This is a genomic window from Rubneribacter badeniensis (assembly GCF_002899695.1).
GTDB classification, from domain to species: Bacteria; Actinomycetota; Coriobacteriia; order Coriobacteriales; family Eggerthellaceae; genus Rubneribacter; species Rubneribacter badeniensis.
This window is the reverse complement of the sequence record NZ_PPEL01000004.1, coordinates 1-89,239: the sequence shown is the minus strand read 5'-3', so window position 1 is coordinate 89,239 and position 89,239 is coordinate 1. Positions and strand designations below refer to the sequence as shown.

General features: G+C 67.6%; 60 protein-coding genes and 1 riboswitch. Of the genes, 18 read left to right on the top strand and 42 right to left on the bottom strand.

The annotated features are described in order from the left end of the window. From C2L80_RS02045 to C2L80_RS02025, 5 genes are all read right to left on the bottom strand, one after another. The coding region (locus C2L80_RS02045; protein WP_129589869.1) for an ATP-binding cassette domain-containing protein at positions 1-367 on the bottom strand (367 nt) is incomplete at its 3' end. After that, positions 355-1,212 (bottom strand): energy-coupling factor transporter transmembrane component T, encoded by an 858-nt coding sequence (locus tag C2L80_RS02040; RefSeq protein ID WP_224759194.1) that lies wholly within the window; start codon positions 1,210-1,212, stop codon positions 355-357. The genes C2L80_RS02045 and C2L80_RS02040, both read right to left, overlap by 13 nt. Positions 1,213-1,231: 19 nt before the next feature. Next, a complete protein-coding gene (locus C2L80_RS02035; RefSeq protein ID WP_087197431.1) occupies positions 1,232-2,101 on the bottom strand; it encodes a DUF4430 domain-containing protein in 870 nt (289 codons plus the stop codon). Beyond that, positions 2,098-8,244 carry an immunoglobulin-like domain-containing protein gene (locus C2L80_RS14070; RefSeq protein WP_171899936.1) on the bottom strand — a complete coding sequence of 2,049 codons (6,147 nt, stop codon included), beginning with the start codon at positions 8,242-8,244 and terminating at the stop codon, positions 2,098-2,100. The genes C2L80_RS02035 and C2L80_RS14070 overlap by 4 nt, the downstream gene beginning before the upstream one ends. Before the next feature lie 1,425 nt (positions 8,245-9,669). Next, entirely contained in the window at positions 9,670-10,338 is a 669-nt protein-coding gene (locus tag C2L80_RS02025) for a DUF1847 domain-containing protein (protein ID WP_087197427.1), read from the bottom strand. 355 nt (positions 10,339-10,693) lie between these two features. On the opposite strand from C2L80_RS02025, the gene C2L80_RS02020 reads away from it, so the two are divergent. Beyond that, a complete protein-coding gene (locus C2L80_RS02020) occupies positions 10,694-11,188 on the top strand; it encodes an MGMT family protein (RefSeq protein WP_087197425.1) in 495 nt (164 codons plus the stop codon). Here the strand turns inward: C2L80_RS02020 and C2L80_RS14240 are convergent. The 6 genes from C2L80_RS14240 to C2L80_RS01985 all read right to left on the bottom strand — a co-directional run bounded on the left by C2L80_RS14240 (position 11,185) and on the right by C2L80_RS01985 (position 20,029). Beyond that, positions 11,185-13,185, bottom strand: a complete 2,001-nt coding sequence (locus C2L80_RS14240) for an NAD(P)/FAD-dependent oxidoreductase (RefSeq protein WP_239938644.1) — start codon at positions 13,183-13,185, stop codon at positions 11,185-11,187. The genes C2L80_RS02020 and C2L80_RS14240 overlap by 4 nt on opposite strands. Beyond that, positions 13,178-14,533 (bottom strand): FAD-dependent oxidoreductase, encoded by a 1,356-nt coding sequence (locus tag C2L80_RS02005; protein ID WP_224759100.1) that lies wholly within the window; start codon positions 14,531-14,533, stop codon positions 13,178-13,180. Before C2L80_RS02005 ends, C2L80_RS14240 begins: the two co-directional genes overlap by 8 nt. Positions 14,534-14,865: 332 nt before the next feature. Further along, complete coding sequence (locus C2L80_RS02000; protein WP_087197422.1) at positions 14,866-16,281, bottom strand: alanine/glycine:cation symporter family protein; 1,416 nt, start codon at positions 16,279-16,281, stop codon at positions 14,866-14,868. 440 nt (positions 16,282-16,721) lie between these two features. After that, positions 16,722-18,173, bottom strand: a complete 1,452-nt coding sequence (locus C2L80_RS01995) for an alanine/glycine:cation symporter family protein (RefSeq protein ID WP_092197424.1) — start codon at positions 18,171-18,173, stop codon at positions 16,722-16,724. A gap of 165 nt (positions 18,174-18,338) precedes the next feature. After that, the gene (locus tag C2L80_RS01990; RefSeq protein WP_087197420.1) at positions 18,339-19,511 is read right to left on the bottom strand and encodes a DUF697 domain-containing protein; all 1,173 of its coding nucleotides are present in this window, start codon (positions 19,509-19,511) and stop codon (positions 18,339-18,341) included. After that, the gene (locus tag C2L80_RS01985; protein ID WP_087197418.1) at positions 19,508-20,029 is read right to left on the bottom strand and encodes an L-2-amino-thiazoline-4-carboxylic acid hydrolase; all 522 of its coding nucleotides are present in this window, start codon (positions 20,027-20,029) and stop codon (positions 19,508-19,510) included. The genes C2L80_RS01990 and C2L80_RS01985 overlap by 4 nt, the downstream gene beginning before the upstream one ends. Before the next feature lie 214 nt (positions 20,030-20,243). After that, a riboswitch (FMN riboswitch) is annotated at positions 20,244-20,425 on the top strand. A gap of 129 nt (positions 20,426-20,554) precedes the next feature. Between C2L80_RS01985 and C2L80_RS01980 the strand changes: the two genes are divergently transcribed. The 5 genes from C2L80_RS01980 to C2L80_RS01960 are packed head-to-tail and all read left to right on the top strand — an operon-like array spanning position 20,555 to position 24,365. Further along, positions 20,555-21,205, top strand: a complete 651-nt coding sequence (locus C2L80_RS01980; RefSeq protein WP_087197417.1) for an ECF transporter S component — start codon at positions 20,555-20,557, stop codon at positions 21,203-21,205. Between the two features lie 57 nt (positions 21,206-21,262). Next, positions 21,263-22,084: an energy-coupling factor transporter ATPase gene (locus C2L80_RS01975; RefSeq protein ID WP_087197415.1), complete on the top strand. Its 822-nt coding sequence runs from the start codon at positions 21,263-21,265 to the stop codon at positions 22,082-22,084. Next, positions 22,060-23,097 carry an energy-coupling factor transporter ATPase gene (locus C2L80_RS01970; protein ID WP_103262533.1) on the top strand — a complete coding sequence of 346 codons (1,038 nt, stop codon included), beginning with the start codon at positions 22,060-22,062 and terminating at the stop codon, positions 23,095-23,097. Before C2L80_RS01975 ends, C2L80_RS01970 begins: the two co-directional genes overlap by 25 nt. Then, a complete protein-coding gene (locus C2L80_RS01965; RefSeq protein WP_103262532.1) occupies positions 23,090-23,884 on the top strand; it encodes an energy-coupling factor transporter transmembrane component T family protein in 795 nt (264 codons plus the stop codon). The genes C2L80_RS01970 and C2L80_RS01965 overlap by 8 nt, the downstream gene beginning before the upstream one ends. Positions 23,885-23,933: 49 nt before the next feature. Beyond that, positions 23,934-24,365: a pyridoxamine 5'-phosphate oxidase family protein gene (locus tag C2L80_RS01960; RefSeq protein ID WP_239938642.1), complete on the top strand. Its 432-nt coding sequence runs from the start codon at positions 23,934-23,936 to the stop codon at positions 24,363-24,365. A 90-nt stretch (positions 24,366-24,455) separates the two neighbouring features. Here C2L80_RS01960 and C2L80_RS01955 read toward each other — a convergent pair whose 3' ends face one another. Then, entirely contained in the window at positions 24,456-24,674 is a 219-nt protein-coding gene (locus C2L80_RS01955; protein WP_103262531.1) for a helix-turn-helix domain-containing protein, read from the bottom strand. A gap of 139 nt (positions 24,675-24,813) precedes the next feature. Between C2L80_RS01955 and C2L80_RS01950 the strand changes: the two genes are divergently transcribed. Next, positions 24,814-25,008 (top strand): hypothetical protein, encoded by a 195-nt coding sequence (locus tag C2L80_RS01950; protein WP_103262530.1) that lies wholly within the window; start codon positions 24,814-24,816, stop codon positions 25,006-25,008. A 331-nt stretch (positions 25,009-25,339) separates the two neighbouring features. Here the strand turns inward: C2L80_RS01950 and C2L80_RS01945 are convergent, their stop codons facing one another. Further along, positions 25,340-25,663: a DUF1292 domain-containing protein gene (locus C2L80_RS01945; RefSeq protein WP_087197405.1), complete on the bottom strand. Its 324-nt coding sequence runs from the start codon at positions 25,661-25,663 to the stop codon at positions 25,340-25,342. 153 nt (positions 25,664-25,816) lie between these two features. Continuing rightward, on the bottom strand, positions 25,817-27,295 hold the full coding sequence (locus C2L80_RS01940; RefSeq protein WP_103262529.1) for a response regulator transcription factor: 1,479 nt from the start codon (positions 27,293-27,295) through the stop codon (positions 25,817-25,819). A gap of 186 nt (positions 27,296-27,481) precedes the next feature. Here C2L80_RS01940 and C2L80_RS01935 point away from each other — a divergent pair, with 186 nt between their 5' ends. Next, entirely contained in the window at positions 27,482-28,696 is a 1,215-nt protein-coding gene (locus tag C2L80_RS01935) for a M20 metallopeptidase family protein (protein WP_103262528.1), read from the top strand. Next, positions 28,689-30,176, top strand: coding sequence for a YfcC family protein (locus C2L80_RS01930; RefSeq protein WP_103262527.1), 1,488 nt, complete (start codon positions 28,689-28,691; stop codon positions 30,174-30,176). Before C2L80_RS01935 ends, C2L80_RS01930 begins: the two co-directional genes overlap by 8 nt. Positions 30,177-30,950: 774 nt before the next feature. Here the strand turns inward: C2L80_RS01930 and secD are convergent. The 3 genes from secD to C2L80_RS01915 form a co-directional block, all read right to left on the bottom strand. Beyond that, positions 30,951-33,509 carry a protein translocase subunit SecD gene (secD, locus tag C2L80_RS01925; RefSeq protein WP_092198956.1) on the bottom strand — a complete coding sequence of 853 codons (2,559 nt, stop codon included), beginning with the start codon at positions 33,507-33,509 and terminating at the stop codon, positions 30,951-30,953. 297 nt (positions 33,510-33,806) lie between these two features. Further along, complete coding sequence (tgt, locus tag C2L80_RS01920) at positions 33,807-34,952, bottom strand: tRNA guanosine(34) transglycosylase Tgt (protein WP_092198959.1); 1,146 nt, start codon at positions 34,950-34,952, stop codon at positions 33,807-33,809. Between the two features lies 1 nt (position 34,953). After that, positions 34,954-35,832 carry an HAD family hydrolase gene (locus tag C2L80_RS01915; protein WP_092198962.1) on the bottom strand — a complete coding sequence of 293 codons (879 nt, stop codon included), beginning with the start codon at positions 35,830-35,832 and terminating at the stop codon, positions 34,954-34,956. A gap of 92 nt (positions 35,833-35,924) precedes the next feature. On the opposite strand from C2L80_RS01915, the gene C2L80_RS01910 reads away from it, so the two are divergent. Together C2L80_RS01910 and queA are read left to right on the top strand one after the other, a co-directional pair. Next, positions 35,925-36,719: an epoxyqueuosine reductase QueH gene (locus C2L80_RS01910; protein WP_103262526.1), complete on the top strand. Its 795-nt coding sequence runs from the start codon at positions 35,925-35,927 to the stop codon at positions 36,717-36,719. Positions 36,720-37,054: 335 nt separating this feature from the next. Next, positions 37,055-38,134 (top strand): tRNA preQ1(34) S-adenosylmethionine ribosyltransferase-isomerase QueA, encoded by a 1,080-nt coding sequence (queA, locus tag C2L80_RS01905; RefSeq protein ID WP_092198968.1) that lies wholly within the window; start codon positions 37,055-37,057, stop codon positions 38,132-38,134. A 76-nt stretch (positions 38,135-38,210) separates the two neighbouring features. On the opposite strand, the gene C2L80_RS01900 is transcribed toward queA, so the two are convergent. The 10 genes from C2L80_RS01900 to C2L80_RS01855 all read right to left on the bottom strand — a co-directional run bounded on the left by C2L80_RS01900 (position 38,211) and on the right by C2L80_RS01855 (position 49,152). After that, a complete protein-coding gene (locus C2L80_RS01900) occupies positions 38,211-38,768 on the bottom strand; it encodes a hypothetical protein (protein ID WP_103262525.1) in 558 nt (185 codons plus the stop codon). A 749-nt stretch (positions 38,769-39,517) separates the two neighbouring features. Further along, positions 39,518-39,721, bottom strand: a complete 204-nt coding sequence (locus C2L80_RS01895) for a cold-shock protein (protein ID WP_087194185.1) — start codon at positions 39,719-39,721, stop codon at positions 39,518-39,520. Positions 39,722-39,894: 173 nt separating this feature from the next. Next, entirely contained in the window at positions 39,895-40,401 is a 507-nt protein-coding gene (locus tag C2L80_RS01890; protein WP_087197382.1) for a hypothetical protein, read from the bottom strand. Between the two features lie 7 nt (positions 40,402-40,408). After that, positions 40,409-42,091, bottom strand: coding sequence for an FAD-dependent oxidoreductase (locus C2L80_RS01885; RefSeq protein WP_087197380.1), 1,683 nt, complete (start codon positions 42,089-42,091; stop codon positions 40,409-40,411). A 171-nt stretch (positions 42,092-42,262) separates the two neighbouring features. Continuing rightward, the gene (locus C2L80_RS01880) at positions 42,263-43,759 is read right to left on the bottom strand and encodes a helix-turn-helix transcriptional regulator (protein WP_129589868.1); all 1,497 of its coding nucleotides are present in this window, start codon (positions 43,757-43,759) and stop codon (positions 42,263-42,265) included. A 138-nt stretch (positions 43,760-43,897) separates the two neighbouring features. Next, complete coding sequence (locus tag C2L80_RS01875; protein WP_239938641.1) at positions 43,898-44,467, bottom strand: hypothetical protein; 570 nt, start codon at positions 44,465-44,467, stop codon at positions 43,898-43,900. Positions 44,468-44,660: 193 nt separating this feature from the next. Further along, the gene (gene ruvB, locus C2L80_RS01870; RefSeq protein ID WP_092198974.1) at positions 44,661-45,740 is read right to left on the bottom strand and encodes a Holliday junction branch migration DNA helicase RuvB; all 1,080 of its coding nucleotides are present in this window, start codon (positions 45,738-45,740) and stop codon (positions 44,661-44,663) included. 40 nt (positions 45,741-45,780) lie between these two features. Next, positions 45,781-46,380 carry a Holliday junction branch migration protein RuvA gene (ruvA, locus tag C2L80_RS01865; protein ID WP_103262524.1) on the bottom strand — a complete coding sequence of 200 codons (600 nt, stop codon included), beginning with the start codon at positions 46,378-46,380 and terminating at the stop codon, positions 45,781-45,783. Next, complete coding sequence (ruvC, locus tag C2L80_RS01860; protein WP_103262523.1) at positions 46,377-46,994, bottom strand: crossover junction endodeoxyribonuclease RuvC; 618 nt, start codon at positions 46,992-46,994, stop codon at positions 46,377-46,379. Before ruvC ends, ruvA begins: the two co-directional genes overlap by 4 nt. 457 nt (positions 46,995-47,451) lie before the next feature. Beyond that, positions 47,452-49,152: a helix-turn-helix transcriptional regulator gene (locus C2L80_RS01855; RefSeq protein ID WP_129589867.1), complete on the bottom strand. Its 1,701-nt coding sequence runs from the start codon at positions 49,150-49,152 to the stop codon at positions 47,452-47,454. A gap of 323 nt (positions 49,153-49,475) precedes the next feature. Between C2L80_RS01855 and C2L80_RS01850 the strand changes: the two genes are divergently transcribed. After that, positions 49,476-51,674, top strand: coding sequence for an oxidoreductase (locus tag C2L80_RS01850; RefSeq protein ID WP_103262521.1), 2,199 nt, complete (start codon positions 49,476-49,478; stop codon positions 51,672-51,674). Between the two features lie 150 nt (positions 51,675-51,824). On the opposite strand, the gene C2L80_RS01845 is transcribed toward C2L80_RS01850, so the two are convergent. From C2L80_RS01845 to C2L80_RS01820, 6 genes are all read right to left on the bottom strand, one after another. Continuing rightward, positions 51,825-52,625 (bottom strand): YebC/PmpR family DNA-binding transcriptional regulator, encoded by an 801-nt coding sequence (locus C2L80_RS01845; RefSeq protein ID WP_103262520.1) that lies wholly within the window; start codon positions 52,623-52,625, stop codon positions 51,825-51,827. Between the two features lie 229 nt (positions 52,626-52,854). Continuing rightward, entirely contained in the window at positions 52,855-53,757 is a 903-nt protein-coding gene (locus C2L80_RS01840; protein ID WP_103262534.1) for a radical SAM mobile pair protein B, read from the bottom strand. 116 nt (positions 53,758-53,873) lie between these two features. Beyond that, positions 53,874-54,569, bottom strand: coding sequence for a hydrogenase nickel incorporation protein HypB (gene hypB, locus C2L80_RS01835; protein ID WP_103262519.1), 696 nt, complete (start codon positions 54,567-54,569; stop codon positions 53,874-53,876). 22 nt (positions 54,570-54,591) lie between these two features. Next, a complete protein-coding gene (locus C2L80_RS01830; RefSeq protein WP_103262518.1) occupies positions 54,592-56,163 on the bottom strand; it encodes a 4Fe-4S binding protein in 1,572 nt (523 codons plus the stop codon). Between the two features lie 75 nt (positions 56,164-56,238). Beyond that, positions 56,239-56,718 carry a hydrogenase maturation nickel metallochaperone HypA gene (locus C2L80_RS01825; RefSeq protein ID WP_103262517.1) on the bottom strand — a complete coding sequence of 160 codons (480 nt, stop codon included), beginning with the start codon at positions 56,716-56,718 and terminating at the stop codon, positions 56,239-56,241. A gap of 687 nt (positions 56,719-57,405) precedes the next feature. Beyond that, positions 57,406-58,851 carry a helix-turn-helix transcriptional regulator gene (locus C2L80_RS01820; protein WP_239938646.1) on the bottom strand — a complete coding sequence of 482 codons (1,446 nt, stop codon included), beginning with the start codon at positions 58,849-58,851 and terminating at the stop codon, positions 57,406-57,408. A 280-nt stretch (positions 58,852-59,131) separates the two neighbouring features. On the opposite strand from C2L80_RS01820, the gene bfr reads away from it, so the two are divergent. The 3 genes from bfr (at position 59,132) to C2L80_RS01800 (ending at position 63,694) form a co-directional block, all read left to right on the top strand. After that, positions 59,132-59,596 (top strand): bacterioferritin, encoded by a 465-nt coding sequence (bfr, locus tag C2L80_RS01815; RefSeq protein WP_103262515.1) that lies wholly within the window; start codon positions 59,132-59,134, stop codon positions 59,594-59,596. 1,098 nt (positions 59,597-60,694) lie between these two features. After that, the gene (locus tag C2L80_RS01805; RefSeq protein WP_103262513.1) at positions 60,695-61,870 is read left to right on the top strand and encodes a phosphoglycerate dehydrogenase; all 1,176 of its coding nucleotides are present in this window, start codon (positions 60,695-60,697) and stop codon (positions 61,868-61,870) included. Positions 61,871-62,470: 600 nt separating this feature from the next. After that, a complete protein-coding gene (locus C2L80_RS01800; RefSeq protein ID WP_092197414.1) occupies positions 62,471-63,694 on the top strand; it encodes an ATP-binding protein in 1,224 nt (407 codons plus the stop codon). Positions 63,695-63,735: 41 nt separating this feature from the next. Here the strand turns inward: C2L80_RS01800 and C2L80_RS01795 are convergent, their stop codons facing one another. Both C2L80_RS01795 and C2L80_RS01790 read right to left on the bottom strand, forming a co-directional pair. Further along, positions 63,736-64,653, bottom strand: a complete 918-nt coding sequence (locus C2L80_RS01795; RefSeq protein ID WP_092197416.1) for a diacylglycerol/lipid kinase family protein — start codon at positions 64,651-64,653, stop codon at positions 63,736-63,738. Positions 64,654-64,701: 48 nt separating this feature from the next. Further along, positions 64,702-65,886 carry an FprA family A-type flavoprotein gene (locus C2L80_RS01790; protein ID WP_103262512.1) on the bottom strand — a complete coding sequence of 395 codons (1,185 nt, stop codon included), beginning with the start codon at positions 65,884-65,886 and terminating at the stop codon, positions 64,702-64,704. A gap of 284 nt (positions 65,887-66,170) precedes the next feature. Here C2L80_RS01790 and C2L80_RS01785 point away from each other — a divergent pair, with 284 nt between their 5' ends. After that, complete coding sequence (locus C2L80_RS01785) at positions 66,171-69,026, top strand: metallophosphoesterase (protein ID WP_103262511.1); 2,856 nt, start codon at positions 66,171-66,173, stop codon at positions 69,024-69,026. 46 nt (positions 69,027-69,072) lie between these two features. Here the strand turns inward: C2L80_RS01785 and moaC are convergent, their stop codons facing one another. Beyond that, entirely contained in the window at positions 69,073-69,570 is a 498-nt protein-coding gene (moaC, locus tag C2L80_RS01780; protein ID WP_103262510.1) for a cyclic pyranopterin monophosphate synthase MoaC, read from the bottom strand. 207 nt (positions 69,571-69,777) lie between these two features. Beyond that, the gene (gene moaA, locus C2L80_RS01775; RefSeq protein ID WP_103262509.1) at positions 69,778-70,791 is read right to left on the bottom strand and encodes a GTP 3',8-cyclase MoaA; all 1,014 of its coding nucleotides are present in this window, start codon (positions 70,789-70,791) and stop codon (positions 69,778-69,780) included. A gap of 275 nt (positions 70,792-71,066) precedes the next feature. Between moaA and C2L80_RS01770 the strand changes: the two genes are divergently transcribed. Beyond that, positions 71,067-78,362, top strand: a complete 7,296-nt coding sequence (locus tag C2L80_RS01770) for a DUF7601 domain-containing protein (protein WP_103262508.1) — start codon at positions 71,067-71,069, stop codon at positions 78,360-78,362. Between the two features lie 36 nt (positions 78,363-78,398). Here C2L80_RS01770 and C2L80_RS01765 read toward each other — a convergent pair whose 3' ends face one another. From C2L80_RS01765 to C2L80_RS01745, 5 genes are all read right to left on the bottom strand, one after another. After that, a complete protein-coding gene (locus C2L80_RS01765; RefSeq protein WP_103262507.1) occupies positions 78,399-82,646 on the bottom strand; it encodes an acyl-CoA dehydratase activase in 4,248 nt (1,415 codons plus the stop codon). 181 nt (positions 82,647-82,827) lie between these two features. Continuing rightward, positions 82,828-83,721 (bottom strand): Crp/Fnr family transcriptional regulator, encoded by an 894-nt coding sequence (locus C2L80_RS01760; RefSeq protein ID WP_087197753.1) that lies wholly within the window; start codon positions 83,719-83,721, stop codon positions 82,828-82,830. Between the two features lie 18 nt (positions 83,722-83,739). After that, on the bottom strand, positions 83,740-84,510 hold the full coding sequence (locus tag C2L80_RS01755; RefSeq protein ID WP_204600511.1) for an ATP-binding cassette domain-containing protein: 771 nt from the start codon (positions 84,508-84,510) through the stop codon (positions 83,740-83,742). Then, positions 84,503-85,639, bottom strand: coding sequence for an ABC transporter permease (locus C2L80_RS01750; RefSeq protein ID WP_224759252.1), 1,137 nt, complete (start codon positions 85,637-85,639; stop codon positions 84,503-84,505). The genes C2L80_RS01755 and C2L80_RS01750 overlap by 8 nt, the downstream gene beginning before the upstream one ends. Continuing rightward, positions 85,626-86,804, bottom strand: a complete 1,179-nt coding sequence (locus C2L80_RS01745; protein ID WP_129589866.1) for an ABC transporter substrate-binding protein — start codon at positions 86,802-86,804, stop codon at positions 85,626-85,628. The genes C2L80_RS01750 and C2L80_RS01745 overlap by 14 nt, the downstream gene beginning before the upstream one ends. 801 nt (positions 86,805-87,605) lie before the next feature. Here C2L80_RS01745 and C2L80_RS01740 point away from each other — a divergent pair. Beyond that, positions 87,606-88,889 (top strand): ATP-binding protein, encoded by a 1,284-nt coding sequence (locus C2L80_RS01740; protein ID WP_087197757.1) that lies wholly within the window; start codon positions 87,606-87,608, stop codon positions 88,887-88,889. Positions 88,890-89,239: the final 350 nt, after the last annotated feature.

The following is an 89,239-nucleotide window of genomic DNA, read 5'->3' as shown; positions in this document are numbered from 1 at the left end:
TTGCGGAGGGAGCCCCGGCTCGGCGCGGGGCGGCGGGCGGGCATCCCTCGGCAACCGGCGCGTCGAGCAGCACCTGGCCGCACGCCTCGATGCGGCCCGCGCGCGCGCCCACCGGGGCCAGTTCGGGTTTGAGCGAACGCAGAAGCGTGGTCTTGCCGCAGCCCGTCGGCCCCGTGATCACGCAGAACGCGCCCTCCTTGACCGCAAGCGACACGTCGCGCAGCACCGGCCGCGGCGAGCCGTCGGGTTCCTCGTAGGAGAACGAGAAGCCCTCCACGCGCACGAGGGGGGCTTCGGATGCCACGCTCGTCACCTCCGGCCGCGCCGCCTCCGCGGCCGCTTCCGTCCGTCCCGTCACTTCTGCCATAGCCACCGCTCCCTCGCCCAGAGGATGATCGGCACCGCCAGCAGAAGCGCGTACACACCGTAGCCCCACCACGGCACGAGCGCGCTCAAGGCGGGGTAGAACCGGAACTGCCCGCACGCCACGAACGCCAGCGCCGCGTTCGCCAGCGCCAGCGCGACGACGGCCGCCGTAAGCGCCGCGTCCGCCGCGCCGAAGCGGTAGCGCCGGTAGGTGGTGCGCCGCGCGCCGCAGTCGTAGCCGCGCGCCCGCATGGCGTCGCTGCGGATGAGGCCGTCCTCCATCCCCCACCCCATCAGCACCGACGTCACGCGCAGCCGGCCGCGCGCCCGCTCGCACGCCGTGGCGGGCGCGGCGGCGCTCGCGGCGTCCTGCACGGCGGCCACGGTGCGCCCGCGCCGCACGAACTGCGGCACAAGGCGCATGACCTGCGACACCATGAGCGTCGTCACCGGCAGCGCGCGCCCGAACAGCGCAAGCGAGTTCTCGCCTCCCATGCACGCCGCGTACGACGAGAACCACAGCAGCACGCCGGCCAGCATCCCGCCCGCGACGAGGCCGTACGCAAGCGCCTCCGCATACACCGCGCGCACGCCGATGCGCAGAAGCTCGGTGGAGCCCGACGCCACGAACAGGCAGTTCGCCATCGCCACCACGGCGACCAGCAGCGCGGCCCACGCAAGCGAGCGTAGCGCCACCCGCACGCCGCGCACCGCCGCGAGGCACGCGAGCGCGCCCGCGCACGACAACGCCACGTACACGGGGTGCAGCGCCGCCATCGACAGCGCGATGACGCCCGCGAAGAACGCGAACGCCACCGCCGGATGGTATGTCGCAAAGGGGTTCACGCGCCGCCAGCCGACGAGCCTACACGACGTACACCCACGACACGGCATCGCCCGGCGAGAGCGTGTAGTTGCTGCACGCCGTGTTGATGAACTGGCCGTTCACATAGTACGTCCACCCGCTTTTCCCGCCGTGCTGCTTCTCGGCGAGCCCGCCGATAGCCGCCACGTAGGTGCCGTACAGGGTGGAGCTTGCGCTGTAAGCGACGCCCGTGGCCGTCAGCGCGTCGAACACCGTCGCGCCGGAGGCCAGCGTGACCTGCGCGGAAAGCGACACGGGCGACCCGACGACGCTGGAATCGATGGACACCGACACCGTGATGGAATCGGGCTGCTGGGAGGTGTCGGCCGCGCCGGAGGAAGCGCCGGGGGAAGAGTCCGCGCTCGCATCCCCGCCCCCGCCCACACTCGCGGTCGAATCCGCCGCGCCGCCGTAGCCGGAAGCCGTAGCACCCGACCCCACCGCCGCGGAATCGGAAGCGGATGCGCCGTCCTGCCCCACGTCGTGCAGCTGCGGCTCCTCGGCGGCAGCATCCTCGTCGGCCGCCACCCCGTCATCCGCATCAGCGGGCGCGACATCGCCCGCGTCAGCGCCCCCCGAAGCTGCGACCACCGTGCTTTCGGGAGCATCAGCCGTGGTCTTCAGCGCGTCGATAGGGTCGAACGCACCCCCCATCGACGTGAACAGCGCGAACGCCGACACGCCGATGAGCACCACAGACACCGCCGCCACCGCAGCGGCCACGAGGCGCGCCCGACGGTTCGCAGGCCGCCCGCCCGCGGCAGAAGCGGAAGCCGCCCCCTCGCGACCGCCGTCATCCGGCGCGCCCGCAGCGGAAACGTCCACCGAAAGCGCCGCCGCGGCGGCAGAATCCTTGCGTTCGTCCGTCATCGACCCGCTCCATCCTCCTCGCCCTTGCGGCGCGAGCGCACCGCCCACACGATCACGCCCGCGAGGCCGCACGCGCCCACCGCGAGGCCGACGAGGGGCAGCACGGGCAGCGCGCCCGAGAAAAGCCCCGCGGCGGCATCGTCAGCATCGGCGCCTTCGGTCTGCTCACCCGCATCATCGCCGGCTTCCCCCGAGCGCGCCGACAAGGGCGCGACGGCCCGGGCAGCCGTATCGTCGTCAGCGGAACCCTCGTTGGCCGCGCCGTCCCCATCAGCCGCATCGGCCTTCGCCGGCGTGGCCGTCGAGGTCGCGGCGGGGCTCTGCGCACTCGGCGCGGCGGGCGTTTTCCCGCCGGGAGCCAGGGGGTCCTGCCCGGGTTGCGGACCGGGCGTCGGCGCAGGACCCGGCTCCGGAACGGGCTCCGGCTCCGGGACGGGGGGGGCCGGCTCGGGATCCGGCTCCGGCTGCCGCTGCGCCGCCTTGAGCGCGATCAGATGCCCCGAATCGTTGATGTAGTACAGGTTGCCCTGCTCATCGGCGATCACCGGCGAATCGCAGTAGTTCGCGTATTCGCCCGTGGCGTCGAACAGAAGCGACGCCTCCGCATCGCCCACCCGGTACACGTACACGCCGCCGCCCGAGGTGTAGTCGGGATAGTTCCCCGCAGCGGAGTTGTAGGTGAAGTACACATACGTATCGCCATCCTGCACCGACACGAGCGGCGCGCCCTTGATGCCGCCCGTCGGCAGCGCCGCGCCGTCGGCGCGCGTCACCAGCTGCACCTCCATCGTGGCGAGATCCACCACTGCCAGCGCCGACGCAAAACCTTCCGCCTCGCCCAAGGCGCCGCCCACGAACAGCGTATCGCCCCAAACGGTGGGCGCGCACGTGCTGGAAGCCAAGCCCAGCGCCACCTCCCGTTCCTTTGAAAGCGCGCCGTTCGCGGAAAGTCCCAGAACATGCAGCATGCCGTCGTTCGACACCACGTATACCTGCGTGCCGTCGGCAGATGCCACGCAGTCGGCGTTCACGATCGCGCCCAACGCCACGCTCGACACCACCTCGCCCGTCCCCACATCGAACGACTGCACCGTGCCGGCGCTGGTGGACACGACCGCGAACCCGCCCGCGAACGCCGCCCCGCTCCAGTAATACCCCTCGTCGGCCTCGACGTGCCGCCACGATATGGCGCCGGTCGCCAAGCTGATGCGCGTGAACGTGCCGTTGTTGTAGACGGTGTTCCAATTCTCGTCGGATGCCACGTCCACCGTGCCCACGTACACGTACCCGTCGCGCACCGACAGCGTGAAGGACGACTGCGCGAGGTCGCTCACCGCGTCCGTCACCCACACAGTGGCAAGCGCGTCAGCCGTGAGCGCCTGCACGCGCCCGCCGTCAAGCGCCACCACCACCACGCCATCCGCGTACACCGGACGGCTCGTGTAGCTCACCGAGGCCGCCAGCTGCGCCTCCGCCAGCGTCTCGCCCGTTTCGGCATCGAGCGCCACCAGCCGGTCGTTCACCGCCAGGAACACCCGCCCGCCCGCGATGAGCGGCTCGCTGGCGGAAGCGAACGAACCTGCGGCAGGATCGGCCCCTGCGTACTCGTTGTAGTCGAACGCCCATTTCACCTCGGCGCCCTCGGTGGGCGTGGGCGCCTCCACGACCGCGCTGCCGGCCCCGGAGTTTCCGTACCCCGGCCACTGCGCCTCCCAATCGGGCCGCACCGCGTCGGGATCGACCTCCACATCGCCCGACGGAAGCGACGCGCTGCCGTACACCCACGTCACCGCATCGCCCGGCTCAAGGTAGTAGTTGTGCGCGTAGAGTTGGGAGTACTCGCCGTTGATGAACAGCGTCCAGTCGGACGAGGACCCGCCGAGCGTGTTCCCCGCCGGATCGGTCACCGAAACCAGCAGGCCGCTTCCCCGGTAGGCATACCCCATGCGCGCGAACGCGCCCACGGTGGCATCCCACGCGGTCTGCCCGTCCGTCGCCTTGAATTCGGCCGCCGGCATGAACGTCGCCCCATCCCTGCCGATCACCTTCACCGAGGTGGCGAACGCCTCCCCCGCGTTCGGGTCGTCCTCGCCCGTGGTGCCCGCCACCGTGAACAGCGCGCTCACCTTCTGGCGCGACAGCGCGGCGAACGTCGCCCCCCACGTGGGGTCGTCCGCGTAGCGCTCGGCGTAGCGGGCGTAGCCCACGCTCGTCAGGCACGCCTCCACCGTCAGGGGCGTGTTGTAGTTAGGCTGCTGCACAAGGCGCAGCGTCTCGTGCGCGATCACGCTCGCGTTCGACGACCTGAACAGGTTCCACTGCTCGGAGGGATGCGCGGGGTCGATGTCGGTGGGCACGATGCCGCCGCGCACCGCGTCGGTGGCGCCGCGGTCGTACGTCCACGCCACCGCGCCGTCTTCGCCGCGGTAGACCTTCTGGAACGCATGGAGGTCGCCCGCCACCGCATCCTGCGGCTGGCCGTTGGCGATGCCCTCGTAGAAGAGCGCCTTCGCCTCCTCCATCAGCGCCGCCTCGGCCTCGATCTCCTCTTCCGTGAGCGGCAGCACCGTGACCTGCAGCATCTTGCTGGCGCTCACCGCGGGGTTGTCTTTGCTCGCGACGGTAAGCGTCAGCTCGACGGTTTGCGGCTCCGTGCCCGGAAGCCCGCGGTACACCTGCGCTGCGTAGCCGTTCGGCACAAGGGCGTCGCTCGAAGCCGTGTACTCCACCGTGTAGTCGGCGCCGTCGATGCCGATCGCGTGCGTGCGGGGCAGCTGCAGATCGGCGGACACCGCGCCCAGCTCCACCGCCGCGCCCGTCCCCTGCTCCGTGATGTTGCCAGCCACGAACGCCGCATCAACCTTCTTTTGCAGCTCCTGCTTCTCCGCCGCAACCTGCTCGGGGTCGCCCTTGATGACGAGGTCGAACCGCTTCTCGCATACCGTCTCGGGGATGTCCGATCCGCTGAATCCGACGGTCGCCACGAGCGTCGCCCGCTGATCGAACGCCGAACGCGTTACCCGGCCCGTACTCTCGTCGTCCCACGAGTACCCTTCGACCTCAACGGCGTCGCTTTCGGAATCCCAGCTCACCTTCGACCACGAAACGCCGCTGATCTCGTGGGGCAGCGTCACGTCCTTCGTGACGGCCTCGGCCGAATCGCCCTCCGCGAACGCGATGGCAAGGTTCTCGGCCGCCGATTCGAGCGTGGCGCGGACCGCCTCCTCGTCCCACGGAATCACCGTTCGCGACTGCGGCTCGTACGAAACCGACCCCTCGCCCTCGCGGGAAAGCGAGAACTCGATATCCGCGGAACGGGGCAGCGTGAGCGAGGAAATCCACCCGCTCGCTTTTTCGGGCAGGTAGTTCGCGAAAGATATGGCGCCGTTGGTGTCGTCGTCGGCGCAGGACACGCCCACCGTCACCGCATCGAGCGTCGAAGCGAACTCCACCGCCGTCGTGCGCACCTCCACGCCGCTCGCGCCCATATCGGCCAACTTGGCTGCAAGCAGGTCGTTCACGTTGGTATCCCTGCCGAACACGGGCTCGGGCCGCCAACCCTCGTCCTGCAGCTTCGCCGCGATGCCGGCGAGGGAATCCGCGTCGATGACCGGGGTCGCCGCCACAAGCTCAACCGCGGAGCCACCGCTTTCCGCCACCACCTTCAGGTACGTGCCCGCCGCCTCGTCGGGAATGACGAGCGCGGCGGCATCGGCGCCCTCAAGCTCGCGGAACGGGCCGTCCGCGCTGTCGGCCGCATACCACTGGACGGTCACCTCGTCGGTCACGTCGTCGCCATAGCTTTCGCTTTCGAGGTTGCGCGCTTGCACCCGCGCCCGCACCTCGTCGCCGGTGAACAGCTGCGTGAGCGAGCTGTTGATCTGGGGCGTGGTGGTCACGCGCAGAAGGTCGTATTCCCCGGCGCCCACCACGCGGTACGCCGCGCTCGACACGGTGTTGCCAAGCGCCGACGCCTCCACTTTCAGATAGCGTCCCCGCATATCGTCGGCAAGCGACAGCGCGCCCGTCGCGGGGTCGTACCCGCCGTCCAGATCGCTGAACGGGCCGTCCGCGCTGTCAGCCACCTTCCACGTGTAGGTCAACTGCGCGTCGGCGGGCGCGTCCTCTTCCCGATAACCGTCCTTCACCTGAGCTTTCGGCGTGATGACCGAGCCCACCTGCATGCCCTGCCCCGACGAGGACAGCTTCACGCTCGAAAGCGCGTACTGCCCCGCCAGCATCACCGGCCCCAGCGGATCCACCGGCTGCGTGGTGCCGTAGTACGGCTTCTCGGTGCTTACCACCGTGCCGTCGCTGACCGCCTTCACGCGCAGGTAGCGGCCCTGCATGTCGGCGCCCACCACGCAGGTTCTCTCCGTGGCGCCCTCGATGTCCGAGAACGCGGAATCGCTCGTGGTGCTGCTTTCCGCATACTGCCACTGGTAGGCCACCGTGTCGGCGTCGGACACCTCGGTGTAGGAGTTCTCCTTGTAGGCCGTGGCCGTAAGCGTGGCGCCCACGCGCGCCTCGCCGTCCACCTCCACCTGGTACAGCTCCACCGCGCCGGGCGCCACGACCGGGCCCGCCGCCGCGGAATCCTCCTCGCCGAAGCCGCCGTCGGCGCGCACCTCCACGTATGCGCCCAGAAGGTCGTCGGTGATGACGAGGGTGTTGCCCGTCGCGCCTTCCACCTTGCAGTCGGTGGAATAGGCCGAATCGCCGCAGTACCACGACCACGACACGCGCTCGTTGTCCGTCACGTCTCCCGACGCGTCGCGCGCCGTCGCCGTCAGCGTGTCCCCGACGCTCACCTTGCCCGTTTTGTCCAGCGTGACGGACGTGATGTTGATGGAGCCCGCGGCGGCAACGGGAAGGGTGACCCTCCCCACGTACTCGCTCTCTCCGATCTTGGAGGACACCTTGCAGCGGAGGTAGCACCCCTCGAACGATCCATCGAGTTCAAGCGTCTCGCTCGTCGCGCCCGGCACATCCTCGAACGCTTCACCGTCGGCGCTTTTCATCCATTGGAAATTCAGCTTCGACGCATCGACGTAAACGCCCGTCGCAGCGCCCTTTTCCCGCGCATAGGCATGGGCCGTATCCCCCACTGAGAAAACGGAATTCCCCGTGGCGTCATTCTTGATGGCAACTGAATATATATCCACCTGCCCTTCAAGCTTGAACGGGCCGTAGCCGTACGGGTAGCCGAAATCGACCGTGTTGGCTCCGGCGGATGCGGACACGGAGATGGACTTTCCAACGTATTCGTCGGTCACGACGAACGTCGAGGAGTTCTGCCCTTCGATGACCGTCCAGTTCGAGGAGTAGCCAGGCGCCCCATCAGCGTACTTCCACGTGTACGACACCCCTTCGGTCACGTATTCGGGCGACCACGAGCTTCCCTTGTAGGCTTTCGCGACGAGCGTCTGCCCGATCTCCAACGAGGCGGGCTCCTCCAGCTCAACCCCGGAAAGCTTCACCGCGCCCTTGGCCATCACGGCCTCGGATGTGACAGCGCTCTCCTCGTTCACTCCGGCGCTGGCCGTGACTTGGATGTACTTCCCCTGATGCTCCTCGGTCAACGCAAGCGTGCTGCCAGTCTCGCCCGGAAGGGGCGTGAAGCTGCCGGAGCGCGAATCGCCGACGGCCCATGCGTAGCTGACATCGACGTCATCTCCGACCGGCGTGTTCCAAGAAATGTACGCCGTCGCGGCAAGGATGTCCCCCACACTCGGCTCATCGTTGTCCAGCTCGACGGAGTACAGCTCCGCCTGACCCTCTTTCATGATGGGGCCGGGCAGGTAGTTCTGGTTGATCGAATCGCCATAGGAGGCCAGCGGCGCCCAGAGCGTGCGCCCTTCCACCTCCACCTTCACGACGAGATATTTGCCCGCGTACCGGGCGACGAAATCCTCCGTGATCTCAAGGCTTTGGGACACGGCACCCTCGATGGGCGCGTAGTCGTCTTTGTCGGAGGATTTCCCGCCCGCGTACCACTGGTACATCCACGAATCCTCGTGCGGGATGACCGAGCCGTACGAACTCGCATACACGTTCGCCCAGAGCGTGTCACCTGCGGAAAGCGCACCCGATTTCTGGGAATACGCGCTGCCAGAATCCTGCTCGTCCTGAATTTTCGCCACGCTGCTCGACGTGACTCCTGCGGCTTTCGCAGGCCCGCTCGCAGGCGACGCGGAGCCCTCCACGGCGGCAAATCCGCCCTCCATCTCATCCGGATCGGGCGATTCGACGGAAGGGACGGTTTCTTCGCTGGAAGCGTCGGAAATGCTGGAAGCCTCAGGGGCTTCGACGGGCGCGTCCACCTCTTTTCCAGAAGGATGCGCTTCGCCTCCCGTAGAGGCGCGCGTATCCGCAGAGGAAGCCTCCGGCGCAGCGGAAGCGTGCGACGACGTGTCGCCGTCAGGCGCAACCGCCTCGGCCCAGGCGGCACTTGGCACCAAAGAAACGGCAAGCGCGAAGGCGAGGAGCATGGACACCAGCTTTTTAGGGAAATCCACCCGTTTTCGGACATCGAAACGGGCTCGATCACGTGCGAAGCAAGAACCGAGCATAGCCGGAACCTCTCTTTCCAGGGCTGAATGCGATGGATGGGCATTCCGACTTCGCTTCGTCCGAACGGGACCTCGCTGCATGGGCGAAGCGGTCTCCCCTCCGTCGGCGTTTACGGTTACTGGTATAGCGCGGGATTCCCACCCGCATTTCCCCAAGGCCGACGAACCCGGCCTCGCGTCGTGCCCGACGCAACCATCCATGCCAATAGGTGTACGGGTGCATTCTACCATCCCGCACCGCCATTCCTAGGAAAAAGGGGCGCGGAGAAGAAAACAGCCATCGACCCCAACGCCATGAAACCGAGCCAAACCCCCGCATCCCACTTTGACGCAGCGGCGCGACAGGCAAGCTTTGCCCCCGGCGCGCCGCCGGACAACGCGCGACATCGCCCCGCCTTGTCGCGTTCTTCGTCCCTCAAAGGCGATCGGAGACGGAAAGCGCTGCGGCTCCTGCGAGGACGACCCCGAAGGAAAGAGCGTCCCAAACGTCGAGCATCGACCCAAAGACGAGCCTTGAAAGGGAGAACTGATCGCAAGAGGAAGATCGCCATCAGCAGGAAAAGCGTCACGACCTTGAATTTGCACCAGCGAGCCTCTTGAAAATCAGGTAAACGCACCATAGGTAGGCGACCGAGGGCAAAGGCACCCAAGCGCCCACGAGCACCAGCACGCCGCCACTTCCGGCCATTTTGACTGTCGCAAGCAAACCGAAACGACGAAGACTTTCAACGACAGAAAAGAGCGGAGCGCTCCTTCGCTTCCGCGCCGCAAAAGCGGTGCAAGCACCAGCCAAGCGAAAAGGCTCGAGATGATCGGACAGAGCGCCCAGGGGAGCGTCCCCGACGTCGCCGCATCGCGAAAGGGGCATACGACCGCACCCAGCAAAAGCAGCGCCGAAAACGACAGCGGCGGAGGACGGGGCGGGTGCGTCGCCTCGCCTTCCACCTTGCCCGGCCCCTGCTTGCGATCGCGCGACCGCATCCCGCATGCGCCGCGCTACCGCGAGCGCGGCGGCACCGTCTCGGGCGACAGCAGGCGCTTGTAGTACGACCCGGAGGCGTACAGCGCCGCGGCGGGGTTGTGCGCCAGCACGCGGTCTTTGACGATCAGGCACGTCACCGGCGCCTCCGAATGCTTGATGAACAGCGTGTCGTGCCCGACGCACAGCCCCACGATCACGTTGAGGTCGGTCCCCTCCCGGTTGAGGATGCGCGCCTGCACGATGGGGTTGCACATCGATTCGTGCTGGCCGGGACGCACCTTCACGTCGTCGGGGATGCCCGCCTGCTCCTTGTCGATACCGCCCACCTTGCACGCGACAGCGCACACGTCCTCAAGCCCCTTCGCCCTCAGCACCTTCGCGAACGTCTGCGACTCGCGGATAAGGCCCACGCACGTGGCGATGCCCACCTTTCGCGCGCCGATCTTCTGCGCGAACAGCACCACCTCCTCCACCCGCGTCAGACGGCCGTAGTACAGACCCTCTATCTCGGCCGCGGCCCTGAACATCCTCGACGCCTCGGGATCGTCGCGGTACTGGCCGAGCGCGTAGTCGAAATCCTCCTGCGGCGTGCGCGTCGTCATGCAGAACGAGGGCCACGCGCTGTCCAAGTGCCTGCAATGAAGCACGCCGCACTGCGCGCAGCTCCTCTTGTCGTCGTCCATCGCCCTTCCCTTCCGTCTCATCGCCTTCCCGCGCCTCGCTTCCGATCGCCCCTAGCCGCCCCGCGGTTCCACGGCTGCACCCTGAGGGGATGCGATCCGGCGCTTTTCGCCTGCGACCAGCATACGCCGTTTTCGATGCGCGGGGAATAGGGAGAGACCGGAAGCGCGCGGAGCGGGAAAGGGTCGACAGATGCGACGGGGCGGGAAAGGGCCGCCCTTTCGCCCGAAGGACGGCGCGCGGGAAACGAGGCGGCGCTGCAGCGGGGCAGGACGCTGTGATAGGATGCGGCTGCGCAGGAGGTTTGGGCAGGGGCGCCCTTGCCGGGAGAGGAAAGGGAAAGGTGGAGAAACGCTCATGGGCGAGTTCTCGGAGAAGGTGTTCGCGGCGGTGCGGCACGTGCCGCGGGGAAAAGTGGCCACCTACGGGCAGATCGCGCGGATGATCGGCGCGCCGCGGTCGGCCCGCTACGTGGGATACGCGCTGCGCGGCAACCCGGAGCCGAGCGCAGGGAGCGCGGCAGATACCGGGATGGCAGGCGCAGCAACGCCAACGACAACGAAAGCGACAGGGGGCGCGGAAAGCAACGGCGTCCCCTGCCATCGCGTCGTCTTCAAGGACGGCAGCCTGTGCGACAACTACGCGTTCGGCGGCATGGGCGTGCAGCGCGCCCTGCTGGAAGCCGAGGGCGTCGCGTTCGCGGACGACGCGCATGTGGACATGGACGCGTGCCTCTGGGACGGTCGCGCGGAGGAAGCCGGCTGCACGGGAGGGCGCGGTGCGCGCGCCGACGAGCCCACCGCGCCGCCGCCCGGATTCGACTGGAAGCGAGAGCTGGGCGAGGTCGACTAGCCCCGCCCGCCGGTGCGTCCGCCATAGCCGCGCGCCACCGCCTCGGCCACTCGCAGCCCGTCCACCGCTGCGCTCATGATGCCGCCGGCATATCCCGCCCCCTCGCCGCAGGGATACAGCCCGCTCCCCGAGGACTTCGCGCGCGCCCTTTCGGAAGCATCCGTCGCATCGAAAGCGCCCACCGCGCCCTCTTCGCCCCCCTCCTCTTGCGGGCGCTGGGGGCTGACGGGCGCGAAAGACGCGTCGCCCGCAATGAGAGAGCTGACGGACGCGGCATCCCCTTTCCCTGGCACGAGGGCTTGGAAGCCCTCGTCGCGCAGGATGCGGACGGGACTTGAGCTGCGGGTCTCCACGCCGGTCATCACCGCTTGCGCATCGGCGAAGCCGCGCAGCTTGCGGTCGAGCAAAGGCAGCGCCTCGGCCAGCGCGTCCGCGATGAACGGCGGCAGGCACGCCCGCAGATCGCACCAGGCCACGCCGCGCGGGTACGACGGCCTCACCGTCCGGCTGGCCTCGCCGGCGCGCCCTGACAGAAAGCCGCCCACCGTCTGAGCGGGCGCGGCGTACGGCGCGCCGCCCGCCGCGCGGGCCGCCTCGTAGGCCGCGCGCTCCATGTGCCGCTGGAACGCCACGCCGGCCAGCACGTCGTCTCCCGGCAGATCGTCGGGCCGCACCTCCACCAGAAGGGCGCTGTTCGCGTTCTCGCCGTCGCGCGCGAAGCGGCTCATGCCGTTCACCACCACGCCGCCCTCCTCGCTGGCCGCGGCCACCACCTGCCCGCCGGGGCACATGCAGAACGTGTACACGCCGCGCCCGTCGGGCAGATGCGCCGCCAGCTTGTAGTCGGCCGCCCCGAGCGCGGGATGGCTCGCCGCATGCCCGTACTGCGCCCGATCGATGGCGGGCTGCGGATGCTCGATGCGCACGCCCGCCGAGAACGGCTTGCGCTCCATCGCCGCGCCCGCCGCGCGCACGGCCTCGAACGTGTCGCGCGCCGAATGTCCGCACGCCAGCACAACGCGGCGGGCGGGGATGCGCCTGACGGCGGATGCGGGCGGCTTTCCGTCGGGCGCATCCCCGGCGGGCGCGGGAGGCTCCCTATCGGGCACGTCCCCGGCAGACGCGGGAAGCTCCCCAGCGGGCGCATCCCCGGCGCTTCGGGCGCCGAGCGTGCGCGGGACGTGCGCCGCGCCGCTTTCCCGCACGTCAACCGCCGCAAGCACGCCGTCCTCGAAATGCAGCCCGACGAGCTGCGCATGGAAGCGCACCTCGCCACCCGCCGCCACGATGCGCCGCCGCAGAGCGCGCACCACCTCCACCAGCTTGTCCGTGCCGATGTGCGGCTTCGCTTGCCAAAGGATCTCCCGCGGCGCGCCCGCGTCCGCAAACGCCTCCAGCACGTGGCGAATGTGGGGGCTCTTCGTGCCGGTGGTGAGCTTGCCGTCCGAGAACGTGCCCGCGCCGCCTTCGCCGAACTGGATGTTCGTGCGCGCATCGAGCGGCCCGCCCGCGTCGAACGCCGCCACGGCGGCCAAGCGCTCGTCCACGTCGCCCCCGTGCTCCAGCACGAGAGGGCGCAACCCCGCCTCGGCCAGGTAGAGGGCCGCGAACAAGCCGGCGGGGCCCGCGCCCACGACGACGGGCCGCGGCTCGCCGGACGCCGCGAACGCGCGGCCGAGGTCGGGCGCGCGCAGGGACGCGCACGCCTCGTGCGCCTTCACGCGCGTTCCCGCGACGGCCCCGGCCCCTCCGCGCGCCGCCGCGGCCTCAAACGCGCGCCGTTCGACGTCGCCGGGCAGCTCCACGGCGACGGTCGCCACGAAGCGGACGTCGCGCCTCTTGCGCGCGTCCACGCTGCGCTTGAGCAGCCGCACGCCGCGCACAGCCTCCTCTGCCACGCCGAGCGCGTCGGCGACCGCCGCGCGCACGAGCGCCTCGGCGCCCTGCCCGGGCAACCCCGCGTCGAGCGGAAGCCTCACGTTCGCCACCTCAAGCACGGGAGTCCTCCCTTCCCGCGCGCTTCGCGAGCGCGCTCGCTGCGGCGCGACCGGCCGCGATGCCGCTCGCCCATGCCCAATGCAGGTTGTAGCCGCCGCAGGGGGCGTCCACGTCGAGCGCCTCCCCGACCGCGAACAAACCCGGCAGCCTCCGCGCCTCCATCGTGCGCGCGTCGAACGCCGCGACGTCGAGCCCGCCGCGCGTCGCCTGGCACTGCCGCGCGTCGCCGACGCCGCGCACCGCAAGCGCAAGCCCCTTGAGCGCGCCTGCGAGCGCGGGGGCGTCGCCGTCCGCGAAAGGCGCTTCGGGCCGCAGGCCCGCTTGTCCGAACACCGCGCGCGCCACCTGGGGCAGCAGCATGCCCGCAAGCAGCTCCTCCCCCACAGGCGCGCCAAGGCGGGCGCGGCGGGCGCGCAGCTCGCGCTCGCATGCGCGCCTATCGAGCTGCGGCACGAGGTCGAGCAAAAGCACGTCGCCCGGTCGAGCAAGGCGCGACAGGTTGAACGCCGCGATGCCCGACACGCCGTAGTCGCGAAACAGGATCTCCCCCGCCTCGGCCGCGCGGGGCGCGCCGTCCGGCACCGCAAGCGTCGCCACGCAGCGCACCCGGATGTTGTTGAGCGGTTTGACCAGGGCCGTATCGGTGCGCAGCGGCCCGAGCACCGGGCGCTGCGGCAGAAACGGCAGCGCGTCGGGGACGAGCCCGCGCGGCGTGCGCCCGCCCGTCGCCACGATCACGGCGCGCGCGTGCGCGACGGAGCCGCCCTCGAAGCGCACGTGATAGCGCCCGCCAGGACGCTCGGGCGCGTCGATGCGCGTTGCCCGACGCCCGCACTCCACGCGCACGCCCTCGCGCGCGAGCGCGCCGCGCAGCACGTCGAGCACGCTCGACGCCTTGTTCGCAAGCGGATAGAGCCGGCCCTCGCCCTCCTCGCGCCACATAAGCCCGAGGTCGGCGAAGAAAGCATGCACGGGATCGGAGGCGCGGGGCGAGCCTGCGGCGGGGTTCGCCGCAGAGCGGGACGCCTCGCCCGCAGTTGAAGCCACCTCGGACGCGACGCTTGCGGCGCGCGAAGCGGACGCGCCGGGATCGGCATGTGCCGCGAGCGCATCGAGCGTCTTGGCCACGAACGGCGCGTTGCGGTACTCGCCCGCATCCACCTGGGCGTTCGAGAAGTTGCACCGCCCGTTGCCCGTCGCCAAGATCGAGCGCCCCACGCGCTCGTCGGATTCGAACACGACGACCTCCGTGTCGGTAGCGCCCCCGAGCGGCGCGACCGCGCGCGCCGCGGCGATGGCGGCCGCGAGCCCCGCCGCGCCGCCCCCTATGATCGCAATCGTTTCCATGCGCGACATTATACGCCATGGGCCGCGCTCTCCCGCCCCGCACCGCGCGGCAAGCCCCGCACGACCGGCGTCCCACATGGCCGTAGCCCCTCGCGCGAAACGGAGCCGAACAAGCGAAAACCGCCGCCGGAAACGCTCCGGGTGCGCGCTAGACCGCAGGGGAGCGCCGAAGCGGAAAGGAATCGCCCGTCGCCGGGATTCCTCCAACAGACCGGTCCGCTTCGACGGCGATGCGGCACGCAAGGGCCTCGCGACGGCGGTTTTCGCGCATCCGCGACCACCGCCGAGCGCGCCCCGCGCCCTTCGCGCGACCGCTTCCGGCGCGGCGCGCGCTACTTGCCCTCGACCACCGGGATGGGCGCTTCGTCGGCCTCGTCAAGGTTCCCCTCCCACACGTAGCGGCGCGTCTCGCGCGCGATCATACCGGACAGCAAGAGCACCACGACGATGTTCGGCACGGCCATGAGGGCGTTCGTGATATCCGAGACGGTCCACACCACATCGCCCACGCCGATGGCCCCGAGGAACGCGACAACCACGTACAGCGCCTGATAGGGACGCACGCCGCGCTTGCCGAACAGGTACGCGGCGCAGCGGTTGCCGTAGTACGACCAACCCAAGATGGTGGAGTACGCGAACAGGATCATACCGATCACGAGGATGGGCGTGCCGATGTAGGGGATGCTCGCGAAGGCGGCGCTCGTGAGGTCGGCCCCTTCGGCGATGGTGCCGCCCTCCATGATGCCGGGGTTCGCGAGCATCGTGGACACGAGAACGATGCCCGTGAGCGCGCAGATGACGACGGTGTCCCAGAACGTGCCGGTCATGGACACGAGCGCTTGGCGCGCCGGATTGCGCGTGGACGCGGCCGAAGCCACGATGGGCGCCGAGCCCAGGCCCGACTCGTTGGAGAACAGGCCGCGCGCGCAGCCGAACTGCAAAGCCATCATGATGCCGCTTCCCACCGCGCCGCCGAACGCCGCCTTCGGAGTGAAGGCGCACTCGAAGATGAGGCAGATAGCCGGCCACACGTGCTCCCAGTTCATGCCGATGATGACGATGCAGCCCCATGCGTAGGCGATGGCCATGAACGGCACAAGCTTCTCGCACACCTTGGAGATGACCTTCACGCCGCCGAAGATGACCGCCGACACCATGATGGCGATGGCCAGGCCGATGCCCCACGCCGGGATGCCCGGAGCGTTCGAGAGGATGATGCCCGTCATAGCGCTCGACTGCACGGCCGAACCGATGCCGAACGACGCGATACCCGCGAACAGCGCGAACGCCCCGGCGCCGAGGGCGGCCCACCACGGCACGCGCCCGTCCTTCTCGAAGCCGCGGCGCCAGGCGTACATGGCGCCGCCGAGCATGTCGCCCTTGTGGTCGCGCACGCGGTACTTCACGGCGGCGAACGTCTCGGAGTACTTCGTCGCCATGCCGAACACGCCGGTGAGCCACATCCACAAGACGGCGCCCGGGCCGCCCGCCAGGATGGCGGTCGCCACGCCCACGATGTTGCCCGTGCCGATGGTGGCCGACAGCGCCGTGGTGAGCGCGCCGAACTGGCTGATGTCGCCCGGCGCGTCGGGATCCTTCGTCACCGACAGCTTGATGGCCGTCGGCAGCTTGCGCTGGACGAACCTCGTACGGAAGGTCAGGTACACGTGCGAGCCCAGCAAAAGGACGATCATCGGAGGCCCCCATACGAAGGCGTCGATGTCGTTGATGATTTGGACAATATCCATGCCGGCTCCTCTCCTCGGCGGGGCGGGCGCGGGCAAAGGGCCTACGCCGAAGCGGGTTTCGAGAAGGACGCAAAGCCGTTTCGGCGCGGGCGCTCTCGCGCGCTAAAGTAGGAGGATTATAGCGGCCCGGGAGGCCTCCCGTTGCCGGCGCCCCGCCCATTCCCCGCGAACGGTGATGCCACGCCCCGCGAGCAGCATGTCGCGATCGATCGAAAGCCCGTCTGCACCTCGAGCGGCGCAAAAGCGCGAAAGCCCACGGACAGCGCCGCAGGAAAGGCGCACTCGCAGAGCGCGGTCGCCGCTTGGGATCGAAAACGCGCCGGATACTCTGGCCCAGACGCCCAGGGCGCCGATTCGCCAACCTATCCCTGGGAGTCGCATCCCAGTTGGCGAAACAGCCCGTCGCCGCGCCCTCTCCCGCCTGCGCGGATGCGGCGGCGCTACTTGCCGTCGAGCTGGGGAATAGGCGTCTTGTCGGCCTCGTCGAGGTTGCCGTCCCACACGTAATGGCGCGTCTCGCGCGCCACCATGCCCGAAAGGGCGAGCACCACGACGATGTTGGGCACGGCCATGAGGGCGTTGCCGATGTCGGAGACGGTCCACACCACATCGCCCACGCCGATGGCCCCGAAAAACGCCACGACCACGTACACCGCTTGATAGGGACGGATGGCGTAACGGCCGAACAGGTAGGTGACGCAGCGGTTGCCGTAATAGGACCACCCGAGGATGGTCGTGTAGCTGAACGCCACCATGCCGAACACGAGGATGGGCGTGCCGAGGTAGGGGATCTTCGCGAACGCCTCGCTGGCCAGCTGCGCGCCGGTGTAGACGGTGGGGTTCGCAAGGATGTCGGCGGCGATGCCGGGGTTCGCGAGCATGGTGGACACGAGCACAACGCCCGTGAGCGCGCAGATGACCACCGTCGACCAGAACGTGCCGGTCATGGCCACGAGCGCCTGCTGCGCCGGGTTGCGCGTGGAGGCCGCCGAGGCCACGATGGGCGCGGATCCCAAACCCGACTCGTTGGAGAACAAACCGCGCGCGCAGCCGAACTGCAGGGCCATCATGAGCCCCGAGCCCACCGCGCCGCCGAACGCCGCCTTCGGAGTGAAGGCGCACTCGAAGATGAGGCCGACGGCCTCGCCGAGCAGCGGCCCGTTCAGCACGAGGATGACGACGCATCCGCCCGCATAGGCCACGGCCATGAACGGCACGAGCTTCTCGCACACCTTGGAGATGGCCCCCACCCCGCCGAAGATGACCGCTGACACGAGCACCACGATGGCGATTCCGACGGCCCATGCGGGAACTCCAGGGGCGTTCGCCGTGATGATGCCCGTCATAGCCGACGCCTGCACAGCCGAGCCGGTGCCGATGGCCGCGACGGCGGCGAACGTCGCGAACGCCACGGCGCCGAGCTTCGCCCACCACGGCGTGCGGCCCCCGGGGCTCGGATCGAGCTCGCCTGCGCCGTTGAGACGAAACGCGCGCTCCCAGATGTACATGGCGCCGCCGAGCATGAAGCCGTTGTGGTCGCGCACGCGGTACTTCACAGCCGCGTACGTCTCGGCGTATTTCGTGGCGATGCCGAACAGGCCGGTGACCCACATCCACAAGACGGCCCCCGGCCCTCCCGCGAGGATGGCCGTGGCCACGCCCACGATGGAGCCGGTGCCGATGGTGGCCGCAAGCGCCGTTGCAAGCGCGCCGAAGTGGCTGATGTCGCCCTTGCCCTCCGGGTCGCTCGAAAGCGACAGCTTGATGGCCTTCGGCAGCTTGCGCTGGATGAAGCCCGTTTTGAAGGTGAAGAACAGATGCGATCCCAGAAGGAGCGCGATCATCGCGGGACCCCAGACGAGGGAGTCGATGGTGTCGAGAAGTTCAAGCATAGCGGTAGGACATTGTAGCGCACGAAAGCGACGCGCTGCGAAAGCGCGCCCAGATTGCGGTGCGGCTCCACAACCCGAGCGCCCGGACACCCCGGCGTCCAAAGCGTCGGATCGCCCGGAAGAAGCTCGCAGCCTGCGCCCTCCGCGCGAGGATCGCCGACGGCCTTACGAGCCGGGACGTATCCGGCCCCACGTCTGCCTAGCCGATTCGACCGCTCCGTCCTTGATCGCAGTCGCCTTGCGGGCGATGGCCGAGCGGATGTCTTCCAACACTCCGTTGCGCTTGAGCAGGGAAAGCGCCTCGCCGTAGGACTCGCGCCGCAGCCGCCGCATGTCGATGGGCTCCTCTTCGGCGAACAGCACGCTTTTCGTGACCACTCCCACGCGCGCCGTGGCGAACGCGTTCACCGCGCCTTGCGCCGCCGAGGCGATCACCACGCCCGGCATCCGCGCCACGGCGTTGCCCCCGGCAAGCGACAAGATCTCCTCCAGATCCATCTCCTCGAGGCCGCCGGCCAGAAACGTCGCCTTGAGCACGCGCGCGTACAGGCCCGCGAGAGCGAGCGCCGACGGCCGGAAGCCGCAATGCTCCACGATGGCGCGAACGAGGTCGAAGTTGACGGAGAGCATGGACAGCATGTCCAGCGCCGCGGTTTGCGAGACGGCCGTCGTGGCGAACGCCGACTTCGCGGCGGCCCTGATGTCGCGATCGATCACCGGGGACAGGCGCTGTTTGAAGAAGGCGGCCAAATCCTCGGGCGCAGGGTCGCCGCCGCCGCACAGGGCAGCCAGCGCCTCGCGGTCGCCAGGCGTCAGGTCGGCCCGCAGCCGCAGATTGCGCTCGAGCTCGCGGCGGGCGTGCCGCGCGCGCGGGCCGCCGCCGAAAAGCCGCGCCAGTGAGAACAGCGGGCGGCTCAGCACGCGAGCGATCGGCCACGCCGCGCCGACGGCGAGGCACGCGACGACGAGGGCGAAAAACGCCCAGCCCAAAGCGGGATGGATGTCGGCCAGCTGCCGTCCAAGCGAGGCCACGCTGCCCAAGACCGCGAGCGCGAGCAAAACCGCGAGGGCCGCCGCGGGCAGCGCGAACCGGGCCAAGGGCCCGCGCCCGTCCGAACGCTCACCTTCATGGCGGCGATCGCGCTCGGACCCGTCAGCGTCATGGCATGCGGACGCGCGCCCGTCGCCGTCGCAGCGCTGCGCGATGGCGTCCTCGCTCTCCGGAAGAGAGCGCTCGACCGACAACCGCTCTTCCCGCGCCCCGGAAAACTCCCTCTCCCCCTCGCTTGCGCCTCGCCGCGAGCGACGGCGACGCACGAACGCACCGAGCCCGCTCATGCCCCACCGCGCGAATCGAGCCGACGATACACCAGATGGCAGACGTCATCGCCTTTCGCGATGGCCTTGGGAAGGTCGAGCGCGCATCCATAGGCTTCCCCGATGCCGCGGTCGCCGCACATGGCCCAGTCGCACAAAGCGGCGATCTCCTCGTCCGAGCAGCCCTGCTTCTGCCACGCCTTCACCAGCGGGCAGTAGTGGAACTCCAGCTCGAAGCGGTCGTCCCGCACTTCTTTCACGTCCATCTCGAACACGAGCTGCGCGGGCTTTCCGAACAGGCCCTTCTTGAGGCTCTTGAGGCTCTTCGTGCCGCCCCCCTTCACCACGAGGCCCGCGCCCTGGAACAAGCCGCAGCGCTTGACGGCCGCCGGAGCGAACGTCGCGGGATCGGCCCCGGCCTTCGCCGCCTCGTCGGTGAGCAGATAAAGCCACAGCGCACGGTGCTCAAGCAGCTCGCGCACCGCTTTCACAAGCGGGTTCTTGATGCGCGCCTCGTTGACGATCCTGCTTTCGGCCATAAGGCCCCCTTTCCGTCGGAGCCGAAGCGGCTGGCCGCCGCCCGACCCGTCCCCTGCGATTATACGACAGACCTCGCACTGCGGGAACCGAGCGAGGCACCGAGCAAGCCCGAGCGAGGACGAGGGACGAGGGACGAGGGCCATGCATCGCGCGCCGCGAATGCAGCCCCGCCCTTGCGCCGTTCGGCGGGAACGGATACAATGCGCGCCATGGATTCTGTTTCAGGGCGAGGTGCGATTCCTCACTGGCGGTGATCCGGCTCGGCTCCGCGCCGATGCCGCAAGTCCGCGACCCCGAAACGGCGCATCCGGGCACCGCGCCCGACCGCGCTGCTTCGGGCTGATTCCGGTGGGATCCCGGAACCAACGGTATAGTCCGGATGGAAGAGGCAGACGTCCACCCAGCGCCCAACGCTTGGTGGATTCCGTGTAAGCCTGTATGGATGGAATTCATACGGGCTCGTTTTCTCTCAAGGCCGGAAGACCTGACCCGATCTGAAGCGGCCTTGCGAGAAAGGAGCCACCATGCAGGACAACACCGCACCACGCGCAAGAGACGAAGCCGCAGCGCCGAACGACGCCGCGACCCCCGCCCGCCCCTCCCCCTCCTACGAGTTCGCCAACACCAACGTCTGGGACACCCGCCAGCTCGTCACGATGGCCCTCATGTGCGCCATCGGGGTGCTGCTGTCGTTCATCGAGTTCCCGCTTCTGCCCGGCGTCACCTGGCTCAAGTACGACGCCTCGGCCATGCCCGCCATGGTGTGCGGCTTCGCGTTCGGTCCGGCGGCGGGCCTTTCGGTGGGCGTCGTCGGAGCCGTCATCCACGGCATCCTCATGGCCGACTTCACCGGCGCGCTCATGAACATCCTCGTAGTGGCGGGCTTCGTCCTGCCGGCCGCGCTCGTGTACCGCCGCTCCCGCACGTTCAGAAGCGGCGTCGTCGGCCTCGTGCTGAGCGTCATCGCCGCCACGCTCATGGCCATCCTGGGCAACCTGCTGGTCACGCCGGCATGGCTCGGCGTGCCCCTCGACGCCGTCGTCGCCATGATCCTGCCCATCCTGACGCCGTTCAACCTAGCGAAGGGAGCGCTCAACGCCGTGCTCACCCTCGTCGTGTACAAGAGCGTGTCGAACCTCGTCACGCCGAAGAAAAAGCAGGTCAAGGGCCGGTAAGCCCCTGTATCGCCTCCTCGCGCCGCAGGGCGCGGGAAGGAGGGAGAAGGACGCGACATGATCGAGTTCGACAACGTGGGCTTCACCTACGACGGCGAGACGTTCGTGCTCGACGGCGTGGGCGCGAGCATCTCGCAGGGCGAGTTCGTCTGCATACTCGGCGGCAACGGCTCGGGGAAGTCCACCCTCGCAAAGCACGTCAACGCCCTGCTCGCACCCGACGAGGGCCGTGTGAGCGTGCTCGGCCGCGACACGCGCGACAAAGACAGCGTGTACTTCATCCGCAGCCACGCCGGCATGGTCTTCCAGAACCCCGACGACCAGCTTGTGGCCAGCCTCATCGAGAACGACGTGGCGTTCGGCCCGGAGAACTTGGGCGTGCCGACGGACGAGCTGCGCGAGCGCGTGTCGGCGGCGCTGGCCGACGTGGGCCTGCAGGGGTTCGAGAAGCGCGAGACGGCGGCGCTCTCCGGCGGACAGAAGCAGCGCGTGGCCATCGCCGGGGTGCTGGCCATGGAGCCGGCCATCCTCGTTTTGGACGAGGCCACGGCCATGCTCGACCCGCGCGGGCGCAAGGGCCTCATGCGCGTGTGCCGCACGCTGCACGAGCGCGGCATGACCATCGTCATGATCACGCACTTCATGGAGGAGGCCGCCCAAGCCGACCGCGTCATCGTGCTCGAGGGCGGGCGCGTGGCCGCCGACGGAGCCCCCGCCGACGTGCTCGTGCAGGCCGACCTGCTCAAGCGGCTGCATCTCGACGTGCCCTTCGCGTGCGCGCTGTCGCTTGCGCTCAAGCGCCGCGGGGTGGACGCGGGCGTGCACATCGAAACGACGAGCCTGAAGGAGGAGCTGTGCCGATTGCTTTCGAAGGCGTGAGCTACGCCTACGCCGATCCCGAGCGCCAGAAGAAGCGCGCGCGCCGCCAGAAGCGCCGGCGCGAGGCCGGCGTCATCGAAGAGCCCCCCTCCCTCGAGAAGGGAGCGCCGACCTGGGGCGGGACGGCCGATGCCGTGTGGGCGCTCGCCGACATCGACTTCACGCTGGCCGACGGCGAGTTCCTTGGCGTGGCCGGGCACACCGGCAGCGGGAAGAGCACGCTCGTCCAGCACATGAACGGCCTTGTCCGTCCCGCGCGGGGGCGCGTGCTCTTCGACGGGCAGGACCTGGCCGACAAGCGCGTCGCCCAGAAATGCCGCGGAAAGGTGGGGCTGGTGTTCCAGTACCCCGAGCATCAGCTGTTCGCGGCCACCGTGCGCGAGGACGTGGCGTTCGGCCCCCGCAACCTGGGACTTTCCACCGAAGAGGTCGAGCGGCGCGTGCGCGCGGCCCTCGAAGACGTGCACCTCGACCCTGAGGAGGTGGGCGGCAAGAGCCCCTTCGAGCTTTCCGGCGGCCAGCAGCGGCGCGTCGCGTTCGCGGGCGTGCTTGCCATGGAGCCGCGCGTGCTCGTGCTCGACGAGCCGGTGGCCGGACTCGACCCGGTGGCGCGCGAGGAGTTCCTCTCGCTCATCGCCGAGCTGCACGGCGCGGGGCGCGCCGTGGTCATGGTGTCGCACAGCATGGACGACCTCGCGCGCCTCGCCGACCGCGTGCTCGTGCTGAACGAGGGGCGGCTGTTCTTTCTTGGAACGCCCGCCGAGGTGTTCGCCCGCGGAGAGGAGCTGCGGGCCATCGGCCTGGACGTGCCCGCCGCCCAGAAGCTGGCCGCCGAGCTGCGCGAGGAGGGGTTCGACCTGCCGCGCGACCTGTACGGCCTGGAATCGCTCGCCGACGACCTGGCGAGGGCGCTGACCGGCGGCGAGCCCTCCCGCGAGCCGAAGGCCGACGCCGCGCCGGGGCGAGACGCGCGCGAGACGCCTCGGCCTTCCGGGGAGGCCCCCCATGCCTGACGTCGCCCTCTTCGGCCGCTACTGGCCCGGCACGAGCCCCGTCCACCGCATGGACGCGCGGGTGAAGCTCGTGCTGTCGTTTGTCGTGATGGCCTCGGCGTTCGCGGCGCAGTCGTTTCCAGGGCTTTTGGTGTGCGCCGCATTCGTGTTCGCGTTCTTCGCGCTGGCAGGCATCCCCGCGGCCTCGGCGTTCAGATCCGTCGCGCCGCTCGCGCTCATCGTGGTGGCGACCGCCCTGCTCAACGTGTTGTTCGTGCAAGGCGGGGACGTGCTGTTCGAGTGGTGGATCATCCGCGTGAGCGAGGCGGGGCTTTGGCAGGCGGCCTTCGTCGCGTGCCGTCTGCTCGTGCTGCTTCTGGGCATGAGCCTGCTCACGCTGACCACGCCCACCCTCGACATCACCGAGGCGTTCGAATGGCTGCTGGGGTTCTTGCGCCCCCTCGGCGTCCCGGCGCACGAGCTGGGCATGATGATGGGCATCGCGCTGCGCTTCCTGCCCCAGTTCGCCTTCGAGCTGCGCACGATCCACCGCGCGCAGGCAAGCCGCGGGGCGACGTTGTCGAAGGGAAGGCTGCGCATGCTCTCGGCCCTCGTCGTGCCGCTGTTCACGAGCGCGTTTCGCCATGCCGACACGCTGTCGGCCGCCATGGACGCCCGGTGCTACCACGGCGGCGTCGGGCGCACGCGCCTTGTCCCCCTCGCCTGCACCGCCCTCGACGTGCGGGGCGTGGGCGCGGTCGCGCTCATGCTCGTCTGCGTCGTGGCCTCGAACCTCGCCTTCGCGTGACGTCCGTCGCGCGAAGGCCCGCCACACACCCCATGCGAAAGGAGATCTTATGAGCTACGCAGAGAAGATCGACGGGATCGACGCTGTCGCGCACTACCTCGCAAGCGTGCCCGCCTGGTACCTGGCCACCTGCGAGGGCGATCAGCCCCACGTGCGCCCCTTCAGCTTCGCCGCCGTCAAGGACGGCCGCATCTGGTTCTGCACCGCCACCACGAAAGACGTCTACCGCGAGCTTGCGGCCAACCCCAAGTTCGAGCTGACGGCGTGGAGGCCGGGAAGCGGATGGGTCATCATGCGCGGCCGCGCCGACCTGGACGACCGGGCGAGCGACGAGGTGCGCCGCGCCGGGTTCGAGCACATGACGGGCCTCGGAGAGAGCTACGACGGGCCGGACGACGACACGCTCACGTTCTTCACCGTGAAGGACGCCGAGGCGTGGATGTGCGACATCGACGGGAGCTGGACGCCCGTTAAGCTGTGAGCGCGCATCCCGCTTTGGCGCAGCAAGCGCCTCTCTGCCCCGGCGCGAGCCGAAGCCCTCGCAAGCCGGCGCCTTCGCGAGGGCTTCGGCTCACAGATCGTAGAACAAATCCTCGACCGACATGCCGAGCCCTCCCGCGATGCGCTCGAGCATGACAACCGTCGCGTTGGCCTCCCCCTTCTCGATGTCGGCAAGGTATTGGCGACTTACTCCGATCATCAGCGCAAACGTCGTTCGAGAAAGCCCGGTCAACGTCCTGAGCCTCGCGATCCTCGCACCAAGCTGGGTTTTTAGTGAAGTGTTCTCCATGCCCAATAAAGGCTAGTGCCCGTCGGAGGAAAAGTCGTAAACTATAGTTTACGTTTCGCCAAGAAAACAAGGGGTTTCGCGCTCAGGGAAAAGCGTATGGGTCATGGTAGCGTGGCGAAGAGAGCAGCGGAGGTCTCAGATGGAAGGAACCGAATACGAGAAGCTGATGGACTCGATCAGGCGCGCCGCCGCGCGCATCTTCGAGTTCGCCGAGACGGAGGAGGAGGTGTGCCGCCTCGAGAAGGCGATCAACCACGAGGTGATGTACCTTGCCGCCATCGCGCAGTCCGAGCGGGTCAAGCCCCCGGCAGGCTGGGATCCGCTCGGCCGCTAGGCGGGACGGCCTCGCGCGGCGCGCTTTCGCCCCGAACCCGCGCTTCGCCGAAGGCCCGCCCCGCGCCCGGCGCGCCCATCGAACCCGAACGGCACAAAAACCCTGGATGAGCTTCGGCGCCGCAGTCTGCGAGGGCTGCGGCGCCGAAGCTCATCCAGGGCGTGACAGGGGGGGCGTGACAGGACCGTGACAGGGGGGCGGGGATAATGTCACGCTCCGCAATGCATTCGGACTTCGCAAAACATTCGTGAGCGTGACATTATCCCCGCCCCCCTGTCACGGTCCCCCGTGCGCGCTTGCGCGACCTGCGCGCCCTGATCGAAACGCGACGTCAGTCGGCGAAGTCGTAGAGATCCTTCGTCGCGATCCGGAAATCGTCGTACACCTCGGCTGCGATCCCCTCGTCTTCGACCAGCTCGAACGCGGCAGGCTGCCCCTCCTCGTCAAGTTCGGTGACCTCGAGCAGCACGACCTCCCCCGACGAGCCCGCAGGCGCCTCGTCGGTCACCGGGAAGAAGAACCCGTAGCGGCGGTCGTTGTGAAGGACGAGGCCGAGGAACTCGAGCTCCGTCTGCTCGCCCGCCTCGTCTTCAAGCACGAGGGTGATGCCCTCCTCGACCGGCGGGCAGAAATTGGGGGCGCTTCCTTCGCGCATGGCTCGGCTCCTTACCTTCGGCGTGTCATCGACGTCCCACAGCGTACCACACCCGCTCGCCGCCGCGCGCGGGCACCCGCCCTTCGGCACGAACCGCCCATTTCCAGCCCATCTTCGACAACGGCGCGAAACGCAGCCGCAACGGCAAAAGCGTTAACCGGCGGAGCGGTCGGCCTCCACCAGGTCGATGAGCTCCTGCTGCGTGTGCACGTTCAGCTTCTGGTAGATATGGCGTATGTGCGTCTTGGCGGTGTTGCGCGTCACGCGGCACTCCTCCTGGATGAACGCGCCGTTGCGCCCGCGCGCCAGCAGCGCGAACACCTCGCCTTCGCGCTCGGTGAGGCCGTGGGCGGCCGCCAGGTGCGCGCAGCGGGCTTCGATGGCGGCCTCGGGGGCGGGGGCGGCCACGACCTCGACGGGAAGGACGCCCTGTATGGCGTCGGAAAAGCTGAACCCCCGAAGACCGATCCACACGTAGGCCACAAGCGCCACGGCCACGAGCGCGAGCGCGAGCAGCCGCGCGTCGGCGAGCGCGGCGTCCTGCGCGCCGACGGGAAACCCTCCGAGCGCTACGCCCGCGGTGGCACCGACGTTCGAAGCGCAGAACCCCGTCGCGAGCGCCGTGATGCCGCCCGCGGGGTTGCGCGCGGCGATGATGGCAAGCGTCGCCCAGGTGAGCACGCTGAACGTCTGGGCGCCCACCGAAAGCGCCCCCTGGGAGACGCCCGAGACGAACGCGGTGGACGCCGAGGAGGCGAAGAACCCGAACACCACGAGCAGACCGGACAGATAGAACAGCGCGTCCTCGCGCGAGTGGAGGCGCGTGCGCGCGCACCATGCCGCCACGAGCGCGAGCGCGACCAGCGCCGCGACGTCCTGCTGCCACGCCGCGGCGTCCGCGCCGAACTGGATGGAGAAGCCGAAGGCCACCTCGAACAGCGCGATGCAGGCGAACAGCCGGTTGCCGGGACTGGGAAACGACGAGGGGTTGGTGAGCGCGAGCTCGCTCGGAGAGGTCGACCACAAGGAGGAGAGTTCGCGGCGCGCAGCGTCCACCGGGCGCGCGACGAGCGCGAGCGCGAGCATCGGCAGCAGCGCGTACACGATGACGGGGGCGGCAGCGATCAGCGGCTTGAGCGCGAGCAGCGCCGCGTAGGACGCCCCCACGCCGGCCGCAACGGTGACGGGAACGCCGCGCGGTGCGATGGAGGACAGCGCGAGCCCGGCGACGACGACGGCCCACGAGCGGCCGAGGGCGAGCGGCGCGAACGCCGCCAGCAGGTCGGCCGATGGCAGCCCGACGGCATGCGCGGCGATCTGCGCGATCGCGCCGAGCGCGAGCAACGCCGCGGCGAGGACGGACAAGCGCGCGACCGGCAGCCAGCGCGTGCGCCTGTGGGCGAGCGCCGCCCAGAAGGCGAACGCCAGCGTGTACAGCGCCCCGTACGCCACCAGCGACCACGACTCGCCCGAAGACGACGCGGGGTACACGTAACCGTTCTGCACGAAGGTCGACAACGACAGCGCGCACACTGCTGTCAGGCAGCGCGCGTCGACGAGCCGGCCGCCGCCGTCGGCATCGCCGCGTTCCCGCATCCCCGCGTCCCCTTCCGTTTTTCGCGCTCGATCCATGCACGCTCCTTCTCAATACCGTTCGCCGCCGAAAACCAACCGTTCGCACCCGCGTAACGCCGCCGGGGTGACGCTCGAATCGGCCGCATCCCCGTATTGTACCGCTCCGAAGGCGCCGATATGCGGGCGCGACCGAAGACGGCGGGGCCTTGATGCAGCCGCCGAATCGAAGAAGGAGGCATACCCATGACCATCCTGGAAGAGGCCGAGGCGTTGGCAGACGACATCGTCGCCGACCGCCGCTGGCTGCACGAGCACCCCGAGATCGGATTCGACCTGCCCCAAACGACCGCCTACGTCGCCGACCGGCTGCGCGAGATCGGCCTCGAGCCGAAGGAGATCGTGCCGGGCGGCCTCGTGGCCACCATCGGCGACCCGTCGCAAGGTCGCTGCTTCATGCTGCGCGCCGACATGGACGCGCTGCCCCTGCGCGAGGAGACGGGACTTCCCTTCGCCTCCCAGAACGGCTTCATGCACGCGTGCGGCCACGATGCGCACACCGCCATGCTGCTGGGCGCGGCCCGCATCCTCAAAGCGCATGAGGCTGAGCTGGACGGCTGCGTGAAGCTCATGTTCCAACCCGACGAGGAGGGTACGGCCCCCGACGAGATCTGCGGCAACGAGGCCATGATCAACGCCGGCGTGCTGGAGGATCCGCACGTCGACGCGGCGGCGGCCATCCACCTCATGCCGTTCGACTTTCACCTGGGCGAAGTCGCCACGCGCCCGGGCACCGGCTTCTCCTCCATCGACGACATCGACATCGTCGTGCACGGCAAGGGCGGCCACGGCTCCCGACCCAACCAGCTGGTCGACCCGTTCAACATCGCATGCCACATCTTCCAGGGCGCGCAGAACCTCATCGCGCGCGAGCTCGATCCGAACGACCAGGCCGTCATCACGTTCGGCGCGATGAACGGCGGCACGGCGGCGAACATCGTGCCCGACGACGTGCGCATGCTCGGCACTCTGCGCACCGTGGACGAGGGCACCCGCGCGCACCTGAAGAAGCGCATGACGGCCATGTGCGAGGGCATCGCCGAGGCCTTCGGCGGCAGCGTCGAGGTGCAATTCCTCCGCGGCGTCCCGAGCGTCCACAACGACCCCGCGCTCACCCGCGAGCTGATCGGCTACATGGAAGAGCTCACCGGACGCCCCGTCACGATCCTCGATAAGCCCATCTCGGGCTCCGACGACATGAGCGTCATCTCCCAGGCCGTGCCCACCGCGTACTTCGTCGTGGGAACCGGCACCGAGGACGAGGGCGTGCGCTACCCCGTGCACAACGCGCGCGTGGTGTTCGACGAGAGCGTGTTCGCCGAAGGAGCGGCGATGACCGCGACGATGGCTCTGCGCTGGCTTGCGGCCCGCGCAGACGGGAAAGGAGAGATCGATGGCTGAGACGACTGCAAGCAAGGCTCCGGAGAAGCGCAAGAAGAAGCGGCGCACGCCCGACTCGTTCATCATCCTCGTGGTCTGCCTCATCGCAGTGGCCGTCGCCACGGTGATCGTGTCCCTGTTCACCAGCAAAGTGACGGGCGCGACGTTCGCCGACGTGGTCACCGCGCCCGTGTTGGGATTCGCCGACGCCATGCAGGTGTGCGTGTTCGTGCTCGTGCTGGGCGGCTTTCTGGCCATGGTCAACAAGACCGGCGCGCTCGACGCCGGCGTGGCCACGCTCGTGCGCTCGCTCAAGGGCCGCGAGCTCGTGCTCATACCCATCCTCATGCTGCTGTTCGGCATCTGCGGCTCCACCTACGGCATGATGGAGGAGACGGTGCCGTTCTACATCCTCTTGGCCGCCACCATGTACGCCGCGGGCTTCGACACGCTCACCGGCGCGCTCGTAGTGCTCTTGGGTGCCGGCGCGGGCTGCATCGGCTCCACGGTGAACCCGTTCTCCGTGGGCGTGGCCACCGCCGCCCTCACCGACCTCGGCATCGCCGTCGACCAGGGCCTCATCATCGGGTTCGGGCTCGTGCTGTTCGTCATCGCCGAAGCCATCTCCATCTTCTTCGTCATGCGCTACGCCAAGAAGGTCATGGCCGACAAGGGCTCCACGTTCATGTCGCTGCAGGAGCAGGAGGAGGCCGAGAAGGAGTACGGCCAGATGGAGGAGGATGCCGAGAATCCGTCCTTCTCGGCCGTGCTGTCGGGCAAGCAGAAGATCGTGCTCGTGCTGTTCGCGCTCACGTTCGTGGTCATGATCGTCGGCTTCGTGCCGTGGCAGAACTTCGGCATCGACCTGTTCATGCTGGGAGGATCGGCGGACGACCCCTCCGGCGCGTGGAGCGCGTTTCTCACCGGCACGCCGTTGGGCTCGTGGTACTTCAATGAGGCCACGGCATGGTTTTTGCTCATGGCCATCGTCATCGGCATCCTCGCGCGCCTGTCGGGCAAGGACATCGTGGGCACGTTCCTCGGCGGCTGCGCCGAGATGGTGAGCGTCGCACTCGTCATCGCGCTCGCCCGCTCGGTGGCCGTCATCATGAGCGAGACGGCGCTTGACACGTTCATCCTCGAAAACGCCGCGAACGCCCTGGCCGGCGTGCCCGCCTTCATCTTCGCGCCCGCCACGTTCCTGTTCTACTTCGTGCTGTCCTTCGCCATCCCGTCGAGCTCGGGCATGGCCACGCTCGCGATGCCCATCATGGGGCCGCTCTCCGACGGCCTGGGCTTCTCGCCCGAGGTCATGGTGATGATCTACGTGGCGGCGCACGGCGTGGTGGCCATCATCACGCCCATGAACGGCGCGGTGCTGGCGGGCCTCGCCCTTGCGAAGGTGCAGTACGCCACCATGCTGAAAGCCGTGATGAAGGTGATCGTGGTCACCTCCCTCGCGTGCGTCGTCGTGCTGACCGCCGCGATGCTGCTGATCTAGAGCGGAGCGGCCCCGCCCCGCAAGGAAGCTCGCATCCGGCGGCCCGACCGCCTTCCGCAAGCCCGCCTCGAGCGCGCCGTCCGCGCTCGAGGCGGGCGCTCGGCGTGCGGCTGCGCAGCGAGCGTTCAGGAGGCCCGGAAGAGCACGCGAGGCCCCTCCGGTCGCTGATCTCCCAGCGCGACCTGGAAACCAGCTGGACGAAAACGCGTAGATTCTCTATTTCAAATTGAGAATAATTTTGGGACGCACCATCATGACCAGGCGTTTTCCAAACCATCCCCGAAAAAGCATTGTCGACGACCGCCCAATAGCTTCAAAAACCAGAGAAACCGCGCGTTTTTGTCTATGGCCCTTTCAATCATGTAATCGATCGACGCGAATGTGCGCTTGCCCTGACACCGGCGGGACCTCGGAGAGGGCTTCTTTTCGGAACGTTTCCGATCGCAGCGCCCCTGATCGGGACGCTTCCGACCGCGGCAACGAGCGCGGCCCCCTCTTCCACCCTTCGATCGCAGACGCCCCGCCGCCCACCTGCCGCAAGTCCACCCCATCTTCGGTTCCCTGGAAGATGCGGAACGGAGCTTTGGATTCGGGAGATGTTTTCGCCAAGAAACGGGCAAAGGGACCGGGCGTCCCGCGAGCAAAGACGCGCACGGCACCCGGCGCTCGACCCTTCTTCAAAGCGCATACCGGGTATCCGACGCCTCGCACGCCCGTCTGCGATCCCGTCCCTTTCGCAAAAGAGACGGGCCGAAGCCCGCCCCTTTCGTCACGTCATCGCTTCTTGCGAGAGCGCTTCTTGCCCGCTGACTTCGGCGCTTGCCTCGCGCCGCTCTCAGCGGCTCCTCCCTTGTCAGACGCCCCCTCGGCCCCGCATGTCTCCTCGGAAGCGCCCTCGTTGGCGTAGAACTCCTTGAGGCGCGGATCGCCCGGAAGGTACCCCAGGTAGCAGCGCTGCACCTCCGGCCCGTACTTCTTCACGAGCTTGGCGTATTTCGGCTCGCGCTGCTTCCAAATGGTGTAGAGCGGAATGGCCACCGAGATGGTGGAGTAGGCACCGCACACCAGGCCGATGGCCATGGCGAACGCGAAGTCCTTCAGCGTCTCGCCGCCGAACGTGAGCATGGCCACCACGGGGATGAGCGAGGACAGCGAGGTGTTGAGCGTGCGGATGAACACCTGGTTGACCGAGCGGTTCGCCATCGTCGCGAACGTGCACGAGCCCTCGTCGCCCTTCATGTTCTCGTTGATGCGGTGGAACACGACCACCTTGTCGTAGAGCGAGTAACCCAAGATGGTGAGCAGCGCGGCCACGGCGTTCGGCGTGACCTCGCGCCCGACGAGCGCGTACACGCCCACGACGATGATGATGTCGTGGAGCAAAGCCACGATGGCCACGACGCCCATCTTGTACTCGAAGCGAATGGCGATGTACGCAATGATCAGCGCGAAGGACACCAGAAGCGCGATGAGGGACGACTGGACCACGCTCGCGCCCCAGTCGGGCCCGATGGTGGACACCTCGAACGAGTCGGCAGACCAGCCGAACTGTCCGGCCACCTGGTTGGCCACGTCGGTGGCCGCGTCGGGAGAGGTGTTCGACGTGCGCACGAGGAATCCTTGCTCCCCGTCGCTCACCGCCGTCTGCACCACGGCATCGGGCTCGCCCGCGTCGGAGAACGCGCTGCGCACCTCCTCGATGCCCACGTCGCCGGTGGCGCGGAAGTTGATCGAGGTGCCGCCCTGGAACTCGATGCCGAAGTTCAGCCCGCGCACGCCCACGACGACCGCCACGGCCGCGATCATGACCGCAGCGATGATGAGGAACGTCCGACGATGGCCCACGAAGTTGATGTCGCGCTTGATGAAGCGGCCCTTGACCTTGCGCGGAAGTCGCCCCGCCTGTTCGGCCGCGACGAGGTCCTGGCAGTCCTTGACGTCCCAGAAACCCGGATGCTTCGCGATGGCGCGCGGGGCGAGCAGGCGAATGAGCGGCATCATGAACACGAGCATCGCGACCACGTTGCAGGCGATGCCGAGCGCGAGCGTCAGGCCGAAGCCCTTCACCGAGGCGCTGGCCAGGAAGAACAGGGTGAGCGCCGAGACGAGCGTCACGAGATCGGCGTCGATGGCGGTGCTGATGCCATGGCGCACGCCCGTGATGGAGGCCGCTCGCACGCTTCTGCCCATGCGCACCTCCTCGCGGACGCGCTCGAGCACGAGGATGGACGCGTCGGCCGCCATGCCGATGGTCAGCACGATGCCCGCAATGCCCGCAAGCGACAGGCTGAACAGGCCGAAACGCGACAGCAAGGCGAGCAGGCCCAGGTAGAACACGCCGAACACGGCCATCATGGCCGCGGCGACGAGCCCGAGGCCCCGGTAGAACACGAGGAGGTACAAAAGCACGACCGCAAGCCCGATGGCCGCCACGAGCACGCCGGAGGCGAGGGCGTCTTGGCCGAGCGTGGGGCCGACGGTCTGGCTCTGCGCGTACTCGAAGCTCACGGGAAGCGAGCCGCTCTCGAGCACGGTCTGCAGCGCCTTCGCCCCGTCGAGCGTGTAGCCTCCCGTGATGGACACCTCGCCGTTCGGTATCTCGGACTGCACGGCGGGCGCGGACTGCACCTCGTTGTCCAAGATGATGACGATCTTGCCCTTGCTCGGCGCAAGCTCCTTCGTGGCCTCGGCAAACGCAGACGCCCCTTCGGAGTCGAGCTTCACATTCACCGCATAGTCCGCAGACGTCTCGGACTCCTTGCCGATGCTCACGTTCGTGATGTTCGAGCCGGTGACGAGCGGAGTGTACGTGCCTTCGGCCACTTCAAGATGCTCCTCGGTGCCCGAAGGGAACGAGTTGCCGAACTCGTCGGTAAAGACTCCTTCCCCGCCGTACTGGCCATTCTCGATCTTCGTCTTCACATCCTCGTCGGTGAACGAGTCGAGGCGCGCAAACTCCAGTTTACCGGTCTTGCCAATGGTGTCGAGAGCGTCCTCGGTGTTCGTAAGGCCGGGAAGCTGCACAAGGATCTGGTCGGTACCCTGCACCTGCACGACGGACTCCGAGGCGCCGAGCGCGTTCACGCGGCTCTCGATGATGGCGCGGGACTTCTCCATGTCCTCGTTGGACACGGCCTGCCCGTCCTCTCCCTTCGCCGTGAGCACGACCGACAGGCCGCCTTGGATGTCCAGCCCTTGGTTGATCCGCTCCTGCGGAGGCGTGAACAGAAACACCGACCCGATGATGAGCAGGGTCGTGATGACCAAAAGCCACACGTTGCGCCGGTTGGCGTTGCGAGCGGGCTTCTTCTTCGATTTCTGGGCTGTCGCCATGGAGGTTCTCCCTCGTGTCCTTTTCGCTGTTCGATCCGGCCCTGCGCGCAGGGTGCGCCCGGAGGCCGAACCGCCTTATTATGCCACAAGCGTAAATGGTGTAAAGCGAGAAGCCTCAGTACCCCCCCCCCGCCGCAAACCCATGCAGGCCACGCAGGGCGTGACAGGGGGACGGGGATAATGTCACGCTCGGCAATGCATTCGAACTTCGCAAAACATTCGTGAGCGTGACACTATCCCCGTCCCCCTGTCACGCCCCTGTCACACCCACGTCACGCTGGCGGGGGCCCTAAGGACCTAGTAGTCCCTCGCGGCGGGGCTTGCCATCCACTCCTCGTAGAAGTCCTCGTAGGCGCCGGCCAGCACGGCCTCGCGCGCGCGGCGCATGAGGTCCAGCAGGTAGTGCAGGTTATGGAGGGAAAGCAGGATGCCGCCCAGCATCTCGTTTTGCTTCACGAGGTGGCGCAGGTAGGCGCGGCTGTGGTTTTGGCAGGTGGGGCACGTGCACGCGGGGTCGAGCGGACCGAAGTCGCGCGTGTACTTCGCATTGCGCAGGTTCATGCGCCCCGTCGAGCTGAACGCCGTGCCCATGCGCGCGGTGCGCGTGGGCAGCACGCAGTCGAACATGTCCACGCCCTCGCGGACGGCGCGCACGAGCGTGGTGGGATTGCCCACGCCCATGAGGTAGCGGGGGCGGTCCTTCGGCAGCGCGCGGGCCACCTGCCCCAACGTCTCGAACATCACCTCGTGGCTCTCGCCCACCGAATAGCCCCCGATGCCGAAGCCGCCGAAGCGCCGCCCGCCCGCAGCGAGGCTTTCCTTTTCGATTTCGCACAGCGCCTCGACGGAGCGCAGACGCAGATCGAGGTGCATGCCGCCCTGCACGATGCCGAACAGCGTCTGGTCGGGACGCGTGTGCGCGGCGAGGCAGCGGCGCGCCCAGCTAGCCGACAGGTCCACGGCGCGCGCCACGAAGGCGCGCTCGGCCGGATAGGGCGCGCATTGGTCCAGCTGCATGGCGATGTCGGCGCCCAGCTGCTGCTGAATGCGCATGTTGTCTTCAGGCGTCCAGCGCACCTTCGCGCCGTCGTAGATGCTGCGGAACGTGAGGCCGTCCGCATCGAGCTTCACCGTGTCGGCGAGGCTGAACACCTGGAAACCGCCCGAATCCGTGAGCATGGGGCCGTCGTAGTTCATGAACGTATGCACGCCGCCGGCGGCCTCCACCACGTCGGCCCCGGGACGCAGCGACAGGTGGTACGTGTTCGCGAGCACCACCTGCGATTGCAAATCGCGCAGCTGGCCTGCGGTGACGCCCTTCACCGTGGCGCTCGTGCCCACCGGCATGAACATGGGCGTGCGAAACGTGCCGTGCGCCGTCTCGTAGGCGAGCGCGCGGGCATGCCCGCTTTCCGCTTCGCAGACGCAGTCGAACAGCGCCATCTCAGCCCTCGATCCCGTCGATGGAGAATTCCGCGCGCTTCTCGCCCGCGGCGGGCGCCGCATTACGGCTCTCGGCGATCACGCGCTCGCGCACGGCGGCGTCCACGAGCCCCGTGCCGATGCCCAAAGCCGGGTTCGCGCAGACGGGAAGCTTCTCAACCCATGCCGCGAACTCCTCCATCGTGCCGCTGCGCACCGAGGACGCATCGAAACCGCCCGTCGGGTCGAGCAGATGATCGGTCACCAAAAACGCGTCGGCACCGAGCGCACAAGCGGCGAGGTCCTCCACCGTGTTGTTCCCCACCATGAGCACATCGGTGCCCGAAAGGCCCGCCGCCGCGATGCTCTCGGCGAAGTAGGCGGGCTTCGGCTTCACGCTCGAGGAGTTCTCGAAGTGCGTGATGCGCGCGAACCGCGCCGGGTCGATGCCGGCCCATTCGAGCCGCCAACGCACGGCGCGCTCCGGGAACATCGGCATCGTGGCCAACACAAGGGGGTAGCCCTTCGCCGCCAGCGTCTCGATGGCGCGTGCGGCAGCCGGGTTCGGCACGACGTTCGCACCGAGCAGCCCGAACTCGCAATCGTAGAAGCGCGCCAGCTCGTCGCCCCAATCGCACGCGTCGGCATCGATATGGGCGAAGTAGCCCTCCCAGAAAGCCTCGTCGTTCGGGCGGCCGTCGTCGTGGGCGGCCATGTTCTTGATGCCGGCCTTCATGCCGGCCATGAAAGCCTCGGGCGACACGCCGAAGCGCGCGACGTAGGCGCCGAGCGCGGCGAAGTAGTCGCGCATGAACTCGTCCACGTCCAAGGGAAGCAGCGTCCCGTCGAGGTCGAAGAAGATTGCGCGGTACGGTCCGACCGCTGCGGTATGATCGTTCATGGCGTCGCCCTTCTGCTCGTCATTGTGCATTCTGCTCGAAATTCGCTCGACATGGTAGTATACGAGACGATGCAAAGGAGCGCCGAAACCCAATGAAATTGCTACTTCACGCCTGCTGCGGTCCGTGCTCGCTCGAACCGACGCGCATCCTGCGCGCGGCAGGGCACGACCTCGCCATCTACTACGCGAACTCGAACATCGCGCCGGCCGACGAGCACGCCCGCCGCCTGGCCACGCTGCGCGCATGGGCCGACGGCGAAGGGCTTCCCGTCATAGAGGGCCCGTACGACCCTGCGACCTGGGAGGCATGCGCGGGACGCGTCGGCGCGGCGGCGCTCGCCGCAATCGGCGACGACGCGCTGCGTTCGGCGACCGAACCCTCCGCCCGCGAGGCCCGGTGCCGCGCCTGCTACCGCCTTCGGCTCTCGGAGACGGCGCGAACGGCCGCCGAGCTCGGCTTCGACGGCGTGGGCACGACGCTTTCCGTCAGCCCGTACCAGTTCACCGAGGTCATCGGCGAGGAGCTTGAGCGCGCGGCGGCGAACGCGGGCGTGCGCGCTGTGTTCGAGGACTTCCGGCCTTTCTACGACGAGGCCGTGCGCCGAAGCCGGGCGCTCGGCATGTACCGGCAGAACTACTGCGGCTGCCGCTTCTCCGAAGCCGAGGCCGAGGCCGAGCGGAAGGCGCGCAAGGCAGCGCGAGCGGCCGAGCGGGCGGCTGAAGCCGAGGCGCGGGCGGCCGAGCGCGCTGCCGCCGAGGCCGAGCGCGCCGCGCGACGGGCCGAGCGGGCGGCCTACGACGCCAAGCAGGCCAAAAAACGCGCCGTGCTGAAGACCTTGAGGGAGCGCAGACGCGAAGGAGAGGACGAAGCGCGCGGCGACGCGTGACGCGTGATGGGGCGACGGGAAGGGACGGAGCGCGGCACGAACAGCAAGGTCCGCACGATGGGCACCGTCACTTCGAAGCGCCGCCCGCACGACCTCTGGCGGCATGGCTCGCGAAGCGCGTTCGCCCCCTCAAAGCAAAGCGCCGAGCGGCGGCGCGGCGAATCGGAGGATCGGACGCGGGTTGGGGTTAGGGTTGGGGCTGGGACCGGAGCCGACCCCGGCTCGCAAACCGCAGCCCGTCACAGCCGACCCCAACCCGCCCCTGGCCCGCCGCACCGCGAATGCCTATAATAGTCGGATTCAAACGAACCCCATCCCTGCACGAAGGAACCGACATGCTCACGAGCGACTTCGACTACGACCTGCCCCCCGAGCTCATCGCACAAGAGCCCGCGCCCGACCGCGACGGCTGCCGTCTGCTCGTCATGGACCGCGCGACCGGCGCGCTCGAGGATCGCGTGTTCCGCGACATCGTCGACTACCTGCATCCGGGAGACGTGCTCGTGGCGAACGAGACGCGCGTCATGCCGGCGCGCCTCATCGGAAAAAAGCGCGGCACGGGAGGTGCGGCCGAGGTGTTCCTGCTGCGCCAGCACGGCACGCCCACCCAAAACAGAAGCGCCCTGTGGGAAGTGCTCGTGCGGCCCGGAAAGCGCCTCAAGCCCGGAAGCGGGGCCGTGGTGGACTTCGCGGACGCCGCGGGCAACACGGTGCTGTCGGCAGAGGTCGTGGACTGGGCACAAAACGCCCAGAAAGGCGAGCGCGTCGCGCGGCTCTCGACGACGCTGCCCTCGCTCGACGAGGCGTTGCACGCGGTCGGCCGCACGCCGCTGCCGCCCTACATCAAAGACTACGCAGGCGACGAGGAACTGTACCAAACCGTGTACTCCCGCCGCGAAAGCTCGGCTGCGGCCCCCACGGCCGGACTGCACTTCACGCCCGCGCTCATCGACCGGCTGCGCGAGAAGGGCGTGGGATGGGAGACGGTGGAGCTGGAGGTGGGCCTCGACACGTTCCGCATCGTGGACGAGGACGACCCCGAGCGCCACGTCATCCACACCGAGTTCTACACCGTGGGGCAGCGCACCGCCGATGCCGTCAACGAGGCGCGGGAGCGAGGCGGGCGCGTGGTGGCCGTGGGCACGACGAGCGTGCGCAGCCTCGAGAGCGCCTGGGACGCCGAAGCGGGCCGCCTCGTGCCGAAAGATCGCGAGGCCACCTCGCTCTACATCCTGCCCGGATACGAGTTTCACGCGGTGGACGCCCTCATTACGAACTTCCACGTGCCGCGCTCCACGCTCATGATGCTCGTCTCCGCGTTCTCCACCCGCGACAACATCATGGCCGCCTACGCCCATGCCGTCGCCGAGCGCTACCGCATGCTCTCGTTCGGCGACGCGATGCTCATCGGCTGAGGAAGGCCGAGGGAGGCGGCCTTCGAGGCCGCGCGCACGGCGCGCCCGCCGCGCGCGAAGGGCGCGCCGTGCCCCCCTATCGCTCCGGCAAAAGCCCGAGGGCGCGAGCCGTCTCGCCGAGCGGGCGGCCGCGGTCCTCCGGCGCGAACAGCGGGCTGTCGAAAGCGATGTCGGCGGAAATGATCTTGGTGGGCTGTGGAGGGCTTTTGAACCAGTCCGTGCCCTCGCGGCAACCGGGTATGCGCGAGGCGTCCGCGTCCATCGGGATGTACACGTCGTAGGCGCCCTCTTGGCCCGAACCCGCCTCCCAGCCGTCGCGCCATGTGCGGACGAAGTCGTCGCGTCCGATCTCGCGCACGAGGTCGGCCAGCGTGACATGCTCGTCGCACGCGACGAGCGCGACGAGGTGCGCGTTGCCGTCCACCAGGTTGAGACGCCCCTGCGCCTCGTTCACGATGATCGCCTTGCCCCCGCCCGAAGGGTACTCCGCATCGAAAAACGCGCGCACGCCCTCGCCGCGGATGCGCTCGCAAAATCCCGCGAGCCTCAGACGCGCCGCTTCGTCTTCGACGAAGTGCCGATGATGGCGCACCGCTCCCACAAGCTGCGCGCACGGATCGCTCCATACGTCCATGGCGACCCCTCTCAGCGCCCGACGGCTCCGCGGCCCACGCGCGGGCGCGCAACGCGGGGGCGCGCATCCATCATACCGCGCACGGACGTCGGGGTGAAGACGCCCGCGACCCCCTCCCCGCAGCAAGATCGACCGCGCCTCTCTGCCAAACCGGAATTGGCGCGAACCTGCATTCGCTCATCATCGAGCCGAACCTCCCCTTATCGGACGCTTCGGAAGCCCTTTCCCCCGCCTAACGAGCAGGGCTTTCCGAAATGTCGGCGGGGCCTTGCTTGGCGGGCCGACCCGGCACCCGCCGACCTTGGCTTGACGCAGAGTTCGGCCCGAAACGGCACGGATCGCGTCTTGTGCATAGGTTTTCCTCCGAAAAAGCGCCCCGTAGGGCCGGAAGCGGTTCCGGCAGGGATCCCAACCTGGGGAAACGCCCTCGCCGGGACGGAAAGGCGCTCGGCAGCCTATGCACAAGACGCGATCTCTGCCATTTCGGCGCGACGTCCGTGTCAAACCGGGATTGATGCGAGCTCACGTTCGCCCGATATCGAGCTGACCTTCCTCGGAGCGGGCGTTTCGGAAGGCCCGATCAGGATAAGCTCGGCTCGAAGCTCGGCGAACACGGGCCTGCGTCAGTCTTGGCTCAACAGAGAGGACCACGTCGCCCTCTCCCGAGACCGACGCCGGAAGCCTCGCTCTGCGCGCAAAAAAAATGCCCCCGCGCGAGGTGGGGGCATTTCGGCGTTGGCAAAAGGTGTTTACAGCTTCACCACGTTGCTCGCCTGGAGCTTGCCGTTCTGGCCCGTGGTGACGTCGAACTCGACCGCTGCGCCCTCGTCGAGGGTCTTGAACCCGTCCATCTTGATCTCGGAGAAGTGGACGAAGAGATCCTCGCCGTCGTTCTGGGAGATGAAGCCGTAGCCCTTCTCGGGATTGAACCACTTCACAGTACCTTGCGCCATCTTAAATCCTCTTTCCTCTTCCCGATCCCTCGGGAAGGTAACACTGCATGCTGCGTGGCGGCAGCACTCGCCCTCACCTCGAGAGCACTCGTCCACTATACGCCATGCGGAGGGAAAAATGCGCGGGATTCTGCTTTTCGCGCCTTTTTTACCGATCCGTTGACATCCTTCGACTAAAGCTCGGTCGATCGCAAGGCCATGGCCCGCTCGCAACGCTCAAGCGTCTGAGCGTAGTCTCGCTGATACGCAGCCACCTCTTCCTCAAGGGAAGAAAGGGTCGTATAGTCCACAAGCGCCGCACGGGCATCGTCCACCGCATCGAACGGCCCCTCTTCGAGGGCGCGCTCCAACGCGCGCTCTGCGTTTCGGCAAGGCCCGACGCGAAACCCGCGCAGCGACGACGCCTGGAGCACGGCGCGACGCGCGTCGTCCACGCCGCGCCCTTCCTTGCCGCCGCCATCGGAAAGTGCTCTCTCGCTTGCGCGCGCGAGCCTTTCCTCGGCGGCGCGCTGGCGCTCCTCGGCAACCGCGAGCAGCGCGGCGCGCGTCGCCCGCTCGGATTCGAGGCCCGCGATGCGCGCCGCCTCGCGCGCTCGGGCAAGACGCTCCCCTTGCTTTTGCATGGCGGGCAGCCGGTCGAGCAATTCCTCCAAATGGGCGAAGGCGGCATCCGCATCCATGGTCGCGCTACGCTTTCACCTGATCGTACACGCCGGCCAACTGCTCGCCCAGGCACTTGCCCTCGACAAGGCAGCGACCGTGGCTGTTGCCCTGCACGTTGATGGGATAATCGTAGGCGTAGATGTCGCCCGCGCAATTGCCGATGGCGTAGAGGCCACCCACCGGCTCGTCGGCATCGTTGAGCACCTCGAAGTCGTCCGAGATATGGATGCCGCCGCACACGCCCAGCAAACCGGGCGCCACCATGCACGCCGTGAAGGGACCTTCCTTGATGGGGTACAGGAAATGGCTTTCCTTGTAGAAGTCCACGTCCTCGCCCGCTTCGCAGCGCTCGTTGTACCGCTCGATCGTCGAAAGGAGCGTGTCTTTGTCCACCTCGATCAACTGCGCCAGCTCTTCGAGCGTGTCGGCTCGCTTGTAGTAGGACGGAGCGCTCTCCAAGCCCGTCTCGACCGTCTGGGTATGGGCGTCCACCGCCGTCTGGTAGTCGGTGCCAAAGGCGCGGAAGCTGTCCCAGAACATGCCGCCGCCGTACTGCAGGCTGTCGAGCAGATCGGTCTGCCAATTGGCGTCGAAGATGGACCACGCGTGGTCGGCGCCGCCGTTCACCATGACCCCGACGCATTTGCCTTGCACCCAGGTGGCCTCGTTCATGAAGCGCTTGCCCTCGGGGTTCACGAACAGGAAGGGCCCGTGGAACGCGGCTGCGGCCTGCGGGTGCATCATGGTCGGCCACGGGGCGGCTTGGAACGCGCCGCCGGCCCAGGCGGCCATGTTGTGGCCGTCGCCCACGTTGCCCTGGTCGGAGCACAGGCGCGTCATCACCTTGAAGGCGATGGGCGCGAACTCCTCGAGGTACTCGTCGTTGTAGCTCACGTCGCCCGTGGCCAGCACCACGCCCTTGCTGGCGTTGTACTGCACGTACTCGCCGTCCTTGTTCTCGCAGATGGCGCCTGTCACTTTGCCGGCGTCGTCCTGCACGAGCTGCACGGCCGGCATCTCGTAGACGAACTCCGCGCCGTTTTTGAGCGCTTCGGCCTCGAACAGGTACTCCACGAAATCGGCCGCCGAATGCTGCTCGAATATCTCGCCGCCCATGATCATGTGGTAGCAGTCGATCTCGGGATGCACCGTGCTGCGCGATCCGACGGTGACCATGCAGGTCGCACCGTTTCTCTCGGCCAGGTCGAGAAGCCAGTTCATGCAGCGCTCGGACTCGCGGAACCACTTCGCCACGAGCGATTCGCGGCAGCGGTTGCCGCAGGTGGACACCCAGCGCTCCATCTCGATGGGCTTGTCGAAGCTGATGCCCAGCTTGTCCAGCTCGCGCGAGCCGATGGCGCCCGTGCCGCCCACGCCGTGGCCATTGAGCATGGCGTCCTTCTCCACGAGGATCACCTTCGCGCCGTTCTCGGCCGCGCTGAGCGCGCAGCACGTGCCGGAGTAGCCGCCGCCGATGACGAGCACCTCGGTGTCAACCGTCTCCTTGATCTGGTCGGCCGCGATGGGCTCGGGTTTGATCTCCCACGTGTGGGCGCCCTGCCCGTCCGTCGCACCCGCGCCCGCATCGCCCGAAGCGTCCGGAGCCTGGGGGCTGCACCCCATGACGCCGAGCGCCGCGACCCCTGCCGCGCTCAGAACGGCCCCTTTGAGCAGGTTCCTCCTTGAGATTTCCGTCGATACGCCCATTTCGATCCTTCCTTGTTCGAACAACCCTCTTCCCGCCGCCTTTCCGCAGCGGCTCGAAGCGCAGCTTATTCCCGGACGGGGAAAAGCGCATCCCATGATTCGGGTTGTTCGGCATCGCGGCAGATGGAAGGAGGGGAATCCCCCACTTTGCGGGGGGGGGGGTGCCCAGGGTCAATCGAGCAGGTCGATGAGCTCTTGACGGGAGTGGACGCCGGCTTTGCGGTAGATGCTCTTCATGTGGTCGCGCACCGTGTTCTCGGAGATGTAGAGCTTGCGCGCGACGGCGGGCACGTTGTTGCCGCGCAGGACGAGCGCCACCACCTCGCGCTCCCGCTTGCTGAACGGATCGGCCAGCCCGAGCGCGTCGAAGCGCGCGTCGAGCGAGGCCGGGGGGTCGCACCCCGCGTCCGAACCGGATGCGAAACCGGACTCAGAGACGGCGTCGGCACAAACGCGCTCGGGTGCGGCGAGAGGGTGGCTACCGCCCACCACGGCGACGTCGATGCGGCCTTCTTCGCCGGCCTCGTCCGTGCCGGCTTGGCGCCTGCGACGGCGAAACGACACGAGGAACAGCACCATGGACAGCGCGTACACGCACAAGAACAGCACGTTCACGCCCAAGGCGAAGTCGTATGCGACGATAGGTCCGAGCCTTTTGCCCATCGCGTCCCCCGCGAACATGGCCACGAGCGTCGGCCCCACGCACAACGCGTACGTCTGGGCCGCCGGCACGCCGCGCTCGCTCGAATACACCGCGCACGTCACGATGAGCAGCAGGTTCAATATCTCGAATCCGAACAGCAGCATGCCCACCACAAGCGGCGCGAACTGCACGCCCAGAAGAGACGGCAGCATGAACACGCCCGTCACGAGCGGGAACAGCACCTGGTACACCCGCAGCGCCTCGAAGCCGCGTTCGGAGAACAACTCGATGAGCAGCACCACCGCGGACGCAAGCGCCAAACCGCCGAACCCCGCCGCCGACGAGGCGTCGGCCGAAACCGAGAACAAGCCCGCCACGAGCTGCCACACGAACCCGATGGCGCACGTGCAGAACACGGGCTTCCACAGATCCCGCGCCGCAGCCGCCGCAAGCGCGCGCGTCATGCGCAAAGCAGGATCGGCGGGGACGATCTCGGACAGGCTCAGGCGCAAGGTCGCGGCCGACGCAGCCGGCAGCACGCCGACGACGCACACCGTCCGAACGGCGTCGGGCAGCGCACCGACCACGGCGCTCACGGCAACGGACAGCACCGCCGACAAAGGGATGCAGATGGCCGTGCGCGAGGCGCCCTCCGAAGCGAAGAACTGCTGCCACGACGCGTAGAAGAACCCGGCCGCGCCGCCGACGAGCACGCCGGCCAGCGCGGCGCCGACGACGGAGGGCTCCCCTCCGGAGGGAAGCGCCGCGCTGAACGCGAGCGTCCCCGCAGCCAACGCGGCGCCCGCCGCGTACGCGAGGCGCGGCGGGAACGCCGGAACGCGCCGCTCGGCGAGCGCAGACAACGCCACCGCCGCGATGACGCAAACCTGCTGGCATGCCTCGAACACTCCGAGGGCCGCCGCACCCGCGGACGAGCCGACCATGCCTGCAGGTGCCGACAGGCCGCCGAACATGACCGCCCACACGAAGGCGAATCCCAGATGATGCCACCGCAACGACGACACCAACGCTTTTGCTTTCGCACCGGACAACGAAACCCCTCCCCTTCGGTTCGGGCCGACCCGCCCCCGCGCGGGCTGGCCCGCTCCACGGTACCCCAGAAAACGCGACGTCCTCCCGACGAAGGACACGAAAAACGGGAATTACCTTTGAGGCGAAGGGCTTTCCATCGCGCCGGGATGATCGGCAGACGCGCCGCAGCCGCCCTCGCCGAAGCCGTCGGAGCGCAAGGTCTCGACAAGCGGAGGCTCCGCCTCCTCGGGCGGCGCCTCGAAGCCGAGCATCTCCAGCGTCGAAGACGCCTCCTCGGCCGCATCGTCGTCGGCCTCGTCGAGCAGGCGCATCGCGTCCTCGGGGTCGTCGGGCAAATCGAGGCCGTAGGCGTCGGCGAGGGCGCGGGCCTGCCGCTCGCGCAGATCGGCCAGATCGCGCTCGCCCGCGTCGCGCAGGTAGCCCGACGCGAGCAGCAGGCTGTGCGCGACGTAGTCCACGACGCGCGGGTCGACGCCCGACACCTGCACGACGCTCGCAACGGAGTCCGGCGCGAGCGACAGCAGGGCCGCTCCGTCCATGTCCACGGCCTCGCCGACGGCGTCCTCGAGCATGTCGGCGGCGCGGCGCGGGTCGCGCTCTTCCTCGGCCTTCGTCCAGCTGCGCCGGATGATCTCGGCGAACTGGAGCAGTATGCGCATAAGGTAGTCCTGCTCGAGCATGAGGCTCCTTTCTCTCGTGCAGCGCCGGTTCGACAAGCGCCCCGGCGCGGGTCGCGGGGACAAGCCCCGCTCCCAGTTGGGGACTAAACATGCCAGAGGGCATGTTTACCCTTTCTCGCGAACCGCGCCGGCGGCGGGCGAAGCGCGCCCTTTGGCAAAGGAAGGGCGGGCGCGCCCGCGGCGCACGGCGCCGTCAGGTCGGCGGCATCGGTATTCCCAGGTGGTCGTAAGCGCGCTCGGTGGCGACGCGGCCCTTCGGCGTGCGCACCATGAGGCCCTGCTGCATGAGGAACGGCTCGTAGACGTCCTCGAGGGTGTCGGGGTCCTCCGAGAGCGCCGAGGCGAGCGTGGTCAGGCCCACGGGACGGCCGCCGAACTGCACCGCGAGCAGCTCGAGGATGCGGTTGTCCATGCCGTCGAGGCCGAGCGCGTCCACCTCGAAGAAGCTCAGCGCCTGCGCCGCCACGTCCTCGTCGATGGCGCCGTCGCCGCGCACCTGCGCCCAGTCGCGCACGCGCTTGAGCAGACGGTTCGCCAAGCGCGGCGTTCCGCGGCTGCGGCGGGCGATCTCGAGCGCCCCGTCTTCGGCGATGTCCACGCCCAGGATGGCGGCCGAGCGGCGCACGATGGAGGCCAGCTCGTCGGGCGTGTAGTACTGCAGACGGAACACGACGCCGAAGCGGTCGCGCAAGGGCCCGGTCAGAAGGCCCGTGCGCGTGGTGGCGCCCACGAGCGTGAAGCGCGGCAGATCGAGGCGGATGGAGCGCGCCGCCGGCCCCTTGCCCACCACGATGTCGAGCGCGAAGTCCTCGAGCGCAGGGTACAGCACCTCCTCCACCATGCGGTTCAAGCGGTGGATCTCGTCGATGAACAGCACGTCGCCCTCTTCGAGGTTCGTGAGGATGGCCGCGAGGTCGCCCGTGCGCTCGATGGCCGGACCGCTCGTCGTCTTGATGTTCGCCCCCAGCTCATTGGCCACGACGGCGGCGAGCGTCGTCTTTCCGAGGCCCGGAGGGCCCGAGAACAGGATGTGGTCCACCACGTCGCCGCGCGCCCGCGCGGCCTCGATGAGGATGGCCAGCGACTCTTTGATCTTCGTCTGGCCCAGGTAGTCGCTCAAGCGCTTCGGGCGCAAGCTGCGGTCGAGCGCGAGGTCGTCCTCGGTGAGCGTGGGCGCGACCGCCCGTTCGGACGCGCTTTGCCGCGCTCCGATGCCGAAGGCGGGATCGGCCTCGAACACGAGGCCCTCTATTTCGATGCCGTTGTCAGCCATGGCCGCCTCTCCGTCAGCGGACGCGGACGATCCGACGCCCTCACGAGTTCGCTCCCAAACGCTTCAGAGCGTATTGTAGCAGCACGCCCTCGTCGCCGCCCTCGGGCGCGCCCTTGAGCGACACGTCGGCCTCCGCGGAGGTGAAGCCCATCGACAGCAACGCCTCGCGCGCGCCGGCCAGACGTTCGGCGGCAGGGGCGGCAAACTGCGAAGCGTCGTCGAAAAGCCCTTCGAAGCCCTGGTCGAGCGACCCTTTCAACTCGAGGATGATGCGCGAGGCCGTCTTCTTCCCCACGCCGGGCACGCGCTGCACCGCCGCCACGTCCTGCGCGGCCACCGCGGCCACGAGCGCGGCGGGCGTGAACGACGAAAGCGCCGCGAGCGCCACCTTCGGCCCTACCCCGCTCACGCCGATAAGGCGCTCGAACAGCGCCTTCTCCTCCAAGGAGAGAAAGCCGTACAGCGACAGCCCGTCCTCGCGCACCTGCAGATGGGTGTGAACCTCCACGGGGGATCCGGCTTCCGGCAGCTTCGAGAGCGCCGTCTGCGACATGCCCACGGCGTAGCCCACCCCGCTCACCTCCAGGTAGGCCGTCGAAGCGTCCTTGCCCGCAAGGACGCCCTTCAGAAACGCGATCATATCCTCGTCCCTTCCTTCGTCGGACAGGTCTTCGCCGCACGTCCGGACGACGCCGCCCCGAAGGCCCCCCGCCGTGCCGCAGCGTCGCGCGCCTCGGCCTGGGCGACCAGGTGGTCGAAACGGCCCTCCGCATGCGCGAATCCCTCGTGCGTCGCAAAGCAGATGGCCGCCGCCAACGCATCCGCCGCATGGTCGGGCCGGGGAACGTCGCTTAAGGAGAGCACTTGGCGCACCATGTACTGGACCTGGGCCTTGTCTGCCGTCCCCACGCCCACCACGGCGAGCTTGATCTGGTTGGGGGAGAACTCCTCCACGTACAGATCGCGCTCGGCGCACGCCACGAGCGCCGCGCCGCGCGCCTGACCGGTGGCGAACGCGGCTGAGACGTTCTGTCCGAACCACACCGTCTCGACGCCTGCGCACGAGGGCTCGAACCGCGCAATGACGGCCCCTATCTGCCTCTGCACCTTCATCAGGCGATGCGCGAGCGGCATGTCCGCGGAAGTGGAGACGCATCCGTAGGCGACGCACGCCAAGCGCGGCCCGCGCTGGGACACGATGCCCCATCCGGTGTTCGCCAAGCCGGGATCGATTCCGAGTATGGTGCGTTCGATGGCCGTGGTAAGCCCCCTTGCCCGTTGCCCTGCCCGCCGACTTCCTGCGCACGGCGACTTTGCTACAAACGTTTGTTCGTCATAATCCTATCACATCGTTTCGAGGAGCGGATCGAAGAAGCGGCGTTTTTTCATTTTTTCACAGCCCTGATGGAAGATCCCGCCAGAAGACGCACCTCCCGCCCGATGCCGCGCGAGACGCCGGATCCCGCGCGCATCGCACCCCCTCTGCATGCCCAAGAACGCGGGCCGCCCCGCGCGTCGGCCCGCAGACGCAAAAAGGGATTGCGGCAACGACCGCACGCTTCACGGAAGAGCGCATTCGCCCCCCCACGGCAACCGAAAAAGAGGCGCCCTCCTCGGCTACGCATGCGGGGCGCAAACCGAAGGAGGCGCGAGTGGCTTTCGAAAGGCACGCGGCCTTCGGGCGCATCGACTCGTGCGCGCCGCATGCGGGCTAGGCCACCTCGTCCACGAGGTTGAGCAGCTCCTGCTTGCTGTGCACGCCGAGCTTGGCGTAGAGCGTCTTGGAGTGGCTGCGGATGGTGTTGGGCGACAGGCACAGCCGTTCGGCCAGGTACGACACGTTGCGTCCGTGCGCGAACGCCACGAGCACGTCCGTCTCGCGCGGACTCAAGGCGAACCGCTGCGCCAACACGAGGCACCGGCGGCTGATGGGGTCGGGCTCCCCGCGACCGACGCCGGACATCGCGGTACCCGCCGCACCGCCTGCGCTCGCAGCCGCTGCAAAGTCGCCCGATGCACGCGCCTCGGAAGCTCCTCGCAACACCTTCGCCCCCGTCGCCGCAAAGCTGCCCGAGACGCCGTCATCCGTCCCTGCACCGCCCACCGCCGCGCCGTCCTCCGCGCCCGCAGCCGCCACGGAGCCGCCCCCTGCCCCGCCGCCGTCCGATCCCGCGCGGCGCTGCACGAACGCATAGGCCATGGCCAGCACGTACAGCACGAGCAGCGCGGCCGTAAGCGAGGCGGTCGCCCCGACGCCGTCGCCCCCGGAGAACAGGATCACGCCAAGCTGCGTGGACGCCGCAAACACCGCGTACACCGCCCCTGCGAACAGCCCGTACACCGCCGTCGCCCGCACGCCCTTCCGACGCGCCGCGTCGATGCAAGCAGGCACCATGAGGGCTTGCATGAGGGCGTACGCCGCGAACACCGCGGCCCCTGCGACGGCGGCGAGCCGCTCCCCTCCCGCCGACAAGGCCAAAAGCAAGGTGGCCACCACGGGAAACAGGATGCGGAACAGCGCGGGGATGGTGAGCCCCGGCGCTCCGTCCTCCGATCTTCGCAGCACGACGAGCAGCACGCCCGCGCCGACGGCCATGCACGCCACGCCGGACGCCCCCACCATCGCGGGCTGCGCGCGAAGCGTCATCGTGCGGGTGAGGGCCACCGCGAAGGCGATGGAGGCCGCGCAGAACAACGGGTTGCGCACTGCCCCGAGCATCTCGCGCAAGCCCTCTTGCGGCTCTCGGGGCGCCTGTCGAAGCTCCCTCCCCGCCGTCCTGGCAGCCGAAGGCGGCGCGTCGGCGGAAACCGGCGCGCGGTCGAACGCCGCGCGCACGACGGCCAACAAGGTGGCCGAGCCGCACGCCGCCACGACGTAGGCGAGCTCCAACACGGGCAGCGGGAGAGGCTCCGTCACAAGCGAGAGCGCGGCGCAGGCGACCACCGACTGCAGCACGAGCCTCGGCACGTCGCGGAAGCCAAGGTTCGAGATCGTCTGCGCCCACGACGCCGAAAGCGCCCCCATGCCCGCCCCCACCAGCACAGCTCCCGCGGCCACGATCGTCCGGGGATCGGACGGAGCCATGGCGACGAGGCCGTACCCGGTGATCGCGCACGCAGCGGACGCGAACGGCAGCGTCCGCGACGCCGCGTGCCGCCACGGGCCGCCCCCGTCCTCCGAAGCCCGCAGCGAAGCCGCGGCGCCCATCGCCAAGAGAGCGGTGGCCATGGCGACGAGCAAGGGCACGGTCCACCACGTCAGGATGGACGGCACGTCGAAGCCCGTGCGCTCGGAGAGGCGCAGCCCTCCCCACACGGCCAACTGGCATGCGAACGACAAGAGCGCGTATCCCGCGCACGCGCACACGCGCACACGGCGCTCCCCTTCGCCTCGTATGGACCCATCCGGCACTTCGCACCCTCCTTGCGCCGCCCCGCACTCCGTCTCAGTATCGCACATCCCCGGCGGGCAAACGGCGGCTTTTCTCCTCCGAAGGCCCCTTAGGCGGCGTTTTCACCAATCCGGTGTGAGGCCCGCGAACCCCCGCAGGCAGTAAAAGACGCCGCCGCAAGCCGAACGGGCGCGTTTTCACCAATCCGGTGTGAAGCGCGCGGGCCGCCTTTGCTGCTAGGATGCGGCAGCCGGCGCGGACAGGGCGCGGGCGATAAGGGGACGCGCGACCGAACGGCGCGCGGACGAGAAAGCACAGGCAAAGACGAGAGAAGGAGCGGAACATGACGCTATCGCGACGTCAATTCCTCGCAGGTGTCGGCGCAGCCGGCATGGCGGCGGCAGGTGCGGGGCTTGCAGGCTGCGCGCCCAAGGAGGCCGTTCAGGCAACCGACGGTGGGAAGGCGGCCCAGGCGGCCGACGGGGACGGCCTCATCGCCACCGCCTCGCTCAACCCGCAGGACTACGACTACCGCCAGAACACCACCGATTTCGCAACGCTGTTCTCGCCGCTTCGGATCGGGCCGATCGAGCTCTCCCACCGCATGGTGAAGTCGGCCGCCGGATCGGCCTGCTACCTGGCCGGGTTCACCAAGGAGCTTTCGGAGTACTATGTGAACTTCGCGAAGGGCGGCGTGGAGCTCATCTGGGTGGAGGGCGAGATGCTGCCCGCAGGCGACGTGTCCGACGAGGCGATGACGTTCGGGCGCGACCTCATCGAGCAGTGCGCGGCCTACGGGGCGCACCTCGGCTACCAGTGGGCGGCCTCGGCCGCCATCCCCACGATGAGCGTCGAGGAGATCGCCCAACTCGAGGACGCCGGCGCGGCCAAAGCGGCGGCCCTCAAGGCCATGGGCTTCGAAGCCATCGAGATCAACGCCGCCGGGTTCAACGCGGGCGCGCACTTCCTGTCGCGCTTCCACAACACGCGCGACGACGAGTACGGTGCCGGCAGCCTCGAGAACCGCGCCCGCTTCGTCGTGGAGAGCATTCGCAAGATCAAGCAGGCCTGCGGCGACGATTTCGCAGTGCAGGTGCTCATCGACGCCGTCGAAGAGAACGACAACCTCACCAACGACGCCACGCTCATGACGATGGACAAGGACGTCACCGCTCCCCACAACTTGGCGAACACCGTCGAGGAGGGCATCGAGTTCGCCAAGATGTTCGAGCAAGCCGGCTGCGACTCACTGCACCTGCGCCTCGGACCCCTCGGCAACCACCCCTGCCAGTTCGGAAGCGATCTGTACTTCATCCTGAACGGCATCGAAGGCGCCACCGGCTACGGCACGCAGTGGGACTTCTCGCGGCACTTCCAGGGGCAGCTCGTCGCCAACCACAGCGGAGCGGGCATGATGCTCGACATCGCCGCGCGCTACAAGGAGGCCGTCTCCATCCCCTGCGGCACCGTCACCTACATGGATCCCGCCCACGCCCCTGACTTCTTCGAACAGGCGCTCGCCGACGGCAAGTGCGATTTCTACCTCATGAACCGGCCGCTCACCGTCGATGCCGACTACGTGGCCAAACTGCGCGAGGGCCGCATCGACGAGATCGCGCCGTGCACGCGCTGCCTGCACTGTCATATCGGCAGCAACGAGATGAACGCCGCCATGGGCTGCTGCCGCGTGAACGCCCTCACCCAGCGCGTCATGCGCGAGGGCGGCCCGGCCACCTACGAGCTTCCCCCCGTCGACGAGGCGAAGAAGGTCATGGTGATCGGCGGCGGCCCGGCCGGCATGGAGGCGGCTCGCATCGCCGCGGCGCGCGGGCACGACGTGACGCTCTACGAGAAGAAGGCGTCGCTCGGCGGTCTGCTCGACTTCGCCGCCAACGTGAAGGGACCGCATGAGAACCTCGGGGATCTGAAGAACTACCTTGCGCGGCAGCTCGAGCTGACGGGCGTGAAAGTCCAGTTGAGCACGGAAGTTGATGCGGCGCTCATCGAACAGGAGGCACCCGATGCGGTGATCCTCGCCGTCGGCGGCCTGCGCGACACGCTCGACGTCGCGGGCGAAGGGAGCGTGCCGGTGGTGGACTTCGAGCAGTTCCTGACCGCCGACATGGGCGACAACGTAGTGGTGTACGGCTCGAACGCCCAGGCGTTCGACTGCGCGCTATGGCTGACCGTCCACAGAAAGCGCGTCGTCATGGTCACACCGAGCGCCAACGAAGAGCTGGACATGCAGCAGTCGCAGCACGCGCAGCGCTTCATGACCACGGCCCTGTACGCGCTCGGCCTCAAGGTGTGGCCCAACGCGTCCATCAAGGAGGTCGGCGACGGGCAGATCGTCGTAGCCACCGAAGTGGGCACCGAGGTCGCCGTGCCGTGCGACGCCATCGTGAACGCCGCCGACCTGCTGCCGAACACGGCGCTTGTCGACGGGCTGTCCATCGAAACGCATGCGGTGGGCGACTGCGCCGAGCCGTTCAACATCGCCCGCGCCATCCAAGCGGGCAACGACGCGGGACGCGCCATCTAGCCCGCAACGCCCGTGGGGCCGCGCCGAAGGCCGGCTCCACGGACGCAGGTCGGCTTGCGAGCGCCTGATCGCAAAAAACGGGGGCGCGACTGTGCCGCGCCCCCCGCTCGAACCACGATTCCGTCTCAGCGGAAACCGCCGAAGACCCGGCTACTCGTCAAGCGCCTCGGCGATCTCGTCGGTGATGTCCATGGTGTGGTAGACGTTTTGCAAATCCTCAAGCTCCTCGAGCTTGTCCACGAGGCGCATGACCTTCTTCGCGTCGCTCACGCTCACCGCGGCGGGCGTGGTGGCCTCCATCGTGAGCTCGGCACCCTTCACCTCGATGCCCTGCTCCTCGAGGCCCTTCTTCACGGCCATGAGGTCGGTGGGCGCGGCGTAGACGATCCACTCGTCCTCGGCATCCTCGTAGTCAAGGCCGCCGGCCTCGGCCACGGCCATCATGAACTCGTCCTCGTCGGCGGCGGCGCCGTTGGGGCCGACGGGGTTCTTCTTGTCGCCCGTCTCCACCTCTTTGGCCACCATGACCTGGCCCTTGCGCTCGAACATGAACGCCACGGAGCCGGAGGTGCCGAGGTTGCCGCCGTGGTGGTTGAACGCCGCGCGCACGTCGGCGGCGGTGCGGTTGCGGTTGTCGGTGAGCGCCTCGCAGTAGATGGCCACGCCGCAGGGGCCGTAGCCCTCGTAGACCACCGTCTCGTAGTTCGCCGCGTCCTTGCCGGAGCCGAACGCCTTGTCGATGGCGGTCTTGATCTTGTCCTTCGGCAGGGAGTAGCCCTTGGCCTTCTCGATGGCGGCCGCGAGCGACGCGTTGTTGTCGGGGTTGGGGTCGCCGCCTTCCTTCGCGGCCACCGTGATGTTGCGCGACAGCTTGGAGAACAAGGCCGAGCGCTTCGCGTCCTGCGCCGCCTTGCGATGTTTCGTGGTTGCCCACTTTGAATGCCCAGACATAGACGTCCCTTCCGATGTTGCACTTGCCGACCGGTTATTTTAGCACATGCGTCAAATCCCCCGGTCGCTTTCGCACGGTCTTCAAAAAGGCCGGTCGACGGGAGCGGGAAGCAGGGCCAAAGCCGGCGAAACCAGCACGGGCGGCAACCCAAGGCGGGAAGGGCCGACGAAAGGAGCTCTTTTCGAGCAGGACGGTTCCGCAGACGAAGCCCGACGAAGGACCGCGCGATCAGCTCGGTCCCGAGCGCCGCCCCGCAGGCCCCTTCTTCGCGCGCGCAACGACCTCCTCATGGAAAAAGTAGTTCACGATGACGGGAGGATCCTCGAAAGGCCTGGTGAACGAATCGTCGTTGCGAAGATACGGCAGACCTTCGCCCAAAGCGAACCGCCGTATCTCCTCGTCGAGCAGCATCCAGTACCCGCGATCTCCTTTTCGGTAGATCGCGTGGTACAAAGGAACCAGATCGGGCCGCTTCCGCGCTATGTAGCCCAGGATCTCCTCCTTGTACGCGCCGCGCAGGTTCAGGTTCTCGAGCCATACGAGGTTGCACCGGTCCCTTGCGCGCCGGATGATCGCCGCAACGTCCGTGATGCCGGGGAAGATGGGAGAGATGAAGCAGATCGTTCGCACCCCGGCGTCGTGAAACGCCTTCATCGCTGCCAAACGGCGCTCGATGCTCACCGCGCGATCCATGTCTTTGCGAAAGCCCTCGTCAAGCATGTTGACGGACCACGACACGCGGGCGCCGGGGAAGGTTTTGATCAAATCGAGATCGCGCAGGACGAGATCGGACCTCGTCGCGATGCTGACCTTGCAGCCGCTGCCCTGCAGCTGCTCGAGCAGGGTCCTCGTCCTCCCATGCTTCTCCTCCAAGGGCTGGTACGGATCGGTGACAGAGCCGATGAACACCTCCTTCCCCTCGTATTTCCGGGGGTTCTCGATCCAGGGCCAATGCTTGACGTCCACGAATTCGCCCCACGGCTCCGAATGGCCGGAGAACCTCTTCATGAACGACGCGTAGCAGTACCTGCATCCGTGCGCGCAGCCGATGTAGGGATTCGCGGAATAGTCGCTCACGGGAAGGTTCGATTTCGACAAAACGCCCTTCGCCTCCACGTCCCTCACGATCATCTCCACCGAAACCGCCTTTCCCCGAAAGACCTCGTGCGGACCTCGCCGCCTCTTCCCTTGCCGCGCCTTGCCAAAGCGCAAGGGTGCGACGCAAAGTGCCGACCGCGGCGATCACGCTACCGGGCCACGCAGGCACCGCGGCGATCCTCGAGCCAAAGCGCCAGCTCTTCGACGCCCTCCCCCGTCCGTGCGCTCGTCACGAACACCTCGAGCCGCGGATTGAGCGCACGGGCGCGCTCCTCGAGCGCCGCGAGGTCGAAGTCGGGGTTCAAGGGCAAATAGTCGCTCTTCGTCACGATGAGCGCATCCACCACGGCGAACATGGGTGGATACTTCACCACCTTGTCCCACCCCTCGGGCACCGACAGCAGCATAACGCGGCAGTGCGCGCCCGTGTCGAACTCGGCGGGGCACACGAGGTTGCCGATGTTCTCGAGGAACAGCCATTCGAAGGACGCGCCCCCGAACGCTTCGAACGCCATCTCCACCATGCCCATCTCGACATGGCACACCCCGCGCGTGTTGAGCTCGACGGAGGCCACGCCCGCCTCCTTGATCTTGCGGGCGTCCACATCGGACTCGAGATCCGCTTCGATCACCCCGAGAGCGGGCGCAGGCGCGCCCGCGCGCCCCGCACGCGCGCGCAGCTTCTCGACGAGCGCGAGCAGAAGCGTCGTCTTGCCGGCCCCGGGCGAGGCCATCACGTCCACGAAGAACGTGCCCTCTTCGCGCCTTTGCCTGCGAAACCCATCGGCGACCTCGTCGTTGGCGGCCAGCACGCCGCGCTTCACCTCGAGCATCCTTCTTTCCATGGCTCCTCCTAAAACCCCTTGGCTAGAACCGTGTTTGCCCGGCCGTCGTGCCCCGCCCGATCAGACCGTGTTCGAAGCGGTAGGCCGCCTTGAGGTTGTAGTCGTCCTCCAGAAGATGCGGCATCTTCAGTATCTGGTCGTCAGGGCGCTTGAACAGCTTGCGGGCCTCTTGGGGGCACACGTACGCGCACTGGCCGCAGCGCTGGCACAAATGGTCGGTCACGCGGGGCCGGCCGTTGTAGTTGTCCATCGTGATGGCCTCCATTGGACAACGCTCCGCGCACGTGCCGCATGCGGTGCACAGCTTGAAGTCGGCGCCGATGTCGTAGTGCGTGCGGTACGCGAACGCGGGAAGCTTCTGCAGCTCCTCCCAGCCGCCCAGCGCCTCGGCTCCGGCCGCCCACTGGGCCGTGATGCCGCATATCTTCGGATTGCAGCAGCACACCCAGGCATGCTCCTTGCCGTAAAGGCAGTGGAGGATGAAGTTGTCGTCGCGAGATTTCCGGATGACCTCCAACGCCTCCTCTTGGCTGATGCGGCGACCGAGCCCAAGGGAGACCAGATACTCGGCATCGTCGCCCAAAGCCAAACACGTCTCGATACGGTCCCCGTTGGAGTCGCGAAAATCGGTGAGATCGCCACGCCCGAAATCCCCGAATGTCGGAAACTCTTCGCCCTTCTCGTGGCATTCGTTCACGTAGAGCGCGTAGCGGCACGAGCAGGGCTGCACGGCTATGTACTCGTGGTCTTTGATGACCGTCTCGATATCGTCGTAAGCGAGCAGTTCGTGCCCTTCCGCCACCACCTCTTTGTTGAGGGGCACCGAGTAGAACACCGGGGTGCCGGCGTAGGCATGGTCCTCAGCCAGGCCGTCGCCCAGAAGCGGCCAGTCGAAGCTCTCGGGATCCGCGTAGTACTCGTCGCAGTACGTGTAGGTGTTGACGCCCTCGGCGAAACCGGGGATGTTGTAGACGATGCCCTCGGCGCGCGTGCGGAAGGGCAGGTATGCCGCCGCGCTGAAGAACTCGCACAGCTCCTTGCACTCCTCGTAGGTTCGGCTCGACCCTTCCTGCTGCGACTTGTGGTAGTACTCGTTGACCGCGAACTCGCGCACCCACGGCATCTCGAGGTACGCCTGGACCTGCTCTTCGGTGAACAGCTTCTGCAAGCGCTTGAACATCGTGTCGTTCAGGCCCTCGCCCGCGCCGAATCCGTGCGTGTGGATGAGCGCGCGCATCTTGACGTACACGGCGGGGACGACGGTGCCGTCCTCGTTGACCCAATCGGTCTGGGAGTCGACGTACTCCTTGCGCCGGCGGTTGAGCTCCTCGAGCGGCATGGTGGAGCCGCCCAGATCGGCGATGTGCTTGGGCGTGCCCCGCCACACGGTGCCGTCGCTCAGCACGACCTCGGTCTGCCGCCCTTCATCGCCTTGCGCCGCGTTCGCGCTCGTCGACGCGCATCCGGCCATGGCGCCCATGGCCCCCATGGCGCCCATCATGCCCATGGCACCGAGGAAGCCCCTTCGCGTCATCCCTTGCGCCGCACGCGACCGAACGGCCTTCTCCACGTTTTTCGTCGTACCCTTCGTCATGCGCCTCTCCTCTCTCCTCTTCTGCACGTTAAAGCCACCCGAAACGCGACGAGCGCGCCCACCTCGCGCCGCCCGTCATCCGGCGACAGCGAGGGGCGCGGCCTCCATCGGCCCGCCGCATGCGCCCCCGTCCGCGCCCGACGCCCTCGTCCGAGCCTTCGGCGTTCGCGCGACCGGTGCCCCGCTCTTGACGGCGGCGTCTCTTGCGATCTCGATGCGGTCGATCGTGAACTCCATGCCCGAATGAAACCGGTAGTCGCGCTCGGTGCCGCATCGGGAGCATCCCCACGTCGACGGATCGAAGACGTCGATGGGGAAAACGGCATCGCATCGGTTGAAGCGCACCTTGAACGGAGAGCGCCTGACGGCGAGCCTTGCATGCTCGGCGACCGTGCCCTTCGTCAGAAACGAGAACAGCCCCTGCATGTACTCCTCGACGACATCGCGGCCCTCCCCCACCGTCAGGAAAACCGCCGTCACCTCGCTCGCGCCAGCGCTTTCCGCATGCTCGAGCACCGCCTCGACCACCCCGTGCACCAACGCCATCTCGTGCATGCCGACTCCCTTCGCCGCCTTTCGTCGCGCCCCAACGGCGCAAGCCGCATGCTATCCGGATAACCCGCAGATGAGGAAGCGCCCCTTTGGGCGAAAAGCAAAATCACCCATTTGGGCATGCCCGCTTTCGGCCCGCAAGGAGGCGCAACGCGTAAGCCCCCTCGAAGGCGTTGCGCCGCCGTCGGAACGCGCCACCGCTGGGCCTTGCGGGCTACCGTCCGAAGCTGTCAGGCGGATGGCGAGCCTGCTGGCGGCGAAGCTGCAGGGCCCGCCGACGGGGTCGCGGGCGTTTTCGAGTCTGCGGGACGTTTTCGCAGAGCGGTTGCGGGGTGGTTCCGGTAAAGGATCGGTCATTTTTTTGACGATATATGACCGGTTTGCACACTTCGGAGAGTCTGACTTGCATAAGCAGCCCCATTTCCGTTGCATTTGCAACAAAAACAGGACCTTAAAGCACTGAATAGGCGATCCACAGCGCCCTTTTCCGCGATAGCCGTAAACTATCATGGAAAATTTTCCGATTCCTTACCGATTGCGATAAACCCAGCCGTTGCGGGGACGAGTTGAGCGCGAAGGGCGGAAACGAGGGCACCGGAAGAGCGACACGCCCGCCACGTTGAACGCGCCGCCCAGAGAGCGCCGGAAGGGCAGACGCAGCGCAGAAAGGATCGGCCGCCCCGAATAGGATCACGCCTCGTCGCTCGAAGCGAGCTTCACCAGCTCTTTGTACGAATGGATGCCGCACTTTCTATAGATCATGCTTATGCGCGACTTGATCGTCCAAGGACTCAGATACAGCCGAGCGGCGATCTGTTCGCGGTTCATCCCTTGAAGCAGAAGGCCCAAAACCTCGGCCTCCTTGTCGCTCAGGCTGTAGCGGAGCGCCATTCGCTCCCGAAGCATGGCGACGTTCGCTTCATACCCCTCGTTCTCGGGAAGCTCGCCGAGCGTGAACACCACCGCGTCGCTCGCACGGCTCGGAAGGAAGGGCACAGCGGCCAGGACGACCCATGTCGAGACGATGGCAACCATCCACCAAGCCATCCGCTCCTCAAACAACTCGTGCGCAATCCAAAACAGCGTCCCTGAAACGCAAACGGCCCCTACGAACACCGCGTAGTTGGCCGGAAGCACGTCCACCAAGGCCCTTCCCTCCTCGCGGCAGACGTCTATCGAGAACGCGATGAGCGACACCTCCCCGAGAAGTATGACGAAGTAGCACAGCGGGAAGAGCAGCGACGGCATGACCTCGACAACCAGGGGCACAGAGACGAGCGTGCCCCCGCATGCAACGATGGAAAGCCTGATGAACGCTCCGAACTTCATCTCTTCGCGCGTGCTCAACGCCCGTGCCGCGCACGCTGCGGCGAATACCAGGCAGAAGGCTGCGACCATGCCGAGCGCCGACTCGTCCGAGCGACCAACCCCGAGCATGAGCAAAGTCGCGGCCTCGGCCACTCCCCATGAGAAGCCCAGGCAGATCAAGACCGAAGAAGAGTGGACGACGAGCCGATAAGCCCCTTTGCCCGAGGGCTTCCGAGGGACGGCATCTTCTGATGGGCAGAAGAGAAGCGCCTGCATCAGGGCGGATGCGAGCGCGCACCCTGCAACGACGGCAGGGCCCGCATACGGCACGCCCTCGAAGCGGGACACCAGCGCCGCCGCAGCCGGGTTGAGCAGATAGCACGAAACGAGCACGGCGAAGAACCCGAGACGTCCGGACACCCTACTGAAATCGAGAAGCCGTCCGACCCAGAAAAGAAGGGGCTGAGCCGAGAACGCTCCCGCGAACAGGGACAGCGCGACCCTGCACCATGTGCCGATAGAGGCGTTCGCAGCGGCCAAAGCGGGCTGCAAAGCCAAGCACGCAAGCGTCGCCGCGACGTACGCCGACGCGCCGAGCACGCGCTCCCTCCGCTCGGAGCTCGAGCGGAACGCAAACCGCACCCCGAAACTTCCCAGCGCGGTTCCCACAAGAAACGCAGTCTGAGCGATGAGGACGATGCCCCAGGGAACCGAGCCAGCAGACCCTGAGAAGAAACCGAGCGGCCCGCCGCCATACGTCACGACGAACATCCCGAAGCCTAGCAGAAGAAACGCCGGACCGCCCCCGTCGCGGCCGACACGCGCCATGAAGTCCACGCCGCCCCCTTCCGGTCGTCTCACCCGGTTTGCGCCTCGACCCTCTGACGAATCGAGTCGACAAGGAATTGTAGCACACGCGCATGCCGCCGCATGATGCGGGGCAGACGGCTCGAGACGAGCAAGCACCCCTCGCGCTTTCTGACAGCACGGCGACGCCGTAGCGACGGTTCGCCACGCCGCGCCCTCCCGCCCCGCCGCGCCCCTACAATCGTGCGGACGGGCCGAGGCGGCCCGCCGCCCATCGCCCGTATTTCGGAAGGAGCGCCCCATGAAGGGAAACCAGGAACTCATCGACACGCTGAACGACCTTTTGGCCGGCGAGCTGACCGCCATCAACCAGTACATGGTGCATGCCGAGATGTGCGAGGACTGGGGCTACACGAAACTGCACGACAGCTTCGAGCACCGCGCCATCACCGAAATGAAGCACGCCGAGAAGCTCATCGAGCGCATCCTGTTCCTCGAGGGGACGCCCATCGTGTCGCACCTTAACGAGATCCGCATCGGGGCGATGGTCCCCGAGCAGGTGGACCTCGACCACGCGCTCGAGGTGGACACCGTGCGCGACTACAACGAGGCCATCGTCCTAGCCGGCAAGGTGCTCGACTACGCTACGCGCGACGTCCTCATGGACATCCTCGAAGACGAGGACAAACACGTCGACGAGCTCGAGGAGCTGCAAGACCAGATCGAGCAGATGTCGCTTCAGGTGTTCCTCTCCACGCAGAACTAGCCGCACGCGCTCCTTGCCGCAGCAGGACGGGCCGCCGATCCGCGCAAAGGGTCGGCGGCCCCTTGCGCGCTCGCCTTGCGCGGCAGGCGCTCGCGGCCTTCGCGCGCCGTGCAAGCCCGAGCGCGCAAGCACAGCGCTCGTCCGCACCGCATTCGCACATCTGCCCCCAACCCGGCAAGCACGCCCGCCCCCTCGCCTTCAGCGAAACGCACTCTTTCTTGCAATCCTCCGTCAGATGATGTTGGTAGAAGCCGAATCCGCGTGCCGCGCCAACCCCATAGGCGAAACGGAAAGGCCCTTCGCCCAATGGAGGAGCCTTCTGCCCGGCCTGATCGCAAGGAATCCGATCCGAGATCCCGCGAACGCAGACCCGCATCGGCCTTGGTTTGGCACAGAGCCACTCGAAATGCCGCCGGAAGAGAGCGAGGACGAATGGGTCAGACGGGATCGGATGTCGACTGGCTACTGGCTACTGGCTACTGGCTACTGGCTACTGGCTACTGGCTACTGGCTACTGGCTACTGGCTACTGGCTACTGGCTACTGGCTACTGGCTAACGGTAAGGAATTCTGATATTTTTGACAATATATTACCGAAGATGCATATTTCTTCCCTCTTATCTCCACGAATCGGCTCGAACCGAGGGATTTCGGTACAATATCGATATCTTTTTCTGCATATTTTACCATTCTGGCTTTTTGCGCGGCCCGACCTTCTCCAGAGCGATCGCTTCGGCACAATATCGGAAAAAATTTTGGAATCCGTTACCGTAAGCAGACGATCGACGCACTGCGAAGCTGAACTCGCGCCCTAAAGCGCGCCGAGACGCGCCGCAAGGCCAAGCGCGCGCTCGAAACGGTCGCAGAACGCGACCCAGGGCCGAGCGCTTCCAAGCCATGTCGCCGCACCCCGACCTGGCACGCCGCCCTGAGCCAACGCAACGCGCGGCAAGGACAAGCATCCGCCGAGAAAAACGCTCGCACGCTCGACTTTCGTTGACAGCGAAACCTGCCGGGGCGCATGATGGCGGGAACGCATCGAAGCGGCCGCGACGCATCGACCAGGCGCGTCGGGCCGCCGTTTTCGAAGGAGATCCCCATGCGCCGCATCCACTGCCTCAACAACATCTCGCCCCTGGGCACCGCCCTCCTCACCGAAGGCTACGCGCTGTCCGACACGCTCGAGGGCGCCGACGGGGCGCTCGTGCGAAGCGCGTCTTTGCACGACGTCGAACTCCCCGAGAGCCTGCTCGCCATCGCCCGCGCGGGCGCGGGCGTGAACAACATCCCGCTCGAGCGCTGCGCCGAGGCGGGTATCGTGGTGTTCAACACCCCCGGAGCGAACGCGAACGCCGTGAAGGAGCTCGTCATCTGCGCGCTTTTGCTGGGCAGCCGCGACATCGCGGGCGGCATCGCGTGGTGCCGCGACAACGCCGGCGACGAGAACATCGCCAAAGCGGCCGAGAAGGCGAAGAAGGCGTTTTCCGGACGCGAGATCGCGGGCAAGAAGCTCGGCGTGATCGGGCTGGGGGCTATCGGCGCTGAGGTGGCCAACGCCGCCGTCGGCCTGGGGATGGACGTCTACGGCTACGACCCGTACGTGTCGGTGGGGGCGGCCTGGCGCATCTCGAGCGCCGTGCACCACGTCACGAACCTCGACGACGTGCTGCGCGTCTGCGACTACCTCACCATCCACGTGCCCGCCACGGACTCCACGAAGGGCATGATCGACGCGCGCGCTTGCTCGCTCATGAAGGACGGGGCCGTGTTCCTCAACTTCTCGCGCGATTCGCTCGTGGACGACGAGGCCATGGCCGCCGCGCTTTCCTCGGGCAAGGTGGCCGTCTACGTCACCGACTTCGCCAACCCCGCCGTCATGCGCATGGAGCATGCCGTCGTGCTGCCCCACCTGGGCGCCTCGACAGCCGAGGCCGAGGACAACTGCGCGGTGATGGCCGTGCGCGAGCTCATGGACTACCTGGACAACGGCACGATCGCAAACTCCGTGAACTACCCCGCCTGCGACCTGGGCCCCGTACCGGAGGGTCTGCGCCGCGTGGCCGTGCTGCACGAAAACGTTCCGAACGCCCTCGCCCGCATCACCAACGTGTTCGGCGACGCGGGCGTGAACATCGAGAACATGGCGAACAAGTCGCGCGGAGAGGCGGCCTACACGCTGCTCGACCTCGACGCAGGCGCGGCGGGATGGCCCGACGATGCCATTGAGCGCCTCGCCGCTCTCGAGGGCGTGCGCAGGGTGCGCGTGGTGAAGTAGCGGCTTCCCGTCGTTGCGCAACCGCTCGAAGGCCGACGCCCCGAAGGCGTCGGCCTTCGTTTTTCTCGTTTTTCGCCGAACGTGCTCGGCAGGGCATCCCCTGCGCCGTCGCGCTAACCGTCGCATGGCGAGAAAGCCGCTTCGCTTGTTCGCTTTCCGTCCACCGCAGCCGGACGCCGTGCCGGCACCCACGGCTCCTCCGGTCGCGCGAAGCGGGCGACGAAGCTGCGCAGCCCCTCGGGGAAATGGGAGCATCGCGCCAAACACAACCCAGAAAGCAGAGGGGCGTGGTCGACCACCTCCGCGCATCTTTGTTCCGACAGGTGGAATTCCGAAGCCCCGCGTCCTCCCAGACGCACTTCGTCGCAGCCGTAGCGCCCTCTCCTTCGATCGATGAAAAACCCGGCTCCGGCAACGACAAGATGACGGGCGATCGGATCGCATGATCTCATCTCGCCCGAAGCAGCGCCGATCCAAAAACTTTTCAACTAAATGAAATCTTTTCCAGTAATTGGCAAAACTTTTCATTCGATTGAAAAGTTTCTCGATTTCTTCTATACTTTTCAATCGAATGAAAAGTTTCTGCCGAAGGGAAGACCCATGATCGACAGGCCGCATTACCTCGCGCAGCTGCGCCGCTGGAAGGATCGGGACCTCATCAAAGTAGTCACCGGCGTGCGGCGCTGCGGAAAATCGACGCTGCTGCGCCTGTTCGCCACCGAGCTGGAGAAGGAGGGCGTCCCTCCGAACCGCATCATCACCATCAATTTGGAGCAACTTGAGAACGAACGACTCATCGACTACCGCGCCCTGCACGACGAGGTGCTCTCGCGCGCGCAACCCAATGCCATGAACTACGTGTTCATCGACGAGGTGCAAAACGCCCCAGACTTCCAAAAGGCCGTCGACAGCCTCTACACGCGACCGAACATCGACCTGTACCTCACCGGATCGAACGCCCTTCTGCTCGGCGGCACCTTGGCGACCCTGCTCTCCGGCCGCTACGTGGAGGTGAAGATGACGCCGCTTTCCTTCTCGGAGTACCGCACCGCCTCTGCCCAGGCGAAGGAGGCGCTCTCTCCGCAGCGCCTCTACGACCGCTACATCCGCAACGGGGCCTTCCCCGCCACCTTCGATTTCGCCTCCGACGATCTCTCCCTCCATGACTACCTCGAAGGGATACTGAGCACCGTCCTGTTCAAAGACGTGGCGCAGCGGCTCAACATCGCCAACTCGCTGGCGCTTGACGCCCTCGCCTCCTTCATGTTCGACAACGTGGGAAACCTCGCGTCGGCAAAGCGCATCAGCGACGCCATGACCTCCCAAGGGCTTCGCATAGCGCCCAACACGGTGGCGGAATACCTGTCGGGGCTTGTCAACAGCTATATCTTCTACCCGGTGAAACGCTACGACATCCGGGGGAAACGGCTGCTCAAACTGCACGAGAAGTACTACGCCGTCGATATGGGGTTGCGGAGGATGGCGCTCTCCGGGCAGCTGCGCGACACCGGGCGCGTCCTCGAGAACGTCGTGTATCTGGAGCTGATGCGCCGGGAGAGCTCCGTCTGCATAGGCCGCATCGGCGAAGCCGAGATAGATTTCGTAACGGAAGGCCCCGAGGGCAGAGCGTACTATCAAGTGGCAGAAACGGTCGCCGATGCCGGCACCCTCGCGCGGGAACTGGCGCCCCTACAGGCCCTGCGTGACAACCAACCCAAACTCCTCATCACGCTCGATGACGTCAGCCCGCGCTCCCATGAGGGGATATGGCAGGTCAACGCGTTGGATTGGCTGACCGATTCGACAGGCGGGCACCTCGCCTGAAAGCGATTGGCGAACGCAAGCGGATGCGTCTGCGGACGGAGTTAGGCAGGCATCAGAACGTCAAGGGCTTGGGGGACGGCGTCGATGACGTAGGCTTCGGCCTCCAGCGGCTCGCCGTCTATCTGAGCGGGAACGGGGGCGTCGAAACGCACGCATAGCGAGGAGGCACGGCGAAGCTCCATCTGCCTGAATCGCGTGTGCCTTCCGCTCTTCGCCAACGCGAAGACGAACGCCGCGCCCGCCACACCGATGGGAGGATGGGCGATGCAGACGTCGAGCAACCCGTCGTCGATGCGCGCATCGGGACAGATCTTGAAGCCGCCGCCATAAGAGGGGCCGACCTGCACGGCGAACGTGATGGACTCCCCGCTCGTCGGCTCGCCGCCGTCGAACGACGCCGTGTAGCGCCGCGCGTCGAGGTGGTGGAGCAGCTGGTCGACGCCGGCCTCCGCATAGAGGACGGCGCCGGTTCGGCCCGTGCGCTTGCGGCGCTCCACCGTGTCGAGCGCGATGGCGGCGTCGAGGCCGAACGAAAGCGTCTCCACGAACCAATGGCCGTTCACCCGCCCGAGATCGACTGCGTGCGGCTCGGCCGCCAGCAGCTGCTCGCACGCCTCGTCCACCTTGCGCGACATGCCGAGCGTGCGCGCATAGTCGTTGCCCGACCCTGCCGGCACGATGCCGAAGACCGGACGCGCGTTGGCAGGACGCCGCATGAGGCCCGACGCCGCCTCGTGGATGATGCCGTCGCCGCCGAGCGCGAGCACGGTCGCGCACCCTTCGGCCCGCTCGGCGATCTCGGAGGCGTGCCGCGGCCCCGCCGTCTTCGCGAGCACCACCGCATCCGGCCCGAGCGCCGCGCGCAAGAGCGTCGCCGCGCGGTCGGCCGCGGCGGCTCCCGCGCCGTTCTGGGCAGCGGGATTCGCGATGAGCAGGACCTTTCCTTCGCGGATGGACATGTCGGCCTCTTTCTCCTCAGCCGCCTCGCTCCCCTGCCTTCTTGCCGCCTACGCCCGCACTCCTGCCTTCACCGTCTCGTGCAGCTGCGCCAAGTGCTCCTCGTCCTCGGTCCATTGATGCGCGAGCGTGCCGAGCGCCAGGTCGAACCCGCAGCCCTCGAGCGCTGCGGCGACCTCCTCCGGACCGTTCGGCCCCCAGCCGTACGAGCCGAACGGAATGCCCACGCGACCCTCCCAGCCGCCCTTCGGAGAGAGGCCCTTGAGATAGCAGAGGAACGCCGCCACCGTGGGCAGCATGCCGTTGTTGAGCGTGGGCGAGCCCACCGCCACGTACTTCGCCGTCAGCGCCTCCGTCATGATGTCGGAGATGTGGTTCGCCTTGAGGTCGAACAGGCGCGCGGGCACGCCGCACTCGATGAACGCCTCGAGGATTTGGCGCGCCATGGCCTCGGTGGTGTGCCACATGGAGTCGTACACGACGATGGCGAAGTCGTCGGGCGCAAGCGAGCTCCAGCGTCCGTACGTGCGCACGATCTCGTCGACGTGGCTGCGCCAGATCACCCCGTGGCTCGGCGCGATCATGTCGACGTCCAGACCGGACAGCGCGTCGAGCGCGCGCTCCACATGGCGCGAGTAGGGCATGACGATGTTCGCGTAGTACTTCTTCGCCTGGGCCAGCACCTCGGGCAGGCCCACCTCGTCGTCGAAATGCTTCGACGAGGCGAAATGCTGGCCGAACGCGTCGTTGCTGAACAGGATGCGGTCGGCGTCGGAATACGTGACCATGTTGTCCGGCCAGTGCACCATGACCGTCTGGGTGAACGCAAGCGTGCGCTTGCCGATGCAAAGCGTGTCGCCCGTCTTCACCGGCAGATAGCTGCGGTCGCCGTAGTGTGCGGTCAGGCCGCTCACGCCGTACGGAGCGCTGGCCACGACGCGCGCGTTCGGCGCGAGGGCGCACACGGCGGGCAGCGCGCCGGAATGATCCTGCTCCACGTGGTTCGCGACGATGTATTCGATGCGCGCGGGATCAACCACCTCGCGCACCCGCTCGATCAGCTCGTCGGCGAACTCGGACTTGCACGTGTCGACGAGCGTGGGGTGCTCGTCCATGATGAGGTAGGCGTTGTAGGTGGACCCCCTGTCCGTCGTGTAGCCGTGGAAGTTCCGCTCGTTCCAATCCACACCGCCGACCCAGTACACGTCGGGTTTGACCTCGACCGCATGCAGCATGACGCACTCTCCTTTCGCGTTTTCGCCCAGTATAGCGAACGCGCGAAAGCAGCGGGAGGCTCGAGAGCAAAGGACGCGGGATCTTCCGCATGAAACGCTGGAGAGAAGAACTTTTTTTCGGGCTACAGGCAACAGAGATGCCGGACGGCGACCGAAGCAAAACCTTACACGATTCTTTCCTTGGCACGACCCGCCCCTTGCACGGTCTTTACGTCGCGCGCCTACAATGAGACACGCTGTCACGCTCAAGAGGCACCAACCCCGTCGTCAGCAGAAAGGACACCATGGACACTCGACAACTCGCTTCTGCCTACAGCCGCAACACATTCGGTGTGTCACGCCGCGATTTCATCAAGATGGCCGCCGTTGCAGGCGTGACGGCGGTCAGCGGAATGCTCGTCTTCCCCGAACGAGAGGCCGAAGCGGCATTCACAAAACCGGAAGATCCGCACTGGCCCTCCCTCACGGGAGACAAGATCCGCTTCACCGTGCACAGCGACACCCATGTGGGGGCGGACCAAAACAACAACTACCGAGATAAGATCCCCACCGCATTCTCGGCCATATACGCAATGGCGCCCGACATCAACGCGCACTTCTTCGTAGGCGACTCAGCCGATGCCGGACGCCCCGACCAGTACGACGAGCTCGCGCAGCTGCTCAACGCCAACGTACGTAAGCCGGTAGGGATCGTCATGGGAAACCACGAATACTACAATTGGGGCGGCAACAAGCAAAAGGCCCAAGACGCGTTTCGGTCGTTCCTTTCCTCAGGGCTGAGCGTGGCAGACTCGTTCCAGACTCCAGGTGGAGCAAACGAAGGCCAGATAGATGCCGACTTTGTTGTGGGTGGATACCATGTTCTGGCAGTCTCGCCCGAGCCTGGTGGATACGACAACAGCTGGTACGGAGGAAAGCGCGACTGGATTCTCGAACGCTGCGCGAAAGCGGCGACAGAGGATCCAAACAAGCCCATTTTCCTGCTCACGCACCATCCCTTTCCGAACACCGTATGGCACTCGGGCTCGAATAGCTGGGACGGTCAGTTCGACGAGAACGCGAACACAGAGCAGTCCGGCACGTTCTATCGCTCTTTGTGCGAGAAATATCCGCAGATCATCCATTTTTCGGGCCATACGCATATCCCCATGGCCGACCCACGCTCCATCTACCAAGACGGCGGCTTCACGCTCATCCAAACCGCCACGTTCGCGAACAACTTCTGGATGGCAGACGGCGGATACGACGAGGATGGGGATGCGAACGGCCATCCAAGCGCCGGACAGGACGCAAACCAGTGCGAGCTCGTGGAGATCGACCCGGAAACGCACGCGGTGTCGGTGTATCGTCTGGATTTCCGCAGCGGCCGCGCCCTGGGGGAACCTTGGATCATCGAGCCCTCGAAAGGAGTGACCGGTTTTCGCTACACGCATGCCGGAATGGCCGAACGCAGCAAGCCGCCACTCGTGGCCGAAGGCGCTGCGGTGACGGTTCCCGAAGAATCTATCACGGCAGGTGGCGCGTCGTTCAGCGTGACGGCCTCCCGCGTGGCTCCTGACACCTCGGGGCTTGAGAGCGACATCGTCATCTCCTACCGAGCAGAAGTGAGCGAAGAGGGCTCGCCCGGCGATATCGTCTACGATGCCCGCTTCATGTCCGACTACTACAAGGCCGAATCCAACCGGTCGGAAATATTCGAACGCCCCTTGTTCGGTGCCGCCCTCGCAGAGGAGACGACGTACACGTTGCGCGTGTTCGCAGCGAACCCCTTCGAAAAAGAGACACTTGTCGGCGAGACCTCCTTCCGCACGTCTGCCCGCGTCGCAATCCCCTTAGGTGATCCGCTGCTGTCCGTCGACTTCTCAGCGGGAAGCCATGCAGACGCCTCGTCAGCACCCCACAACGCCATCCCCGTTGGCTCTCTGGCCTACGAGAGCGACACGTTCGGCGTGCCCGTGGCCGTGTTCGACGGATCGTCGGCCGTTGGTTACGACTTCGCCGCAGAGGATTATGCCGCCATCGCGCAGTCCGAGACGATCGAGGTTCTGTTCCAGTTCACGGCGAATCCGACAAATGAGTACTTCGACTTATTCTCCAGCGCCCAGGTCGCTGGGCAGGATCTCAGCTATTACGCGCCCCAACTGCAGCATTACATCAACACGGGATCGGGCTACCAGCGCACCGAAGCCACCGTGCCGCTGAACGCCTGGACGCATGTGCTCACCACCTACGACGGCGTCACCATGAGCTACTATTTGAACGGCAATCTCGTATCGACGTTGGATAACGCCGGGGCCATTCCCGCTCCCACCGCCGCCGCCACACGCTGGTTCGTGGGGGCCGACGTCAACTCCGACGGCGAGATGGAAAAGCCCATGGTGGGAAAGATCGCGTTCGCAAAGCTGACGCCGGGTGTGGCGACGGCCGCGCAGGCCGCCGACCTGTACGTGGCATCGGCCCCCGTCTCGGGCGTGGTTGAGCCTCCAAGCGCAGACGCCGTCGGATCGGCAACCGTAAGCGAGGTATACGTCATTCCCCCTCTCTTGTTCGAAGACGCGAGCGGACGACATCTGCAAGGCATCCCGTCGGTCGTCGGCCCTGACGGAGCGTCGGCGAAGATCGAAAGATCGGAGACGGGCGAAGGGGCAGATGCCGCAAAGGTCTATCGATTCACGCCCACAACCGAAGGCGCCCATACGGTGACGTACGCCGCCGGATACGCTCAACGCCCTTCGTTCGAACTGATCGTGGCTGCAGCAACCGCCGATCCCGATCCCGGCCCCGGCTCCACGCCCGATCCCGGCCCCGGCCCCGAGTCGGATCCGGATTCTTTCGCACCCGAAGCCGACGAGCCAGACCCCGCCATGCGAGCGGGTGCGTTGGCCCAAACAGGGGATCCTTTTGCCGGAAGCGCCATAGTCGGCATAGCGGCCATAGCCGGCGCCGCCCTCTGCGCCACTCGCAGCTTCATCAAAGACGGGCCGGATGAAGACGAGCAGGTGCTCCTGCGCGCGAAAGCCTCTGCAAAGGATCCATGCCGGCAGTCCGAGCAAGCCCAGGAAGCCCGCTACGAACCCAAGTGGAAAGCTCGCGACCGCCTCAGAGGCCACGACGCACGAGAGGGCGGCGAACGCCGATAGCCTCCCCCCCCCTTCCGCAAGCCAATGCGCGGCACGGACGCGGCAGCTACCGCTCCCAAAGGCCGGTTTTGCCGCCGTCTTTCTTGAGCAGGCGCACGTCGGTGATCTCCATGCCGCGATCGACGGCCTTGCACATGTCGTAGACGGTGAGGCACGCCACGCTCGCGGCGGTGAGCGCCTCCATCTCGATGCCCGTCTTGCCGGTGACGCCGCAGGTCACGGTAACGTGGATGCCCACGCGGCCATCGGCGCGGACACCCTCGGCCACCGGCTCGCAGTCCACCTTCGCCTTCGTGATGTTGAGGGGATGGCACATGGGGATGAGGTCGCTCGTCCGCTTGGCCGCCATGACGCCGGCCACGCGCGCGCAGGCCAGCACGTCGCCCTTCGCGGCGGCGCCCTCGACGATGAGCGCGAGCGTCTCGGGCCTCATGGAGATGAACCCCTCGGCCACGGCGACGCGCTCCGTGTCGGCTTTCTGCGACACGTCCACCATGCGGACGTCGCCCTTCTCGTCGATATGGGTGAGCTGCCGGTCGGTCATAGGGCCCTTCCTTTCGAACGACGGCCTTCCGGGCCGATGGAAAACATGCACATGCCGAAGATCATACAACAGGTTGCAACAGACGCACAGGTTGGCGTAGTCAGTCAGCGAGGTCGTCTGCGGTGCCCGAGATCGCCGCGAGATCGGGTGCCGCAGACGACCGCAGCGTCGGCCGGTTCCGCAGGTCGTCAGACCGGTGGAACCTCCCTAGCCTCCGATCTGCGACATGCCGCGCTCGGTGCCCACCTTGTCGTGATGCTCGTCGGGCTTGGCTCCCAAGGCGGCGGCGAACACGGCGCGCACGGCCCCGTCGACGTCCGCGCCCATCTGCCCGCGCAGCGCCGCGCGCACGTCGTACTCGTCGTCGGAGAACAAGCACGGGCGCAGCTTGCCGTCGGCCGTGAGGCGCACGCGATTGCACTCGCCGCAGAAGTGGCGCGACAGCGGGCTGATGAAGCCCACCGTGCCCTGCGCGCCGGGGAACTCGAAATAGCGCGCCGGACCCCATCCGAGCGGACGGTCGTCGCCGGCGGGCACGAGCCCGTCCATGCCCTCGGCGCGGGCGTGCTCGTTGATGGCCTCGAACAGCTCCTCGCTCGGCACGACGTCCTCGGACCCCCAACCGCAGCCGCAGCCGCCGGAGCTCTCCCCCACCGGCATGTACTCGATGAAGCGCACGTGCAGCGGCCGATCGACGGACATCCGCGCGAACGCAAGGCAGTCCTGATCCAGGCTGCGCACGACGACGGCGTTGACCTTCACCGGGTCGAAGCCCGCCGCAAGCGCCGCCTCGATGCCGTCGAGCGTCTGGCGCAGCTCCCCGCGGCGCGTGATCTGCCTGAACTGCACCGGGTCGAGCGTGTCGAGCGAGATGTTCACGCGCGAGAGGCCGGCCCGCTTGAGCTCATCGGCCATCTTCGGCAGCAGCACGCCGTTCGTGGTCATCGACACGTTCTCGATGCCGGGCGTACGCGCGATCTCGCGCACGAGGTCAGCGACCCCTTTGCGCACAAGCGGCTCGCCGCCGGTGAGGCGCACGCTCCTGACGCCGAGGCCCGCCGCCACGCGCACGACGCGCGCGATCTCCTCGATGCGCAGGATGTCGTCGTGCGAAAGCTGGCAGACGCCCTCCTCCGGCATGCAGTAGATGCAGCGGAAGTTGCAGCGATCCGTCAGCGATATGCGCAGATAGTCGATGGTGCGACCATGGATGTCCTTCATGGGAAGCGCTCCCTTCTCGTCCGAGAATATAATAGAGCAATTCCCCCGTCCGCGCACCTGCAACACAGCATCGAGGGAAAACAAAGCAGGGAAGCCCCACGAGATGCGGGCTCCCGTCGACGACCGCCGCGCCCTTCGCCTCCTTGAGCCGCGATTGGCAAACAGGAGATGTCGGGACGGTTCCGAAACGGAGGCGAAGGGAAATCGACTGCTACACTGATGAAAACCCTCTCGCCAACGAACGCCCCCTGAAAGGGGCGTGGAAACGAGGCATCATGGAAACTCCCCTCTCGAAGCTTGCCCGCATCGTCTGCGCATGCCTGCTGGCGGCCACGCTCCTCCCCGCCTCCGCGCTAGCCGCGCCCGCAGACGGCGACAGCGGCCCGGCTGCCGCCGCATCCAGCAGCGGCGCCCGCGCATCCCAACCGCTTGCGAAAGTGGCCGACCCCTCCACCGCCAACAGCTGGATGGACATCTTCGATGTGCAGGACGCAGCGGGCGGCCCCGCCTACTCCACCGAGGAGTCCGGACGCCTCTGGGTGGACAAGTCGGTGTACGCGAGCGCAGCCGAAGCCGAAGCGGCGGGGCTTGCGGGCGCCACGCTCGAGAACCCCGACCGCAACTTCCTCGTGAGCCTTTCCACCATGTCGTCGGCCTCCACCGTGCGCGCCGAGCAGGTGAACCCGCACGACATCGTGTTCGTCATCCCCCTCGGCTCCACGCTCGATTCGCTCACCTACGACGGCAAAACGCACGCCGAGCATCTTGCCGACGCGCTGAACAGCGCCATCGGCCACCTCATGGAAGAGGAGGCGAGAAACGGCGAAAACCGCGTGGCCGTGATCGGCTACAACCTGCACACCACGGTGATGCTGCCGCTCGACACCTACGCGCCCGACGCCGAGGGCCGCTACGTGAAGTTCGTCCGCGGGCTGCCCGGCGGCGGCAACGGCCTCGCCATCGCCGCCACGCCCGAAACGCCCGGCATCCAAACCGCCGACGGCCGCTTCGCCAGCTATTCCTACCCGCAGCTGGCGCTACACACGGCGGGCGGGCTGCTGGAAGAAGCCGCCGCGCAGTCCACCGCGAGCGTCCCGCGCGTGCCCGACCTCGTGTTCATGGGCACCGCCACCGCCACTACGGCGAACACGAACATCGCGAACCCGCCCGCGTTCACCGGCGAGAGCCCCGAGGCGAACGGCTTTCTGGGCGCGTTTCCCAGCGACGACCATGTGGTGGGATTCGGATCCGACACCGCGCTGGCCCAGCTGCTCACCATGCAGAACGAGGCCGCGCGCGCAAACGTCGCCTACCAACCCTCCGGCCAAAGCCTGAACTTCTACACCGTGGGCTTTCGCACGTCGGGGATCAGCGACTACGTGCTGGAGCCGGCCTCCGTGCAGAAGTCGATGACAGTGGAGGACACTGCGGGCGGGGCCACCGTGAACCTGCGCCAAAACATCGAGGAGGCCCGCGCGCGCTACGCCGAAGCCGCCGCGCAGGGCGCGCCGAGCGTCACCCTTGGGCTCTACGGCGCGGGGCTGGGCAGCTTGCGCGAGCTGGACATCGCCTTCCCCAATCCTCAAAACGGCCTTGTGAGCATTCAGAACGATTACGCGTTCACCGCAGTGGACCGGTCGTTTCCCGCCCTCGACGCCAGCTCGCTCGCCGGCGCGTTCGACGGCGCGGTGGACACCATCCTCAGCTTCGAGTACCACTCCCCCGTCAACGAGAACGCCGCGACGCCCGACGACCCCGCCGACCGCTTCAACATGGAGGATGACCTGGGCGCGTTCATGAACGTGGAGCGTGTGGAGGGCATCCTGTTCGACGGGCGGCTGATCGACGGCTCGAAGGCCGCCCGCGCGGTGACGACCGCGCTGGCCGACCCGTGGGATCTCGAGGCGTCCGAACGGCTCTCGCTCGTGCTGCGCTTTCTGCAGCTGCGCTACGGCATCGACTGGTGGTCGGCGTACTACCTTATGAACGACGCGCGGGCCGAGGGTCAGGTGGCGTGGTCCGGCGAGGACGACTTCTCGAACTTCGCCGCCTACTACGTGGATGCCGACCACCAGCTGGTGGCGGGCGAACGCGACCCCTACCGCTTCGCCAAAAACGCGGAGGTGGCCGCCGTGGAAACCGGGAAGTGGCAAACGTCCGAGAGCGTGGACGCCTCCACGCGGCAGCGCATCGAGGCCGCCCGCGCGGCCGGAGCGGCGGCCGTATGCCAAACCTACTTCTACATCGGAAACCTCGAAAACCAGTACACCGGCTCCGACGTGCCCCTGTACGACTTCATGGTCATGGTGGAGACGAGCCTTGACGATGGCGGCCAGCGCGTGCTGTTCAGCATCCCGCCCGACAGCATCCCCGCACGCGAGGCGTTCGTGACCGAGCGCGCCGACGGAGGGGCGCAGATGGAACTTGACGAGGATGCACTTGACACCTACCCGCTGCGCCTCGTGTACGAGGTGGGCCCGCGCGACGACGTGGCCGCGCTCGCCGACCGGTTGGCCGCGGGCGAGGAGGTGAGCGCCGAGGAACTGCGCGCGGTGCTGGGCGACGACGCGCCCACCGACGCCTCCGGGAACTTCGCGCTGTACGTAGGCGCGTTCCACGAAGACGGCGCGGGGGCGGGCGGCATCGTGGCCGAATCGACCATGAACTCCCTCGTGAACGTCGCAAACTCCTACTACACGTTCACGAAGGACACGCCGCTGTACCAGCTGAAACCCGGCGAGGCGGTCCCCGCCGACGGGCATCCCGCCGAAAGCCAGCTCGAACCGCTGACCTCGCCGCCGCAGACGGGCGCGACCTACTACTTCCCCGACACGTACTACACGGCAAGCGGCTTGTCCAGCACCGCGGGCGCACCCGCTGAGGCCGTGCGCGCGTTCGACCCCTACGAGGTGTCGTTCTCCGGCGACGAGTTGGCGCGCCACTTCCACGCCGACGCGCAGGGGAACTACTTCGTGCTGGCCGGCACGCCGAAGTTCAAGGTGTCGGCCGTGCTGGCCGACTACGCGAAGCATCCGAACGCCACCGCCACCGCACCTTACGTGAAGACCATCTCCGTCTCGGAGTACCAGGCGGCAGACCGCACGCTGCTCACGGCGCGCCTCGGCAACAACGGCGTGTTGGCGCTCGCGCCCGCGCAGAAAACCGGCTCGCTGGCCGTGTCGAAGACGCTGGCAGCGGGCGGCACGTCCTCGCCGATCACCGCCGCCGACCGCGCGCGGGAGTTCGCCTTCCGCATCACGCTGGCCGACGAGGCGGGCTCACCGCTTTCCGGCGCGGTTGCTTTGCAGGGCGCAGGCGGTGCGGAAAGCGGGCTTCTGACGCTGGACGCGCAAGGGTCCGCGCAGGTGAGCCTTGCGGACGGGCAGTCCCTGACGCTGGCCGACCTGCCCGAGAACACCCGCTTCACCGTGGAGGAGCTGGATGCGGAGGCGGGCGGCTTCAAGCCGTCGGTCGTCGTGCGGACGGAGGCGGGCGGCGAGACGGTTGGCGACGCGGACGGCGCGAGCGCCGACACAGATGGCCAGCGCGCGGACGGCGAGACGGACGGAAGCGCGAACGGCGCGAGCGAGGACGAGGGTGCAAACGAGGGAAGACAGCGCGCAAGCGGCGAGACGGACGCGAGCGCCGATGACAACCAACGCGCGGACGGCAACATGGCAAGCGGCTCCATCGCGGCCGACACGCGCACCGAGGCGGCGTTCACCAACACGAAGCAGGCGGGCGCGCTCACGCTGTCGAAGCAGGTGGCGGGCAACGGCGCTGAGCCCGCGCGCACCTTCGCGTTCGCAGTGAAGCTGACGGACGCGAACGGCGCGCCGCTTTCGGGCGACTTCCCCTACACGTTGGCGCTGGGCGGCAGCGCGGGAGGCGCAGATGCCACCGGCACCGCCACGGCCGACGAGAACGGCGAGCTCACCCTGGAGGGCAGCGCGCCGCTGTTCCTCGCATCCGGCCAGTCCATCACCGTAAGCGGGCTGCCGGTGGGCACCGCCTACGCCGTGCGGGAAACCGACGCGGACGGATACGAGATGACCATCCAGAAGGCGACGGACGGCGGCGCGACCGCGGAGAGCGACGGCACCGGCCGCATCGAGACGGCCGAACAGTCCGACGCGCTCACGTTCACGAACGCGCGCTGGCTCTACGGCGCGCTGACCCTCGCCAAGCAGGTGTCGGGCACGCAGGCCGACGCGGACAAGGCGTTCGACTTCACCGTGACGCTTCAAGACGGCGCGGGCACGCCCCTTTCCGGCACCGTGGACTACACGGTGACCGACGCGGACGGAAGCTCCACCCCCGGCCAAGCCGCGCTCGACGCGCAGGGCCGCTTCACCGTGGCGCTGAAGGGCGGCCAGACGCTTTCCGCAGACGGGCTTCTGCAGGGCACCCGCTACGCCATCGAGGAGGCCGACTACGCGTCCGACCACTACATCGTGAAGCGGGAGAACGCCGAGGGCGTGATCGGCCCCGAGCCGGCCGCGGCGCGCTTCACCAACGTGAAGCAACCCGGCTCGCTGGGCATCGCGAAGCTCGTGGGCGGCAACGCGGGCGACAAGCAAGCCGCCTACACTTTCGCCGTGGACGTGGAGGGCCTGTTCGCAAGCGGCGCGCCCGAGGAGCAAGAGCGCGTATTCGACGCCGTGCGCTACCTGCCCGACGGCTCCACCGCCACAGAACGCGTCACGTTCACCCGCGCGGCGGCCGCAGCCGGAAACGCGGACGCGGACGGCGGCACGCCCCACACCGCGGGCGACCCCGACGCGGAAGCTGCATACGACGATGCGGATGCAAGCAGCCCTGCGGATGAAGGCACCCCTGACGCAGACAGCGGCAGCACGGGCGACCCCGGCGTGACCAACAGCGCCGAGGACGACCCCGATGCGGAAGCCGACGCCGCGAACAACCTCGGCGCGGCGGCCAACAGCGCCGCGGGCACCGCCGAGGTAACGCTCCACCACAACGAGGGTCTGCTCATCGAAGGGCTGGATTCCGATGCCGCGTTCACCGTCACCGAGATCGGCGCGGAAGCCCTCATCGCGGACGGCTACACCATCTACTCCGGCAGCGACCAGAGCGGCAGCTTGCAGGAGGGGTACGTGCACGAGGGCACGCTCGCCTCCGAGGCCGCCGTGGGCGTGTACTTCGCGAACGCGAAGGACGCGTTCGGCAACCTCGCGATCACGAAGCAAGTCGCCGGCAACGCCGCGGAGGACGAGGCCGCGGCGGGCCGCACGTTCGCGTTCTCCATCGCCGCGCGCGACGGGCAGGGCGCGCCCCTGACGGGCACGTTCGAGGCCGCGCTCGAGGGCCCGGACGGTGCATCCTCCCCGCAAACCGTCGCGTTCGAAAACGGCATCGCGCGCGTGGAGCTGCCCGCCCCCGCCACGCTCACCATAAAGGGCCTGCCCGCGCAAACCACCTACACGGCAAGCGAGCAGAGCCTTACAGCCGAAGGGTACGACACGGAGGCCGTTGGCGCGGAAGGAACCGTCGCGGCCGACGAAACCGCCGTCGCCACCTTCACCAACCGCAAGGAGTACGCGCCCGCCGCCATCGAACTTGCGGGCACGGAGGTGCTGCGCGGCCGCAACGAGGCGGCCGGCGAGTTCGCGTTCCAGCTGTACGAGGCCGACGGCGCCACGCCCGTCCTCGATGCGGACGGCAATCCCATCACGGCCGTGAACCGCGCCGCGAGCGCGGGCGTGGCCACCGGCTTCACGCTGCGTGGGCTGCAGGTAAGCAAGCCGGGCACCTACACCTACGTGGTGCGGGAGCATGTGCCCGACGGCACCGAACCGCTGCCGGGCGTCACCTACGACGAGCGCGCTTTCGAGGTGACCGTCACCGTGGCGCAGGACGCGCGCGGGCAGCTGTCCATCTCGTCCATCGCGTACCGGGTGGACGGCCAATCCGCGCCCGGCATCGCGTTCGTGAACGAATACCGCACGTCATCGGGCACCTTCGCGCTCGTCGCGCACAAAAGCCTCGCGGGAGCGGCGCTCGAAGCCGGCGCGTTCACGTTCATCGCGCAGGAGATCGACCCCGCCACGGAGGCCCCCATCGGGCAGGAGATCGTCGCCCGCAACGCCGCGGACGGCACCGTCGCCTTCCCCGCCCTCAGCGCGAGCGTGCCGCTGGGCGGCGAGGTGCGGCGGTCGTTCATCGTGAGCGAGAGCATCCCCGAGAACGCCACGGCCGACACCGGCTTTTCCGCGGGCGGCGTGACCTACGACACCGGCCAGCACCGCGTGGACGTGGTGGGCACCGACGCGGACGGCACGGGCACGCTCGCGTTCGCGGTCAGCGAGGGGCCGACGTTCCAAAACAGCTACGACGACGAGGCCGCCGTGCTGTCCGGCCTCACCGTGCAGAAGGTCCTCACCGGGCGCGACTGGCAGGAGGACGACGCGTTCACGTTCGCGCTGCGCGGCGTGCGCGCCGTGGACGCGGAGGGCAAGCCCCTTGCGGCGGGCGCGCCGCTGCCGCCGTCCAGCACGGTTTCCATCAACGCGTTCGATGCGGCCGCGCAAAAGGCTGTCGCCGCGGGCAGCACCGTGGAGAAGGCGTTCGGCGACATCGCGTTCACCGAACCCGGCACCTACGAGTACAGCCTGTTCGAGCAGACCGCGGACACGGGCGGCAACGCGGCGAGCGGCATCGACTACTCGAGCGCGCTCTACACGCTCACGGTGGCCGTTGCCTCCGACGGGCAGGGACACCTCGTCGCCTCGCCCACGCTTACCGCCGTCACCGACGACGCGGGCGAGCCCGCCGAAGGCGTGGGTGGAAGCGGGCTGGCCGCGCGCTTCGGCAACGCCTACGCGGATTCCGCGTTCGCCTCCTTCGACGGCGCGGTGGACTACACCGACGAGAGCGGCACGCGGCCTTTGGAAAACGACCTGTTCACGTTCCGCATCGAAGCCGTGGGCGACAATGCCGACCGTGCGCCGCGGCCCAAGCTCTCGGAAGCGGGCAACGCGGGCGGGCTGTTCACGTTCGGGTCGGCCGAGATCGCGCACGACGACGATCTGGCGGGCCAGACGTTCGCCTACGAGGTACGGCAGAACATCCCCGAGGGCGCTCGCTACAGCGAGGACGGAGCCACAGCCACGCTTGACGGGATGACCTACGACGCGCGCGTGCAGACCATCATGGTGCATGTCGTACGGGAGGAGGATGCGAGCGGCGGGCACAGGATGGCCGCCATCGTGGAGTACCCGACCGGGGAGGACGCCCTTCAAAACCGCGTGGTGTTCCACAACAGCTACACGCAGCCCGACCCAGAGCCGGGCCCGGGGCCGGGTCCCGAGCCCACCCCCGAGCCGGAGCCCGAACCGCAACCGCCCGCCGATGGCGGGGCGGGAGACAAGGGCGGGAACGCGTCCGGCAACGCAGGGGGCGGGACAAGCGCGGGCAGCCCCCTCGCGCCCCTCGGCGACCCGGCCATCCAATGGACCGCCGCGCTTGCCGCGCTCGCCTTGGCGGCCCTCGGCGCCGTTGCGGCGGTCGCGCTTGCCGCCAAGATCGAGCGCACCGGCTCCCGCCGATGAGGTGCGGGCGCCATTCGCCAGATGGCGCTCGCACGCTCACAGGTAGTAGAGGAAGGAGCGCAGCTTCTCTTCCACGGACTGGTCCAAGGTGCCGTCGAAGGAGAGGCGCAGGACGGGAGCGCCGACGGGATCCTCCAGCAGTTTGAGGACGATGTCGGTGTTCTCGTACATCGATGCGGCGGTGATGATGCCGCTCACGCGCGGCGCCATCAGGCGCTCCTTCGCAGCCCGGTAGCGGCCGTTCGCACCGCGGTAGCTGCCGAGCGCCTTTTCGGCGGCCTCGCGCAGCGCGTCGATGCCCTCGCTGTACGGCGACGCGCTCCCAAGGAGGCGGTGGACTTCGCGCAGCTGCCGCTCGTAGGCGTCGAGGACCGCGAGTTTTTCCTCGTAGGGCGGCTCGGCGGGCTTTGCGGGGATGGGGGCAGGGGCAGAGGCAGAAAGGAGCGCGGCGCTTTCGGATGTTTCACGTGAAACCTCTTCGAACGCCGCATGCTCGCCAACCCCGGACGTCGCGCGCTCGCCAACCCCGGACGCCCCGCACGAAGCATCGCAGGAGCCGCGAGCGGCACAGTCGCAGGAGTCGAGCGACGGCATGTCCAGCACCGCTTTCGGCGACACCTGATCGAGGAAGAACTGCTTGCGCGAGCGCTCGCGCGCGTCCTCGTCCGCGGCGTCGCGCCAGAGGAACAGCAGGTACTCGGCCAGCGGCATCCGCAGCAAGCGAAAGCCCTCGCGCTCAAGGCGCTCCCACAAGCCGCCCGTCAGTTCGTCGCCGCACACGCACGGCCACTCGCCCACCACCGCGAGCGTGCGCGCCGCGGATGTTTCACGTGAAACATCCGCCCGCCGGCCCACGTCAACGGCCGCCTCGCGCACGCGCTTGGGCGTGAGGGATTCGGACAGCAGATCCCGCAGAAGGGAAGCGCGCTCTTCCTGCGGGGCGGCGAAGCAGACATCGCCCGCCAACAGCGCCGTGAACAGGCCGGCTGCATCGTTCACCGCCCACGGCAGCTTCTCCAGGCTGGGTGCCACGATGCGCACGTCGCGCCGCCCCGTGCGCTCCAAAATGCTGCGGATGACGCGGTCGTACTGCCCGTCCGCCTCTGCCCCCTCCGACGAGGGCAGCAGCAGCTGGGCAGCACCCGCCGCGGCATCGGACGCGGGGAAAGATGCGGCAGGATCGGTGGCAGCGAGGGACATGCCCAGCAGGGTTGCGAAGGTGTAGTATTCCTTCGTCGAAAGCTCTTTGCGGGCGGCGAGAGGCAGGGCGCGCTCGTCGGGAGCCTCGTAGTGGTCGAGGGCGTTCAGGAACGCCTCGATGCGGGTGATGACGCCCACCTTCGAGTAATGCTCGTCCATCTCGATGTGCAGATACGGCTTGTCGCCCATCTCCTCCGCGAACAGGTGGGACACCATCGTGTCCGGGCCGCAGCCGTGGTTGGTGAGGTACACCGCGAACAGGCGCGGGTCGCAGCGCACGAGCTTCGCGCCCGACAGCAGATGCTGCCCGAACGGCCAGTACATGCGCGGATGGTCGGCCGAGATGTCCAGATCGTGCGCGTGCAGGTGCGACACCGTGATTACCTTCTGTCCGCGGTCGATCAGCGCGTCGGCGATGTTCATGTTCAGCGCGGGATCGGCCGTGTTGTACTGCCGCGTGACCAGCACCAGCACGCGCTCGCCCGGCGCGAGCGAGCCCAGCAGCTCCTCGCCCAGCGCCTCGGTCTTGCGCGTGAACTCCTGCACCGCGAACCCGCCGGCCATCATGGCTCGCGCGCTTTCCTCGGGCGTGTGCCCCAGCTGCGCGCCCACGCCCAGCAGCGCCTCGGCCAGCGCCTCCTGCCCGAAGTCCATGTTCATAAGCGGGCTCACAAGCGTGACGCCGCGCTCCTCCAGCCGCAGCGCCCGCGCCACCATGCGCGGCGCCACCTGCATGTACGGGCACGCGTAGTTGTGCGCCACCTTCGAGCGCACGTGCCGGATGGTGTGCATCGACGGCATGAAGACGTAGTCCACGCCCCGCCGCGCCAGCTGCTCCATGTGCCCGTACACCAGCTTCACGGGGTAGCACACCTCGCCCTGCGCCTCTTGCTGCGCGAGCCGCACCGTGTCCTCGGTGCTGGCGTCGGTGAGCACCACGTTGTAGCCCAGCTGGCGGAAGAACGCGTTCGCCAGCGGAAACAGCTTGTGCAGCATGAGGCAGCGCGGGATGCCCACCGTCTTTTTCCCGGGGTCGATGGTCGGGTCGTACCCTTCGAGGTACAGCGCGGCGCTTTTGCGGAAGAACGCGCGGTTCGCGGCCACCTCCTCGCGGCTGACCGCGCGGCGCACTCGCGCGGGGCGCTCCAGCGAGAAACCGCGGAACGCCGTGCCCTCCGGCAGCCCGCCCGCATGCAACAGCTCGCGCGCCAGCAGCGCCGCGCCCACCGCGCCCGACACGGCGAACCACGGCGACACGGTGAGCGCCTCGCCGTAGAACTGCCGAAACGCCGCCACGATGGCCGGGTTGTACGCCACGCCACCCTGCAAAACCACGCGCCGCCCCACGGGCTTGCCGCCCACCACCTTGTTCAGGTAGTTGCGCACGATGGAAAGAGCCAGCCCCGCGGCGATGTCGGCACGCGATGCCCCCTTCGCCAGCGCGGCGTGGATAGCCGTCTCCACGAACACCGTGCAGCGCTCGCCCAGATCGACGGGCGCTTTTGCGGAAAGCGCCAGCGCGCCGTACTCGCCAAGCGGGATGCCGAGGCGCGCGGCCTGCTCCTCCACGAACGAGCCGGTGCCCGCCGCGCACACCTTGTTCATCTGGAAGTCGGCCACTTGCCCGTTCGCCAGCGCAATGTACTTGGAATCCTGCCCGCCGATCTCGAACACCGTGTCCGCCAGCGGGTCGGCCGCCACGGCGGCGCGCGCTTGCGCGGTGATCTCGTCGCGCACGGCATCGGCGCCGATCAGCTCCCCGATGAGCGTGCGGCCCGACCCCGTGACGCCCACAGCCGCCACGCGCACCTCGGCCCCGAGGCGCTCCCGCAGCGAGGCCAACCCCTCGCGCACCGCCTGTTGCGGGTTGCCGCGCGTGCGCAGGTACTGCGCGTCCAGCAGCCGGCCCTCTTCGTCCAGAAGCACGAGGTTGGTGGAGGTGGAGCCCACGTCCACGCCCAGAATGCAGGGGGTGAGGCCGTCCGCGTCCGCGGGCCACGGGCGCGGCAGCGCGCGGAAGCCCGGCCCCGAATCGAGCGGCGCGGGCGGAAGCGCGCCGAGGCGCGGCAGGTCGCCCTGCGCCGCGGCCGCGCCCAGGGCTGCGTGCAAATCGTCGAGCGAGGCGGCGCGCGGGGTCGCGGCATCAGCGGCGCCGATCGTGCGGGCGCCATCCGGCGCGCTGCCGCATGCCGCCCCGGCGCGCGCTTCCCCGCTGCCCAGCATGCCGCCCGCCTTTCCAGCGCGAGCCTTCCCGCCATCCGGCGCACCACCACCCGCCGCCCCGGCGCGCGCCGCATCCCATGCGGCTGCGGCCGCGCCCGCGGCTTGCGCGAACAGGCACTCCTCGCGCGCCACCAGCTCGCCCTCGCCCAGCTTGAACACCTCGCGCACGGCGCGCACCACCCCGGCGTTCAGCAGCGCGCCGCCGGTGAGCAGCACGGGAGCGTCCACCGGAAGCCCGCGGACGATGGTGGCCTTGAAGCTCTTCACCACGGCGAAGCACAGCCCCAGCAGGATGTCCTCCACCGCCACGCCCTCCTGCTGGCGGTGGATGATGTCGGTTTTCGCGAACACCGAGCAGCGGCCCGACAGGCGCGGCACGCTTTGCGCGCGCCCCACCAGCGCCGAGTACTCCTCCAAGGGCAATCCCAGCCGCCCCATCTGGTCCTCGAAGAACGAGCCGGTGCCCGCCGCGCAGCCCTCGTTCATGGCGAACCGCGGCGGCGCGCCGTCGGCGAAGCCGGTCACGAAGAACGCGTTCTGCGCGCCGAGGCACACGATGGAGCGCGCCTCGGGGGCCAGCAGCGCCGCGCCGCGGGTGAGGGCGGGCACGTCCTCCAGCACGGGGGCCTCCGGGAAGCGCTCGCGCACCAGAGCCGCGCCGCCGCCCGTGAGCATGAAGCCGGCGCACCCCTCGGGCGGCAGCGCCGACGCCAGCGCGGCCATCCCCTCGCGCAAGCACGCCGCGACGTCGCCCTTGTGCGCCCGCCGCCACGTCCACGCCAGCTCGCCGCTCTCGGCGAGCGCCGCCAGCTTCACCGATGCCGCGCCCGCCTCTATGCCCACCGTGTACCTGTCCGTCACTTCGCTCCCTTGTCTCGTCTTGCTCCATCGCACGCCTACGCGCACGTCCGCACGCAACCTGCGGCCCGCGGCTCGCCCGCGCGCCCACGCGGCCCGCGGCTCGCTCACAACCCGTGGCCCGCCCGCAGTCCGCACACTCGCGCGGCTCGCAACCCGCGCGCCGTCCGCGCCCCGCCACGCGCTACTTTCCGGCATTGCGCTTGAACTCCGCGTACTCCTCCAGGAAGGCTTCCTTGTCCAAGTCCTTCAGCGCCACCACGTCGTCGAACGTCACCAACTCGGTGACGGGGTTGTCCACCGAGAACGGGAACCCCTTCGACACCAAAAAGTCCGCGAACAGCGGCTCCTCTTCCGCGATCTGCCTCATCTTCTTGCCCGAATCGATCATGTCGTACGTCCCTTCCGATGCGTTCTCCAATGCCTCGCGCCGCAGGATATGTACCGTGCGCCGCTCGATCTCCACAATGCCCTCGTCCTGCATCCGCTTTATCTCGCGCGACAGCGAGCTGCGGTTCGCCCCCAGAAACTCCGACAGCTCGATGCGGCCGAAGGGCAGTTCGAGGTAGCCCGTGGCGTCGGGGTCGAGGCTCAGCAGGTAGTCCGCTATGCGGCTGCGCAGCCTCTGCTTGCCCAGAATGCGCACCTTCATGTTCAGCATGAGCAGCTTGCCCGCCATGTCGCGCAGAAGGTTCGTGCTCATGCGCGCGATGTGGGGGTTCGTGTCACCCTGCAGGAACGCCGCCGCGCGGATGTGCAGGATCTCCGTGCCGGAGGCGGTGGCGCATATCTCGATGCCGCAGCGCTGCGACGAGAACGCCACCGCCTCGCCGAACACGCTGCCCGCCGCGAACTGCTGCACGATCTGCCGCCGACCGCCGTCGGGGATGACCGACTGGATGCCGCCCTTCAGTACGATGCCGAAGAAATCCATCTCGTCGCCCACGCGCCGCACGAGGTCGCCCCGCGCGTAGGTGCGGCAGTACGCGCCCAGCGCTTCGAGCACTTCCCCGTAGCGCTCGGGCGGGATGCCCTCGAACGCCATCGTGTCGGCCAGCACCTCGTACTTCTTCTCCATGCGCCACGCCTCCTTCCCCTACGCCGCGGACACGTCGGCAAGCGACACGCGCCGACCGCCCAAAAGCTCCGCGTCCGCATCGCCGTGCGTGGCCACCAAGAGCGTGCGGCCGCGGAGCTCGGCCAGCAGGAAGTCCACCACAGTTCGCTTGGTGGCGGCATCAAGGCCGGTGAAGGGCTCGTCCAGCACGATCATCTTGCTGGGGAACGCCACGGCCCGCGCCAGCGACACGCGCCGCCGCATGCCGCCGGAAAGCTGCATGGCCGGGCGATCCATGCAGTCGGCGGGGAGGATGCGCTCCAAAAGCCGCTGCACGTCGGCACGGCGGGTGGCCGGCGGCAGTACGAGCGCCACGTTCTCCACCGGGGTGAGCGTTTCGCACAGCCGATCCTCTTGGAACATCATCGACACCTCGCCCGCGCGCACGCCCGTGATGCTGCCGGATTCGGCGTCCTCCAAGCCTAAAAGCACGCGGAAGAGCGTCGTCTTGCCCGAGCCCGACGGCGCCATCAGGCAGGTCACGCCGCCGCCCGGCAAGCGGAACGTCACGTCGCGCAGCACCCGGTTGTCGCCGTAGGACTTGCACACGTGGTCGAACACCACGTCGTCGCACGCCGCGCCGGCCGCGCCATTGCCCGAGGCCGGCGCGCCCGCATCGGCCCCAGCGCCCGTCGCGCCTACGCCGCCGCCCGCGCCCGCCGCACCCGCATCGGCCCCGGCACCCGCGCCCGCATCGGCACCGGCGCCCGCGCCCGCGCGCCCAGCCGCAGCGCCCGCCATCTCACTCATCCCCACGTCCCTTCTTCCCTATCAACCCGCCCAGCGGACGGTTCGCCAGCTTCAGCACCTCCATGAACAGCTTCTCGAACACCGCCGACAGCACCATCACCACCACCGTCCACGCGAACAGATCCGGCGTGTCCAAAAACGTGCGCGCCGTGCTCATCTCCTTGCCGATGGACGGCTTCGGCGTGGCCAGCACCTCGGCCATGATGCCGCTCTTCCAGCTCATGCCCAGCGACAGCTTGGCGCTGCTCATCAGAAACGGCATGAACGCCGGCCGGTACACGTACAAAAACGTGCGCCAGCGCGACAGCCCGTACACGCGCGCCATCTCCAGCATCTGCCTGTCCACGCTCTCGAAGCCCGTCACCATGTTCGTGTAGATGATGGGCAGCACGATGAAGAACGCCAGAAACACCGTGAGCGCCTGATTGCCCACCCAGATGAGCAGCATGATGATGAACGACACCACGGGTATGGTGCGCAGAAGCGACATGATCGGGTCCACGAAGTCGCGCACGAGCCGCACGCGGCACGCCGCCAGCGCCACGAGGAAGCCCACGACAAACGACAGCAGAAAACCCAGCGTGATGCGCCCGAACGACGCGCCGCAGATCACCCAGAAGTCCAGCTGGACGACCTGCTCCGACAGCGCCTCCAGCGTGCGCAAGGGGCCCGCCAAAATGAGGCGGTTGTCGGCGATGCGGTCGGCGATCTCCCACACCACCAGCCAAAACACTATGATGGCCGCCTTTTTGCAGAAGTTCTTGCGCCCCTGCTTGGCCTCGGCGGCCGCGCGGCGCTCGGCGGCGGCGCGCTCGTCGGCCAGCCGCCGCTCGGCCTCCTCGTCGTCCATGACGCCCTGCGCGTGCATCACGCGGATCACCTGCGACGCGGAAACGCCCAGCGACGTGAGCATGGAGAATATCTCCTGCGGCTGCACGCCCTTCGACAGCGCCATGCCCATCATGGCGCCCATCTGCGCGTCGGCCATGCCGTTTTGGCGGATCATCTGCGCGATCTGCGCCACGCGCTCCTCGGGCAGCCCGATCTTCTGCGCGATGGCCGCCATCTGCATCCGCGGCGCGTCGTCGGCCGCGGCGGCCCTTCCCTTATTTCCCTTATTCAGCAGCACTCGTGTGTTCCACCGCCTCCGCAAGACCCGCCTGCAGGTACGCCTCGTCCAGCGCGCCTACCGGAGGCAGGTAGTAGAAGTCGTCGCCCGGCAGTGCGCCGCCGATGGAGTCGGGGTTCGCCGTATATAGCTCGCTCAAGAAGCCCGAGAGCGCCGTGCGCATCTCCACGCCCGTCAGGTTCACCATCGAGATGTAGGGCATGGCGTCCAGCGCCACCTCGTTGTTCAGAAACGTCTCCAGCTCCTCCTGCAAAGCGGCGGCCTCCTGCATGTTCTCCAGCGTCCACGCCACCGACTGCCCCGCCATGTTCAGGTACTCCACCACGGCTTGCTCGTGCTCCTCCAGAAACGCCTTGTTCACGATGGTGGTGGTGGTCACGGCCTGCGAACCGGTGTCGGCGAAGGCCGCGTTCCACTCCACCGTTAGATCGACGGGGATGTACAACGGACTCACCAGCACCTTCGCCAACGACACGAACGGCTGCGGCAGGATGGCCACGCAGTCGGGGCTTTCCTGCATCATGTTCAGCACCTCCATCGGCGAGGATTTGAACTCCAAGTTGAACGCGTCCTCCATGCCCAGCTTCTTCAGCAGCGCCTCGATGGTGTACTCCGGCGTGCCGCTCTCGCCGTAGCTGTACACCGTGCGTCCGGCCAGGTCGGCCAGCGACTGCACGCTCTCGCCGTTCGTCATCACGTACAGCACACCCAGGTTGTTCACGCTCACCACCTGGTAGTCGTTCTTCAGCTCGTCGTTGTTGTACAGGATGGGGCCGATGTTCGACGGCAGCGTGCAGATGTCGAAGTCGCCTTGGTTGAACATGGCGGACAGGCCCACGTAGTCCACGCTGTTCACGGTGAAGGAGAAGCGGTTGAACGTCTTGTTCGCGTTCGCCGCCACGATGAACTGCGAAAGCCCCATGCTCGGCGGCCCCATGATCAGGCCCACGCGCACGTCGCACGCGTCGGGCGAGCCCTTCAGGTCGCGCTCCTCGGGCTGCGCGGTGAGCGCAGGCGCGCCCTCGCCGGAGGCCGCCCCGCCGCCGTCGCCGCCGCGCACGCCGCCACGCCCAAGAACGAGCGCCGCGTGAGCGCGACGCGTTTGCCCTGCATCGTTTCCATACGCTTCCCTTCCCGAAAGGTGGCCGAAAACCAGTTTGCTCATGCTAACAATTACCACACAGCCGCCCCCTCTTCTGTTGCAGAAGTCACATCGGGCTTACTTTCCACCCAAAACCCCGTTTCTCCCCCGCCCTGCCCCGCGCTCATCCAACCTTCAGCGCGATTCTCTTTATCGCTGAAAATCATTTTTGCGGGGTTTTCACCTCCTAAGGAAAGCCCACCTGCGGAAACGCTGGCTCCGAAGCGGGTTTCTCTTTATCATCTCTTTATCATCTCTTTATCACTTCTTTATCATCCATCCCGCCCAGCCGCCGACGCGAGCCCGCATTCGGCGAATTTCGAGCCGAGCTTGTTCCGGTCGGCCCCGATGCCGGGAGAACACAAGCCGCATCGACCCCGGCTCGACACGGACATCGCGCCGAACTGGCACGGATCGCGCCTTGTGCATAGATTCTCAGACCGTGGGGCGCGCAGGAAATCGCGACCTGGGGATACGCCTCGGCTCCCGGCTTCGCACGGCGAAAACGCGGGCGAAACCCATGCGCAAGACGCGATCTCTGCCAGTTCGGATCCGAGTTTGCGTCAAGTCGCCATCGGCGCGGGCCCGCGCTCGCCGGGACGGGTCGCGCGCGGCGGTTCAACCCGGCCCATGCTTGCGTCTCTTTATCATCCAGCCCGCCCGGCCGCTGACGCGAACCCCAACCCGAACCCAAGCTCCGAGCCGAAATGGCCGAAATGGCCGAAAACACCGGAACAAAATTCCTGAAAACTCCGGGTTGAAATCTCTGAAAATACCGGGTTATAATTCCTGAAAATACCCGAATTACCTGAACAGGATCGTACAATGACTTTAACGCCAAAAGGATACAAACCCCGGCTTATCGACAGTAAAATCAGACGGTTCCTTGACGCTTTCGGAGCGGTGAGCGTCGAAGGCGCGAAATGGTGCGGGAAAACGTGGGCGGCGCTCAACCAGTCGGAGAGCTGCTTTATGGTGGGCGACCCGCAAGGCAATTTCAGCAATCGGAACCTGGCGCAGATCAGCCCGCTTTCGGTGCTCGACGGAGCGCCCCCGCGCTTGGTGGACGAATGGCAGGAGGTCCCCTCGCTCTGGGATGCCGTTCGGGCGCAGGTCGACGCGCTGGGAAAGCCCGGCCTCTTCCTGCTCACAGGCTCTTCGGTTCCCAACAGGCACGGCGTCATGCACAGCGGCACGGGGCGCATAGCGCGCCTGCCCATGCGCCCCATGTCCCTCCTCGAATCAGGGGATTCATCAGGCGAGGTTTCCCTGTCGGGGATTTTGGACAACAGGATCGAGCCGAGGAGCACCGGCGAGGTTTCGCTCTCCGATCTGGTGTTCTTCATATTGCGCGGCGGGTGGCCCGCAAGCCTTTCGCCGAAACGCGAGGCCGCCGTGGAGCTTCCCAAAGCCTATATACGCTCGGTGCTTGAAGAGGATGTGTTCCGCATCGACGACGTGAAGCGGGATCCGCACAAGTTCCGCCTGCTCCTGCGGTCGCTCGCGCGCAACGAGAGCACCGTGGCAAGCGCGGCGACGCTCCGGCGGGACATAACGGAATACGACGGCGAGGCCTTGTCGGAGGACACTCTGGCCGATTACCTCAACGTCTTGCGGAAGATATACCTGATCGACGACCAGCCCGCTTTCAACCCGAACATGCGCTCCTCGGTGCGCGTGGGGAAAAGCGTCAAGCGGCATCTGGTCGACCCGTCTCTGGCGGCCGCCCTGCTGGGTGCCAACGAGAAGCGTCTCGCTTCCGATTTGAACACGCTCGGCTTCCTGTTCGAAGCGCTTTGCATCCGGGACCTGCGGATATACGGGGAACACCTCGGAGCCTCGCTTTTCCACTACCGGGATTCTTACGGCAGGGAACTTGACGCGGTTCTGGAATGCCCCGACGGAACGTGGGCGGCTTTCGAGATCAAGCTTGGCGCCCACCAGATAGACGCCGCCGCCGAAAGCCTGCTGGCGCTGAAAAAGGACATGGAGAAAGACCCGCACGCCATCCCGCCCACCGCCCTGTGCGTGGTGTGCGGCATGTCCTCCGCGGCCTACCAGCGCCCCGACGGCGTGCTGGTAACCCCCATCACCGCCCTCGGCGTATAACCGTCCCCGAAGAAAGCCCGCAAAACAATCCCCATTCTTGCAAATGAAAATTCCGCATTTCTATAAACGCGCTGACCAAACTCGCGAACATCAGAGATACGGGGCGAAAGGAAACTCGAACCCCGCAATGTCAACGAAATCGCCTTTTTTCGTTGACATCTTCCCGCGAATGCAAACGAAATTGACCTTTTCGTTTGCATTGAGACGCGAATATCAACGATTTGGGGGTGCGGACGTTTTTCCGGACGGCCTAGGCGGCCAGCCCCAGCCGCCTCCTGCGGCCGGCTATCGTATCGTACACCTTGCGCCCTCCCTCGTCGAACGCCTTCAGCCTCCCCTCCCGGTACCAG

Bases quoted from the DNA above. Each gene is read 5' to 3' on its own strand.
- C2L80_RS01935 (WP_103262528.1), top strand. From the start codon at position 27,482: ATGACCATCCTGGAAGAGGCCGAGGCGTTGGCAGACGACATCGTCGCC.
- C2L80_RS01745 (WP_129589866.1), bottom strand. From the start codon at position 86,804: ATGAGCAAACTGGTTTTCGGCCACCTTTCGGGAAGGGAAGCGTATGGA.
- C2L80_RS01825 (WP_103262517.1), bottom strand. From the start codon at position 56,718: ATGCACGAGATGGCGTTGGTGCACGGGGTGGTCGAGGCGGTGCTCGAG.
- moaA (WP_103262509.1), bottom strand. From the start codon at position 70,791: ATGAAGGACATCCATGGTCGCACCATCGACTATCTGCGCATATCGCTG.
- tgt (WP_092198959.1), bottom strand. From the start codon at position 34,952: ATGGCGCTGTTCGACTGCGTCTGCGAAGCGGAAAGCGGGCATGCCCGC.
- C2L80_RS02005 (WP_224759100.1), bottom strand. From the start codon at position 14,533: ATGGAAACGATTGCGATCATAGGGGGCGGCGCGGCGGGGCTCGCGGCC.
- C2L80_RS01850 (WP_103262521.1), top strand. From the start codon at position 49,476: ATGACGCTATCGCGACGTCAATTCCTCGCAGGTGTCGGCGCAGCCGGC.
- ruvB (WP_092198974.1), bottom strand. From the start codon at position 45,740: ATGGCTGACAACGGCATCGAAATAGAGGGCCTCGTGTTCGAGGCCGAT.
- C2L80_RS01985 (WP_087197418.1), bottom strand. From the start codon at position 20,029: ATGGCCGAAAGCAGGATCGTCAACGAGGCGCGCATCAAGAACCCGCTT.
- C2L80_RS01840 (WP_103262534.1), bottom strand. From the start codon at position 53,757: ATGATCGTGAGGGACGTGGAGGCGAAGGGCGTTTTGTCGAAATCGAAC.
- C2L80_RS01910 (WP_103262526.1), top strand. From the start codon at position 35,925: ATGAAATTGCTACTTCACGCCTGCTGCGGTCCGTGCTCGCTCGAACCG.
- C2L80_RS01805 (WP_103262513.1), top strand. From the start codon at position 60,695: ATGCGCCGCATCCACTGCCTCAACAACATCTCGCCCCTGGGCACCGCC.
- C2L80_RS01820 (WP_239938646.1), bottom strand. From the start codon at position 58,851: ATGGCGCGTGTCGGCCGCGACGGGGGCGGTCCGGCGTTTCTTCTGCTA.
- C2L80_RS02000 (WP_087197422.1), bottom strand. From the start codon at position 16,281: ATGGATATTGTCCAAATCATCAACGACATCGACGCCTTCGTATGGGGG.
- C2L80_RS01960 (WP_239938642.1), top strand. From the start codon at position 23,934: ATGAGCTACGCAGAGAAGATCGACGGGATCGACGCTGTCGCGCACTAC.
- C2L80_RS01980 (WP_087197417.1), top strand. From the start codon at position 20,555: ATGCAGGACAACACCGCACCACGCGCAAGAGACGAAGCCGCAGCGCCG.
- C2L80_RS01800 (WP_092197414.1), top strand. From the start codon at position 62,471: ATGATCGACAGGCCGCATTACCTCGCGCAGCTGCGCCGCTGGAAGGAT.
- C2L80_RS01940 (WP_103262529.1), bottom strand. From the start codon at position 27,295: ATGGATCGAGCGCGAAAAACGGAAGGGGACGCGGGGATGCGGGAACGC.
- C2L80_RS01955 (WP_103262531.1), bottom strand. From the start codon at position 24,674: ATGGAGAACACTTCACTAAAAACCCAGCTTGGTGCGAGGATCGCGAGG.
- secD (WP_092198956.1), bottom strand. From the start codon at position 33,509: ATGGCGACAGCCCAGAAATCGAAGAAGAAGCCCGCTCGCAACGCCAAC.
- C2L80_RS01890 (WP_087197382.1), bottom strand. From the start codon at position 40,401: ATGGATGCGGATGCCGCCTTCGCCCATTTGGAGGAATTGCTCGACCGG.
- hypB (WP_103262519.1), bottom strand. From the start codon at position 54,569: ATGGAAAGAAGGATGCTCGAGGTGAAGCGCGGCGTGCTGGCCGCCAAC.
- C2L80_RS01760 (WP_087197753.1), bottom strand. From the start codon at position 83,721: ATGGAGAAGAAGTACGAGGTGCTGGCCGACACGATGGCGTTCGAGGGC.
- C2L80_RS01995 (WP_092197424.1), bottom strand. From the start codon at position 18,173: ATGCTTGAACTTCTCGACACCATCGACTCCCTCGTCTGGGGTCCCGCG.
- C2L80_RS01915 (WP_092198962.1), bottom strand. From the start codon at position 35,832: ATGAACGATCATACCGCAGCGGTCGGACCGTACCGCGCAATCTTCTTC.
- C2L80_RS02020 (WP_087197425.1), top strand. From the start codon at position 10,694: ATGGGCGAGTTCTCGGAGAAGGTGTTCGCGGCGGTGCGGCACGTGCCG.
- C2L80_RS01875 (WP_239938641.1), bottom strand. From the start codon at position 44,467: ATGCTCGAGCAGGACTACCTTATGCGCATACTGCTCCAGTTCGCCGAG.
- C2L80_RS01945 (WP_087197405.1), bottom strand. From the start codon at position 25,663: ATGCGCGAAGGAAGCGCCCCCAATTTCTGCCCGCCGGTCGAGGAGGGC.
- C2L80_RS01895 (WP_087194185.1), bottom strand. From the start codon at position 39,721: ATGGCGCAAGGTACTGTGAAGTGGTTCAATCCCGAGAAGGGCTACGGC.
- C2L80_RS01740 (WP_087197757.1), top strand. From the start codon at position 87,606: ATGACTTTAACGCCAAAAGGATACAAACCCCGGCTTATCGACAGTAAA.
- C2L80_RS01990 (WP_087197420.1), bottom strand. From the start codon at position 19,511: ATGAGCGGGCTCGGTGCGTTCGTGCGTCGCCGTCGCTCGCGGCGAGGC.
- moaC (WP_103262510.1), bottom strand. From the start codon at position 69,570: ATGACCGACCGGCAGCTCACCCATATCGACGAGAAGGGCGACGTCCGC.
- C2L80_RS01965 (WP_103262532.1), top strand. From the start codon at position 23,090: ATGCCTGACGTCGCCCTCTTCGGCCGCTACTGGCCCGGCACGAGCCCC.
- C2L80_RS01770 (WP_103262508.1), top strand. From the start codon at position 71,067: ATGGAAACTCCCCTCTCGAAGCTTGCCCGCATCGTCTGCGCATGCCTG.
- C2L80_RS01975 (WP_087197415.1), top strand. From the start codon at position 21,263: ATGATCGAGTTCGACAACGTGGGCTTCACCTACGACGGCGAGACGTTC.
- C2L80_RS02035 (WP_087197431.1), bottom strand. From the start codon at position 2,101: ATGACGGACGAACGCAAGGATTCTGCCGCCGCGGCGGCGCTTTCGGTG.
- C2L80_RS01790 (WP_103262512.1), bottom strand. From the start codon at position 65,886: ATGCTGCATGCGGTCGAGGTCAAACCCGACGTGTACTGGGTCGGCGGT.
- C2L80_RS01950 (WP_103262530.1), top strand. From the start codon at position 24,814: ATGGAAGGAACCGAATACGAGAAGCTGATGGACTCGATCAGGCGCGCC.
- C2L80_RS01755 (WP_204600511.1), bottom strand. From the start codon at position 84,510: ATGAGTGAGATGGCGGGCGCTGCGGCTGGGCGCGCGGGCGCGGGCGCC.
- C2L80_RS01885 (WP_087197380.1), bottom strand. From the start codon at position 42,091: ATGGGCGTATCGACGGAAATCTCAAGGAGGAACCTGCTCAAAGGGGCC.
- ruvA (WP_103262524.1), bottom strand. From the start codon at position 46,380: ATGATCGCGTTTCTGAAGGGCGTCCTTGCGGGCAAGGACGCTTCGACG.
- C2L80_RS01930 (WP_103262527.1), top strand. From the start codon at position 28,689: ATGGCTGAGACGACTGCAAGCAAGGCTCCGGAGAAGCGCAAGAAGAAG.
- bfr (WP_103262515.1), top strand. From the start codon at position 59,132: ATGAAGGGAAACCAGGAACTCATCGACACGCTGAACGACCTTTTGGCC.
- C2L80_RS01795 (WP_092197416.1), bottom strand. From the start codon at position 64,653: ATGTCCATCCGCGAAGGAAAGGTCCTGCTCATCGCGAATCCCGCTGCC.
- C2L80_RS01785 (WP_103262511.1), top strand. From the start codon at position 66,171: ATGGACACTCGACAACTCGCTTCTGCCTACAGCCGCAACACATTCGGT.
- C2L80_RS02025 (WP_087197427.1), bottom strand. From the start codon at position 10,338: ATGGACGACGACAAGAGGAGCTGCGCGCAGTGCGGCGTGCTTCATTGC.
- queA (WP_092198968.1), top strand. From the start codon at position 37,055: ATGCTCACGAGCGACTTCGACTACGACCTGCCCCCCGAGCTCATCGCA.
- C2L80_RS01830 (WP_103262518.1), bottom strand. From the start codon at position 56,163: ATGACGAAGGGTACGACGAAAAACGTGGAGAAGGCCGTTCGGTCGCGT.
- C2L80_RS01900 (WP_103262525.1), bottom strand. From the start codon at position 38,768: ATGGACGTATGGAGCGATCCGTGCGCGCAGCTTGTGGGAGCGGTGCGC.
- C2L80_RS01845 (WP_103262520.1), bottom strand. From the start codon at position 52,625: ATGTCTGGGCATTCAAAGTGGGCAACCACGAAACATCGCAAGGCGGCG.